This is a genomic window from Cupriavidus sp. SS-3, assembly GCF_035818815.1.
Lineage (GTDB): Bacteria > Pseudomonadota > Gammaproteobacteria > Burkholderiales > Burkholderiaceae > Cupriavidus > Cupriavidus taiwanensis_C.
Genome location: NZ_JAYLVT010000001.1, coordinates 448,909 through 562,141 on the forward strand (window position 1 = coordinate 448,909; position 113,233 = coordinate 562,141).

The following is a 113,233-nucleotide window of genomic DNA, read 5'->3' on the forward strand; positions in this document are numbered from 1 at the left end:
CCAGCAAGCTCAGCAGTGCGTGCTCGCACAGCCCCGCTTTCGCCGCCAGCGCCTGGTAGGGGCGCGGCTGCAGCGGGAAGCCGCGCTGCAGCTGGTCATAGAGGGTTTGCTCGTTGAACATGGCGGGCCCTACATGCCAAAGCGCTGGGCGCGCGCGGTGAAGAAGATGCCGCTGGGATTGTCGGCCGGCAGCGTCGCCAGGCGTTCCAGGGTGGCGGTGTCGTAGACCTCGACGCGGTTGTCGTCGCGGCAGGACAGCCACAGCGCCTCGCCCTTGGGCGTGAATTCCATGTGCAGCACGCCGCGGCAGGGGCGCAGCGTGCGCAGCACCTGGCGCGTGGCGGTGTCGATCACCTGCACGGTGTCGTTGTGCGGGAAGGCGAAATTGACCCAGACCTGGCGCCCGTCGGGCCGCGCCATGGCGAACACCGGCTGGCCCGCCAGCGCCACGCGCGCGGCCTCGCGCCAGCCGTTGGCGGGATCGGCCACCAGTACTTCATGGCGCCCGACCGCCGGCAGCCACGCCATGCCCTGCGCCATGGCCCAGCCGCGCAGGTGCGGCATCTTGTAGACCGGCAGCGGCGCATTGCCCCGGCCATAGCCGGACAGGATGCGGCGCGCCTGCGGCGGCGCCTGCCACAGGTCGACCAGCGCCAGGCCGTCGTCGCCGAACAGGCCGGCCAGGTACCAGCGGCCGTCGGGCGTGACCAGCCCGTCGTAAGGCTCGCGCCCCGCGGGCAGACGCGTTACCTGCGGCCGGCGCGGATCGCTGGCGTCGATGATCCAGATTTCGCCGGATTCGAACAGGCTCGCGGCGAAGCGGCGGCCGGGCAGGTCGGCCAGCCCGACCACCTTGGCGCGGCGCCCGTCGCTGCCGATCGCCGGCAGCTCTGCCAGCGGCGCCAGCGTCTGCGCGTCGAACAGCCGGATGCCGCCCGGCGCATAGTTCTGCGCGGCGACCACGCGGCCGTCCTGCGAGATCGCGCCGCCGATGCTGTTGCCGGCCTGCAGCACGCGGTGGGTGATGCGCGCGCCAAGCAGGTCCACACGCGTCAGCCCGCCGTCGCGGCCGAACACATAGGCGTAGCGCGCATCGCGCGAGAACACCACGCTGGCATGGGACAGGTCGCCCAGCCCTTCGACCGTGGCGAGGCGCGTCATGCCGGTGGTCTCGACGATCTGCAGCCGGCCCGCCGCGCGCTCCACCACCACGCCCAGGTCGCCGGTGCCGCGCACGGTGCCGGCGCAACCGGCAGCGAGCAGGGCGACGAGCGCAGCGCATGCCGCCGCGGCCAGCCCGCGCATCAGTTGTCTTGCGGCGTGACGGCCGGCGGCTGGCCGGCCTGCAGTCGATCGATCAGCCATCGGGCTTCATCCTGCGTCATGAAAGGTAACCAGGGCGGCATCGCCGTGCCGGGCCGGCCGTACAGCACCGTGGCAACGAGGCCGTCAGGCGGCTTGCCTGCAAGGCCGGCGGGCGTCAGCGGCGGCCCCAGCCCGCCGCGCAGGGTCATGCCGTGGCAGGCGCCGCAGTCATCGCGCAGCCAGTGCGCCAGTTGCGCCTGCCGCGCTGGGGCGGGCGGGTCCGCCGCGGCGAGTGCGCCGGCGCAGCCTGTGACGACCAGCGCCGCGGCCGCGGCGCGGCGCCACGCCATGCGGTTCAGAGGGAAAGGATCCATTTCGCCAGCGTGTTGGCGTCGGCCGCGCTGACGGCGTTGGCCGGCATCGGCACCGGGCCCCAGCGGCCGCTGCTGCCTTTCAGGATGGACTGGACCATCTGCGCCTGCGCGTCCTTCCTGCCGGTGTACTTGCCCTTGATGTCCTGGAAGGCGGGGCCGACCATCTTCTTGTCGATGGCATGGCACGCCAGGCAGGCCTTGCTCGATGCCAGGGCCTGGCTGGCGTGGGCCGGCATGGCTGTGCCGAATGCCAGCGCGCAGCCGAACGATGCCAGCAGCGCAGGTAGCGCGGATGTTGTTCGCATGATGCATTGCTCCATGGAAGTCACGCGGAGGACTGGCGACCCTCGCCGCGCCGGGGCGCAGCGAGGGTGCCGGCTCAGTAGACGTCGTGCTGCGTGTTGTAGGCGTTGAACTTGCCGGTCGGCGTGATCAGTCGCTTGTCCTTGATCACGGTCTTGAGCGTGCGGGTCTTGTCGTCGACCACCACCAGCGCCGACTCGCCGTCCTTGGTGCCCCACACCGAGAACCAGACCTCGTCGCCGGCCTTGTTGTATTCGGCCTGCACCACGCGCCTGGCGCCGCTGCCCTTCAGGTCGGCCCACTCGGCGATGGGAAGCACCTTGAAGCCGGCGTCGAGATTGCGCGTGTCGAACACGGCGACCGACTGGTTGAGCTTGGCATCCGGGTTCAGCGGCGTATCGACCCACAGGTTGGACGACTTGGGATGGGTCTTGATGAAAAGCGAGCCGCCGCCCTGGCCCTTGACCGTCTGCACCACCTTCCACGCCTGCGCCGGATGGCCGGCGGGGTCGGTGCCGATCAGGCTGATGGTCTCGTCGCCGAGGTGGCTGGTGGCCCAGACCGGACCGAACTGCGGATGCGTGAAATTGGCGCCGCGGCCAGGGTGCGGGGTCTTGCCGACGTTGACCAGCGCCGCCAGCTTGTCTTCCTTGGTATCGACCACGGCGATCTTGTCGGAGGCGTTGGCGGCGACCAGGAAGTAGCGTCCGGTCGAATCGAAGCCGCCGTCATGCAGGAACTTGGCCGAGTCGATGGTGGTGGTCTTCAGGTTGGCCAGGTCCGAGTAGTTGACCATCAGGATCTTGCCGGTCTCCTTGGCGTTGATCACGAACTCCGGATGGAAATGGCTGGCCACGATCGACGCCACGCGCGGCTCGGGGTGGTATTCGTTGTCGACGGTCATGCCGCGCGTGGACACTACCTTGAGCGGCTTGAGCGTATCGCCCTCCATGATCACGTACTGCGGCGGCCAGTAGGACCCGGCCACGGCGTACTTGTCCTCGTAGCCCTTGTACTTGGAGGTCTCGACCGAGCGCGCCTCCATGCCGATCTTCACTTCGGCGACGATATCGGGCTTGGGCAGCCACAGGTCGATCAGGTCCAGCCGCGCGTCGCGGCCGATCACGTAGAGGTAGCGTCCCGACGCCGACATGCGCGAGATATGCACCGCATAGCCGGTCTTGACGATATTGATGATCTGCTTGCTGTCGCCGTCGATCAGCGCGACTTCGCCGGCGTCGCGCAGCGTGACCGAGAACAGGTTGTCCAGGTTGTACTGGTTCATCTTCTGCGTCGGGCGCTTGGCCACCGGTACGATGTCCTTGCGGCTTTTCTCGATATCGGCGAGCGAGAACTCGGGCGGCGTCGGCGGGTCGAGCTGGATGTAGCGCGCCATCAGGTCGACTTCCTTGTCGGTGAGGTCGCCCGAGGTGCCCCAGTTGGGCATGCCGGCGGGGCTGCCGTACTTGATGAAGGTCTTCAGGTACTCGGTGCCGCGCGCGCGGGTGATGTCCGGCGTCAGCGCCTTGCCGGTGGCGCCCTTGCGCAGCACGCCGTGGCAGCCGGCGCAGCGTTCGAAGTAGATCTGCCGTGCGTGGTCGAATTCAGCCGCGGTGAGCGTGGGGATTGCCGCCTTCTGTACAGCCTTCTGTTCGGCCTTTGCCTCAGGCTTCGTTGCTGCCCTGGCGGTGTTGGTGGCTGCCTGGGGAAGACCCAGCCAGAGCGAGAGCGGCAGTGCCGCGCATGCGGGGTAAAGCCATTTTCTTGCTTTCATGGTGCCGTGTTTCAGCGGGTTGTGGAAAGCTGTTGTCGCGGTGCTGTGGGGCGCGAACTGGCACCAGGCGCTTGCAGAGATGATGCGGACACACTGCGAGAAGGGGATTGACTGGCATCAAACCGGGCAGGATGTCATGCAGCGGTTCTTTGCCTGTCGAGAAGACGGGGTTGCGTGTGCGGCAGGCGCGCGTGTTCCCGGGGCGGCGCTATCTCGCGGGATCGCGCGCCGCCCTGAAGGCAAGGGCCCCTGCGTAGTGGGAGCGACGCGCTGCTAATCCTTGATCAGCAGCACGGGACAGTGCGCATGGGCGAGGACCCGCCTGGCCACCGACCCGACGATGGCATCCAGGAAGCCGTCCCGGCCGTGCGAGCCCATCACGATCAGGCCGGCACCGATCTGGCTCGCGTACTCGACGATGCGGGCCGGCGCGAAGCCTGTGAAGCCATGGCGCTCGAACGGAATCCCGGCATCGCCGAGGATGCTCGCCACCGAGCCCATCGCCTTCTCGTTCTGTTCGCGATGCCAGTCGTCGAGCGTGCCGCGGTCGATGAACGACTTGATGTCGCCGGGCACATCCGGCTCGCAATGCACCACGTGCACGACGAAGTCGCGGGTCAGCAACGGGCTTTGCGCCAGGTAGCGCGCAGCCGCGTCGCTATAGGACGACCCGTCGGTCGCCAGCAGGATCTTGTTCATGGCTTGCTCCTCATGTGCGCCGGTTACCGGTCTCGCGTTCGCGCGGTGCGCCGCTGCGGCCCGGCTGATCGCGCGCCGCGGCGGCTCGCCTGGTCCTGGCCTGGCTGAGCAGGACGGAAACGAACAGCGTCATCGCGACCGCGCCCAGGGACCAGTGCACCGGTACGTGGAGCCACGGCTCGACCAGCATCTTGGCGCCGATAAAGGCGAGCACGATGGCGAGGCCGTACTTCAGGTAATGGAAATGCGCCGCCAGGTTGGCGAGCAGGAAGTACAGCGCGCGCAGTCCCATGATCGCGAAGATGTTCGAAGTGAAGACGATGAAGGGATCGGTGGTCACGGCGAAGATCGCGGGGATGCTGTCGACCGCGAACACCAGGTCGGTGGCCTCGACCATCAGCACCACCACGAACATCGGGGTGGCATAACGCAGGCCGTCGATGCGCACGAAGAAGCGTTCGCCCTGATACTCCGGGGTGATCCGCATATGCGCGCACAGGAAGCGCACGATGGGATTGCGCGAGAGGTTCGGCGCACGCCTGGACATGAACAGCATCTTGATGCCGGTGATGACGAGGAACACGCCGAACACGTAGAGGACCCAGGCGAACTGGCTGATCAGCCACACCCCCACCAGGATCATCGCGGCGCGCATCAGGATCGCGCCGAGCACGCCGAGCAGCAACACCCGGCGCTGCAGTTCCGGTGGCACGGCGAAATAGCTGAAGATCATCGCAAACACGAACATGTTGTCGACCGACAGCGACAGCTCGATCAGGTAGCCGGTGTAGAACTCCAGCACCTTGCCATAGGCGGCGTCGTGGCCGGCCTCCTCGGCCACCACCCACCAGAGCGCGATGCCGAACAGCGCGGCCAGGGTCATCCAGGTCAGGGTCCATCCCAGCGCCTCGCGCGAGGAGACGCGGTGTGCATGCCGGCCGCCGAGGACAAAGATGTCCACGAACAGTGTGCCCAGCACCAGGACAAAGAATCCGGCCCACATCGGGGCGGTGGCAAAGGTGTCCATTGCCTTATGGTGAGACGGCCGGTGAGACGGCGGGTGTGACGGCCGGCGGCTCGCGCCCGGTCCGGCCAGCAGCGATCATGGCAGTTGCCGCGCGAGGTGGGGCCGCGCAGGCTGCGCCTTGATACGCAGGGCATCGGGTTCGCCGCAGTAGTGCAGGATCTCGGCGCGGGCGGCGTTGCGCAGCCGCATTGCCGCCGGCCAGTCCTGCCCGTCGGGCGGCAGAGGCCGGCCGATGACGACGCCGATCGGGCCCCGGCGCGGCAGCCACTGGCCGTCGCGCAACACCGAGCGGGTGCCCCGCAGCGCAATGGGAACTACCGGGGCGCCGGCGCGGGCGGCGGCGACGAAGGCGCCCGAGCGGAAACGTTGCAGCCCCGGCTCGCGGCCGAAGGTGCCTTCCGGGAACAGCAGGGCAGAGCGCCCGGCGCGCACGGTTGTGACCAGTCGCTCGATGGCCTCGGATTCGCGCACGTTGTCGAAGCGGTCGATGAAGTCGGCCCCGATGCTGGACAGGTAGGCCCCCGGGATGCGCTGTCCTTGCAGCTCGCGCTTGGCCACCACGCACACCGGCATGGGCAGTGCGGCGATCAGCACCATGCCGTCCAGGTAGCTGGCATGGTTCGATACCAGCACGCAGGCGCGATTGCGCGGCAGTTGCTCCAGCCCCTGCACGAACCATGGCACCCCCGCCAGCCGCAGCAGCAGCCGGGCGGTGTGGTGGCTGAGCGTCCAGCCCATGGCAGGCCGGTGCATCGCCACCGATGCCAGGCACGTCACCGGCGCCATTGCGGCGAACAGAAGCCACGCATACAGCGAATAGGACAGCCCGGCGGTGGCATGCCGGCTACGGCGCAGCTGCGGCAGCAGCGCCTGCCAGCCGAAGCGCGCGATCTGCAGCCATGGCGCGGCGTCGCCCAGGCCGGCGCCGCCATGCTCGAATCGCTCGCGGCAAGCGGCGCGGCGGATCTTGCCGCTCGACGTCTTCAGGATGGTGTGCGGCGGCACCAGCACGACATGGTCCGGCGGCATGCCAAGCACATCGAGCGCGGTCTTCAGCGCCTGCCGTTGCAGCGCCCGGCGCGCCGCTTCGTCCGTTGCCGCGGTTTCCGCCATCACCACGATGTGCTCGGTGCCGCTGTCCGGATCGGGGCTGCCGAACACCGCGACGCAGCCCTTGCGGATGCCGGGAATGGTGCCGATGGCCTGCTCCACCTCGTAGGGATAGAGATTGCGGCCGCCGCGAACGATGGTTTCCTTGGCGCGTCCGGTGATGAAGAGCTCGCCGTCGGCGATATAGGCGTAGTCGCCGGTATTGAGCCAACTATGCTCGAAGAGCTGGCGCGTCTGTGCCGCGTTGCGGAAATAGCCGCTGGTGGCCGAAGGCCCGCGGAACTGCAGCAGGCCCTCCCGCCGCTCGGGCAGTTCGCAGCCGCTGGCGTCGACGATGCGGATTTCGTGGCCTGGCAGCGGCCGGCCGCACGAAGGAATCTCCATGGCGTCCCGCTCACCTGCCACGCCAGATCCGTCCGCCGCGGCGGGAATGGCCCGCGAAGTGTGTACGAATGCGGCGCGGTCGATGAGGTCGGCAGCGACCCGGCGGCGGAAAGGTCAGGCCCACCGATGCTTCCGCCAGCCCGTAGACCGGCGCTGCCGCCTGCGCGCGCAGTCCATGGCGGGCGAAGCGCGCCATGAATTGGCGCATGGTCTGCAGGCTGACCGGCTCGGCGCCGTTGAAGGCGAAACGCCAGCTCGACAAATCCAGCCCCGCAAGCGCCGCCTGGGCCAGCCTGTGCAGGCACAGCTCATAGGCGAAATTGGGCCCGCCCGACAGCGTGCCCCGGTACTTGTGGATCGCCCAAAGCCAGCGCTCGGGACGCGCCAGGAACGTGAGCGGCGACATCACCACCAGCGGGAAGGCGAAGTACAAGCTGCCCATCCAGGCGCCGATCAGGCCCATGTCGTGATACAGCGGCAGCCAGCTGACAAAGACGTCGCGCGAGTCGACCGACAGCGCCATGCCCATCGCGCGCAGGTTGGCCAGCAGGTTGGCATGCGTCAATACCACGCCCTTGGGCGAGCCGGTGCTGCCGGAGGTGTATTGCAGCAGCGCGATGTCGTGCGCGCGCAGCATCGCATCGACCGGCGTCGCACCGGTGTCCTCCGCTTCTTGCGGCGTCAGCACGCTTTGCAGCGTGCCGGTGCTGGCCTTGAGCAGGGTGGCAAGCGGCCGCGCCTCGGCCACCGTGATCAGGATCGGCGCCTGCGCGTTGGCCAGGATGCCGGCGTGGCGCTGCAAGTGGTCACCGATCTGCGCCAGCCGCGCCGGCGGGTAGAGCGGCACGGGGATCCCGCCCGCCATCAGGATGCCGGTGAAACAGTAGAAGTACTCCGCGCTGGTTGGCAGCATCAGCGCCACGGTCGTACCGGCGCGCACGCCGCGTGCGGCCAGGCCGGCTGCGACGTTGCAGGCGCGGCGGTGCAGTTGCGCAAAGGTGATCGGCGTATCCGCGCCTTCGCCGCCGAGCAGGATGATGTGGGTACGGTCAGGGTGGCGGTGCAGGTGCCAGCGCAGCACGTCAGTCATGGTCGCGGCGCCTTCCGGCGCCTGCGCCGCGGCCTCTGCCGGTGCCGGGCTGGCGAGTCGTGCGGGCGCATCTTCAGCACCCGGGGGCAGATCCCTGGCGGCGAGCACGGCGCGCAGCAAAGCGCGCGGCGTGTCGGCCTGGGCGAGTACCTGTTCCGGCAGGCTGACGCCGAAGCGCTGCTCGATGCGGGTCAGCAGTTCGGCGCGCGTCAGGCTGTCGAAGCCCAGCTCGGCTTCGAGCGCGCTGTCCATCGAGGGGGCGGCGGCTGCACCGGCTTCGGTTTGCGGCCGCATAGCGGTAGACATCTCCCCCACGATGCCGAGCAAGGCATCCTCATAGTTCTGCCGCGGGGGTGAGTCCTCGTTCATTCGCTTGGTGCCTGCGCCCGGCAAATCGGCAACCGCCGCCGCGGACGGGCAGCCGGCAGCACCGACGCGCCGGTACTGACACCCTTAAGATAGGCGGCGTGCGGAAATTGTCGAGACGGGTGGCGGGGCGGGCACTGGCGCGCGCGTTCCGGCTATGCGCGGACGCTGCATTCCGCACATGCCGCCGGGGCTGCCGGAGGCTGCCCTCAGGCGGCCACCATGTCCATCGCTGTGGGGAAAGCGCCGGGATCGAGCGCATCCAGATGGTTCCGGCCACGCATCGCGAGGATGAGCCGCCCGACCTGCGCGGTATCGTCCAGCGGCAGGCACGGCAGCAATGTGTCGAGCCGCGCATCGGTAGCCACCGCGACGATCGAGGGATCGCAGGGATAGTAGGGCGCACGCCCATGCGCCGGGCGGTACACCTCGATGCGCGGAATGTCCTCCCGGCGGAAGCCTTCGACCAGCGTGATGTCCGCGGGCCGCAGCCGTGCCACCTGCTCGGCAAGCGTCGGCTCGGCTTCATTGGCCAGCTCGCGCACGATGGCGTAGCGATAGGGCGAGGCCACCATCACTTCGGTGGCACCGGCTGCGCGAAAGCGCGCGCTGTCCTTGCCGGGAGGCTCGAGTTCCAGCGGATGGTGGCTGTGCTTGATCACGTTGACGGTCAGGCCTTGCGTGCGAAACCACGGCAGCAGTGCGGTGATCAGCGTGGTCTTGCCGCTGCCCGAGGTGCCGGTGATGCCGAAGATAAAGGGTTTCATGTCGTGACGGATTCGGTTGGTGCGGTGGTAATGGGCAAAGGGCATACCAGCGGCAGGAAGGCATCGGCGCGTTGCGAGTAGGCCAGCAGCGCACCGGCCTGCAGGTCGAAGTACCAGCCGTGCAGCGTCAGCCTTCCGGCTTCGAGCGCGCGCCGCACGAACGGGAAGGTCTGCAGGTTGCGCAGCGAGACCAGGATCGCCGCCTGTTCGCAGGCGCGCTGGCGCTGCGCCGGGCTGGCGTCGGCAAGCGTTTGTTCTACCTGCCGGCGCGCCGGTGCGGCGATGCGCACCCAGGCGCCGAGGTAGTCGCCTTCGTCGGGGGGATGGTCGCCGGCGTCGGCCGGCTGCGCCAGCAGCGCGCGGATGCCGCCGCAGCCGCCATGGCCCATCACGATGATGCGGTCGACCTGCAGCTGCTCGACCGCGAACTGAATCGCGGCGGACACGCCGTGCAGGCTGCCTTCATGACGCCCGGTGCAGGGCGGCACCAGGTTGCAGATATTGCGCACGGTGAAGAGATCGCCCGGGTCGCAGCCCAGCAGCAGGGCCGGGTCCACGCGCGAGTCGCAGCAGCCGATCAGCAGCGTGGGCGGTTGCTGCCCGGTGCGCAGTGCATCGAACAGGCTCGGCGCATCGTCGAAATAGCGTTGCTGGAACCGCTCGAAGCCCTTCAGTAGATGTTCGATCTGATGCATGGCGGTTTCCGTTGGTCAGGATGGCGGCGCTACTGCACCAGCGGGCTGTCGGCGCCTTCCAGCTCGATGCCCTCGATGCGGGCGCGCCCGATCAGCAGGCTGGCGTATTGCTTCCAGGCGCGGTCGCGTGCCGCCGTGGCCAGCGCACAGGCGATGTCGCCACGCACGGCGTCGAAAGGCAGGCGGGTGCCGGTGCAGCGCTCCAGGATGCGCACGATATGCAGCCCGAAGCGGGTCTCGACCAGTTGCGGCAATACCCCGTCATGCTGCGCGGCAAACAACGCGCGCTCGAACTCCGGCGCGGTTTCGCCGCGGAACACGCGGCCCAGGCGGCCGCCGTTGTTGCCGCTCGGGCAATTGGACAGCGCGCGGGCATGCTGCGCGAAGTTCGACGGATCGCCGCGCACCAGCGCCAGCGTCTGCGCCGCGATCTCGCGCAGCGCGTCCAGCGGCACGCGTGGCGTCACCTGGAACAGGATGTGGTCGGCCTCGACCCATTCGCCGTCGCGGAAGCGCTCCGGACGGCTGTCGTAGTGGCGGCGGCAGCTGGCTTCGTCAGGCTCGGGGATGCCGGCCTCGCGTTCCAGCAGCGCCATGGCGAGCGCGTCGTCGTCCTGGCCGGGAACGGCCAGGCCGATGCGGCCAGCCTCTTCGCGTACCAGCAGGCGCAGGATGGCAGAGATCGTCGCCATCCTGGCGGGATTGGCAGCGTCGTGATGATGGTCCAGCTCGCGTTCGATATCGGCGTCGCGCAGTTCCACGCCGTTGACGGTGACAGGCATCGGATTCTCCTTGTGCGGTGATGGCGTTCAGCGGCTGCGCACCAGCTGCCAGGCGCGGCCCAGGTAGCCGAGCGAGGCAAAGCCGCTCCACACATGCACCAGCCGCGTGAACGGGAAGATCACGAACAGGGTCATGCCCATGAACAGGTGCGCCTTGAACAGCAGCGGGGCGTCGGCGATAAAGCCGGCGGCGTCGCCGCGCAGCGTGACGATGTGCTGGGCCCAGTTCATCAGCTGCACCATCATGTGGCCGTCCATATGGCCGGCCGATTCGAAGATGGTGGACAGGCCCAGCAGCAGCGTCGCCAGCAGCCACAGCAGCAGCACCTTGTCGCCGGTGCGGGTCACCGCGGACACGCGCGCGTTGGTCAGGCGGCGGTGCAGCAGGATCAGCAGGCCGGCCAGGCACATGGTGCCCATCACGCCGCCGGCGGCCATGGCCACGCCCTGCTTGAAGCCGTGCGAGACGCCCAGCGCGTCCCACACCGCCACCGGGGTCAGCAGGCCCACCAGGTGGCCGAAGAACAGGCCCAGGATGCCGACATGGAACAGGATGTTGCCGGTGCGCAGGTTGCCGCGGTACAGCACCTGCGAGCTGTCGCTCTTCCAGGTGTATTGCTCGCGCTCGAAACGGGCCAGGCTGCCGAACAGGAAGATGGCAAGCGCGATGTACGGGTAGATGCCGAAGAGGAATTGGTGGAGGGTTGCCATGGTGTGTTAGCTCGGTAAGTGGGGCTGCAAGGGCGTGCGTGTGCGTCTTTGCCGATTGTGTTCCCCTCTCCCCTCAGGGGAGAGGGCAGGGTGAGGGGTGGTTTAAGCACCGGCGCTCCGTTGAAGCTCCCGCCCTCACCCCCGCCCCTCTCCCGCACGCGGGAGAGGGGAGAAAACAAGCGACTCGCGAAAGCATGTCAGCAGGCTGCGGGCGCCGGCGCGGTGCCGCGCGGATAGAACTTCACCGCCTGCGGCCCGGCCTGAGGTGCCAGCAGCGGCTCCACGCCATCGGCGCCCGGACCGAAGGTCTCCAGCGCCTCGTCCATGTCGCGCACCGGCGGCTCCTGCTGCGGTTGCGGCTGCACGTCGGTCAGCGTGCGCAACACGGCGAACACGCCGGCGTACGGACTCTGGTTGCGCGCGAGGCGGTCGCCGATCGCGGCCAGCACGTGGATGGCTTCGCCGAGCAACTGTTCGGCGCGGGCGTCATTGCCGTCGGCCGCAAGCGCGCCGAGGAACTCCAGGAACAACGGCACGTAGTCGGGCAGCTCCGACGCCGCGGGCTCGAAGCCGTCGCGCCGGTACTCGTCGATCAGGTCGACCATGGCCTGGCCGCGGTCGCGGCTTTCGCCGTGCACATGCTCGAACAGGTGCAGCGAGTGCGCCGGGTTGCGGTCGAAGGTGGCGACATAGTTCTCCTGCAGCGCGATCAGCGCTTCGCCGCGCAGCATGTCGGTCACCGGCGCCAGCAGGTGTCGCGCCTGCGGCCACTCGGCCAGCGCGGCGTCGATCTCGGGCAGCGCGTCGACCAGTTCCTGCTCGGGATAGCCGAGCAGCGCGCTGAGGATGGGATAGAGGGGCATGTTGTTCTCCGGTTCGTTCGCGGTCGCTCAGCTCATCACTGCCTTCTTGCGCGACCTGGGCATGTCGACGAAATGCACGCTGCCCTGCGGCTTCTTGCCGAACAGCGCGCCATCCGAGGTGCCGCCCGAGCAGCCGTTGCCGAAGGTGAAGCCGCAGCTGGCCTTGTCGTTGAAGCTGTCCTCGACCATTTCCTTGTGCGAGGACGGGATCACGAAGCGGTCTTCGTAGTTGGCGATGGCCATGGTCTTGTACATGTCCTCGACTTGCGCGGGCGTCAGCCCCACTTGGCTGAGCACGTCCAGGTCCTGCACGCCGTCCACCACTTGCGAGCGCTTGTACGCGCGCATTGCCAGCATGCGGTCCAGCGCAGACAGCACCGGCATCACGTCGCCCGCGGTCAGCAGGTTGGCCAGGTACTTGACCGGGATGCGCAGGCTCTTGACGTCGGGGATGATGCCGTTCATGCCCATGTGGCCGGCCTCGGCCGCCGACTGGATCGGCGACAGCGGCGGGATGTACCAGACCATCGGCAGCGTGCGGTACTCCGGGTGCAGCGGGAAGGCGACCTTCCACTCGCACGCCATCTTGTAGACCGGCGACTTGCGCGCGGCGTCGAGCCAGCCTTGCGGAATCCCCTGGCGCAGCGCCTCGGCCTGCACCGCCGGGTCGTGCGGATCGAGGAAGACGTCGAGCTGCGACTGGTACAGGTCGCGCTCATCGGGCACCGACGCGGCCTGCTCGATGCGGTCGGCGTCGTACAGCATCACGCCGAGGTAGCGGATGCGGCCGACACAGGTCTCTGAGCAGACCGTGGGCTGGCCAGCCTCGATGCGCGGATAGCAGAACAGGCATTTCTCGGCCTTGCCGCTCTGCCAGTTGAAATAGATCTTCTTGTACGGGCAGCCCGAGATGCACATGCGCCAGCCGCGGCACTTGTCCTGGTCGACCAGCACGATGCCGTCGTCCTCGCGCTTGTAGATCGAGCCCGACGGGCACGAGGCCACGCACGCCGGGTTCAGGCAGTGCTCGCACAGGCGCGGCAGGTACATCATGAAGGTGTTCTCGAAGGTCGAGTACATCTCCTTCTGCACGTCGTCGAAGAGCTTGTCGCGGCCGCGCGAGCTGAACTCGCCGCCGAGGTCGTCTTCCCAGTTCGGGCCCCACTCGATCTTTTCCATCTTGCGGCCGGTCAGCACCGAGACCGGACGCGCGGTGGGCGGGGTCTGCGACAGCGGCGCCTTCTGCAGGTGCTCGTAGTCGTAGGTGAAGGGCTCGTAGTACTCGTCGATCGCCGGCAGGTTGGGATTGGCGAACAGGTTCGCCAGGATCTTCAGCTTGCCGCCCTGGCGCGGCTCCAGCGTGCCGTCGGCATTGCGCTTCCAGCCGCCCTGCCACTTGTCCTGGTTCTCCCATTCCTTGGGATAGCCGATGCCGGGCTTGGTCTCGACGTTGTTGAACCACGCGTACTCGACGCCGTCGCGGCTGGTCCAGACGTTCTTGCAGGTCACGGAGCAGGTATGGCAGCCGATGCACTTGTCGAGGTTCAGCACCATGGCCACCTGGGCGCGGATCTTCATTGCGTTGCTCCTTCCTTCTCAGTCTTTTCCACGAGCGGGCCTTCCAGCCAGTCGACCCTCTTCATCTTGCGCAGGATCACGAACTCATCGCGGTTGCTGCCCACGGTGCCGTAGTAGTTGAAGCCGTAGGCCAGCTGCGCGTAGCCGCCGATCATGTGCGTGGGCTTGGTCACGGCGCGCGTGACCGAGTTATGGATGCCGCCGCGCATGCCGCTGGTCTCGGCACCCGGCACGTTCACGATCTTTTCCTGGGCGTGGTACATCAGGCACATGCCCTTGGGCACGCGCTGCGACACCACCACGCGCGCGGTCAGCGTGCCGTTGACGTTGAACACCTCGACCCAGTCGTTGTCGCGAATGCCGTTGGCCTTGGCCTCGGCTTCCGAGATCCACACGTGCGGGCCGCCGCGCGACAGCGTCAGCATGCGCAGGTTGTCCGAATACGTGGAGTGGATGCCCCACTTCTGGTGCGGCGTGATCCAGTTCAGCACCAGCTCCGGGTTGCCGTTGGGCTTCCTGCCCAGCATCGGCGCCACGGTCTTGGTGTCGATGGCCGGCTTGTACACGCACGCGCCTTCGCCGAAGTCCAGCATCCAGCGATGGTCCTGGTAGAACTGCTGGCGGCCGGTCAGCGTGCGCCAGGGGATCAGTTCGTGCACGTTGGTGTAGCCGGCGTTGTAGCTGACTTCCTCCGATTCCAGGCCCGACCACGTCGGCGCGGAAATGATCTTGCGCGGCTGCGCCTGCACGTCGCGGAAGCGGATCTTGTCGTGCTCGCGCCCTTCGGCCAGGTGGGTGTGGTCGCGGCCGGTGATCTTCGACAGCGCTTCCCACGCCTTGACGGCGACGTGGCCGTTGGTTTCGGGCGCGAAGGTCAGGATCATCTCGGCGGCGTCGATCGCCGTTTCGAGCTTCGGTCGGCCCTGGCTCACGCCGGGTTCCGTCACCGTGTGGCTCAGGTCGCCGATTTCCTTGACCTCATGCTGGGTGTTCCAGTTGATGCCCTTGCCGCCATTGCCGAGCTTGTCGAGCAGCGGGCCGATCGAGGTGAATTTCTTGTAGATGTCCGCGTAGTTGCGCTCGACCACCGTCATCGACGGCGCGGTCTTGCCGGGGATCAGGTCGCACTCGCCGGCCTTCCAGTCCTTCGGCTCGAAGGGCTGGCCCAGTTCGCCCGGGGTGTCGTGCAGCAGCGGCGTGCATACCAGGTCCTTGCGCGTGCCCAGGTACGGGCCGGCGATCTCGCTGAACTTCTTTGCGATGGCCTTGTAGATTTCCCAGTCGGTCTTGCTTTCCCACAGCGGCTGCACGGCCTCGGACAGCGGGTGGATAAAGGGGTGCATGTCGGACGTGTTGAGGTCGTCCTTCTCGTACCAGGTTGCCGTCGGCAGCACGATGTCGCCGTACAGGCAGGTGGTGCTCATGCGGAAGTCCAGCACGGTCAGCAGGTCGAGCTTGCCTTCGGCGGCCGGGCGCACCTTGACTTCGCTCGGCGTGATCGCGTCGTTTTCGTCGCCGAATACGGCGTTCTGCGTGCCGAGCAGGTACTTCAGGAAATACTCATGCCCCTTGCCCGAGCTGCCCAGGATATTGGAGCGCCACACGAACATGTTGCGCGGGAAGTTGGCCGGGTTGTCGGGATCGTCGCAGGCAAACTGCAGCGCGCCCGACTTCAGTTGCTCGACGGTGTAGGCCACCGGGTCCTTGCCGGCCTGCTCGGCCGCATCGACCACGTCGAGCGGATTGGCGCCCAGCTGCGGCGCCGACGGCAGCCAGCCCATGCGCTCGGATTTCGCGTTCAGGTCCAGCAGCGACATTCCGTCGTAGCGCTTGCGATCGGCGGTCGGCGACAGGATCTCGTCGACGCCCAGTTTCTCGTGGCGCCACTGGCTGGTGTGGTTGTAGAAGAACGAGGTGCCGTTCATCTGGCGCGGCGGGCGCGACCAGTCCAGGCCGAACGCGAGCGGGGCCCAGCCGAACTGCGGGCGCAGCTTTTCCTGGCCGACATAGTGGGCCCAGCCGCCGCCGCTCTTGCCGATGCAGCCGCACATCATCAGCAGGTTGATGATGCCGCGGTAGATCATGTCGTTGTGGTACCAGTGGTTCAGCGCGGCACCGACGATCACCATGCTCTTGCCTTGCGTGCGGTCGGCGTTGTCGGCGAATTCGCGCGCTACCTGGGTCACCAGGCGGGCCGGGACGGTGGTGTGCTTCTCCTGCCAGGCCGGGGTGTAGGGCACGTCGTCCTCATACGACGACGCCACGTTGGGGCCGCCCAGACCCTGGTCGACACCGTAATTGGCCATCTGCAGGTCGTACACGGTGGCCACCAGTGCGGTGCTGCCATCGGCCAGCGTCAGCCGGCGTGCCGGCACGCGGCGGCGCAGCAGTTCATCGTGTTCGCCGCCGAAGTAGGGGAAGCCCACTTCCACCACCTCGTCTTCCTTGCCGAGCAGCGACAGGCGCGGCTCGACCGCGCGGCCGCTGCCGCCGTCCTTCATTTCCAGGTTCCAGCGCCCCACCTTCTCGCCGCCGTTGTGGGCGCCTTCGCCCCAGCGGAAGCCGATCGAGCCGTTGGGCGCGACGATCTCGCCGGTGGCGTCGTCAATCTGCAGGGTTTTCCATTCGGGATGGTTGGCTTCGCCGAGGTTGTCGGCCAGGTGCGACGCGCGCAGGAAATGGTCGGGCACCAGCGTGCCCTGGTTGTCACGCAGCAGCACCAGCATCGGCATGTCGGTGTACTGCTTCACGTAGTCGCGGAAGTAGGCGGACTTGCCGCTGACGTGGAATTCCTTCAGCACCACATGGCCCATGGCCATCGCCAGCGCGGCATCGGTGCCTTGCTTCGGCGCCAGCCAGATATCGCCGAACTTGACCATTTCGCCGAAGTCGGACGAGACCGCGACGGTCTTGGTGCCCTTGTAGCGGACCTCGGTGTAGAAGTGCGCGTCGGGCGTGCGCGTCTGCGGCACGTTGGAGCCCCACACCATCAGGTAGGTGGAGTTGTACCAGTCGGCCGATTCGGGCACGTCGGTCTGTTCGCCCCAGATCTGCGGGCTGGCCGGCGGCAGGTCGCAGTACCAGTCGTAGAACGACAGGCAGGCGCCGCCGAGCAGGCTCAGGTAGCGCGCACCGGCGGCGTACGAAACCATCGACATCGCCGGGATCGGCGAGAAGCCGATCACGCGGTCCGGGCCGAACTTCTTCACGGTAAGGGCGTTGGCCGCGGCGATCATCTCGGTGGCGGTGTTCCAGTCGGCACGGACGAAGCCGCCCTGGCCGCGCACGCTCTTGTAGCGCGCCGCTTTTTTCGGATCCTGGCTGATCGATTCCCAGGCGGCGATGGGATCCATGGTCTTGCGGGCCTCGCGCCACATCTCCATCAGGCGGCCGCGGATCATCGGGTATTTGACGCGCTGTGCGGAGTAGACGTACCAGCTGTACGAGGCGCCGCGCGGGCAGCCGCGCGGCTCGTGGTTGGGCAGGTCCGGCCGCGTGCGCGGATAGTCGGTCTGCTGCGTTTCCCAGGTGATCAGGCCGTTCTTGACGTAGACCTTCCAGGAGCACGAACCGGTGCAGTTCACGCCGTGGGTGGAGCGCACGATCTTGTCGTGCTGCCAGCGGCTGCGGTAGCCGTCTTCCCACTTGCGGTCTTCGTTCACCACCGCGCCGTGGCCGTCCGCATAGGTGGACTTGACGCGCGACATGAACTTCAGTCGATCCAGGAAATGACTCATTTGCTTGTTCTCCGCGAGGCTATTCTGCGGGGCTCCGGCGGTTGCCCGGGAGCATTTGCAGGGACACCTCGAGCTTATGGGGGAGCGGGGCGGCGGCCAATTCGCTGGTGGAACAGCCGCCGGATGGCGATCGGGGGAGATGCCCGGCGCGGACCTAGTTCCGAAGAACTAGTCCGGCCGGCAAGGGAATCAGCAGGGCATGGGGGCGTTGCGGCGCGCGTAGTACCACCACGTCACCAGCACGCAGCTGAGGTAGAAGGCGATAAAGCAATACAGCGCGGCGTCGGGGGCACCGGTCAGCTCGAGCGAGGTGCCGAAGCTCTTGGGGATGAAGAAGCCGCCGTAGGCGCCGATCGCGCCGGAAAAGCCCAGCACCGCCGCGGATTCCTTGCCGGCTTCCTGCAGCGCCTGGCGCTGCGCGGCGTCGCCCTGGCCCTTCGCGGCGCGCTGGCGCTCGGTCAGGAAGATCACCGGGATCATGCGGAAGGTCGAGCCGTTGCCGATGCCGGTCAGCGCGAACAGCGCGATGAAGGCCGCGAGGAAGTACGTGAAGTTGCCGCCGGCGCCGTCATGCGGCAGCGCCGCCAGCACGGCGAACACCGCCACGATCATGCCGACGAAGGTCCACAGCGTGACGCGCGCGCCGCCGAGCTTGTCGGAGATCCACCCGCCCACGGGACGCGTCAGCGCACCGACGAGGGGCCCGAGGAAGGCATAGGCGGTGGGGTTCACGCCCGGGAACTGCGACTTGGTCAGCAGCGCCAGCCCGGCCGAGAAGCCGATGAACGAGCCGAAGGTGCCCACGTACAGCCAGCACATCAGCCAGTTGTGCTTGCGCTTGAAGATCACGGCCTGCTCGGCGAACGACGCCTTCGCATCGGCGATGTCATGCATGCCGAACCACGCGGCCAGCGCCGACACCACGATGAAAGGCACCCAGATAAAGCCGGCGTTCTGCAGCCACAGGTCCTGCGTGGCGCCGTTGGCCTGGTACTGCTGCGGCTCGCCGCCGAGCGCGCCGAACACCGCCAGCGACACCACCAGCGGCGTGACGAACTGCACCACCGACACGCCCAGGTTGCCGATGCCGGCATTCAGCCCGGTGGCCAGGCCCTTCTTCGCCTTGGGGAAGAAAAAGCTGATATTGGCCATCGACGAACTGAAGTTGGCGCCGCCCAGGCCGCACAGCAGCGCCAGCACCAGCAGCGTGGGATAGCCCGTGGACGGGTCGCGCAGCGCGAAGCCCATGCCCAGCGCCGGGATCAGCAGCAGCGCGGTGGAGATCGCGGTGAAGCGGCGCCCGCCGAACACCGGCACCAGGAAGGAATAGAAGATGCGCAGCGTGGCACCCGACAGTGCCGGCAGCGCGGTCAGCCAGAACAGCTGGTTCTTGGTGAACTGGAAGCCGGCGCGGTCGAGGTTGACCGCGACCACGCTCCACAGCATCCAGACCACGAACGCCAGCATCAGCGCCGGGATCGAGATCCACAGGTTGCGATAGGCGATGCGCTCGCCCTCGCTTTGCCAGAATGCCGCGTTCTCGGGCTCCCAGCGGGTGAGTACGGATGAGGTCATGATTGGTATGCCTTGGTTGAGAGAGCGCGGAGGCGCGCTTGTGAGGTGAGCAATCAGGCTGCCTGCGTGAGGCCGACGGCCTGCGCCTTGCGCTGGCGTTCAGCGCGGTGGCTGTAGTGCATCCACACCAGGCTCACGCACACCGTGCCGTACATCAGCATGAAGCAGCTGCTGCGGATGCCGGTCAGGTCGGCCAGCATGCCGAACAGGATCGGCAGGATGAAGCCGCCCAGGCCGCCGGCCAGGCCGACCACGCCGGAAACCGCGCCGATGTTGTGGGTGAAATCGTTGGAGATGAACTTGAAGACCGAGGCCTTGCCGATGGCGAAGGCAATGCCGACCACGAACAGCAGGACGGTGAATACCGTGGGCGTCAGCGCGATGCGGAAGCCTTGCGGGCCGCTGGTGGTCTGGATGATGAAATCAGTCTGCGGATAGCTCAGCAGGAAGAAGCCGACCCAGCTCACCCACATCACCCACCAGGTGGTGCGATGGGCGCCGTAGCGGTCCGAGATCCAGCCGCCGATGGCGCGCAGCACGCCGCCGGGCAGCGAGAAGCAGGCGGCCAGGAAGGCGGCGGTCTTGATGTCGAAGCCGTATTCGCCGATGTAGTACTTGGTCATCCACAGCGACAGGCCGACATAGCCGCCGAACACCACCGAGTAGTACTGCGAGTAGCGCCACACGCGCGGATCGCGCATCACCGCCAGCTGCTCGCGCCAGCCCACGCTGGACTTGACCATGTGCGCCGGGTTGCTGCGCGAGAACACCCAGAACAGCAGCGCGGTGGCGAGCATCGCCACCGAATAGACGCGCGGCACGACGGTCCAGGTGCCTGCCGCCAGGATCAGCGCTGGCGCGACGAACTTGGTCAGCGCGGCGCCTGAGTTGCCGGCGCCGAAGATGCCCATCGCCAGCCCCTGGCGCGAGCGCGGGAACCAGCGCGCCACGTAGGGCGTGCCGACCGAGAACGAGCCGCCCGCCAGGCCGACGAACAGCCCCAGCACCAGCAGCTGCCACAACGTGGTCGCATACGAGATCAGCCAGATCGGGATCACGGTGGCCAGCATCAGCACGAAGAACACGATGCGGCCGCCGAAGCGGTCGGTCCACAGCCCCAGCGGCACGCGGATCAGCGAGCCGCTCAGCACCGGGGTGGCGGCGAGCAGGCCGAATTCGGTGTCGTTCAGGCCGAGCTGTTGCTTGAGGGGAATGCCGAGGACCGCGAACAGCATCCACACGGCAAAACAGATGGTGAAGGCAAAAGTACTGGACGCCAGTGTCATTGCGGCGCCGGGCGGGATCGGCTCCGGCGCGCGGGGTTGGGTGGCCATGGCCATGCTCCTGTGTCAACTTTGGCGGGGGTGATGCCAGAGTAGGGGCGGGCGCTGGTGCTGCCTATTCGCCGGCCGCACAGCGCAGGCGCGGCGCTGACTGCCTTTGGAAGTAGTTCTACCGGGGGAGGTCGCCGGCGCGGTGGCGGTGCTATCGTGGCGACGACATGCGGCGCAGTGTTGGCGCCGCCGCGGCCGACCGCGCGCCGCACCTCCGTTGCCTTCCAGACATGGACACCATTCCCATCCTTCCCGCGCGGCGCATGCCGCCTTCCGGCAACGCCCCCGCGGGCCCGCCGCCACGTGGCTTTGCCCTGTTTGCGCTGGGATTCCGGCCGTTCTATCTGGGCGGTGCGGTGTTTGCCGCGCTGGCAATCGCGGCCTGGTCGGCAATGCTGGCGGGCATGCAATCGGTCGGTCCGGCACCAGTGCTGCCCGGGATGTTCTGGCATGCGCACGAGATGGTGTTCGGCTTTGCCGCTGCGATCGTGGTGGGATTCCTGTTCACGGCGGGACGTGCTTGGACCGGGCAGCCCACGCCGACCGGCGCGGCGCTGGCCGTGCTGTTCGGGCTGTGGCTGGCCGGACGCGTGGGCCTGTGGGTGGCGCCGGGCACCGTGGCCTTCGCCATCGAAGCCGCGTTCCTGCCGCTGGCGGCGCTGGCCTTCACGCGCACGCTGGTGCGCGGCGGCAATCGCCGCAACTATCCGCTGGCGCTCGCGCTATGGCTGCTGGCGCTGGCCGATATCGCCAGCCTGTGGCTGCAGGCGCGCGGCCATGACGCCGGCGCGATGCTGGCGTGCCGCGCCGGCGTGGCGCTGGTGACGCTGTTCGTGGTGGTGATCGGCGGGCGCGTGATTCCGATGTTCACCACCAATGCGATTCCCGGCTTCCGGTTGCGCCAGTACCGGCAGGTGGATCGGCTGGTGATTCCCGCTGCGGTGCTCGGCCTGGCGGCCGGGCTGCTGCCCGTGCCGGCATGGCTGGCGGCGGCGCTGTCATTGCTGGCGGCGCTGGTGCTGGGCGCGCGCGTGGCGGGGTGGCGCGGTTACGCGGTCGGCAACCGGCCGATCCTGTGGGTGCTGCACCTGGCCTACGCGTGGCTGCCGCTGGCGCTGCTGCTGCAGGCGCTCGGCGCGCTCGGACTGGTGATGGCCGGGCTGGCGACGCACGCGTTCACGGTGGGCGTGCTCGGTGTGGCGATCATTGCCATGATTACCCGCACCGCGCTGGGCCACACCGGCCGCATGCTGGTGGCCGGCCGCGCCGAGACCGCGGCGTACTGGCTGGTGGCCGCGGCGGCGGTGTTGCGCGTGTTCGGGCCGATGGCCTGGCCCGCCGGCTACCTGCATTGGGTGTGGGGCGCGGGGGCGTGCTGGGTGGCGGGCTTTGGCCTTTATGCGCTGACGTATGCGCCGCGGCTGGCGCGCCCGCGCGTGGACGGCAAGCCGGGCTGACGAGACCGCGCTGGCGCTCAGGGGCAGGCCTGCGCCATTGGCGCGCGGTTGCGCGCGCCTTGCTCCAGCTTCACGCTCAGCCAGGCCACCGCCAGCGCCGCCATCGGCGCCAGTGCCGCCACCCAGGGCAGTGCCGTCAGCCCCGGGCCGTGATCGACCACCACCCCGCCCATCCACGCACCCAGGCCGTTGCCCAGGTTGAATGCGGCGATATTGAAGCTCGATGCCAGGTTCTCGCCGGCGCCGTGAGCGTGGCGCAGCACGCGCAGCTGCAGCGGCGACACCGTGGCAAAGGCCGCGACGCCGAGGATGCCGACGAAGGCCACCACCAGCACCTGGCTGTGGATGGCCAGCGTCATCGCCGCCAGCACCACCGTCAGCGCCGCCAGCGTGGCCAGCACCGCGCGCGCCGGGGCGCGGTCGGCAAAGCGGCCGCCCAGCACGTTGCCGACGATCATGCCGGCGCCGAACAGCAGCAGGATCGGCGATACCGCCGCCTCGCCAAAGCCGGACACCCGTGTCAGCAACGGCTGCACATAGGTGATCACGGCGAAGATGCCCATCGACTGCAGCACCGTCATCAACAGCCCCAGCAGCACCTGCGGGCGGCCGATGGTGGCCAGCTCGTCGCGCAGTGCGACGCGTGCGCCGTGGTCCTGGCTCTTCTGCACCAGCAGCGCGATCACCGCCAGCGACAGCAGCCCGACCAGCGTCATGGCCCAGAAGGTCGAGCGCCAGCCCAGGTGCAGGCCCAGCCAGGCGCCGGCGGGCATGCCCAGCAGCGTGGCCAGGGTCAGGCCCGAGAACATCACCGAAATCGCCGAGGCACGGCGGTCCTCCGGCACCAGCCCGGTCGCGACCACCGCGCCGACGCCGAAGAAGGTGCCATGCGTGAGCGAGGTCAGCACGCGCGCGATCATCAGCGTGGTGTAGTCGGGCGCCAGCGCGCAGGCGGCGTTGCCGACGGTATAGATCACCATCAGCGCCAGCAGCACCGCCTTGCGCGGCATGCGGCGCGTCAGCAGCGTCAGTACCGGCGCGCCGGCGAACACGCCCAGCGCGTAGCCGGACACCAGCATGCCGGCCGCGGCGATGGTCACCTGCAGGTCGGCGGCGACCTGCAGCAGCAGGCCCATGATCACGAATTCGGCGCAGCCGATGCCGAACGAGCCGGCCGTCAGCGCGTACAACGCCAGCGGCAGCCGGGCCCGGGCGGGAGCGGCGAAGGTGGAAGGGGAGGAAGCCATGGTCGGAGAGGGGCGCAAGGGAGGACGAAGCCCGCAGTCTGGCCCTTTGCGGCTTCAGCAAAAACCGGCATGATCCATAATCAGTTTCAATAAATCATTGAAAATCATGGACCGGATCGGCGATATCGGCCTGTTTCTGCGCGTGCTCGACCTGGGCTCGATCAGTGCCGCGGCGCGCAGCCTGGACCTGTCGGTGGCGGTGGCCAGCCAGCGCCTGCAACGGCTGGAGCGCGAGCTTGGGGTGCGCCTGCTGCATCGCACCACGCGGCGGCTGCACGCCACCCCGGAGGGCGCGGTGCTGGCCGAGCAGGGGCGCGCGCTGGTGGACGACCTGGAGGCGCTGGGGGCGTCGTTGCGGCAGGCCGGCACCGGCATCACCGGCACCTTGCGGGTCACGACGTCGTCGTCGTTCGGGCGGCTTTACGTCTCGCCGCTGCTGCCGGAATTCCTGGGGCGCCATCCCGGGGTATCGCTCAGCGTCAACCTGAGCGACCACGTGCTGGACCTGGTCAGCGCCGGCTTCGACCTGGCGATCCGGATCGGTGCGCTCGACGACTCGGCGCTGGTCGCGCGCCGCTTGGCCAACAACCGGCGGCTGCTGTGCGCGTCGCCCGACTACCTGCGCCGGCGCGGCACGCCGCGCACGCCGCAGGACCTGGCGCGGCACGATTGCCTGCTGCTGGTGGGCAGCCAGGGACGGCAGGATGTGTGGCGGCTGGGCGATGGCGCCGGCGGCGAGATTGCCGTGCGCGTGCGCGGCCGGATCGAGGCCAATACCGGCGAGCTGCTGTCCGACGCGGCGCTGGCGGGCTTCGGCATCGCGCTGCATTCGGCCTGGCATGTGTGCGCCGACCTGCAGGCCGGCCGGCTGGTGCAGGTGCTGCCCGATTACCCGGTGGCCGACACCGGCATCTACGCGGTGATGCCGCAGCGGCGCCTGGTGCCGCCGCGCGTGCGCGCCTTCGTCGATTTCCTGGCTGAACGCTTTGGCGAACACCCGCCGTGGGAACGGCTCCACGGCGGGTGAGCGGGGCCCGCGCTACGCCGCCGGCTGCGGCGCGGCCGTGGCGTGGCGCCGGTAGTCGCCCGGCGTCATGCCGGTCCAGCGGCGGAACGCGCGGAAGAACGAGTTGGCATCGTCGAAGCCGAGCCGGAACGCGATCTCGCCGAGCGACATCGCGCCTTCGCTCAGGTAGTGGCCGGCCAGGTCGCGCCGCGCGTCTTCGCACAGCGTGCGGAAGCTGGTGCCGGCGGCCATCAGCCGGCGCTGCAAGGTGCGCTCGCTGATGTCGAGGTGGCGCGCCACCGCGGCCAGGCTCAGGGCGCGATCGCCGGCCAGCTGCTGCAGGGCGCTGCGCACATCGCCCAGCGATGCCGCGGCGGGCCGCAGGTCGCGGCTGGCGGCGGGCGCCGCCGGGCTGGAGCGGTCGCGCGCCATCAGCCGCAGCGCCAGGTCGCGGCGGCCGAACACGATCGCGTCTTCGGGCTCGCCAAAGCGCACCGGGCAGTCGAAGGCCTCGGTATAGCGCAGGTGCCAGGCCGGCTGGCCAATGCGCAGCGACACCCGCAGCGGATGCAGCGGCTTGCGCGTGAAGCGCCGGCCGAAGGCCAGCAGCGAGCACAGCTCCATGTCGATGCGCGGCCGGCTGTCGGGCGCCTCGGGATCGCTCGGGCGGATGCAGACCCAGGCTTCGTCGCCCTGGCGGCGCAGCTCGACACGATCGCCGGCCAGCAGCTTTTGGTAGCGCGCGATGCGCCGCAGGGCGGTGCCCAATGACGGGCCGGCCATCGCGGGCAGGCCGGCCAGGCCGAGCAGGTCGGGCGGCATCCGGCTGCCCAGCCACAGTCCGATGGCGGGGTCGCCGGTGGCGTGATAGACGGCCAGCAGCAGGTGGATGGCCTGTTGCGGGTCGGCCGCATGCGCGGCGGGTTGGTGGTCGCAGGAGTCGGAGTCGGATTCCGGGGCAGGCGCGAGTGCCGATACGTCGTAACCGCCTTCACGCAGCGCGTGCAGCAGGTCACGAGGCAACGGCCCGGCCTGGATAGGCTCTTGTTGTGGCATCGTCGTTTTCTGGCTGGCAAGGTGGCGCAATTGCGCCCGTGCAGCCCCCGGTACGAAAGAGATTACGCGGTGACGATGGCCCCTTCAAGGGCGCGGGGCGGCCGGAAGTGTGTGCCAGGCAGCTTAACGGACGCTCAGGAAGGCATCCCTGGATGCCAGGCGACAGGGAGGGCCGCGCCGCTGCTGGCCTGGCGGGTCGCTGCAACCCGTTGCTTAAATTTTGGGCAGTCCGGTGCGGTGGCGCACAGACCGGGGTTTTCGGACAGGTCACGGCAGGATATCCACAGATTCTGTGGATATCACGTCGAAGTTTTCAACATGGGTTTGTGCGGCTGCCGGCGGACGTCGGAAGCGGGTATGCTGGGCCGGTTTGACTGCATGGCGGGGCTCCTGCGGCGCCGGCGGCCACCGGCGGTGGGGGTCGGCCTCGGCGCGATCGGGTCGCATCCATGCGCCATTTCGCATCATCGTGCCGCCAACGCTGCACCAGGCCCGGCATCCCCCTTTCGCGAGTCAACCTGCCCGCTGCCATGCGCCATGACCGGTCGTTCGCCTTCCCGCCCCGCCTTGCCGTGTTGCCGCTGCTTGCCGCCGCCGTGACGCTGTCGGGCTGCGTGGCGCAATACCGGGTACCTGCCGGTGCGCCGTCCGCCAGCGTGCGGCTGATGACCAGCACCGATGAAAACACCTCGTTCACCGTCGTCGATCCGGCCAGATGCCCGGATCCGGCCCGGCCGCTGGTGCTGGCGGGGATGGGCAGGCAGTTGTCGGCGATGGGAAGGGAGCGCGGCCTGGACATGGCCGGGCGTTCGCCGGAGCCGGCCGCGCGCACGCGTGAGCGACTGGTCGAGGCGGGCCGGCGCATCTATGTGGCGGTGACGTCGGCGGCTGCGCCGCCGCTGCCCGAGATGCGCTGCGCCGCGGGCGTGTCGTTCGTGCCGGTGGCCGGCGCGCAGTACGAGATCCGCTACCAGCGGGACGAGACCGCCAGCCAGTGTTCGGCGCGAATCCTGCGCCTGCAGCCGCTGGCCGACGGCGGCGCGCGCCTGACGGCCGAGCCGACGCAGCAGGGTTTCAGGGCGCTGCGAAAGGATTATGTCTGCCAGGCGTTGTGAAACCCGTCCGGGCCCCCCGGCTGCGGACGGGTTGGCGGGGCAGCGGGCAACCGGCGCGGCCCGCTGAGCCCCGACGGCAGGGCTGGCTTACTGCTCGATCAGGAAGCGCTCCGGACGCTTGCCCAGCCAGGCCGGCGCCCGGCCGCGGCCCGACCAGGTCTTGCCGGTCTTGGGGTCCATGTACTTGGGGGGCAGGGCGGCGGCAGTCTTGCGCGCGCTGCTGCCGGCGGGACGGCCGCGCTTGCGCCGCGGCAGGATGTCTTCCGCGGTCAGGCCATATTCGGTCATCAGTTCGCGGATTTTATCGATCACGCCCGCCACTTCGTTCGCGCGCACTTCATTCAGCTTGGCTTCCAGCGCTTCCTTCTCAGCCAGGAGTTGCTTGTATGTCGCCATTTATATCCCCTTTCTGCAATTAGGCCGCTGCATGGTACTAGAAATTCAGGTGTCAGGGCACCTGAAAAAATTTTACAAAAAATAACGCAGATTGCACGGACAGATTGTCGGGGCGCTGGTCGGCATCATTGTCTCGCCGAATGCAGGAACCATTGCCGCTTCCATGGCTGCGACATTGCCCCAGCCAATGGTCGTTTTGCAGTGCGGGTTTCCATTTTCTTGCCCTCATTCCGGGCCAATCGAAATACGCGCGCCGCCCGGCTTTAGCGCCTAGACTGTTTGTCTGCGCCCCGCGCAGTGCCACGCCACGACTACCGGAGCCCCCCATGAGTCAGCAGATCTTTGTCAATTTACCCGTGCGCGACCTGCAAAAGTCGATTGCCTTCTTTACCCAGCTGGGCTTTTCCTTCAATCCGCAATTTACCGACGATACCGCGACCTGCATGATCGTCGGCGAGAACATTTTTGTGATGCTGCTCACTGAAGCCAAGTTCCGCAGCTTCTCGCCCAATGACATCTGCGATGCGCGCAAAGCCACCGAAGTGCTGGTTTGCCTGTCGATGGAAACCCGCGCCCGCGTCGATGAAATGGTCAATGCCGCGGTGCTGGCGGGGGGCAATACCTACAAGCCGCCAATGGATCTGGGCTTTATGTATGGCCACGGCTTCCAGGACCTCGACGGCCATGTCTGGGAGCTGGTGTACATGGATGTGGCGGCAATGCAGGCGTCGCAGTGAACGCGCCATCGCGCCGGGCCCGGGCCAAAAAAAACAGCCCGGGAAAGCAGGAAGCCCGGGCTTGAAATCCACCTGGATCGCGGTGGAGGAGACATCTGGTTGTCAGCGTCCCGGCAACGTCCGGGACGCGCTCATGCGCAGCGTGGTCAGATCGCCCAGCCGCCGGCGTAGAACGCAGCCAGCACCACCGCGATGGCCACGGTGCCGAGATTGAGCTTGCGCCATTCGCCGGCCACCATGCGGCCCACCACCAGGGTGCAGAAGCCGAGCATGATGCCGGTCACGATATTGCAGGTCAGCACGATGAACACGGCGCAGACCAGGCCGGCCAGTGCATCGACCAGGTCATCCATGTGCAGGCGGCTGACGCTCGACAGCATCAGCAGGCCGACGTACATCAGCGCGGGCGCGGTGGCGTAGGACGGCACCAGCGCGGCCAGCGGCGAGAAGAACATCACCGCCACGAACAGCAGGCCCACCACCACCGCGGTCAGGCCGGTCTTGGCGCCGGCGGCGACGCCGACGGTCGACTCGATATAGGCCGCGGCCGGGGCGCCGCCGAACATGCCCGAGAAGATCGAGCTGACCGAGTCCGCGGTCAGCGCGCGCCCGCCGTTGTGGATATGGCCGGCGGCATTGAGCTGCCCGGCCTGCCCGGCGACCGCGCGGATGGTGCCGGTGGCGTCGAACACCGCGGTCATCACCAGTGCCAGCACGCTCGGCAGCACGGCGGCGGTGAGCGCGCCGCGCACGTCCATGGCGCCGATCAGCGACTCGTGGCCCGGTGCGCTCAGCGACGGCAGCGCGAACACGCCGGTGAACTTCACCGCCGGATCGAAGGCCAGGCCCAGCGCCGAGATGGCGATGATGACCAGCAGGATCCCGCCCGGCACCTTGCGGCGCTCGAGCCCGAAAATTGCGGCCAGGCCCAGCACCGACATCACCACCGGGAACGAGGTGATCTTGCCCAGCGCCACCGGCAGGCCGGCATGCGTGTTCTTGACCACCAGCCCGACTTCATTCGAGGCGATCAGCAGCAGGAACAGGCCGATGCCGATGCCGGTGCCGTGCGCGACGCCGGCCGGCAGGTTGCGCAGGATCCAGGAGCGCACGCCGGTGACCGAGATCGCGGTGAAGATCAGGCCCATCAGGAACACCGCGCCGAGCGCCACCGCCGGCGACAGGCCCTGGCCCAGCACCAGGCCAAAGGCCATGAACGCGGTCAGCGAGATGGCGCAGCCGATGGCGATCGGCAGCTTGGCCCACAGGCCCATCAGCAGCGAGCCGAAGGCCGTGGTCAGGCACACCGCGACGAAGACCGCGCTGGTATCGAAGCCAGCCTTGCCCAGCATGCCCGGCACGACGAAGACGGCGTAGACCATCGCCATGAAGGTGGTGACGCCGGCCACCACTTCCTGGCGCTGCGTGCTGCCGCGCGCGGTGATCTCGAAGAAGGCATCGAGCCGGCCTTTGACTTCCGGCACATTGGGGGCGTGGGGGCGTGCGGGATCGGCCTCCGCCGCGGACGACGGATAGGGTTGTTCGATCATGATGGGCTGTCTCCTTGCGGGCGCTGCAACGTCCGTCGTGCGGAACGTCGTCAGACGGTCTCACGTGGTTCTGGTCTGGGCTGGAGGCGGAAATCCTGGCCAACCCCGCTGTTATCGGTGTGCCGCTTGTCGGTGCCTTCTGTGGGCGTGATCCGGGCAAGGCTGAAGGCTAGGTGAGGCGGCGCCGGCCATCATCACCGGCGCTCAATGCGCGGCATGTGCGACGGAGAATATCGAATGTGATGCGTGAGTATCTCTTGGCGGTGAGGGCGCTTCAGGTGGCGTTTTCGGCCGCTGCCATTATCAGGCGCCGCATATACGGCCTATAGGGAATGACCCGGATGCCCGGCGGTCGACTTCTCTATACTAGGGATAACCCTGAATCGTCTCGAGATCCGGGCCGAATCCCGGCCAGAAGTGCTTCACGAGACGCTAAACCTGTTTCCCAACCGGAAAGGAAGAATCGCCATGCAAGCACTCGCCGACACCCTCTATCGCCAGCCCGCCCAGCCGAAGTCCGCGCAGCCTGGCGCCGCGGAGCCGGCGCGCGATGTCGCCTATTACGCCCGCATGGGCGGCGGCCAGTCGCTGGCCGCGCGCGTGCGCGCCTACTTTGCGCAGGGCTGGGCGCTGTACGCCGCCAATGCCCGCGAGGCTGCGCCGATCCGCTGGCTGTAAAGTCCCGCGCGCCGCGTCAGTACATGCCGGTGCGGGCCATGAACGCCTCCAGCGTCCAGCCGCGCCCGAGCAGCAGCATGCGCGTATGCAGGCCGTCGCGCGTGGCGGCATCGACGTCATCGCCGAGCCACGTCAGCGTCTTGCTGCGCAAATCCACATAGCCCATGGCGTAATCGGAGGCCAGTGCCTGCCATAGCGCGTGGGCGCCCGCAGACTGCCGCGCGCCGCTCAGCAGGCATAGCCCGCCGTCCAGCGCCCATCGATAGAGCGCCCGCGCCAGCCCCCGGCGCTGGAAAGCGGGCGCAAACTTGCTATGCGGCGCCCGCACCCACGGATCGGCCCGGCGGCCGACTTCGATCAGCCGGTTGAAGACGGTATAACCGGCCAACCGGCGCTGCATCACGTCTTCCACATACACGTAGTACTCGCCGTCCGCCTCGCGGTAGCGCAGGCGCAGGCCGGGCGCGCCCGCCGGCAGGGCGGGCATCGCATGGAGGCGATCGCCCGGCCGGCCGATGCGGCCATGCAGGGCATCGAGTTCGCGCTCGATCTCGGCGGGGGCCAGTTCAACGTCGATGCGCAGTTCGAGCGCGCGCGGCAGCGCCGGCGCCGGCAGGCGCAGGGCATGGAAATTCGCCATGGCAGTCTCGCCCGCTCAGGAATTGAGGAGCAGGTAGAGCGCGGCGAGCGCCACCATGGCGCAGAAGGTATGGCGGTAGAGCGGTGACATGTCTGGCTTTCTCCTGGCTGCATGATCGAGCGGGTGCCGGATGGCATCCGCGACATGGGCCGTGCGGGAAAGCTCAGGGCTGGAGGGTGGCGCCTCGAACTGCCCGCACGGCCAGGAAAAGCACGGCGCGGCGGACCGGGTTGCAGGCGGGGAAGTGCCTGGCCAGGTCAGGGGCAAGGCCTTGCTGCGCGGCGCGCGCGCGCACGCCTGCCGCCGGCTGGGCCGGGCGGTTCAGGGTGGCGAAACGGGCGAAGCAAGGCATGGAGGGTGGGGGCGCGAGGGTGCGAAGGAACATTGCTTATGCCACACTTCATCGGGAATGTCCAGCCAAGTCGCCGGCTTCCGCCGTGAACTCCGTTCTACTTCGAACGCCCGCGGGCGGCTGACAGCGCGCGGGGATGGGCTGTCGCCATCGTTCATTGTGAACACTGTCTACATGTACTAGACTCGGAAACATCGTTCACCCGGCCTTCTTGCAGGAGCCAAGATGACGACTTCCCCCACCCCCGAAACGGACACCGGCCCGGTCCGGCTGCTGGTGGCCACCACCAAGGGCGCCTGGTTCCTGACCAGCGACGCCACGCGCCGCGGCTGGCAGATCGACGGTCCGACCTTCCTTGGCCATACCATCCACCACATCGTGCAGGACCCGCGCGACCCGTCGCGCCTGCTGATGGCGGCCCGCACCGGCCACCTCGGCCCGACCGTGTTCCGCTCCGCCGACGGCGGCCGCAACTGGACCGAGGCGGCCCGCCCGCCCGCGTTCGACAAGGTGCCCGAGGGCGAGAGCGGCCGCGTGGTCGACCACGTGTTCTGGCTCACCCCCGGCCATGCCAGCGAGCCCGGCACCTGGTACGCCGGCACCTCGCCACAGGGGCTGTTCCGCAGTGCTGACCATGGCGCGACCTGGGAGCCGGTGCGCGGCTTCAACGATCATCCGATGTGGCGCGCCTGGACCGGCGGCGAGCAGGACGGCACCCCCGACGGTCCCAAGCTGCATTCCGTGCTGGTCGATCCGCGTGATGCGCGCCACCTGTATATCGGCATGTCCAGCGGCGGCGTGTTCGAGAGCACCGACGCCGGCGCCGACTGGAAGCCGCTGAACCGCGGCAGCATCGCCAATTTCCTGCCGGACCCCAACCCGGAGTACGGCCAGGACCCGCACTGCGTGCTGCAGCATCCCGCCAATCCGGACATCCTGTACCAGCAGAACCATTGCGGCATCTACCGGATGGACCGCCGCGAAGGCGTGTGGAAGCGGATCGGCGAGGCGATGCCGGCCGAAGTCGGCGATATCGGCTTCCCGATCGTGGCGCACCGCCGCGACCCGCGCACGGTGTGGGTGTTCCCGATGGATGGCAGCGACGTGTGGCCGCGCGTGAGCCCGGGCGGCCGGCCCGCCGCCTATGTCACGCGCGATGGCGGCGAGACCTGGCAGCGCCAGGACCGCGGCCTGCCCGCCGAACAGGGCTGGTTCACGGTCAAGCGGCAGGCCATGGCCACCGACGGCCATGCTCCGGTGGGCGTGTACTTCGGCACCACCGGCGGCGAGCTGTGGGCCAGCGCGGACGAAGGCGAGGCCTGGCAATGCATCGCCCGCAACCTGCCGCAGATCTACGCGGTCAGCGTGGCGCGTCCGGCCTGAGCGCCGGCCACCGCGCCGGAGGATTTAACATGCAGGTCCGTATCGCGACGCCGCTGTTTTCCTATACCGGACAGCGCGAATATGTCGAGGGCCACGGCGCCAGCATTGCCGAGTTGCTCGACGACCTCGACCGCCAGTTTCCCGGCATGCGTTTTCGCATCGTCGACGAGCAGGGCAAGCTGCGGCCGTATATCCGCGTCTTCGTCAATCGCGCACAGCTGATGCGGCTGGATGCGCCGTTGCAGGAGACCGACGAGGTGCATATCCTGCAGGCGCTGGCAGGCGGGTGAAACCCGGCTATAGCGCCTGCAGGTACTGCCATGGGTAGATGCCGCGGTCGTGCCCGTCGCTGAACACGATCTGCACGCCGTAGCCCATGTCCCCGAGGGCGACGATTTGCAGGTCGTGCATGCCGCCCTCAGCCGGCTTGCCGCGGCAGGCGGCGCAGCGGCATGCCGCGCGCAATCGGGCCGGGTCCAGCGACTGGCGCTGTCCGTCCGGCCAGCAGATGCGCAGCGCGCCTTCGCTGCGCGACAGCTCCAGGCGCGTGGGGATGACCATGCCGCTGCTCATGCCGGTCCCGGCGGCGAGCCGATCTGCGCCAGCGCGATGCGCGCGGCCTTGCGTACCTCCGGATCGGCATCGTCCGCCGCAACGGTCAGGGCCGGAAGCGCCGCCGTATCCTGCAGGTTGCCCAGCGACAGCGCGGCCTCCTTGCGCAGGTTGCTGATGGCGTGGGTCAGTTGCACTGTCAGCGGCGCCGTCGCGGCGCGATCGCGCAGCTTGCCGAGGGCCCTGGCGGCCTGCAGGCGGACTTGCCAGTAGGGGTCTTCCAGCGCCTCGATCAACGGGCGCACGGCGTCGGGGAATTTCAGTTTTCCCATGGTCCGCGCAGCTTCTTCCCGCACCTGCCAGGCCCTGTCGCGCAGGGCCGCAAGCAAGGCGTCGCATGCCGACGGGTCGGCTGCCAGGCCAAGGGCCCCGGCGGCGGCGCGCCGTACGTCGGTGTCGGTGTCGCCGGTGGCGGCCCGGGCCAGCGCCGGCAAGGCTTCGTTGCGCTTGAGCCAGCCCAGCACGGCCACGGCTTCGCGCCGCACCGGCGCGGCCGCATCGGACAGCGCGGCCATGGCCGCATCGAAGCCTGGCGCATGGCGCAACTCGCGCAGGCCGCGCCACGCGGCCGCGCGGACAAAGGGGTCTTGGTGCGTGACCCACGGCAGCAGGGCGGCGCCGGAAGCGGGGTCTTTCAGTTCTGACAGCCCTTGCGCCGCGGCGTCCGCCACTTCGCGGCCGGGATCGGCCAGGGCGGCGGCCAGGGCCGGCACGACCTCTGCCTGTTCCCAGCTGGCCAGCGTGCGCGCGGCTTCGGCGCGCACGGTCTCGGCGGGGTCGGATTGCAGCCGCTGCAGCAGCAGCGGCACGCCGTCCTCGTCCTCCAGGTCGGCTAGTTGCAGCACGGCCACGCGGCGCACGGCGGGGTCGGGGTCGGCCAGGCGCAGCGCCAGCGCGCGGATGGCGGGATCGAGGTCAGGCAGGGAGGGGTCAGGCAAAGCGCAATCGTGCGGCATGGATGGCAGTCGGGTCGATATGGCAGTCAGGCGGCAGTCGCGAGCGCGCCGGCCTGGGTGTGGTCATGGAGCAGGTCGCGGCAGCGGCGCTTGAGCCGGATGAAATCGTCATCGGTCATCAGCTCGGCGCGGCGGGGCCGCTCGAAGGGGATGGCGATGTCTTCCAGGATGCGTCCGGGCCGCTGCGACATCACCAGCACCCGGTCTGCGAGAAACAACGCCTCGTCGATGTCATGGGTGACAAAGACCACGGTGGTGCGCACCTGCGTCCAGATGTCGAGCAGCAGCGCCTGCATGTGGGCGCGGGTCTGCGCGTCGAGCGCGCCGAAGGGCTCGTCCATCAGCAGCACGCGCGGCCGGTTGATCAGCACGCGCGCGATCTCCACGCGCTGCTGCATGCCGCCCGAGAGCTCGGCCGGATATCGCCGCGCGAAACTGCCCAGCCCGACCAGGTCCAGCAGGGCCTGCGCCTCGCGCTTGCGCGCGGCGGCGGCAACGCCCTGCATCTTCAGGCCGAAGCCGACGTTGTCGAGCACGCGCTTCCACGGGAACAGCGAGTGCTGCTGGAACACCAGCCCGCGCTCCGGGGCGGGGTCGCGCACGGGCGCCCCGTCGAGCAGGATCTCGCCCGCCGCCGCCGGCAGGTGGCCGGCGATAGCGCCCAGCAGCGTGGATTTGCCGCAGCCCGACGGCCCCAGGATGCAGACGAACTGCCCCGCGGGAATGTCGATGGAAAGCTGGTGCACGGCGGTAAAGCCGGACTCGCCGTGGCCCAGCGCCACGTCCAGGCCGCGCACCTGCAAGCGGCCCGCGCGGATCGGTTGGCTCGTCATGCACGCACCTGCTGCAGGCGGGTCCATGGCATCAGCCACGCGCCGGTTCGCTTGATCAGTGCGCTGCTGCCCATGCCGAAGGCGCCGATCAGCAGCATGCCGACGACGATGTCGGCATAGTTCTGCAGGTTGTAGGCCTCCCACGTGTAGTAGCCAATGCCGTACTGGCCCGCGATCATCTCGGCGGTGACCAGGCAGAACCAGGACGTGCCCATGCCGATCGCAAGGCCCGTGACAATGCTGGGCAGCGCCGCCGGCAGCAGCACTTCGGGGAAGAGCGTCCAGCGGCGCGCGCCCAGGCTGCGCGCCGTGGCGATCAGGCGGGGATCGGTACGCTCCACGCCGTGGATGGTGTTGAGCAGGATCGGAAAGAGCGCCCCGATAAAGGTGATGAAGATCATGCTCAGCTCCGACGAGGGGAACATCAGGATTGCCAGCGGAATCCACGCCACGCCCGGGATCGGGCGCAGCACCTCCAGCGGCGGCAGCAGCAGGTCTTCCAGCCAGCGCGAGCGGCCGATTGCCATGCCGAGCACGATGCCCGCCACGGCCGCCGTGCCGAAGCCGGCAAACACGCGGTAAAGGCTGTTGCCCAGGTGCAGCACCAGCTTGGGCGACTGCAGCAACTGCCAGGCCGCGGGCACCACGTCGCTGGGCGCCGGCACGTTGGCGAACGTGACAATGCCAAGATGGGCCCGGTGCGACGAAGCCAGTTGCCACAGCACGATGCAGGCCGCCAGCGCGGCCAGGCGCACCAGCCAGCGCGCCAGCCGCTCGCGTGCCGCGCCCGGCGCGGCCGGCGCCACCGGGGGCGCCCCGGCTTCAAGCGTGATTGCGGTCATCGCTGCGCTCCGCGTCAGTTGCTGGCGACGGCAACGGCTGCGCCGCTGACCGCGGCGAAGTCGCGCACATTGCCACCATTGGCCTTGGCCCAGCCATCGGCGGAGCCCTTGAGCAGGAAGGCGCTGACCTGTCCCTTGCCGTCCTGCACGTACCACGCCTTGTTCGCCAGCAGCTTCAGGCCGGTATTGCGGTCATGCACATACAGCACGCGCGCCTGCCTGCCCTCCTTTGCAGCCTGCCTGAGCGCGGCGAACGCTGCCGCCGGCGAGGCATAGGCGCGCACCCTGGGCTCGCCGCGCAGCCAAAGTTGCGCGGCCAGCTTCGGTTCCGCGATGGGCTTGCCGCTGCCCGCGTCCCTGGCGGCGAGGGGCTGCTTGTCGTAGGCCTTCAGGCGCGCCTCATAGTCCAGGCCCTCGAGCCTGAAGGCTTCGCGGATGTAGCGGTCGTCGATCACGGTGTCGGCGCTCAGGTCGGCATCGGTACGCTTGAGCAGCTTCAGCGTCTCGATCGAGGTCTGCAGCGCCTGGCGGTATTCCGGCTTCCAGGTGTAGTCGCGGTTCTGCAGGCCGAGCGGGCCGTGGAACAGGTAGTCCACCTCGGCGTCGATGCCGGTCACCCTGGCAATCAGTTCGCTGTATTTCTCGGGCTCGGCCGCCATCAGCCGGTCGGCCTCGATGGCGGCGCGCAGGTACGCCACCACGATCTCCGGATACTTCTGCGCATAGTCCGCGCTCACCAGCGCGCCGTGGAAGGTGGGCGCCTCGGCCTGCGAGCCGTCATAGATCTTGCGGGCAAAGCCGCGGAAGGCGAACAACTCGGGGAACGGCACGAAGTTGGCATGGCCGTCGACCTTGTGCGCCTGCAGCGCCGAGCCGCCGACCTCGGGCGACTGCGACACCAGCGTCACGTCCTTGTCCGGGTCCCAGCCCTGGCGCTTGATCGCGCGCAGCAGCATGCCGTGCGCGGTCGAGCCGAACGGTACCGAGATGGTCTTGCCCTTGAGCTCCGCCAGCGACTGGACCGGGGAATCGGTGGGGACCACGATGCCGTTGCCGGTGCCGATCGCATTGCCCGACAGGGGCGCGATAAACAGGCTCTTCTTGCCGGCCTTCTGGAAGGCCGCGGCATTGAGCGAGCCGGGGAAATCCGCCATGGCGCCGAGATCGAGCTTGTCCGCCACCATCTCGTTGGTCAGCGGCGGGCCGGAGGTGAAGTTCTTCCATTGCACGTCGTAGGTGACGTCCTTGTACTTGCCGGTGCGTGGCAGGTATTTGTCGAGCAGCTTCAGTTCGCGAATCAGCAGGCCGCCGGTGGCGCAGTTGATGGTGGTGTCCTGCGTGCCGATGGCGACACGGATGGTCTCGGCGCTGGCTGCGCCGCCCAGGCTGGCGGCGGCCAGCGCGAGGAACAGGTGGAGGCTGGTGGAGGCTTTCATGGGGTTATCTCTGTGGTGCTGTGGTCATGAAGCGGGGCCATCAACGCAGCAGGTACGGGATCTCGACCCGGACCGCGCCCGTCGGGCAATCCTTCTCGCAAGGCATGCAGTACCAGCACTCGTCGAACTGCATATAGGCCTTGCCCTTGGCCAGGTCGATAGCCAGCAGGTCCATCGGGCAGACATCGACGCAGACCGTGCAGCCCTTGTCGGCAATGCATTTGTCTTCGTCGATGGTGACGGGTGCGCTGCTGCGCTGGGTGATTTCATGCGGGGTGTAGGCCATGGCGTGGGTTCCTTCAGGCGGCAGCCAGGGTGGCCGGTCCGGACATTGCGGCCGTGGCGGCCGGGGCGGGAGCGTGGCCGCGGCCGACGCGCAGCCGCTGGTAGGCGGTGGCGTCGTCGCCTTCCACCGGCACGATGTACGGTTCGATCTCGCGCTTGTGGCTGACCATGCGCCCGGCGTGATCCTTGCTGAGGTGCGTATGGCAGAACCATTCGGCGTCATTGCGCTGCGGATAGTCGACGCGATGGTGGTAGAGGCCCCAGCGGCTCTCGGTGCGAAACAGCGAGGCACGTGCCGCCATCTCCGCGCAGTCGCGGATCGCCATCACCTCGACCGCGCGCATCAGCTCGTGCGGATTGGCGGCGCGGATCTGGCCGATGTCCTCGGCGATGGCATCGAAGCGCTGCAGGCCGATTTCCATCTTGCGCGTGACCTTGGGCGGCTGCAGGTAGTCGTTGACCATGCGGCGCAGCTTGTATTCCACCTGCGCGGGCGGCAGGCCGCTCGCGCGGGCCAGCGGTGCGAACACGCGCGCGCGCTCCGCCCCGACCTGGGCCGCATCGGCTTCCGGCAGGGCGCGGCCCGCAACGTAATCGGCGGCGTTCTGCCCGGCAAACCAGCCATAGGTGAAGGCGCCCAGCATGTAGTTGTGAGGCACCGCGGCCATGTCGCCGGCGGCATAGAGGCCCGGCACGGTGGTCTCGGCGCGCTCGTTCACATGCACGCCGGAAGCACTGTGGCCGCTGCAGAAGCCGATCTCGGAGATATGCATCTCGACCATCTGCTTGCGGTAGTCGGTGCCGCGCCCGGCGTGGAACTGTCCGCGGCTGGGGCGTTCGTTGGTGTGCAGGATGGTCTCGATGGTCTGGATGGTTTCTTCGGCCAGGTGGTCCAGCTTCAGGAACACCGGGCCGTTGCCGCCTTGCAACTCCTGGTAGAACTCCCACATCATCTGGCCGCTCCAGTAGTCGCATTCGATAAAGCGCTCGCCCTTGCCGTTGGCGGTATAGCCGCCCAGCGGGCCGGTTACGTAGGCGCAGGCCGGCCCGTTGTAGTCCTTGATCAGCGGATTGATCTGGAAGCACTCCAGGTTGGCCAGCGCCGCGCCGGCGTGATAGGCCATGGCGTAGCCGTCGCCGGCATTGGTGGGGTTCTCGTAGGTGCCCATCAGGTAGCCGGACGCGGGCAGGCCCAGGCGGCCGGCGGCGCCGCAGCACAGGATCACGGCGCGGGCGCGGATCACGTGGAAGTCCGCGGTGCGGCAGTCAAAGCCCATCACGCCGCTGGCGGCGCCGCTGGCGTCGGTCAGCACGCGCGTGGCGACGATGCGGTTGGTGATCTCCACCCGCGCGCGCTTGAGCTGGCGGTACAACACCTTCTTGACGTTATGTCCTTCCGGCATCGGCAGCACGTAAGAGCCCATGTGATGGACCTTTTTCACTGCGTAGTCGCCGGTCTCGTCCTTCTCGAACCGCACGCCCCAGCGGTCCAGTTGCTCGATGGTGGCGAAGCTGTGGCGCGCGTAGGCATAGACGGTGGACTGGTCGACGATGCCGTCGTTGGCCACGGTGATCTCGCGCGTGTACTGCTCGGGGGTGGCGTGGCCGGGGATCACGGCGTTGTTGAGCCCGTCCATGCCCATCGAGATGGCGCCGCTGCGCTTGACGTGCGCCTTGTCGAGCAGCAGCACGCGCAGCGCGGGATTGCGTTCCTTGGCCTTGATCGCGGCCATCGGGCCGGCGGTGCCGCCGCCGACGACAACGATGTCGTATTCGTGAGTCAGGGTGTTCATGCGGAGGGCTTCCCCTTGCTGGCTGGTTTGCGGGGCCGCGCGCGGCCTGCGGTGTGGTTGACGTTGGTGGCGGGCGCCGCCTTGTGCCGGTCTGCACGCAGCCGGTACTGGAACGCGTCGCCGCGGAAGTAGAGGAACTCGTAGTCGATCGGCGTGCCTTGCGCGTCGTGGGTCAGGCGTTCGATGCGCAGCACCGGCGCACCGTCCTGGATGCGCAGCGCCCGGGTCAGGTCGTCGTCGGCGAGGATCGCGTCGACGCTCAGGTCGGCATGGCCGAGCTTTACGCCGCAGTCGTTTTCCAGGATCAGGAAGATGTCGCGCGTGGCGAGGTCGGCATTGAGCAGGCGGCGGCCGACGGCCTCCGGCACCCAGGTCAGCTCCAGCGACACCGGTTCGCGGTTGAGCAGGCGCACGCGCCGGATCTCCACCACCGGGTCGCCTTCGCGCAGACCCAGTTGCGCGGCAACGTGACGGCTGGCGGGCACGCTTTTGCAGCTGCGCACCTGGTTCAGGATCTCATAGCCCATGCTCGACATCGCTTCGGCAAAGCCTTGCAGCGAAGTCACGTTCTGGAAGGCGCGGGGCCTGGAGACGAAGGTGCCCTTGCCATGGATCCTGAAGATCAGGCCCTCTTTCTGCAGGTCGCCCAGCGCCTGGCGCACGGTGATGCGGCTGGCGCGGAAGCTCTCGCCGAGCTCGCTCTCCGACGGCATCTGGTGGTGCGGCGGATAGGTGCCGTCGAGGATGCGGGCGCGCAAGGCATCCTTGATCTGCGTGTAGAGCGGCAGCGGGATCGGCATGGTGGCCGGCAATGCCGTGGCGCCGAGGGTGGGTACCGCGTTGGTCCGGGAGGTCATCGGATCGACATAGCGTGTTATGACAAGTTGGGAATCACTATATGGACGACGCCGTGCCGGAGGAACGAAGCAATCCGGATATGCAAGGATGAAATCCGAACTTGCGCTGGCTGCGCCACTCAACTCCCGATGCCGCTCGCCGATATCCAGTCATGAACCCTGCCGTGCGCCATCCGCCGCGGCCGCGGGCAGATGACAATGATGGCGGCAACACACACACGCACGGCACGGGAGCAACGCATGAGCAGTTCCATGAGGGACATCGACGAACGGACTAACCTCACCAACAACAACCAGTTCGAGCTGCTGCTGTTCCGGCTCGGCGAGGCGGAGCATTCCGGCCAGTCGGAGCTGTTCGGCATCAATGTCTTCAAGGTGCGCGAGATCCTGGTGATGCCGCCGGTGACGACCGTGGTCGGTGCCGGCCCGTCGATCCTGGGCATGGCCGATATCCGCGGCCAGGTGATTCCGGTGATCGACCTGCCGCGGCTGGTGGGTTGCAAGCCGCGCGGCGGCCTGGGCATCCTGCTGGTGACGGAATACGCCCGCTCGACCCAGGGCTTCGCGGTCGAGGCCGTCGAGGAAATCGTGCGGCTGGAATGGAACCAGGTGCATTCGGCCGAAGGCAGCGTGCGCACCGGCCATGTGACCAGCATCGCCAAGCTGGAAGGGGGCGCGGATGGCGCCGGGGGCAGTGCGGACGCGGCACGCCTGGTGCAGGTGCTCGACGTCGAGCAGATCCTGCGCGACGTGCTGCCGACGCGCCAGCCAGACGTGGATCCGGGCGAGGTCGGGCCGCAGCTGCAGCTGCGGCCGGGCGCCAGGGTGATCGCCGCCGACGACTCCGCGCTGGCGCGCGGGCTGATCGAGCAGGGCCTTAAGGCCCTGGGCGCGCCGGTGGTGATGACCAAGTCCGGCAAGGAAGCCTGGGAACTGCTGGACCGCATCGCGACCGAAGCCGCCAGCCAGGGCCGCCCGGTCCAGGACGACGTGGCGCTGGTGCTGACCGACCTGGAAATGCCCGAGATGGACGGCTTTACGCTGACCCGCAAGATCAAGGCCGACAGCCGGCTGAAATCGCTGCCCGTGGTGATTCATTCATCACTGTCGGGCGAGGCCAGCGCAGAACATGTGCGCAAGGTGGGGGCCGATGCCTATGTGGCCAAGTTCGTGGCCAAGGAGCTGGCCGACACCATCCGCGCGGTGCTGACCCGATAGGCACGCTGCCGCGGGTATGAGCGGCAGGCACAAAATGCAAGCGCCCGCAACCATTCCCGTACGCCGGTTGGTTGCCTATAAAACGGGCACTCCAGCGCGTTCCAGCACGGGCGCGCCCTTCGCGGTTGTCAAGAGGGGGGATATCCACTGTTCCTGTGGATATTTTCTGTGGACAAGTCGGAGCCGCCGGTGCCCTCCCGGCCGGCATCGCGCGATGCCGGCCGGGAAGCCCCAGCCGCGGCCCGGCGCGGGCTCCGCGCCGCCGCGCTCCCTGGTGCCGCCGCTCCTCGCTCTCCCTGTTCTCGCCTCCCTGCGTCGTTGCGCTACTTGGGCTGGGCCACCGTGCGCAGGTAGGGCTTCAGCGTCTTGAAGCCCTGCGGGTATTTCTTGCTGGCTTCCTCGTCCGAGACCGAGGTCGGGATGATGACGTCCTCGCCCGGCTTCCAGTTGACCGGCGTGGCCACGGTGTGCTTGGCGTTGAGCTGCAGCGAGTCAAGCAGCCGCAGCACCTCGTCGAAATTGCGTCCCGCGCTCATCGGGTACACCAGCATCGCCTTCACCTTCTTGTCGGGGCCGATGATGAACACCGAACGGATGGTGGCGTTGTCCACCGCGGTGCGCGGACCGCTGCCGCTGGCCTCCGGGTGGATCATGTCGTAGAGCTTGGCCACCTTCAGGTCGGCATCGCCGATCATCGGGTAGTTGACGGTACAGCCCTGCGTTTCCTCGATGTCCTTGACCCAGCGCTGGTGATCCCCCACCGGATCGATGCTCAGTCCGATGATCTTGGTATTGCGCTTGTCGAACTCGGGCTTGAGCCGGGCCATGTAGCCCAGCTCGGTGGTGCACACCGGCGTGAAGTCCTTGGGATGCGAGAACAGGATGGCCCAGCCGTCGCCGATCCACTCATGGAAGCTGATCTGGCCTTCCGTGGTGTCGGCGGTGAAATCAGGGGCTTGCTCGCCCAGTCGAATCGCCATGGTTGCGCTCCTTGCAGTTGGCATGGTTTGGAATCGCGCGTTGCCGCGCACTGTTGCCCGCTATCCCCGCTATCCCGCTACCCCGCCGTGGCGCTGTCTCCCGTCAGCGGAACACCAGCACCGGGATCGTGCTGTGGGTCAGCACCTTGTGCGTCTCGCTGCCGATCAGCAGCGCCTGCAGCCCGCGCTTGCCATGCGACGACATCACAATCAGGTCGCACTCGCGCTGCTGCGCGCACGCGATGATGGCCTGCCAGGGATGGTCGTCGGTGGCGGTGATGGTGTCGCAGGGCACGCCGGCCTGTGCCGCGCTGTGGCTGAGCGCGGCCAGGAAGGTGTCGGCGTGGCGCGCGGCTTCGGCGGCGAAGTTGCTCTTGGTGTCTTGCAGGCTGGTGAGCCGGTAGGTCAGCACGTGGTACTCGGGCAGCACATGCAACCCGGTCACGCGGGCGCCGATGCGGCTGGCGAATGCCATCGCGCGGCCCACCATGGCATCGGCGCGCGCGGAGCCGTCGGTCGGTACTAGGAGGTGCCTGTACATGATGAGCCTCCGCTTGCAAAAAGATACCGCGCCAGCCTGGCGCGTCCGCGCACTGGCGGGCGAGCCAATCCAGTATAGGAATTGCGCGGCATAAGGAACAGGACGCCCGGCGCCCCGGAGCGCGGCCGCCAATCCGGCCGGAGCCGGGGCAAGCATTAACATGCTGTTATCATTCGATTCACCTTTGCCCCCGCACCGATGGAAGGGACTGAAGCATGATTGCGCTACGCGAAGCCTGGCTGGCCGGATTGTTCCAACGCGGCAACTGGCTGCCGAACGTGGTGTCGGGCGTGATCGTCGGGGTGGTGGCGCTGCCGCTGGCGATGGCGTTCGCGATCGCCTCGGGCGCCAAGCCGGAGCAGGGCCTGTACACGGCCATCGTCGCCGGGCTGGCGGTGTCGCTGCTGGGCGGCAGCCGGCTGCAGATCGCCGGGCCCACCGGCGCCTTTATCGTGTTGCTGTCCGCGGTGACGGCGCGCCACGGCATCGACGGCCTGCAGATCGCCACGCTGATGGCGGGCCTGATCCTGCTGGCGATGGGGCTGACGCGGCTGGGCAGCGTGATCCGCTACATTCCCGCGCCGGTGATTGTCGGCTTCACCGCGGGCATCGGCGTGATCATCTTCGTTGGCCAATGGCGCGATTTCTTCGGGCTGCCACCGGTGGCCGGCGCGCATTTCCATGAAAAGCTCTGGCATCTGCTGCAGGCGCTGCCGCAATGGCACCCCGCCACCACCGCGCTGGCGCTGGGCAGCCTGGCGCTGGTGGTGGGCGCGCCGCGCGTGCGCTGGCTGCGGCGCGTGCCGGGGCCGCTGGTGGCGCTGGTGGCGGCCACCGCGGCGCAGGCGCTGTTCGGCTTCGACGGCGTGGCCACCATTGGCACGGCCTTCGGCGGCCTGCCGCGCGGCCTGCCGGTGCCGGCGCTGCCGGAGGTCACGCTGGCGCGCGTGCTGGAGCTGGCGGGGCCTGCCTTCACCATTGCCATGCTGGGCGCGATCGAGTCCCTGCTGTCGGCCGTGGTGGCCGACGGCATGGCGGGCACCCGGCACGACTCCAACCAGGAACTGGTGGGACAGGGCATCGCCAATGTGCTGGCACCGTTGTTCGGCGGGTTTGCCGCCACCGGCGCGATCGCGCGCACCGCCACCAATATCCGCAACGGCGGCAACAGCCCGCTGGCCGGCGTGGTGCATGCGCTCACGCTGGTGCTGGTGCTGCTGTTCCTGGCGCCGCTCGCGGCCAGCGTGCCGCTGGCCGCGCTGGCCGCGATCCTGTTCGTGGTGGCCTACAACATGAGCGAGATGCGCCAGTTCGCCCGCATGGTGCGGCGCGCGCCGCGCGCCGATGTCGCGATCCTGCTGATCACCTTTACGCTGACGGTGCTGACCGACCTGGTGGTGGCGGTCAATATCGGCGTGATCCTGGCCATGCTGCAGTTCCTGCGGCGCATGTCGGCATCGGTGGAAGTGGCACCCCAGGCCGCCGAGGCCGTCGCGCGCGAACTGGGTGATGCAGGCACCGGCGCGGGGGCGCCGATGCCGCCGGGCGTGATGGTCTATGTCATCGACGGTCCGTTCTTCTTCGGTGCCGTCGAAGCGTGCGAGCGTGCCCTGGTGCAGACCCATACCGAGCCGCGCGTGCTGCTGATCCGCCTGGGCCGCGTGCCCTTCATGGACATGACCGGGCTGCAGACGCTGGAGGCGGTGATCGTCACGCTGCAGAAGCGCGGCGTCGCCGTGGTGCTGGCCGAGGCCAACGCGCGGGTCCGGGAAAAGCTGGCGCGCGCCGGCGTGCTGGCGGCGCTGGGCGAGGGCAACTACGCGGATTCGCTGGCGCAGGCGGCGCAGCGCTGCGCCGTGCTGGCGGGAGAGGGGCGCGGCGAGGCCAGCGCCCCACGCTGAACTTACTTCTTCTGGCGCGTGCTGCCCGCCGGTTTGGGCTTGGTGGCGTAATCCACGCCATGCTGCGCCAGGTAATCGCGGATCAGCTGGCGCACCACCTGCGACGGCGTCAGGTCCTGCGCGGCGCACAGCGTTTCAAAGGCCTTCTTCTTGACCGGATCGATCAGGATGGTAAGGCGGGCGGTCTTGGATTCCATGAGGGTGTGCGGCGCTCCGGGCCGGAGATGGCGGCGGCGATTGGATGGGCATTATATACAGCGCTGCCGCGGGGCTTTAGCGGCCGTGTGCATGCTGGTGGCTTGCTCCCTCTCCCGCGTGCGGGAGAGGGAGCACACAGCTGGTGCTGGCAAAACCAGTAGTCTTCCCTATTCCGCCATCTCCAGATCCGCAATCACTGCCGCCAGGAACCGCGCCGCTTCCCCGCCCGTGACCACGCGGTGGTCGAAGGTCAGGCTCAGCGGCATGACCCGGTGCACCGCGGGCACGCCGCCGGCCGCGACCACTTCGTCGCGCACGCGCCCGGCGCCCAGGATCGCCACGGTGGGCGGCACCACGATCGGCGCCGCATAGCGCCCGGCGATCATGCCGAAGTTGGACAGCGTGATGGTGTTGCCGCGCATCTCCTCGGGGGCGATGGTGCGCGCGCGGATATCGGCGCGCATGCGGTCGAGCCCGCGGCGCAGGTCGGCGGCGTCGCGGTTGCCGACATCGCGCAGCACCGGCACGAACAGGCCCTCGGGCAGGTCGGCGGCAATGCCGACGTCGATCTTCTTCAGCACGTGGCGGCGCCCGGTCTGTCCTTCGTACCAGGCGTTGAGCCCGGGCTCGGCGCGGCAGCCGGCCACCAGCGCGCGCACCAGCCGGATGGTGACGTCGGCGCCGGCGTGCCAGGCGTGGATGTCGGCGTCGTCCATCACGGTGGCGGCGGCCACTTCCGCCTGCGCGCGCGCCATGTTCTGCGCCATCGCGCGGCGCACGCCGCGCAGTTCTTCCGGCGCGCCAAGATCCTTCAGCGTGGCGGCGACCCGTTCCACGTCGGCGGCGGTGACGATGCCCTCGGGGCCCGAGGCGGTCGCCATCGCCAGGTCCACGCCCAGCCGGCGCGCCAGCGCTCGTACCGCCGGCGTGGCCTTGACGCGCGCGGCCATGCCCGCCGCGGGCGCGGCCGTGCCGGGCGGCGCGGCTTCGCTGGCCACGTGCGTGCCGACCTGGACCGAGCCCACCACGGTGCCGGCGTCGGCATCCTCGCCGGCGCCCTCGAAGCCCACCAGCGGCGCGCCCAGGTGCACGATGTCGCCCGGCTGCGCAAACAGCTTGCCGATGCTGCCGGCATAAGGCGAGGGGATTTCGACGATCGCCTTGGCGGTCTCCACCGACAGCAGCGGCTGGTCGGCCGCCACCGTGTCGCCGGTCTTGACGTGCCAGGCCACGATCTCGGCCTCCTGCAGGCCTTCGCCCAGGTCGGGCAGCTTGAAGACTCGCATCGGTCCTCCTTGGCTAGCTTGAACGGTCCGGTTGCGGCCGGCGGCCTACGCCGCCAGCGCCCTGCGCGCGGCATCGACGATGCGCGCGACGCCGGGCAGGTAGGTGTACTCCAGCCGCGCCAGCGGCACCACGGTATCGAAGCCGGTCACGCGCTGCACCGGCGCGGCCAGCGAGTACAGCCCCGCATCGGCCAGCTGCGCCGCGATCTCGGCGCCGAAGCCGGCGGTGCGCGGTGCCTCGTGCACGATCACGCAGCGGCCGGTGCGCGAGACCGCCTCCAGGATGGTCTGCATGTCCAGCGGCTTGAGCGTGGCCACGTCGATGACGGTCGCGGTGACGCCTTCGGCGGCCAGCGCGTCGGCGGCGGCGAGGGTCTCCTGGACCATCGCGCCCCAGCTCACCAGCGTGATGTCGCTGCCTTCGCGCAGCGTGAAGCAGGTGTCGAGCGGCAGCGCCGCGCCGTCATCGGCCACCTCCTGGCGGAACAGCCGGTACAGCCGCGTGGGCTCGAGGAAGATGACCGGATCGGGATCGGCGATTGCCGCCAGCAGCAGCCCGTACGCGCGTGCCGGCGATGACGGCACCACCACGCGGATGCCCGGCATGTGCGCGAACATCGCCTCCGGGCTTTCGGAATGATGCTCGGGCGCGTGGATGCCCGCGCCGCACGGCGAGCGCACCACCAGCGGGCAGGCGAGCCGCCCGCGCGTGCGGTGCCGCATGCGCCCGGCGTGGTTGATGATGTGATCGACCGCCGGGTAGATAAAGCCGGTGAACTGGATCTCGGCCACGGGTTTGAGCCCCATCGCCGCCATGCCGATCGCCGCGCCGACGATGCCGCCTTCGGCCAGCGGCGTATCCATGACGCGCGCGGCGCCGAAGCGCGCCTGCAGGCCCACGGTGGCGCGGAACACGCCGCCGTTGACGCCGATGTCCTCGCCCAGCAGCAGCACATCGGGATCGTGGTCCAGCGCATGGGCCAGCGCCAGGTTGACTGCTTCGACCAGATTGATTTCCGCCATGGTTCGCTCGCTGTGGGACCGGGTCGGGGAAGGAGTGCGCGCGCGGCGCCGGCGGCGCCGGCAGCGGCTAGCCGTGCTGCGCCGGGAAGCGCCGCGCGATCTCCAGCTGCGCCTGCAGCTCGGCCGGCATGGCCGCGTACAGGCAGTCGAACATCGCGGCCGGGTCTGGCGGCGGCATGGCCAGATAGGTTTCGACCGCCTGCGCCACTTGCTGCGAACACGCCCTGACCAGCGCTTCTTCGCGCGCCGCGTCCCAGGCATGCAGGGCCAGCAGGTGGGTGCGCAGCCGCAACAGCGGCTCGTGCTGCCAGTGCGCCTTGACGCTGGCTTCGTCGCGGTAGCGCGAGGCATCGTCGGCGGTAGTGTGGTCGCCCAGCCGGTAGGTGATGGCCTCGATCAGCGCGGGGCCGCCGCCATCGCGGGCGCGCGCGATCGCTTCGCCGACGCGGTGGCGCACCGCGACCACGTCGTTGCCGTCGACCTGCTCGCCCGGGATGCCCGCGGCAATGGCCTTCTGCGCCAGCGTCTGGGCCGCGGTCTGGCCGCTGCGCGGCATCGAGATCGCCCACTGGTTGTTGTTGATCACGATCACCAGCGGCGCGCGCCACGCGCCGGCCATGTTCATGCCTTCATAGAAGTCGCCCTTGGAGGTGCCGCCGTCGCCCAGCAGGCAGACCGCGACGCGCGGCTCGCCGCGCAGCTGGAACGCGTAGGCCGCGCCGGCCGCGTGGCACACCTGCGTGCCGATCGGCACGCAGTTGGCAAAGTCATGCGGCGCCGCGGCAAAGCCGCTGCCGCGCTCGTCGCCGCCCCAGTAGAGCAGGCTCTCGGTCATCGTGACGCCGCGCACAAACTGCGCCGCGTGGTCGCGGTACGAGGGCACCAGCACATCTTCCGGTCGCATGGCGTAGGCCACGCCCACGCCGATGGCCTCCTGGCCCAGGGCCGACGCGAACGTGCCGATCTTGCCGGTGCGCTGCAGCGCGATTGCCTTCAGGTCGAACTGGCGCGTCAGCACCATGGCCTGGTACAGCGGTACCAGCGCGTCAGGGTCGCTGCCGAACGGTGGAAGGGGAACAGTGGTGGGAGTGGTGTCGCCCGGTGGGGCAAGGTAGCGGGTATAGCCGATCTCAAAGCGCGCAACCGTGGACATGGCAGGTCTCTCGATGCGGTTGTCTCGACAGGATCCGCGCGGACCGGGGCGAGGATCTTCGCAGCCCTCCGCGGCAATGATCGCGTTGTGATCCCTGCCGTGCTTTTTGGGCGCGCGGGACTTGAGCTTGAGTGTAGGGCATTTGCGCGGCCGGCGCCGCGCGAAATTGTCTTGCTGCGCACAATGCGGCAGTGCGCGCGCGGGGGCCGCCGCTCAGCCTTCCAGGTGCGGCTGCATCAGCGCGCGGAACCACTCCAGGAACACCGCGAGCCGTTGCGAACGCTGGCGCCGGTGCGGGTAGAGCAGCGACACCGGCATGGTGGGCGGGCGACAGTCGGGCATGACTTCCAGCAACTGCCCGCTGTCGAGCAGGTGCTGCACGTCGAAGCGCGGAATCTGGATCAGGCCGATTCCGCCGAGGCAGCAGGCGATATAGCTCTCGGCATTGTTGACCGAGACGCGCGTTGCCACTTCGGCCTCGTGCGCGCTGCCCTCGGCATCCAGGAATTCCCACGGCAGGTCCCGGCCGGTGCGGGGGCTGGCGTAGCCCACCGCGAGATGGCCGCGGCGCAGCTCGCTCGGCTCACGGGGCTCGCCGTGTTCGCGCAGGTAGGCCGGGCTGGCGCAGTTGACCAGCGCGATCCGGCCCAGCGGCCGCACTACCAGGCTGCTGTCGGCCAGCACGCCGAAGCGCACCGCGCAGTCCACGCCTTCCTGCACCAGGTCGATGGCACGGTCGCTGGAGCCGAGCGACAGCTGCAGCCGCGGATGGCGCCGCAGCAAGGCGGGCAACGCAGGTGCCACCAGCCGGCGCGCGATGCGGCTGGGCATATCGACGTTCAGTCGGCCGCTGGCCTGGCGCTGGCCGGCCTGGAACAGCTGGTCGATATCCTCGACCTCGGCCAGCAGCGGGCGCAATCGTTCAAGCAATTGCGCGCCGTCGGCGCTCAGCCGCACCTGGCGCGTGGTCCGGTGCAGCAGGCGCGTGCCGACCTGGGCCTCCAGACCCTGCACCGCCGCCGACACCGAGGCGCGCGGCAGCCCAAGCGCATGGGCGGCCTTGATGAAGCTGCCCATCTCGGCCACCTGCAGGAATACGCGGTACTGGTCGAATCTGTCCATGCGCCTCGCTCGTCGATGGCGCAAGCATACCTGCAATGCGTGCGGGTACCGGCGCCTGGCGGGCTGGCCTATGGCTTATTTGGTCGTGTATCCGCCGTTGATGAGCAGGGTCTGGCCGGTGATCCACCAGCCGTCGCTGACCAGATGGCGGATCAAGGGCACCACATCCTCGATATGCGTCAGTCCCGTCGGCGAGAACGGCGACAGCGCCGCCGCGCTCTTGTGATAGGCCACGGCATCGTCGCCCTCCTGGCCGTAGAAGAACGGCGTGTCCATCGGGCCCGGACCCACCGCCGTCACCGAGATGCCGCGCGCGCCGAACTCCTTGGCCGCGGCGCGGGTAAAGTGTTCGACCGGCGCCTTGGTGCCGGCATAGGCGGCATAGAAGGGCGTGAACGCACCCAGCAGCGAGGTCACCAGCGTGACGATCTTGCCGTGGTCGTTGACGTGGCGGCCGGCTTCCTTGAGGAAGAAGAAGGCGCTCTTGGCGTTGACGGCCGACATCTCGTCGTACTCGGCCTCGCTGATGTCGGCGAACGGCTTCTTCAGCACCTTGCCCACCGTGTTGATGGCGATATCGGGACGGCCCACCGCGGCCACGGCATCGGCAAACAACCGCTCGACCGCGCCCGCGCGGGTCAGGTCCGCCTGCAGCGCCACGGCCTCGGCGCCGCTTGCCTGGAGCGCCCGGACCGTGGCATCGGCGTCGGCGCGCGAGGCCGCGCTGTTGTAGTGGATGGCGATGGCGCGGGCGCCCTGGGCGGCCAGGTCGCGCGCGATCAGCCCGCCCAGGTTCTTGGCGCCGCCGGCGATCAGCGCGACCTTGCCGCGGATGGAATGGTCAGCCATGAAACTCTCCTGTGGATGCGTCGAAGGAGGCTTCAGCTTAGGCGGGCAAGAGGTGGGAATAAATCGGCGGCGACTGGATAGATCATCCAGAAAACCAGAACAATGCGGGGCGGCATCGGACGCGGTGGCGGTGCCGTGCCGGCCCGTAGAAGTAACGCGAAGGCGCGCCCCGTGGCGCGCCTTGCAGGCCCGGCCCAGCGTTCAGCGCTGGTACGGCGGCGGCACGAAGCCGGCGAAGCGCTGCTGCGTCACCGCCTTGAACTCCGTGGACTGGTAGGCCTCGCGGATGTCCTTGACGAAGGGCTTGTTCAGGTCGGCGGTCTTCACCGCGACCAGGTTCATGTAGTAGTCCGGAATCTTCTCCAGCGCCAGCGCCGAGGTCAGCTTCAGCCCCGAGGCCAGCGCATAGTTGCCGTTGACGAAGGCATAGTCGACATCGTCGAGCGAGCGCGGCAGCTGCGCGGCTTCGAGCTGGACCAGCTTGAGCTTGTGCGGGTTGGCGTCGATATCGCGTTCGCTGGCGCGGATCGGGTCGGTGCCTGGCTTGAGCGTGACCCAGCCGATCTGCTGCAGGATGGCGATGGCGCGCGCCAGGTTGGTCGGATCGTTCGGCAACGACACGGTGTTGCCCGCCTTCACCTCGGCCAGCGCCTTGTGCTTGCGGCTGTAGATGCCGATCGGCGCGGTCGGCACCTGGACCACGTCGCTCAGGGCCAGCTTGCGGTCGGCCGAGAATTTCTTCAGGTAGGCCACGTGCTGGAAGGCATTGGCGTCGATGGCGCCGTCGGCCAGCGCCAGGTTGGGCTGCACGTAGTCGCTGAACTCGACGATGGTGACCTTGTAGCCGCGCTGTTCCAGCACCGGCTTGACGCCATAGCGGATCTGGTCTGCGTACGGGCCCGCGGTGGCCCCGAAGCGGATTTCCTTCTTGTCCGGATCGGCCGCGGCGGCGCCATGGACCACGCCCAGCGCCAGCACGACTGCTGCCAGCCGCGCGGCCAGGCCGAATTTCCCGTATTGCATCGGATGCTCCCCTTTGATGTGGTTGTTGCCCGCGGCGTCGCGCCGTGGCATCGGCCCATTGTATGGAAAGGCAGCCAAAGGACGAACGAGCGATTACGCATGGCGATATGCCCGGGCGGAATAAGGCCTACGCTGTAGGAACGCGACACCCGCTTGCCCTGCCCCTGGGAGGCTGCCATGCCCGAACAACTGACCAAGCATCCCGACGTCACCCTGCAGGTGTTGCGCAGCGCCGGCGCCCGCTGCGGCGAGGGCGAGACCCAGGCCATTCTGCGCAGTTGTCCGCCGGCGCGCTTTTGCAAGCTGCCCGGCGGCGAGGTCTGCGTGTACGGGCTCGATGGCGCGCCCGCGATGACGCAGTTTACCGCCGCCGACTGGCAGTCGCTCGCCCCCCTGGCTCGCGGCAGCGCCGACGCCGACGCCGCGGGCCCGTGGAGCGGCATGACGGTGGCGATCTTCGTTGCCGGCGTGGCGGCCGGTGCGCTGGCCGCCGCGGTGCTGGCCCGCTGGCGGCGCGGCCGTCGCCCGGGTTAGGAGCGACCGGCCCCGGGTTTTCGCTGGCATGGTGTTTGCGGCGATTTCCCGGCCATGACACAGTTGCCGACCGCTTCCGACCGCTTCCGCCTGCTGGAGAACGGCGAGGAGTATTTTCCGCGCGTGTTCGACGCCATTGCGCGCGCGCGCCGAAGCGTACTGTTGGAAACTTTTATCCTCTTTGAAGACGAGGTAGGTCACAAATTGCACGCCGCCCTGCTGGCGGCGGCGCGCCGCGGCGTGCGCGTGGCGCTGACGGTGGACGGCTTCGGCTCGCATGACCTGTCGCCGGCCTTCATCACCAGCCTGGTCGATGCAGGCGTGCAGTTCTGCACATTCTCGCCGCGGCCGCGGCTGTTCGGCGTGCGCACGCATATCTTCCGGCGCATGCACCGCAAGCTGATCGCGGTCGATGCCGAAGTCGCGTTCGTCGGCGGCCTAAATTTCTCCGCGCAGCACCTGTACCAGTTCGGGCCGCTGGCCAAGCAGGACTATGCGGTGGAAATCCGCGGGCCGTTTGCGCGCCAGGTCCACGACTTCCTGGTGCGCGCGATGCCAGGCGCGTGCCTGCCGCCGGCCCTGGCCGGGCCGCAGGCCGGGCGCGAGGAGCAGGATCCGTGCACGCATCCCGCACGCGCTTGCCTGGTCACGCGCGACAACCATCGCCACCGCAACGACATCGAGTTTGCCTACCTGGACGCGATCCGCGCGGCGCGGCGCGAGGTCATCATCGCCAATGCGTACTTCCTGCCGGGCTACCGGCTGTTGCATGCGCTGTGCGAGGCCGCCGCGCGCGGCGTGCGGGTGCGGCTGCTGTTGCAGGGCAAGCCCGACATGCCGTGGGTGGCGCGCGCCGGCGGCCTGCTCTACGCGCAGCTGCAGGACGCCGGGGTGCAGATCCTCGAATACGTCGAGCGGCCGTTTCACGGCAAGGTCGCGGTGGTCGATGACGACTGGGCTACGGTCGGCTCAAGCAACCTCGACCCGCTGAGCCTGTCGCTGAACCTCGAGGCCAATCTCGTGATCCGCGATGAAGCCTTTGCACGCCACCTGCGCAGCCGGCTGGAAGCGCTCATCGGCGCGCGCTGCCGCGCGGTGCCGCCGGGGCTGAAGTCTCCGCGCAACCGCCTCGATGCGCTGGGCGCGACGCTGATGTTCCACTTCCTGCGGCGCTTCCCGGCCTGGGCGGGCTGGCTGCCGGCGCATGCGCCCCGGCTGGTGCAGCCGATGCCGGGCGGGCGGCGCAACGCGCGGCGCGTGGTGGTGTTGCGCGGAGGCGCGGAATGACGGGCGCCGAGGCCCTGACCGCCATCCGCCAGCACGCGCACTGGCCGGCCTGGCGCCGTGCCATCGGCATCCTCTTCATTGCCGCCGTGCTGGCGCTGATCGCGCGCAAGCTGGGCACCATCGACTGGAACGCGGTGCTGGAAGCGCTGCGCGGCTTCAACGCGCGCACGCTGCTGCCGGCGGCCGGATTCGTGGCACTGAGCGGGCTGCTGTACAGCCAGTTCGACGTGCTCGGCTGCCGCTATGCCGGGCACCCGCTGCCGCTGCGCCGGGTGATGGCGATCTCCTATGTCAGCTACACGCTCAGCCTCAACCTGGGCGCCACGCTGGGCGGCGCGGGCGTGCGCTACCGGCTGTACTCGCGCGCGGGACTGAGCGCGCCGCAGATCTGGAGCCTGTTCGTGGTGGTGGTCACCACCAACTGGCTCGGCTATGCGGTGCTGGCGGGCGCCATCCTCGCCGGCGAACTGGTGGTGCTGCCGCCGGAGTGGGGCATTCCCGCGGCGCTGACGCGGATGCTCGGCGTGCTGATGCTGGCCCTCCCGGCCGCCTACCTGGCCGCGTGCGCGCTCTGGCACGGCCGCCACCGTACCGTGCGCGATCACGACATCTACGTGCCCACGGTGCGCTTCGCCGCGTTGCAATGCGTGCTGTCGGCCGCCCACTGGATGTCGATGGGCGCGATCCTGTACGCGCTGCTGCATACGCATGCGACCTACTTCACGGTGCTGGGCGTGCTGCTGGCGTCCGGGCTGGCGGGCGTGGTGGTGCGCATCCCCGGCGGGCTGGGCGTGATCGAGACCGTGTTCCTGACGATGCTGGGCGACCAGGTGCCGCACGGGCTGCTGCTTGCCGCGCTGATCGCGTATCGGGCGCTGTATTACCTGATTCCGTTGATGATCGGGGCCGTGAGCTATTTCGTGCTGGAGGCGCGGGGCAAGCGCGGTGACGAGGAAGAGGTGAGATGATCGGCTAGTGCATGCGCCTACCCTCTCCCCCGGCCCCTCTCCCGCGAGCGGGAGAGGGGAGAAAAACCGCGGGCAGGAGGTCAGGCCGCGGCCAGCGCGCGGTCCAGGTCTTCGATCAGGTCGTCGATATGCTCGATGCCGATCGACAGACGCACCATGTCTTCACTGACGCCGGCCGCCTGCAGTTCTTGGGCGTTGAGCTGGCGGTGCGTGGTCGACGCAGGGTGCGTGGCCAGCGACTTGGCGTCGCCGATATTGACCAGCCGCGTGAACAGCTGCAGCGCGTCGAGGAAACGCGCGCCGCCCTCGCGGCCGCCCTGCTTCAGGCCGAACGACAGGATGCCGGGCCCGCGGCCGCCCAGGTATTGCTGCACCAGCGCGTGGTCGGCGTGGTCCGGCAGGCCGGCAAAATTGACCCACGCCACCTTGGCGTGCTGCTGCAGGTGGCGCGCGATCGCCAGGGCGTTGTCGGTGATGCGGTCCAGCCGCAGCGCCAGGGTCTCGATGCCCTGCAGGATCAGGAAGGCGTTGAACGGCGACAGCGCCGCGCCGGTATTGCGCAGCGGCACCACGCGCGCGCGGCCGATATAGGCGGCCGGCCCCAGCGCTTCCGTATAGACCACGCCGTGATACGACACGTCCGGCTCGTTCAGGCGGCGGAAGCGCTCCTTGTGCTGCGCCCACGGGAACTTGCCGCTGTCGACGATGGCGCCGCCGACGCTGTTGCCGTGGCCGCCCAGGTACTTGGTCAGCGAATGCACGACGATATCCGCGCCATGCTCGAATGGCCGGCACAGGTAGGGCGACGGCACCGTGTTATCGACGATCAGCGGCACGCCGTGGTTGTGCGCCACGCGCGCGATCGCGGCGATATCGACCACGTTGCCGAGCGGGTTGCCCACCGACTCGACGAACACGGCCTTGGTGCGGGCATCGATCAGGTCGCCGAAGCTGGACGGATTGCGGCCGTCGGCAAAGCGCGTCTCGATGCCGGACTGCGGCAGCGTGTGCGCCAGCAGGTTGTAGGTGCCGCCATAGAGCTGGCTTGACGAGACGATGTTGTCGCCGGCCTCGGCAATGGTCTGGATCGCATAGGTGATCGCCGCCATGCCGGACGCCAGCGCCAGCGCGCCCACGCCGCCCTCGAGCGCGGCCAGGCGCTGCTCGAGCACGTCGTTGGTCGGGTTCATGATGCGGCTGTAGATATTGCCGGCCACCTTCAGGTCGAACAGGTCGGCGCCATGCTGGGCGTTGTCGAAGGCGTACGCCACCGTCTGGTAGATGGGCACGGCCACCGCGCGCGTGGTGGGATCGGGCGAATAGCCGCCGTGGACGGCCAGGGTTTCGAGTCTCATCTTCTTCTCTCTTCTTCTCGCTGTTGGGTGCCGGACCGGCGCGCGGGGGCAGTGCCTGCCCTGGCGCCGGGCATGCCGAGCAGTGCGCCGCACGGGCGCACCAGGCCGTGCGATGGTACCAGCCGGCCCGCGCACGCCCCTGCGGCGTGGCTGCTATGGTTGCCGACGGCGCTCGCGCGAGGCAAGGAAACTTATTGCATTTGGATATGCGCGGTGCCGCAGCGCAGCGCTCATGCCCCGACCGCGAGCGGCGGTTCGAGCTGCTGCCAGCGCAGGTTCTCCGGCCGGCGCAGCCCCAGGTGCTCGCGCAGCGTGGTGCCCGTATAGTGCTCGCGATAGAGCCCGCGCCGGCGCAGTTCCGGCACCACCAGTTCGATGAAATCATCGAGCCCGCCCGGCAGCCAGGGCGGCATCACGTTGAAGCCATCGGCGGCCTCGCCCTCGAACCACGCCTGCAGCTGGTCGGCGACGGACTGCGGCGTGCCGTGGATCGACCAGTGGCCGCGCGCGGTGGCCACGCGCAGGCACAGCTGGCGGATGGTGAGCCCCTCGCGCCGGGCCAGGCCGGTAACCAGCTGGAAGCGGCTCTTGGCGCCGTTCGGCTCGGCCAGGTTGTCGGGCAACGGGCCGTCCAGCGGATAGCCGCTCAGGTCGATCCCGCCCAGGTGCTGCGACAGCAGGGCCAGCCCCACCGACGGATGGATCAGGTTTTGCAGCGCTTCGAATTTCTCGTGCGCCTCGGCCTCGCTGCGGCCCACCACCGGGAACACGCCCGGCAGGATCTTGAGCTGGTCGGGCGTGCGGCCATAGCGCGCGAGCCGCGCTTTCAGGCCGCGATAGAAGGCCTGCGCATCCGCCAGCGACTGCTGCGCGGTGAAGATGACCTCGGCGGTGCGTGCGGCCAGCTCCTGCCCGGCCTCGGACGAGCCGGCCTGCACGATCACCGGATGGCCCTGCGGCGGGCGCGCGACGTTGAGCGGCCCGCGCACCTGGAAGTGCGCGCCGCGATGGTCCAGCGTGTGCAGCTTGTCCGCATCGAAATGCCGGCCGCTGTGCTTGTCGTACAGGAAGGCATCATCCTCCCAGGTGTCCCACAGCCCGGTGACCACGTCGACGAACTCCTCGGCACGGGCGTAGCGGTCAGCGTGCGCGGGATGACGCTCGAGGCTGAAGTTGCGCGCCTCGGCATCCGACCACGACGTCACCACGTTCCAGCCCGCGCGGCCGCCGCTGAGATGGTCGAGCGAGGCGAACTTGCGCGCCACATGAAAGGGCTCGTTGTAGGTGGTGGAGACGGTCGCCACCAGGCCGATGCGCTGCGTCACCGCCGCCAGTGCCGACAGCAGCGTCAGCGGCTCGAAGGTGGCGGCGCGCGCGGTGCGCGGCAGGGTGGCATCGTCCATGCCGCGGATGGCGACGCCGTCCGCGAGGAACAGCGCATCGAACCCCGCGGCCTCGGCGCGCTGCGCCAGTGCGATGTAGTGCGCCAGGTTGCGCCCGGCATCGGCCTGCGCGCCGGGATGGCGCCACCCGGCGACATGGTGCCCGGTGGCCTGGAGAAAGGCGCCCAGATGCAGCTGGCGCGGCGGCTTTTGCGGTGACATCGATCGTGCTCTCCGGAAGAGACTGGCTGAATCAGGCCGCTTGCCGTTGCGCGGCACCGGCGGACTGGTTGGCCGGCGCCGCGCCCTCGCTGCGCACGCCCGCCTTCACCGCCTTGCTGCGGCGGCCATCCACGCCGACCGGAATGTCGCCGGCGACGGTGGCGCGGCGCACCACGCGGTGCGCGTCGCCATAGTCGTTGATGGCGTAGTGCTGGGTGGCGCGGTTGTCCCAGATGGCGACGTCGCCCGCGCGCCAGCGCCAGCGCACGGTGTTCTCCAGCCGGTGCACATGGCCCTGCAGCACGGCAATCAGGTGCGCCGAATCGGCCGACGCGTAGTCCAGCAGCTTCTTGACGAAGTGGCCCAGCACCAGCGTGCGCTCACCGGTTTCCGGGTGCACGCGCACCACCGGGTGCTCGGTCTCGTAGAGCGCCGAGGTAAATAGCTCGCGGTAGCGCTTCAGCCCTTCGTCGCTCGGATTGACGCGCGTGGCCGCGTAGTCGTAGTCGTTGGTGTGCAGCGCCCACAGCTTGTCGGCCAGTTCGCGCAGCGGCCCGGGCAAGTCCTGGTACGCGGCGGCGGTGTTGGCCCACACCGTGTCGCCGCCGGCGGCGGGAACGGTCACGGCGCGCAGCACCGAGACCGCGGGGTAGGCCAGGTCGAAGGTCACGTCGGTATGCCAGGAGTTGGCGCGGCCGCCGTGCTGCGAGTCCAGCTCAAGCAGCTGCGTGCCGTCGCGCGAAGGCACGGTCGGGTGCGGCACGGTGTCGCCGAACAGGCGCGCAAAGCCCTGCTGCGCGGCATCGTCCAGATGCACCTGGTCGCGGAAGAACAGCACCTTGTGCCTGAGCAAGGCTGCGCGGATGGCGGCGAAGGTGGCGGGCGGCAGGTCGCCGTGCAGCGCGACACCGCGGATCTCGGCGCCGATGCGGCCGGCAACCGGGTGGATGTCGAGCTGGACGGGCTGGTCTGGCGTGGCGTTGGCTTGCATCATCACGAAGCTCCGGGGATAGGGGTGGGTCAGGCGAGTTCAGGTTCGGGGGCCCGCTGCACGACGGGCTCCTGCCCGGCGAATTCGCGCAGCACGGCATCGCGCGCCCGCGCGAAGGGAAGTCCGGCGCGTTCGCGCGGATGCGGCAGGTCCGCCGGCAGGATGCGGCGGATGCGGCCGGGCCGGGGTTCCATCACCACCACGCGGTCGCCCAGGAAGACGGCTTCCTCGACGTCGTGGGTGACCAGGATCATGGTGATGCCCTCGGCCTGCCAGATGCGCTGCAGCTCCTGCTGCAGGTAGGCCCGCGTCATCGCGTCGAGCGCGCCGAAGGGCTCGTCGAGCAGCAGGATCTCCGGCCGCGTCACCAGTGCCCGCGCAATCGCCACGCGCTGCGACATGCCGCCGGAGAGCTGGTGCGGATAGGCCTGCTCGAAGCCGCGCAGGCCAACCAGCGCGATATGCTCGGCAACGTTGCGGTCTTTCTCCGCGTCGCTGCCCGGCGTGTTGAGCAGCGCCAGCCGGATGTTCTGTTCCACCGTCAGCCACGGGAACAGGCGATGTTCCTGGAACACGATGCCGCGCTGCAGGCTGGTGCCCGATACGCGCTTGCCGTCCAGCAGGATCTCGCCGCGGTAATCCTGTTCCAGCCCCACCACCAGCCGCAGCAGGGTGGACTTGCCGCAGCCGCTGGCGCCGACGATGCTGACGAACTCGCCCGGGGCGATGGTCAGGGTGATGTCCTCGAGCACGGGCAGCGCCCGGCCCTCGACTTCATACTGCTTGTGCAGGTGCGCGATGCTTAGCGTGCCGGCATGTGGCATTGGTGGTCTCCGTTCAGTAAGGGGCAGCGCGGCTCAGCCCGCGGCCACCGAGCGCCCGCGCCAGGCGAGCAGGCGGGATTCGATGCGGCTGGCGATCCAGTTCAGCGTGAAGCCGACCAGGCCGACCACGATCACGCCGAAGATCACCAGGTCCATCCAGAAGTTTTCGCGGCCGTCGGTCATGGTGTTGCCGATGCCCTTGCCGGATACCAGCAGGTACTCCGCGCCGAGCGTCGCCAGCCACGCATAGATCAGCGCCAGGTGGATGCCGGCGAAGATCGACGGGGCCGCCGACGGCAGCACCACGCGCCACAGCACCTGGGTGCGCTTGAATCGCAGGACACGCGCAACCTCGAGCAGGTCGGCCGGCACGGCGCGGATGCCTTCGAAGGTGTTCAGCACCACCGGGAAGAATGCGGCCAGCGACAGGAACACCACCTTGGCGGCATCGCCCAGCCCGAACCAGACCGAGATCAGCGGGATCCATGCAAACAGCGAGATCTGCTTGACCGTGTGAAAGCTCGGGCCGACCAGGCGCTCGAACAGGCGCGACAGGCCCAGCGCCGTGCCGAACACCAGCCCGGCGCTGGCGCCGATGGCAAAGCCGGCCAGGTCGCGCCACAGGCTGGCGGCCAATGCCGTGGCCAGCGCGCCGCTTTGCACCTGGCGCACCGCGGTGTCCCAGACGCTGGATACCGGCACCAGCAGCGGCGAAGTGGTCCAGCCAAAGCGCACGGCGGCCCACCACAGCGCGAGCAGCGCGAGCGGCAGCACCCAGCCGCGCAAGGCGCGGGGCAGGCGAATACGGGGGCGGATAGCGGAAGTGGTCATCGCGGCCTTGCCTCAGAAGCCCGGCTTGCGCCAGCGCAGTACCGCGCCTTCGGCCAGCGCCAGGGTCTTGTCCAGTGCAAAGCCCACCACGCCCACCACCACCACGGCGGCCAGCACCATGTCGAGCTGGAACAGCTGGCGCCCGTAGACGATCATGTAGCCCAGCCCCTCGGACGAGGCCAGCAGCTCCACCACCACCAGTGCCAGCCACGCGTGCGTCAGGCCGTAGCGCACGCCGTTCCACACCGGCGCGGCCGCGGCGGGCAGCACCACGCGCGACAGCGTCTGCCAGCGCGTGAGCTGCAGCACCCGCGCCACTTCCAGGTAGCGGGTCGGCACGCTGCCGATGCCCTTGTACGTGTTCAGCGCCACCGGCACGAAGGCGGCCTTGGCGATCAGGATCACCTTGAGCGCTTCGTCGATGCCGACCAGCAGCATCAGCAACGGCAGCCAGCCCAGCACCGGCACCTGGCTGAACGCCTTGAAAGTCGGGTAGACGTAGTCGCGCAACGTCGGCGACAGGCCCATGGCCGCGCCCAGCGCCAGCCCACCGGCCAGCCCCACGGCAAAGCCACCGGCCACGCGCAGTGCGCTGATGGCCAGGTTGGCCTGCAGTTCACCGCTTTGCCAGAGGTCGGCCAGCGTGCGTGCGACGTCCTCGGGTGCGGGCAGCACCTGCGGCGGAATCCAGGCATTGCGGGCGGCCACGTACCAGACCAGCAGCAGCGCCAGCGGCACCGGCCAGGCCAGCAGCCAGCGTGTGGCATCCTGCCAGCGCAGTGGCTTGCGCGGGGAAGGCGCGCGCGGCGCTGCGGCGGCGGGCAGTGAAAGCGATTCGGCGACGGACATGGTGTCAGGCTCCCAGGATCTTGCCGTTGGGCTGGTAGACGGGCCAGTAGCTCTGCAGGCTCAGGTCGTTGAGTGCGGCCTTCAGGAAGCGCTGGTCGATCCACTGGTCCACGTCAAAGCGCGCACGGCTCAGCTTGAAGCGATAGGCCTGCTCGACCGCGTCCTTGTAGCGGCTGACCAGGAAAGGATCGAAATTCGGGTTCAGCCGCACCCGCAGCGGCTCGCCGTCGAAGTCCTCCTTCCAGTGGTCATAAGGCGTACCCGCACGCGCCCAGGTGCGCAGCACTTCTTCACGATGGCTCTCGTCCGAGGCCCACCGCGCCGCCTCGACCGCGGCCTTCACCAGGTGCTGCGTGGCCTCCGGATAGCGCCCGGCGAATTCGTCGCTCACCAGTACGTGGCTTTGCCGTGTGTAGATCGGCGACTGGTTCTTGCTGGAGTAAAGGATGCGCACCGCGCCCTTGTCGCGCAGGCGCAGGATGTCCATGGCGCCGATGGCGGCGTCGATGTCGCGCGTGGACAGCGCCGCCAGGTAGCCGGCCGTGTCCAGGTTCAGCAGGCGCAGGTCCTTGTCCGACAGCCCGTTCGCTTCCAGCAGCCGCAGCGCGGGCAGATGCATGTTGGTGCCCTTGAACAGCGACACGCGCTTGCCGCGCAGGTCGCTGACCGTCTTCAGCGGCGAATCGGGTGGCACCCCCACGTAGATGTTGGCGCGCACGCCGGTAGCCAGCACCAGCCGCGTCTTCAGGCCGGCGGAGCGCGCCACGATGGACGGCAGGTCGCCCTGCAGCGCAAAGTCGAGCTGGCGGTTGGCCAGCGCCTCGTTGACGGCGGGGCCGGCGCCCTTGAAGAAGAACCACTCCACGCGCGTGCCGGTCGGCTTGAACGATTCCTCGAGCCAGCCGCGCGCATGGGCAATCGCCAGCGAGCTGCCGGCAAAGCTGGGCGGGGTGCCGGTGGCGGGCTGGGCCACGCCGACGCGGATCACGTCAGGCCGCGCGGCGGGGCTGGCGCTGAACGCGGACAGTGGCGACAGCGACGCGGCCATGCCCAGCCCGGACCAGGCCGCGCAGCGCAGCAGCTCGCGGCGGGTCAGCGTGGGTGCAGCGGTGGCATCCGGGCGCGGGGTCGTCATCGTGCAGACCTTCTTGAAGTTGAGGACAGCTCCACGATAAGCGGCGCTGCGCGCGGACCAGAACGAATGATTCCGGCTTTGGTTATCGGCCCCGCGCATATGGCGCGCGGCGCGGCGTTGGCATATCGGCATGCAATCTTCTTCGTTGGCCGAGCGCCGGTGCTGTCCTACAGTCTGCGCATTTTGATCCCTGCCAGACTGACCACGCCCTCACGATGAGCAATGACCTGACTTCCGGCCGCCGGCGCTTCCTGCAGCGCGGGGCGGTGCTGGGTGCCGCCGCGGCTGGCGCCGCCACTGCGGCGCGCGCAGAACCCCTGACGGTTGCGCCGTGGACGCGCACGCCGGGCGAGCCCGTGCTGTGGCATCCGTATGGCCAGCCGTCCCCGTTCGAGAAAGACGTGGTGCGGCGCAGCCGCAGCGCGGCGCCGCTGCCTGGCGCCAACTCGTCGATGACGCCGCTGCAGGACCTGCGCGGCATCATCACGCCGACCGGGCTGGTGTTCGAGCGCCATCACGCCGGCATCCCGCTGATCGACCCGGCGCAGCACCGGCTGGCGGTGCACGGGCTGGTGGCGCGCCCGCGCATCTTCACCATGGACGACCTGGTGCGCCTGCCGTCGGTGTCGCGCATCCATTTCCTGGAGTGCTCGGGCAACACCGGACGCGAGTGGAAGGCGCCCGGCGCCAAGTCCGTGCAGATCAGCCATGGCCTGCTGTCTTGCTGTGAGTGGACCGGCGTGCCGTTGTCCGTGGTGCTGGACGAAGCCGGCGTGGCGCCCGATGCGGCCTGGGTGCTGGCGGAGGGCGCCGATGGCGCAGCCATGACGCGCAGCGTGCCGCTGGCCAAGGCGCTGGAAGACGCGCTGCTGGTCTATGCGCAGAACGGCGAGATGCTGCGCCCTGAGCATGGCTATCCGCTGCGGCTGTTCCTGCCGGGCTATGAGGGCAACATGTCCATCAAGTGGCTGCGGCGCCTGAAGCTGGGGCGCGCGCCGTTCATGTCGCGCGAAGAGACTGCGAAATACACGGATTCCCTGCCCGACGGCAGCGCGCGGCAGTTCACCTTCCTGATGGATGTGAAGTCCGTGATCACCTTCCCCGCGCCGGATCACAAACTGCGTGAGCGCGGGTTCTATGAAATCTCGGGCCTGGCGTGGTCGGGCCACGGGCGCATCCGCCGCGTCGAGGTGTCGGTCGACGGCGGCCGCAGCTGGCGCGAGGCGCAGCTGCAGGAGCCGGTGCTGGACCGCGCCCTGGTGCGCTTCCGCCTGCCGTGGCGCTGGGATGGCGGGCCAGCTTCGCTGGAGAGCCGCGCCATCGACGAAGCCGGCAACGTCCAGCCCACGCCGGACCAGCTGGTGGCCGCGCGCGGCGTGGCTTCCACCTATCACTACAACGCGATCCAGCGCTGGCGCGTGGCCGCGGACGGGAGCATTGCCAATGCGCGCGCTTGAACGAATCAGTGGTGCCGCCGCCGTGCTGGCACTGGCTTGCGCTGCCCAAACGGTCCTTGCGCAGACCTACGGCATAGGCCGCGCCGCCAGCGAGCGCGACCTTGCCGCGTGGAATATCGATGTGACCCCGGACGGCACGGGCCTGCCGCCAGGCAGCGGCACGGTCGCGCGGGGCCAGCAGGTCTATGCGCAGCACTGTGCCGCATGTCACGGCGTCAATGGCGAAGGTAAGCCGGCCGATGCGCTGGTGGGCGGGCAGGGCACGCTGAAGGACGCCGCCAGCGGCAAGAACCCCGTCAAGACCATCGGCAGCTTCTGGCCCTACGCCACCACGGTATTCGACTTCATCAACCGCGCCATGCCCTACAACGCGCCGCAGAGCCTGGCGCCGGACGAGGTCTATGCCGTCACCGCGTGGCTGCTGCACAAGAACGGCATCCTGCCCGCAGATGCCGTGCTGGACGCGCGCGCGTTGCCGCAGGTGAAGATGCCGAACCGCGACGGCTTTGTCGCCGACGCGCGCCCGGATACGGCCAACGTGCCGTGCCGCAGCGGTTGCCCCGGCAAGCCCTGATGGCCCGCCAATGTCGAGACATGGATATGCGATAAGTGGATAAGGGCCAGCGATATGATTCGTTGACCGTGTAATGGCCGGCTCTCTACAGTGCAAGCTTGTACGCGGCATCCCGGATGTCGCATCGGCTTCCCCCGTATGCCAGAGCTTGCCATGACGACCGCAACCGCCCACGCCAGTGTTTCGCGCCAGCAGAGCGCGCCGCTTTCCACCGCGTTTTCCGCAGACGCGGGCAACTTCGAGATCCGTCCGCTGGACGCGCCGCTGGGCGCGGAAGTGATCGGGCTCGACTTGTCGCAGCCGCTGTCCGACGCGGATTTTGCCCGCATCCATCGCGCCCACCTCGACTACCACGTGGTGGTGTTCCGCGACCAGCAGATCACGCCCGCGCAGCAGATCGGCTTCAGCCGTCGCTTCGGCCCGCTGCAGATACACGTGCTGCACCAGTTCCAGCTGCCGGGCCATGCGGAAGTGCTGGTGGTGTCCAACGTGGTCGAGAACGGCAAGCCGATCGGGCTGGGCGATGCCGGCCACTTCTGGCATTCGGACCTGTCGTACAAGGAAAAGCCCAGCCTCGGTTCGCTGCTGCATGCGCGCGAACTGCCTGCCGAGGGAGGCGACACGCTGTTCGCCAACATGCACCTGGCCTGGGACACGCTGCCGGCGGCGCTGCAAAGCGCCGTCGATGGCCTGCAGGCCGAGCACACCTACCTGGCGCGCTATGCCGAGCTGCAGCAGCGCAGCCCGTGGCGGCCCAACCTGACGCCGGAGCAGATTGCGCAGGTCAGGCCGGTGCTGCAGCCGGTGGTGCGCACCCACCCGGAAACGGGGCGCAAGGCGCTCTTTGTCAGCGAGCACTTCACCACCCGCATCGTCGGCCTGCCCGAGGATGAAAGCCGCGATCTGCTGGACCAGTTGTTCGCGCACAGCGTCAAGCCCGCTCACATCTACCGCCACCAGTGGCAGCCGCACGACCTGGTGTTCTGGGACAACCGCTCGCTGCTGCATCTTGCCGCGGGCTGTCCGCCGGAACTGCGGCGCGTGATGTACCGCACCACCATCGAAGGCGACGTGCCGCGCTGAAGGCGGCAGCGGTTTCGCAAGTCATCCCAGGGCACTCGCAGTGGCGAGCGCCAATCCACCGTATTCCCCGGAGTCTAGATCATGTTCTCTCGTTTTTCCCGCAAGCTCGGCCTGCTGGCGCTGAGCGCCGGCCTGGCCATCACCGGCAGCGCGCACGCCGAAGGCAAGCTTCGCATCGCCGAACAGTTCGGCGTGGTCTACCTGCTGCTCAACGTGGCGCGCGACCAGCAGCTGATCGAGAAGCACGGCAAGCAGCAGGGTGTCGACATCAAGGTCGAATGGACCCAGCTGTCGGGCGGCGCCGCGGTCAATGACGCGCTGCTGTCCGGTGCCATCGATATCGCCGGCGCCGGCGTGGGCCCGCTGCTGACGCTGTGGGACCGCACCCACGGCAAGCAGAACGTGCGCGGCGTGGCGTCGCTGGGCAACTTCCCGTACTACCTGGTCAGCAACAACCCCAAGGTGAAGTCGATTGCCGATTTCACCGAGAAGGACCGCATCGCGCTGCCGGCGGTGGGCGTATCGGTGCAGTCGCGCGTGCTGCAACTGGCTGCGGCAAAGCAGTGGGGCGACAAGGAATACAACCGGCTCGACAAATGGACCGTGGCGGTGCCGCATCCGGATGCCGCCGCAGCCATCATCTCCGGCGGCACCGAGATCACCGGCCACTTCGGCAATCCGCCGTTCCAGGAGCAGGAGCTGGCCGGCAACCCGAATGCGCGCATCGTGCTGAACTCGTACGACGTGCTGGGCGGACCGAGTTCGTCCACGGTGCTGTACGCCACCGAGAAGTTCCGCAACGACAACCCGAAAACATATCGCGCCTTTGTCGATGCGCTGGCCGAGGCCGCCGCCTTTGCCACCGCCAATCCCGAGGCCGCCGCGGACATCTACCTGCGCCAGAGCAAGGCCCGCACCGACCGCGCGCTGCTGCTGCGCGTGCTGAAGAACCCGCAGGTGCAGTTCCGCGTGGCGCCGCAGAACACCTTTGCGCTGGCCGCTTTCATGCACCGCGTGGGCGCGATCCGCAACCAGCCGAAGTCCTGGCAGGACTATTTCTTCCAGGACCCGGTCACCGCGCAGGGGAGCTGAGCATGGCCACCCACAACCTGCGCGTGGTGTCGGAGCGCGCCACGCCCTTGCTGCAGGTGGACGGCGTGTCGCTGGAATACCGCACGCCCGAGCGCATCGTGCGTGCCACCCATCGCGTCAGCTTCGACGTGCATGCCGGCGACCGCTTCGTGCTGCTGGGCCCGTCCGGCTGCGGCAAGTCCACGCTGCTGAAGGCGGTTGCCGGATTCGTTCCGCCCAGCGAGGGCGAGATCCGGCTCGAGGGCCGGCGTGTGCTGCAGCCCGGCCCGGACCGCATCGTGGTGTTCCAGGAGTTCGACCAGCTGCCGCCGTGGAAAACGGTGGTGCAGAACGTGATGTTCCCGCTGCGGCAGGCGCGCAGGCTGTCGCGGGCGGAGGCGCGCGAGCTGGCGCTGGACAGCCTGCACAAGGTCGGGCTGGCCGATTTTGCCGATGCCTACCCGCATACGCTGTCGGGCGGCATGAAGCAGCGCGTGGCGATCGCGCGCGCGCTGGCGATGCGCCCCAAGGTGCTGCTGATGGACGAGCCCTTTGCCGCGCTGGACGCGCTCACGCGCCGGCGCATGCAGGAAGAGCTGCTGGCGCTGTGGGACGACGCGGCCTTCACCTTGATGTTCGTTACGCATTCGATCGAAGAGGCGCTGGTGGTGGGCAGCCGCATCCTGCTGCTGTCGCCGCACCCGGGCCGCGTGCGCGCGGAGCTCAACAGCCACCAGTTCAGCCTGGCGAGCCAGGGCGGCGCCGAATTCCAGGCCGCGGCGCAGCGCATCCACGGCCTGCTGTTCGACGCGCCGGCCACCATCGACCCGCCGCCGGCGCGCAGCGCGGTGGCACGCTGAAACCGACATCGCATCATGACGCAAACGACGCTGACCCTCGCCGACCCGCTGCGGCCCGAATACGAGCGCGAGCCCGAGCCGTTCACCGAGGCCCCGCTGGCGCGCGCGTTGCCGTGGCACCAGCGCGCGTGGCAGCAGGACTGGCTGCGCAAGGCGCTGATCCTGCTGGCGCTGGGACTGATCTGGGAAGCGGTGGCGCGCATCCAGGACAACGACCTGTTGCTGCCCTCGTGCCTGGCCACGCTGCGCGCCTTCGGCGCGGCGGTCGCCAGCGGCGAGCTGCCGGGCAAGGCGGCGATCTCCCTTTCGGTGCTGCTGCGCGGCTATGCCGCCGGCATCGTGCTGGCATTCGTGCTGACCTCGCTGGCGGTATCGACGCGCCTCGGGCGCGACCTGCTGGACACGCTTACCGCGATGTTCAACCCGCTGCCGGCGATTGCGCTGTTGCCGCTGGCGCTGCTGTGGTTCGGGCTTGGCACCGGCAGCCTGGTGTTCGTGCTGATCCATTCGGTGCTATGGCCGCTGGCGCTGAACATGTACGCGGGCTTCCGCGCGGTGCCGCCGACGTTGCGCATGGCGGGGCGCAACTACGGCCTGCGCGGGCTGCGCTATGTCGCGCTGGTGCTGGTGCCGGCGGCGCTGCCCGCGATCCTGTCCGGCCTGAAGATCGGGTGGGCCTTCGCCTGGCGCACGCTGATCGCCGCCGAACTGGTGTTCGGCGCGTCGTCGGGGCAGGGCGGGCTGGGCTGGTTCATCTTCCAGAACCGCAACGAGCTCTATACCGACCGCGTGTTCGCCGGGCTGGCCGCGGTGATCCTGATCGGATTGCTGGTCGAGGGGCTGGTGTTCACCACGCTGGAGCGGCTGACCGTGCGCCGCTGGGGCATGCAGCATTAGGCGGCGGGCGGCGGCGCCGGCACCGGCGATCAACCTGAGCCTACATAGTCGCCTGCCTTACCCAGAATGCCGCGCCGACGCGCACCGCGCAGCGCTCGCGCTGGCGCTCCGCTTCCGCACGGCGCCGCGCGCGGGTGCTGGCCTGGATCTGCTCCCAGATCTCGAGCATGGCGCAGATCTTGGGCAAGGCATTGAATCCGGCCGCGGTCGGCAGCCAGGCGGCGCCGCACGGCTGGAACAGCGGCATGCCGAGCGCGGTCTCGAGCTGGCGCAGCTGGTAATGGAGCCGTTGCGACTGGATCCCGAGCGCCTGCGCGGCGCGGCCGGCGTCGCGATGCTGCATCAGCGCGACAAAGACACGCAGGGAGAGGAACGAGACGCGCCGGTTGATGAGTCGGTAAGCCATGCCCATGTCATGGCCGGGGGGCGGTTTCGCGCTCGCGCGCTGCTACGGGTCCCCGGCGGATCGAAGTGGATCGATCGTAGCGGGGCGGCGCGGGGCAGGTGGACAGCCGGATTCAGAAATGCAGTGCGGAATCTTCCGGCGAGGCGTGCGGCAGCGACGCAGTCAGTGCATCGGCAACTGGCCGATCGCGGTCAGTGCCAGCACCACGTCGGGCGACAGGCGGCGTTCGCTGCATGGCACGCCTGCGGTTTCGAGCGTGGTCCACAGGTCGGCGTCGCCGGTGACGATGCGTAGCCGCAGCTGGGCCAGGTATGCATATTCCGCGGGGGTCAGCGGCCGCGGGGCGCTGCGCAGGTCGTCCAGGATGGCACCAAGCGAGAGTGCGGGAACGGTCATACCAAGGTCGGGAATAGCACGGCGATGAGACATTGCGGCGGAAACAGCAGGATGGCGCGGAGTTGAGCAACGCATGATTCTATCCATCCGCTGCGGCGGCCGCTAAAGCAAAAGCCGGGGCAATTTACCCCGCTGATTCCGCTTGCAAAGCCAGGAGTGGCGAATAGGCTAAGCGCGGGGCGCGCGATGTGGCGCATGCGGTGTCCAAAGGGCGCAGAACGCGCTTGCGCAACCGCGCAATCGGGCCAGGCACCGCGTATGGGTGTTGCAGAAAAACGCCACCATGCTGGCGTGCGTGCGTCGACTCCACCGCACACGGCCCCGCCCGGCAGCGCGGATTGACAACCCCCCGACCGTTCTATACGGTGGCGCATCGTTTCGACCCAACGCCTTCCGGGTTCATCACCCGCCGCCCGCCATGCCCCGCAAAGCCGCACAGGTTTCCGAAGCCGACAAGCACGCCGCCGCCGGCGGCGCCATCGCCGTGGACCGGGCGCTGTTCGTGCTGTCGGTGTTCCGGCTCGGCGATGGCGCGCTGGCGCTGGCCGAACTGGCGCAGCGCAGCGGCCTCTACAAAAGCACGCTGCTGCGCCTGCTGGCATCGCTTGAACACGCCGGGCTGGTGCTGCGCCACGCCGATGGCCGCTACGGCCTGGGGCCGGAGGTGGCGCGGCTGCACGCGGTCTACGCGGCATCGTTCTCGCTCGAGGCGGTGGTGATGCCGGCGCTGCGCGAACTGGTCAACGTCACGCGCGAGAGCGCGGCCTTTCATGTCGAGCAGGGCGGGCACCGGCTGTGCCTGTACCGCGTCGATTCGCCACAGCCGGTGCGGGACCACGTGCGCGCGGGCGAGCTGCTGCCGCGCGACCGCGGCGCCGGCGCGCGCGTGCTGCGTGCCTTCGCCGGCGAGCCCGGCGAGCTCTATGACCGGATCCGGCAAGACGGCGTGGCGGCGCTGGTCGGCGACCGCAGCCCCGATCTGGCCGGCGTGTCCGCGCCGGTGTTCGGCCCGGGCGGTGTGCTGGCCGGGGCGCTGACGCTGACCTGTCCGGCGGCGCGCTACCGCGACGCTTTCCGCGATGATGTGCTGCAGGCAGCGCGTTCGCTGACGCGCGCGCTCGGCGGCACGGCGCCGCAGGCTACCCCGGCATCGGCAGTCCCGGACTGAGCGTAAACCGCGGGGGGTGCAGTGCACCCGACCCGGCTTGCAGGGGGTGCCAAGCTGGCGCCGGCACGGGCTATCATGCGGCTGGCATGAAAAACAGCGCACGTCACATCTGGTGAAATCAGCGCCCGCATGCCTCGCGTCGCGCCCCCGTGCCCCGATGCCCGCCGATCGATATTGACGGCAGGCGGACGGCATCCTTGAGGAAATCCCTTGCACCTGGACCAGCAGACCATTGCGGTGGTGATGATGGTGTTTTTCTGCGGCACGCTGATCATTGCAGCGGGGCTGGTGTTTGCGCTGCGCGCGAGCACGGCGGGGCGGCTATGGGCCTTCGGCCATGTGCTGGTGTCGGCCGCGGGCCTGGCGCTGGCGGTCAGCGCGGCCAGCGGCACCGGCCAGCTCGGCACGCTGGGCGCGTTCGCCTTCGTCGCCGGCTGGCTGCTGATCTACCGCGGCGTGCGGGTCTACTACGGCGTGCCGGCGCATCCGGGTGCGCTGGTGGGGGCGGGCGCGATCGTGCTCGGCCTGATGGTGGCCTCGAGCGGCCTGCCCGAAGGCCCGCAGCTGGTGCTGCGCATCGTCTATGGCGTGCTGGCGCTGGTGTCGCTGGCCACTTTCGCCACGCTGGCGCGCGCTGGGCGCGGGCGCCGCAGCATCGGGGCGCCGCTGGTGCTGGTGGCCAGCCTGGTGCAACTGGCCACGCAGCTGGCGGGCTTCAGCCATGCCATGAGCCTGCCCGCGGGCGGCACGGCCGCGGCGCCGCTGACCCTGTTCTTCGCCGGCCCGGCCGATTCGGCCTGGGTGCTGGCGCCGCTGATCGCCACGCTGCTCGGGCTGTTCGGCTTTACCGTGATGGCGATGGAGCAGATCGTCGCGCACAACGAAAGCGGCGCGCGCATCGACGCGCTGACCGGCCTGCTCAACCGCGGCGCGCTGGAGATGTCGGCGCTGTCGCTGGTGGCGCGCTGGCAGCGCGATGGCCAGCCGCTGTCGTGCCTGGTGATCGATATCGACTACTTCAAGCAGGTCAACGATACCTGCGGCCACCACGCCGGCGATGCGGTGCTGCGCGAAGTGGCGCAGGCACTGGACAACTCGCGCCGCGCCTCGGATGTGGCCGGGCGCTACGGCGGTGAAGAGTTCTGCGTGCTGTGCCCGCATACCGACGAGCAGCAGGCCTCGGCACTGGCCAACCGCGTGCTGCGCAAGGTGCATGCGATCGCCTTGCCCGCCGGGCGCGGCCATGCCAGCGTCAGCATCGGCGTGGCGCAGCTGCGCGGCGGCGCGGGCAGCCGGGAGGCGCTGTGGCGGACCCTGTTCGCCGATGCCGACCGCGCGCTCTACCACGCCAAGGCGCATGGGCGCGACCGCTATGTGCTGGCATCGTCGATGGCGCAGCCCGCCGCCGGCGCGGCGGCTGCGCCGCTGCTGCAGCCGCAACCGGACCTGGCCGGCTGAGCGCGCGATCCGGCCTGCCGGCGGGTGTTGCCGCTGATGCGGACTTTTTTATGTGGGCTGGTGCGGTTCCGGTACGTCGCGCGGCGGCGCGCCGTCATAGCGCCACAGGAACTGGCGCGGCATCGGGCCCTTGTTGCGCCCGCCCTCGCACTGCTGCTCCCACGCGTGCGCGAGGATGCCGACCGAGCGCGACAGGCAGAACAGCCCGCGCGCCAGCGGCGCGGCAAAGCCCAGTTCGGCGTAGATCACCGCGGTGGCGCCATCAATGTTCATCGGGATCGGCTTGCCGCGCCCGGCACCGAGCGCAGCCTCGATCGCGCGCGCGATGCCCGCGTAGCGGCCGCTCACCACGCCGTCTTCCGCCGCCCGCGCGACCAGCGCCAGCAGCCGAGGCGCGCGCGGATCGACCGGATGGAAGCGGTGGCCGAAGCCGCCGACGTACTTGCCGTGCAGGTCGCGGTAGTGCCGCAGCGCGTCTTCGACCGCCAGCGCCATCGTGCTGCCGGCGTCCAGCCGCTGCGCCACGTCGTGGTACAGCGCCACCGCCTGCTCGCCCGCGCCGCCATGCACGTCGCCCAGCACGTTGACGGCCGACGCCATGGCATTGTTCAGCCCCACGCCGCACGTTGCGGCCATGCGCGCGATGGCGATGCTGGGCGCCTGCGGGCCATGGTCGACCGCGGCCATCAGCGCCGCGTCCAGCAGTTCGCCCTGGCCCGGCCCGGGCAGCTCGCCGCGCAGCATCAGCCAGATCATCTGCGCGAACGACACCCGGCCGATCAGCTGCTCGATCGGGTAGCCGCGGTAGCGGATCTCGCCCGGGCGCATGTCGATGATGCCGGTGCGCCACCAGTCCTGCGACAGTTGCTGGCCCGCATCCATGCCGTCGTCCTGTGTCTGGCTGCCGCTCATATCGCACCCTCCCGGTTCAGTGCATCGATGTCCGCATCGCTGTAGCCCAGGCTGCCCAGCACCTGGCGCGTGTGCTGGCCCAGTTGCGGCGGCGGCGTGTCGACCGCCGGCGCTTCGCGGTTGAGCTTGAAGCCGGTGCGCACCACGCGTATGTCGCGGCCCACCCCGGGGGCATCGGCAAAGTCGCCGATCATGCCGCGCTCGCTGACCTGCGGATGGGCCAGCGTCTGCGGCACGTCCAGCACCGAGCCCGCGGGCACGCCGGCCGCGGTCAGCAGCGGCCACCACTCGGCGGCCGGCCGGGTCGCCAGTTCGGCTTCGAGCGCCTGCGTCAGCGCGGCCCGGTTGGCCAGCCGCGCCTGCCGCTGCGCGAAGCGCGCATCGTCAGCCAGCGCCGGGCGGCCCACTACGCGGCACAGCGCTTCGAACTGTTCCTGCTTGTTGGCGGCGATATTGAGCAGGCCGTCGGCGGTGCGGAAGGTGCCGGACGGGCTCGCGGTCATGTTCTCGTTGCCCATCGGCGTGGGCGCCCGGCCCGCGATCAGGTGGTTGGATACCGCCCAGCCCATCGTGGCCAGCGTCGCCTCGAGCATCGAAACGTCGATGAAATAGCCCTCGGTGCGCCCGGTATCGGCCAGCGCCGCCGACACCGCGAGCGCCGCGGTCAGCCCGCCGATGGTGTCGGACACCGGATAGCCCACCCGCAGCGGCGCGCTGTGCGCGTCGCCGGTGATCTGCATCACGCCGGCCATGCCCTGGATGATCTGGTCATAGGCCGGCAACCCTGCGAGCGGCCCGTCCTGGCCGAAGCCCGAGATCGCGCAGTAGATCAGCCGCGGGTTGTCCTGCTTCAGGGTTTCATAGCCCAGTCCCAGGCGTTCCATCACGCCCGGCCGGAAGTTCTCGACCACCACGTCGGCGTTTTGCACCAGCCTGCGGAACACGGCCTTGCCGCTGGCGTGCTTCAGGTTCAGGGTGACCGACTGCTTGCCGGGGTTCTGCGCCAGGAACGACACGCCCATCAGGCGCTGGTTCAGCTCCGGGTCGGCGCCCAGCTGGCGCGCCAGGTCGCCGCTGCCAGGGGCTTCGACCTTGATCACTTCGGCGCCGAGGTGGGCCAGCTGGTGGCAGCAGAACGGCCCGGCCAGCACATTGGTGAGGTCGAGCACGCGAACATGGCGTAATGGTTTTTGCATGGCAGGGGTCTGTGTGCGTATTCTGTACAACAGAACAACGCTCTTTTATAAAGAACAGACGCAGCATAGGAGCCGCTCCGCATCCCTGTCAAGGTTGCCTTGGAGGTGCCGCCGGCATGGCGGTCGGAGCCGACAGGCACGGACCCGGTGGCTGCCCTACAATAGCGCCCCCGCCCGCAACGGCCTTGTGCCGCGTGGGCCACTTAGCTGGCAGGAAAATGGAATCGAAGATGTCAAACGCATGCGGCCTGGATTTCGGCACGTCCAACTCGACGGTGGGCTGGAGCCGCCCGGGCAGCGCGGCCGCGTTGCTGCCGCTGGAGGATGGCAAGGCGACGCTGCCGTCGGTGATCTTCTTCCATGCCGAGGATCCGCTGGTCAGCTACGGCCGCGCCGCGCTGGGCGATTACCTGGCAGGCTACGAGGGCCGGCTGATGCGCTCGCTCAAGAGCCTGCTGGGCACCTCGATGATGGACGACAGCACCGAGGTGATGGGCCAGGCCATGCCGTTCCGCAAGCTGCTGGCGCATTTCATCGGCGAGCTTAAGTCGCGCGCCGAGCAGGCCGCCGGTACCGGGTTCTCGCGCGCGGTGCTGGGGCGTCCGGTGTTCTTTATCGACGAGGACCCGGTGGCCGACCAGCTGGCCGAAGACACCCTGGCCGGGATCGCGCGCGACGCGGGCTTCAGCGAGATCGCGTTCCAGTATGAGCCGATCGCGGCGGCCTTCGACTACGAGGCCGGCATCACGCGCGAGGAGCTGGTGCTGGTTGCCGATATCGGCGGCGGCACCTCGGACTTCTCGCTGGTGCGGCTGTCGCCCGAGCGCGCCGCGCGCAGCGACCGGCGCGACGACATCCTGGCCAACGGCGGCGTGCACATCGGCGGCACCGACTTCGACCGCGCGCTCAGCCTGGCGCGCGCGATGCCGCTGCTGGGCCTGGGCAGCGCGCTGCGCAACGGCAAGGCGATGCCGTCGAGCCAGTATTTCGACCTGGCCAGCTGGCACACCATCAACCTGCTCTATACGCGCAAGGCGTGGTCGCTGGTGATGGACAACTATCGCGACGCCGCGGACACGGTCAAGCTCGACCGCCTGGTGCGGCTGATCCGCGAGCGCGCGGGACACTGGCTGGCAATCCAGGTCGAAGCCGCCAAGATCGCGCTGTCGGACACGGGCAGCACCGAGGTGGACCTGCACCGGCTGGAACCGGGCCTGTCGCTGACCATCACGCGCGACGAGTTCGATGCGTCGATCGACAAGCTGGTGACGAAGACCGAGCAGACCGTGCACAAGCTGCTGGCCGACGCCGGCGTGCGCGGCGCCGCGGTCGACACCATCTTCTTTACCGGCGGCTCCAGCAGCGTGCCGCTGCTGCGCCAGCGGCTGGCAGCGCTGCTGCCCGAGGCGCGCTGCGTGGAAGGAGACCGCTTCGGCAGCATCGGCAGCGGGCTGGCGCTGGATGCGGCGAGGAAGTTTGGATGAGGGATTGGTTTTAGCTTTGCTCCCTCTCCCGCTTGCGGGAGAGGGAGCCCCCAGTTAGTGTTGGAGAAACCGGCGTCATCTCGCTGCTCCGCGGGTCCCCATCAGCCGCTTCAAGAGTCAGCGTGCTGTGAGCGCATGTCGCGCAGGCCAAATACATCGCCCAGCGCCAGCCTTGCGGCTCGCAGCGCCCCGCGCGCGGCCGCAGCATCGCCAGCGAGGCGCAACAGCGCCGGCAGTTCCTGCGGCGCGCGCAGCAGCCCGCCCAGCACCGCGGCCACATCGGTCTTGCCGTCATCGCCCATGCCAGCCGCGGCAGCGGCCGGCACGGCGCGAGAAGCCGGATCGACGATCACCCGGCACGCCGCGAACGGCAGCCGGCACGCCGACGCCATGCGCGCGGCCAGGTGCGATTCCATGTCGACGCACAGCGCCCCCGTGGCCCGGTGCAGCGATGCCTTGGCGGCCACCGTCAGGACTGGCTGGTCGGCCCCGGCCGCGGTGCCGATGCGGGCGTGCGGCAGTGCCGCGTGCATGGCGCGCGTCCACGTCGTGTCGGTGTCGTAGCGCTCGCCGGGCGCGCACACCGCATCGGCCAGCACCACATCGCCCGGCGCCAGCGCCGGCTCCAGCCCGCCCGCCACGCCAAAGCTGAGGATGCCCATGCAGTGCCGGCTGGCCATTGCCGACACCTCTTGCTCCAGCGCCAGGCCGCGCACGCCGTGCACCACGCGGCAGTGCGGTCCGGCCGCGATGCGCGCCTCGAACGCCATGCCGGTGACGACCAGCACGAACGGCGCCGTCACAGACCCCACGACACCTGGCCGCTGTGGCCCCTGTGATCGGCATGGCCGCGCTGCAGGTTGCGGTAGCGCGCCAGTGCCCACAGCGGAAAGTAGCGCGCATAGCCGTGATAGCGCAGGTAGAACACGCGCGGGAAGCCCACCGCGGTAAAGCGGGGCTCATGCCACAGGCCGCCGGGCTGCTGCGTGCGCAGCAGGTAGTCGATGCCGCGCGCCACCGCCGCATGCTGCGCGGCGCCCGCCGCCATCATTGCCAGCAGCGCCCACGCGGTTTGCGAGGCCACGCTGGGCGCGGGTTCGTAGCCGCGGTAGTCGAGCCGGTAGCTGCTGCCGTCCTCGCCCCAGCCGCCGTCGGCGTTCTGGATCCGTGCCAGCCACGCCACCGCGCGCTGCAGTTCGGGCGCAGCAGGCGGCAGGCCGGCGGCGTTCAGCGCGCACAGCGCGCTCCAGGTGCCGTAGATGTAGTTGGTGCCCCAGCGGCCGAACCAGCTGCCGTCGGGCATCTGCTCGGCCAGCAGGTAGCGCAGCGCGCGCGCGGCGGGCTCGCTCTTGCGGGGGGTGGCGCCGGTCTGGCACAGCATCGACAGGCAGCGCGCCGACACGTCCGCGGTGGGCGGGTCCAGCAGCGCGCCGTGGTCGGCGAAGGGAATGTTGTTCAGGTACAGGTGCGTGTTCTCGGGCTCGAATGCGCCCCAGCCGCCGTTGCCGCTCTGCATGCCGACGATCCACTCGGTGGCGCGCGCCACCGCTTCGCCGTAGCGCCCCGGCGCATCGTGCGCGCGCATGAAGCGGTCCATGGCGGCGGCCACCACCGCGGTGTCGTCGACGTCGGGGTAGTAGGCGTTGGCGTACTGGAAGGCCCAGCCGCCGGGGCGCACCAGCGGGCGCCGCACCGCCCAGTCGCCGCGCAGGTCCAGCACCTGCAGCGGCCTGAGCCAGTCAAGCGCGCGCCCGGCGGCCTGCGCCGCGCGCACTTCGCCGGTTTCCATCAGCGCGTGCGTGGCCAGCGCGGTATCCCACACCGGCGACAGGCAGGGCTGGCAATAGGCCTCGTCGCCGTGCTCGACCAGCAGGCGCTCGAGCGAACGCCGCGCCACCGCGCGCGCCGGATCGTCGGGCGGCACGCCCAGCACGTCGAACATCATCACGCTGTTGGCCATCGCCGGGAAGATCGCGCCCAGCCCGTCCTCGCCGTTGAGTCGCTCGCGCACGAAGCGCTGTGCCGCGGCAATGGCGCGCCGGCGCAGCGTGCGCGGGAGCAGCGGCTCGGCCGCGCGCAGCAGCGCATCGAGCCCGCGGAACACCGTGTACCAGCCGGCATGCTGGTGCGGCGCGCGCGGCGGCAGGCCCACCGTGTGGCAGTTGCCGACGAAGAGTTCGTTGATGCCGATGCCGCGCGGGTTGCGCGCCTGCGGGCGCAGGCTGTTGAGCACCAGCAGCGGCACGATCACCGTGCGGGCCCAGTACGAGATCTTGGACAGGTGGAACGGGAACCAGCGCGGCAGCAGCATGATCTCGACCGGCATCATCGGCACCGCCTTCCATGGCAGCACGCCGTACAGCGCCAGCAGCGTGCGCGTGAACACGTTAGTGGCCTCGGCGCCGCCCATGGCGTGGATGGCCTGGCGCGCGCGCTGCATCGGCGCGGACTGCGGATCGTCGCCCGCCATCTTCAGCGCGAAATACGCCTTGACGCTGGCACTGACGTCGGAGCGGCCCTGATGGAACAGCGGCCAGCCGCCGTCGGGGTTCTGGATGCGGCGCAGGTAGCGCGCCATGCGCGCTTCCAGGTCGAGGTCGGGCGCTTCGCCGAGGTAGTGCACCATCAGCACGTATTCGGCGGGGATGGTGGCGTCGGCCTCGAGTTCATAGATCCAGTGGCCGTCGGGGCGCTGCTGGTGCAGCAGCGCGTCGAGGGCGCGGCCGATGCCATGGTCTAGCGCTGGCGCGGACAAGCGTGTCGCCGGCGCTTGCGCCGGGCCGGCCGGCTCACGCTGCGCCGCATCGGTGTGCGGCGCGGCGTTGGCAAGGGCGGTCTCGTTAATCGACATGCAACCTCCTTGTGCCGGCGCCGGCATGGCCGGCCCCGGCGTGCATCGACATGCCGCGCTCAGCCAATGGCGTGGCGCAGCACGATCCAGAGCAATTGCGCGCGCGGCAGGCGTACGCGCTGGCGCGGCGCCCGCCAGGCCTGCGCGCACAGCCGCGCCAGGATGCGGTGGTAGACCTCGGCCATGATGCGCGGCGAACGCACCTGGCGTGCCGGGCAGCGCGCCATGATGGCCTGGGCCTGGTCGTAGTGGGCCTGGGCCTCGCGCGCCACGGCCGCGCATGCCTGCCCGAGCGCCGGGTGCGCGGCCACGGCCGCGGGCGTGGCGGCCGCGATGCCGGCCGCCGCCAGCGCCTCGGCCGGCAGGTAGAGCCGGCCGATGGCGGCATCCTCGTCGATATCGCGCAGGATATTGGTCAGCTGCAGCGCACGGCCCAGGTGGTGCGCCAGCGCAATCCCGCAATCCGTCTCCAGCCCGAACACGCGCACCGCCAGCCGGCCCACCGCGCTGGCCACGCGGTCGCAGTACAGGTCGAGGGTGGCGGCATCCGGTGCGCGGATATCCTGCACCACGTCCATGGTCATGCCGTCGAGCACGGCGAGGAAGTCAGCCTGCTGCAGGTCGTAGGCGCGGATCTGCGCGTACAGGGGCTGCAGCGGCGCGGGCGGGTTGCCGGCGTAGCAGGCGTCGATGTCGCGGCGCCAGGCATTGAGCGCGGCCAGGCGCTCGGCATGCGGCGCGTCGCCGTCGGCGATATCGTCGACGGCGCGGCAGAACGCGTAGATCTGGAACATGGCCTGGCGCTGCGCCGCCGGCAGGATGCGCAGCGCGGCATGGAAGGAGCTGCCCGACGAGGCGGCGGGACCAGCCTGGGCGCCGATGCCGGAGCGGCTGTCTGAAGCTGCGATCTGAGTACCGGCCACGTAACTCCTCGACACGCTGCTTACCGTCCCGCGCCGGCCGCGCGGCGTTGGCGCGCGACTCGTTTGGGAGGTGGTTGTGGGTCGGGCGATTATAGCAATTTCACCTGCAACGGCGCGGGCGCAACCGTGCTGCAGCATGGTTGCGCCCAAACAAAAAGCCCCGCAAATCTGCGGGGCTTTCGTGCCGGCCGACCCGTCGGGCCAGCCGGAACCTCACCGGTATCAGAGGGCCTGAATCTTGGTGGCTTGCTCGCCCTTCTGGCCCATGGCCTTGACGTAGCGCACCTTCTGGCCTTCCTTCAGCGACTTGAAGCCATTGCCTTCAATTGCGGAGAAGTGCGCGAACAGATCGTTGCCGCCTTCATCCGGCGTGATGAAGCCGAAGCCCTTGGCGTCGTTGAACCACTTAACGGTACCGGTTTCCATATCTATCTCAACCTTGAATTTCAAAATGAGCGAAAACGCTCGTTATACACCGTGTGCAAGCACCCGGCGGATCTGTTTTATCTTCCCCGCCAGCGCATTCCATATGACTTCGATATGTCGCTGTCGTGACAACCGAAACCGTCACGGAACGACAACACCAAATGACACACCGAATGGGCGCTGCACAAGTGGGAATCATTCTGCCGAATTTTCCCGGTGTGTCAATCAGGCTAAGCGCCTAATCATGATGAGAGGTTCCGACAGGAGATATTAGCGTTTTCTACTTCAGTACCGATTCAGTGAATTCCCTGATTTTTTATTGTTGCGTTTGCCTGTGCATGCACCGCAGCCGGGCCGCGTGCCATGTAGTCGTGCATAATGGGCTGCCGCCCGCTGCAAGCTGGTGCCATCTTTTTTACAAATTTTTACGGCACCGTTCCTACCGCGTTCGGGTGAGGTCAGTCCGGCGCGGATATAACATTATGCGGATAAACCACAATACCCGTGACCGCAGTCAGGCTATCCATGCCAATACATGAGTCAACGGCCTGCATGCGCGTCCATACATAAGAGAATGAACGCAAAGATTTCATGTGGTGGCAAAGCGGCTGTCCGGAAATCCGCTAACGGACAGCGACGTCGCCGGGCGTAGCGGGGATCTTCTTTCGCCGGCTGGCAGCCCGTTGTCCCAAAGCATCGACCGCCCACGCGCGCGGCCGTCGAGGCAGCAAGTCGCCTCCATGTCTCCTTTTCGGGACAATTGTTGACAATACGGGGCCGGTGCCTGCTCTAGCATGCGGATGCCGGATACCATCGGACTTTTCCGAATTGACGGTCAGAACCAGGCGCACGCGGTCGCGAACCGCCTCTAAAATGTCTGGCACCGTGCACTTCGGGTGCGCAAAAATAAAGGGAAGCACGCTGTGAATCGACTGGGGGAAGCGCAAGGCAGCCGGCGCGGCCTGGGTGGCTGCACGCCATGCCGGCCGGGATGGTTGGCCTTGCTGGGGCATCTGGCGCAGTGCGCTGCGCTGGCGCTGGCCCTCGGAGCGGCCGGGGCCGCCGCGGCACAGCCGGCAGCCGGCGCTGCGGCATCCGCGCCGGCAATGCCGTCGATCGCGCTGCACTACGGCGCCAAGCCGCCGGTCGACGCGCTGCAGGCATTCGATATCGCCGTGGTCGAACCCGACAGCGGCTTCGACCCGCGCCGGGTCGCCACCCCCGCGACCGCCTGGTTTGCCTATGTCAGCGTGGGCGAGGTGCTGGAAGGCCGCCCGTATTTCAAGGACATCCCCAAGAGCTGGTTCGTCGGCCGCAACGACGCGTGGAACGCGCCGGTGATCGACCAGGCGGCCGACGGCTGGCCCGCCTTCTATGTCGACAAGGTGATCGCGCCGCTGTGGGCACGGGGTTTCCGCGGCTTCTTTCTGGATACCCTGGACTCGTACCAGCTCGCCGCCAAAACCGACGCCGAGCGCGCGCGGCAGGAAGCCGGCCTGGTGCGCGTGGTGCGCGCGATCAAGGCGCGCTACCCCGATGCCCGGCTGATCTTCAACCGCGGCTTCGAGATCCTGCCGCAGGTGCATGGCCTGGCGTATGCCGTTGCCTTCGAGTCGCTGTTCCGCGGCTGGAACCAGGCCCAGGGCCGCTATGTCGAGGTGCCGCAGGCCGACCGCGACTGGCTGCTGGCGCAGGCGCGCACCATCCGCGAGCAATACCGGCTGCCGGTGGTGTCGATCGACTACTGCCCGCCGGCGGACCGCCGCTGCGCGCGCGACACCGCGCGGCGCATCCGCGCGCTGGGCATCACCCCCTATGTTGCCGACCCCGGCCTGCAGACCATCGGCATCGGCAAGGTCGAAGTGCTGCCGCGGCGCGTGCTGGTGGTGCAGGAGCGCGGCCCGGGCGTGGCGATCGACCAGTCCGAGGGCGTGCGCTTTGTCTCGATGCCGCTCAACTACCTGGGCTACCGCGTCGAATTTGCCGACACCAGCGAGGAGCTGCCCGAGATCGGCCCCGACCGTTATGCCGGCGTGGTGATGTACCTGACGGGCAAGGTCACGGCGCAGCCGGGCCGTTTCCACACCTGGGTGCAGGCGCGCATGGCGCAGGGCATGCCGGTGGTGTTCCTGAACGACTTCGGCACCAGCGTCAGTGGCGCGGTGGCGCGCGGCTTCGGCCTGAAGGCGGTCAGGGGGCGCGTATCGGGCCCGGTCGAGGTGCTGGCCAAGGACCCGATGATGGGTTTCGAGATGCCGGTGGCGCCTGACCGCAACCAGGCCGAGGCGATCCAGGTGCCGGACGGCGACGGCTTCCGCACGCTGCTGCGCCTGCGCTCCGGCACGCTGACCTATGACGCCGCGGCCATCACGCCGTGGGGCGGCTATGTGCTGGGGCCGTATGCGGTGCACGAGAGCGGCATCGGCACCGCCGACAGCCGCTGGGTGGTGCAGCCGCTGGACTTCCTGCGCGAGGCGCTGCGCCTGCCCGCGATGCCGGTGCCCGACGTCACCACCGAGAACGGCCGGCGCCTGCTGACCATCCATATCGATGGCGACGGCTTTGCCTCGCGCGCCGAGATTCCCGGCGGCGGCTTCTCCGGCGAGGTGCTGTTGCGCGAGATCTTCGACCGCTACCGGCTGCCGATGACCATGTCGGTGATCCAGGGCGAGGTCAGCCGCGACGGCATGTACCCGAAGCTCGCCGCCGAACTGGAGCCGATCGCGCGCAAGATCTTCGCCCAGCCCTATGTCGAGGTGGCCAGCCATACCTTCTCGCACCCGTTCGAGTGGGCGCGCACGGTTCCGGCTCAGGGCGGCAACGCCGCCGCGGGCGCGGGCGACGAGGCCTTCCACCTGAACATCCCCGGCTACACCATGGACCTGAACCGCGAGATCGGTGGTTCCATCGACTACATCAACCGCAGCCTGGCGCCCGCCGGCAAGCCGGTCAGCCTGCTGCTGTGGTCGGGCGACTGCCAGCCGCCGGCCGAGGCCCTGCGCCTGACCGACCAGGCGCGCGTGTTCAACATGAACGGCGGCGACACGCTGATCACGCGCAGCAATCCCAGCTGGACCGCGATCGCGCCGCTGGGCATCAACAAGCCGGGCGGCACCTTCCAGGTGTTCGCGCCCAACCAGAACGAGAATGTCTACACCAACCTGTGGCATGGCCCGTTCTACGGCTTCGAGCGCGTGATCGAGACCTTCGAGCTGACCGACCGGCCGTATCGCTTCAAGCCCGTCAACATCTACTACCACAGCTACTCCGGCACCAAGGCGGCGTCGCTGAAGGCGCTGCGCAAGGTCTACGACTACGTGCTGGCGCAGCCGCTGCTGCCGCTGCATTCGACCGATTACGTGCGCAAGGTGCTCGACTGGCAGGAGATGGCGGTGGCGCGCGAAGTGGGCGACGGCAGTGCCGGCAGCAGCGCCACGCAATGGATCGTGCGCGGCGACGGCAACCTGCGCAACCTGCGCTGGAGCGGCGCGGGCCTGCCCGACATTGCCACGGCGAAGGGCGTGACCGGAACCTCGCCGGCGCCCGGCGGCGGCGTCTACCTGCACCTGGACGGCGGCGATGCGCGCTTTGCCGTGCGCGACTCGGCCGCACTGACGGCGGCCGCCACGCCGCAACTCGCCGAAGCCAACGGCATCGTGCGCGACTGGTCGCAGCGCGACGGCGTCACCCGTTTTGCCTTCAGTGGCTACTTCAAGCCGTTCTTCCGCCTGGCCAACGCCGGCCACTGCCGCATCAGCGTCGATGGCAAGGCCGTGGCGGCGGTGCGCGAACGCAACACGCTGCGCGTCGATACCGCACCCGTGACCGACCCCAATCATGTCAGGCAACAAGTCGAAGTCCGCTGCGCCGGCTGAGCGCGAGCGGCTGCTGCCGCCGACGCTGGTGCTGACCTTTACCGCGATCGTGGGCATCGGCCTGGCGCTGATGTTCCCGCGCGAAACCCTGCGCGAACGGCTGCTGGGGCAGGGCCGCACCATCGACGGGCTGACCATGGCCTACCTGGAAGCCTGGTGGAAGGTCACGCCCGACGATCCCGCCTTCATGGGCGTGCTGGCCGAGCAATACGCGCGCACCGGCCGCCTGGAAGACGCGCAGGCGATGCTGGAGCGGATGCAGGCGGTGCAGGGCATCGACCTGTCGGGCCAGGTGCTGCGCACGCGTATCGAGATCGCGCAGCAGCGCGCCTGGGCCGCGCAGCCGGAAACCGCCGAGCGCGAACAGAACCTGGTGCAGCTGCGCAGCCTGCTGGACCAGGCCGCCGGCCGCCGCTGGAGCGTGGCCGACCTGCAGGCACTGGCCACGCAGGCGCGCCAGGCCGGCGCGGATGCCGCGATGCGCCGTTTCTATACCGCGCTGGCGAGCCAGGACCGCAACAACGCGGCATTCTGGAACCGCCAGCTGGCGGAGATGGCGATTGCCGGCGGCGACTACCGCGATGCCGCCAACGCACTGTTCGCGCAGCAGGCGGCCGCGACCACGCTGGCCGAGCGGCGCGCGCTGTTCCTGAAGGCGGTGCAGACCCTGCAGTCCGGCAACCTTCTGGACGAGGCGCTGGCGCAGGCCGAGCGCCACGGCGGCAAGCTGCTCGACGACCCCGAGGTGCTGCGCTACCTGACCCGGCTGGCGCTGGCGGCCAACAAGCCCGAGCAGGCCAGCCGCTATGTCGAGCGGCTGCTGAAGGTGTCGGCGCGGCTGCGCGATGCCGGCCATGCGCACCCGGCCGCGCTGGCCGCGCGCGAGGCCGAGGTGCGGCGCATCGCGGCCAGCCAGCCGTGGCGCGAGCGCGGCGTGGTGTTTCTCGACGGGCCGCGCGGCGTGGCGCTGCGCGAGGCGCTGGCCGCTTCCGGCCAGTTCGGCGTGCGCAGGGCTGCGGCCCAGGCAACCGCGCCCGCGCAGCCGGACGAGACCAGGTTCAATGCCGACGACTACGAGCTGGCCTATCGCGTGTTCCTGGCCGCGGGCAAGCTCGACCAGGCCCAGCGCGTGGCCGAGACCGCGGTGCGCCGGCTGCCGGCCGAGCCGGTCTGGCGCGAGCGGCTGGCGCAGGTGGCGGAATGGAACCGCCAGCCGGCGGTGGCGCTGAAGAGCTGGCTCGACTATGCCCGCGCCACCAACGACGAGCGCGCGTGGGATGCGGTGATGCGGCTGGCGCCGGGGCTGTCAGACGATCGCGCCTACCTGGCCGCGCTGCGCCACCGCGCGGGCGGCTCGGACCTGAAGACGGTGGACGAGGTGGTGGCCGCCTACGAGCGCCTGGGCGAGCCGGAAGTGGCCATGCGCTTCCTCGAAGGCCTGAGCCGGGGCCCGAAGGCGCGCGACATTATGGAGCGCCACGCCGCGCTGGCCGAACGCGCCGGCAAGGACGAGCGCGCCTTCCAGCTCTATACGCAGCTGCAGCAGCGCTTCGGCCCGCGCCCCGCCTACGCGCTCAAGCTGGCCAACCTGCTCTATGTGCGCGGCCGCCTGCCCCAGGCGCTGGACGCGATGCTGCCGGCGCGCGCCGCCGCGGGTCCGCGCGACCTGCTGTTCTGGCGCACGTTCACCGAGCTGGCGCGGCTCAACCAGCGCGACGACCTGCTGCAGGACGGCTATCGGCATCTGATGATGGCGGCCGCGCAGACCCGCGACGAGCACTGCCGGCAGCTGCCGGAGGGCCCGGCGCGCAACGACTGCACGGCCGAGGTCCGCGCCACGCAGCAAGCGGACTTCTCCAACCTGATCGCCTACTACGACAGGACCCCGATCGACGCCGGCCGCATCGCCGAGGCCGACTGGCGCCGCAGCGCCAGCCCGGCCTCGCTGGAGCTGGCGCTGTACTACTACACGCGCGCCCACGCCTACCGCCGCATCGAGCGGCTGCTGCAGGACATGAGCGCGGAGCAGCGCCGCGCCGCCTGGCAGTCGGGCCGCTTCCTGATGCGTCGCGCCGAGTACTACCGCGTCACGGGCCAACGCGAGCAGGCCCTGGCCGACCTGCGCCATGCCGCGGGCCTGCCGGACGCCGACAGCGAAACGCTGGCGGCGCTGCTGTGGACGCTGGTCGACCAGGGCAGCGATACCGAGGTGCGCGCGGTGATGCGCCGCCTGCAGGACCAGGCCGAGGACAATCCCGACCTGTGGGGCGCCTTCGCCGCCGGCCATATGCGCTTCCACGACGGGCGCGCGGCGCTGCATTACCTGCGCAAGCTCAACGACGGCAAGAGCGCCGATCCGCTCTGGCTCAGCCTGCTGGCCGACGCCTATGAAGCCGTCGGCCAGACCGACATGGCCTGGCGCGTGCGCCGGCAGGCGTGGATCGATCTGCATCGTGGCTGGGCCCGGCGCGGCGCTGGCGATGCGCGCATGCGCCCGGACCATGCCGATGGCGACGAGGAGCGCGAAAACGCCTCGGGCGCGCCGTCGCGCGCGGACCTGCGCCGCCAGACCGTGGCGCTGGGGCAGATCTTTGCCTCGGGCGAGGTCTCGCGCGCGCTGGTGGTCCAGATGCTGCGCGCCGACCGCGCTTCCACGGCGGCGCGCGAACTAAGCCCGCCCGACGCGGACGCGGCGTCGCAGCTGGGCGAGATCGCAGGATTGCCGCCGCTGCGCGAGCCGGTGCCCGCCGAGGTCGTGCGCGACGCGGCGCGGCGCGAGGCAGCATTGTCGGCCGCCGGGCGCGATGCCGCGCTGGCGTGGGCGATGTCGGCGGAATCGAACGAACTGGCGCGCGGCTGGCTGGCACGCCAGTACGCCAGCCGGCTGCAGCGCCCGGCGTATGCCGAGGTGGCGATCGCGCTGGACCGGCAGGACCTGAACAGCCTGGACCGCATCCTGGAGCGCCAGGCCGGCCGCGTGCCGGTGGCGAGCCAGATCGAGGCCAACCAGCGGCTGGACCGCCTGGGCGCGGCGCAGACGCTGGCCTTCGAAACCCAGGAGCGGGCCCGCTCCGACGACGCGCTGCAGGAAACCCTGCGCGACACGCTGCTGTTCAACGCCCAGGCGATCGAGCCGCGCGTGCGCTTTCTGCACCAGAAGCCGCTGGAGTTCACCGAAGGCAGCCTGGCCGGCGGCGTGCGGCTGTGGGACGGCTATGACCTGAACCTGCGCGGCACCTGGCGCGACCAGCGCAGCACCGATCCGCGCCAGCTGGCCAACGTGCCAGCATCGGACCGGAGCGCCGACCTGTCGCTGGGCTACCGCGACAGCAACCAGCGCTGGCGCGCTACCGCGGGCTACCGCGAGGGCCTCGACACCATGGCCACGGCGCGCTTCTTCGGCGAGTGGAACCAGCAGGGGCGGCTGCAGTTCAGCACGCTGGCCGGGCTCAACCAGCCGGCCGACGAGTCCGCGCCGCTGCGCGTGGGCGGCGCCAAGGACGTGCTGGGGCTGGGCGCGACGTGGCGCTTCAGCCTGCGCGAGTTCGTCGGCGCGCGCATCGAGTACAGCCGCTTCCGCGGCCAGGACCGCAGCACGCTGGGCCACGGCATGGTGTATGACGTCGAGGCCGGCTACAAGATCCGCACCGCGTATCCGGACTACACCGTGCGCGTGGTCGCCACGCACGCCAGCTACAGCACGCAGGGCGGCAGCCTGACGCCGCGCCAGGCCGCGCTGGTGCCGGCCGGCGACGCCGCGACGCCGGCGTTCTACATGCCGCAGGGCTTCACGCAGGCTGGCGTGCTGTTCGGCTTCGGCACCGAGCTGCTGGACGAATACACCCGCAAGTGGCGGCCGTTCGGCGAGATCGGGTTGTTGCACGACACCCGCGCGCGGCAGAACTTCCGGGTGCAGGGCGGCGTGGCGGGATCTCTGTTCGGCAACGACCACCTGGCGCTCTATGTCTCGCACGAGACCGCGGCGCGCAACGGCGGGCGGCCGATGACGGAACTGGGGTTGCGCTACCGCTGGCTGTACTGAGCGCGCGGCGCATGGCGGGACAGGCGGGGCATCAACAGATATGGCAATACGGAAAAAGGGGATGAATATGGACAAGCAAGGCACGGGCATGACGGGCAAGACGGTGGCGAGGCGGCTGGCGGCATGGTGCGGCGCGCTGGGCGCGGCGCTGTGGCTGGCGGGCTGCGCGGTGACGGACGTCGGCCGCGCGCCGGCGCTGGCGCGCGGCGAGACCATCGCGGTGCTGCCGATCGTCAACTACACCGAGACGCCGCAGGCCGGCCTGCGCGCCGAAGCCATCGCCGAGAGCCTGCTCAAGACCGGCGGCGTGGCCAGCCTGAAGCGCTATCCGGCCGCGCTGAACCCGGAAACGCTGTTCGAGCCGGCCGAGCGCGAGGCGGTGGGCAAGGCGCTGGAATGGGCGCGCGCCGAGAAGGCCCGCTATGCGCTCACCGGCGCGGTGCAGGAATGGCGCTACAAGGTGGGCGTGGACGGCGAGCCGGCGGTCGGCATCTCGCTGCAGCTGCTCGACGTGAACAGCGGCGAAGTGGTGTGGTCCGCCACCGGCAGCGACAGCGGCTGGAGCCGTGCCTCGCTGTCGGGCACCGCGCAGAAGCTGCTGCGCCGCCTGCTGGCGCCACTGATGCAGGGCTGAGGTGAGGGTGGCGTTGATCGGCACGGCGCCGCGCCAGCGCGGCGATGGATGGTTGGAGCAAGGGGATGAGCGTGGCCAAGACGGCTGACAACACCTATCGCGCGCGGCAGGGACAGGGCATCGGCCTGGGCGGGCGCTATGCGCGCCTGCTCGCGCCCGCGGTCACCGGGCCGGCCGCCGTGGTGGAACTGGTGGTGGCAATGCTGGCCGCGCTGGGGCTGGCCTGGCTGGTGCTGCCGCAGAACCCGCTGCTGCTGGGCATGGGCTTTCCGTGGGCCTGGCTGCTGCCGGTGGTCCTGGCGCTGCGCTACGGCACGCTGATCGGCGTGGGCAGCGTGCTGATGCTGCTGGGCGCCTGGTATGTGTACCACCAGACCGGCGTGATGCCCGGCCCGTTCCCGCGCCTGTTCTTCCTGGGCGGCCTGCTGCTGGTGCTGGTGGCGGGGCAGTTCGGCGATATCTGGGGCACGCGCCTGGCGCGCGCGCGCGCCGTCAACCGCTACCTGGACGAGCGCCTGGCGGCGCTGACCAAGAACCACTACCTGCTGCGCATCTCCCACTCGCGGCTGGAAAACGACCTGCTGGCGCGGCCCACCACGCTGCGCGACACGCTGTCGCAGCTGCGCGGCGTGGCGCTGGAAGAGGCCGCCCGCGGCGGCCACGTGCTGGCCGGCGCGCAGCCGGTGCTGCAGGTGGTGGCGCAGGCCTGCCAGGTCGAGGCGGCCGCGCTCTACGCCTGCAACGGCGAGCGCGTCGACGCCGAGCCCGCGGCCAGCATCGGCCCGGCCTTTACCCTCGACCCCACCGATCCGCTGGTGCGCCACTGCCTGGACACGCGCCAGCTGGCCCACCTGCGCGCCGAGGGCCTGCAGCACGATGCCCGCACGCGCTACGTGGCGGTGGCGCCGGTGCTGGCGGGCTCCGACCACCTGATCGGCCTGCTGGTGGTGGAGCGCATGCCGTTCCTGTCGCTCAACTACGAGAACCTGCAGATGCTGATGGTGCTGCTGGGCTACTACGCCGACGGCGTCGAGCATGTCGGCGCCACCCGCACCATCCTGGCGGCGCTGCCGGCATGCCCGTATCCGTTTGCGCTGGACTATGCGCGCCTGTCGCGGCTGCAGCGCGAGACCGGCATCGACAGCTCGGTGGTGGCGCTGGTGTTCGACACCGATCCCGAGCGCGATGCGCTGTTCGAGCAGGTGGTGCGCAGCCGGCGCGCGCTGGACGTGGCCTGGCCACTGGTCAATCCCCACCACCGCGCCATGCTGACGCTGATGCCGCTGTCCGATGCGCAGGCCGTGGCGGCCTACCTGGTGCGCATCGAAGACATGCTGCGCGCGCAGTTCGGCACCGATTTCACCAGCGCCGGCATCGGCGTCTACTCGCTGGCGGTGCCCGCGACCGGCGCGGAAGAGGCGCTGGTCAAGCTGCTGCGCCGGGCCCAGGTCGACGGCACGGCGGCGCGGCCGACACCGGCGGCCGGGGAAGCGCCCCATGTTTAAGTTCGGCGTCGGCGGCCTGGCCGCCCAGATCGCCGCGCTGGCGCTGCTGGCGCGCGCCGGCAACAGCACCGCGCTGCTGCTGGCGTTCCTGGGCATGCAGGCGGTGGCCGCGGCGCTGACGGCGCTGCTGCTGTGGCGCCTGCTGCCGCGGCGCATGCGCGTGCCGTTCGCGTGGAGCTACGGCTTCCTGGCGCTGTTCTGCTTCTTCGTGCCGCTCGGCGGCGCGCTGGTGTGCGTGGGCAGCTACCTGCTGTCGAAGCTGTTCCCGCGCCGCATCGATACCAGCGGCATCGGCACCGTGGGCCTGCCCGAGTTCGTCACGCACCTGATGTCGCGCGTCACGCACGGCGGCGGCGCGCGGCTGCGGGCGCAGCTGGGCAATGCGCGCGCGCCGCTGCCGGAGCGCATGACCGCGCTGGTGGCGATGCAGTCGATGCCGGCGCGCACCGTCAGCCCGGTGCTGCGCGAGCTGCTGGCCGACAGCGCCGACGATATCCGGCTGCTGGCCTACGGCATGCTGGACGGCGCCGAGAAGCAGCTGACCCAGCAGATCCTGGCCGAGCTGCCGCGGCTGGAAACCGCCTACAGTCCGAGCGAGCGCGCCGAGATCAGCAAGCGCCTGGCCGACCTGTACTGGGAACTGATCTACCAGAACCTGGTGCAGGGCGACGTCTACCGCTATACCGCCAGCCAGGTCGAGCGCTACGCCAGCGCGGCGCTGTCGCATGACGACGGCATTGCCTCGCTGTGGTACATGCGCGGGCGCCTGGCGCTGGCGCGCAACGCCCCGCGCGAGGCGCGCGCCTGGCTGCAGCGCGCCGAGGCGCTCGGCTTCGCGCGCGAGCGCGTGCTGCCGCACCTGGCCGAAGCCGCCTACCTGGAGCGCGACTACGCCGCGGTGCGACAGCTGATGGCATCGTTTGACAGCCCCTCGCCGCTCCCGCTGGTGCGGCCCCTGTTGCGGTACTGGCAATCATGAGCGAGATCCTCTTGAAAGCGGCGTCGGCCGACGTCATGCTGCTGCTCGAAGGCACCTTCCCGTACGTGAGCGGCGGCGTGTCGAGCTGGGTCAACCAGATGATCCGCGCGTTCCCCGAGCTGCGCTTCGGCATCGTCTTTATCGGCAGCCGGCGCGAGGACTATGGCGATATGGCCTACCAGCTGCCGGCCAACGTGGTGCACCTGGAAACGCATTATCTCTATGACTTCCCGCCGCCGCCGCTGGCGCAGGGCCGCAGCGGCGACGCGAAGGCGTTCGACGCGGCCGACCGCCTGCACGACCTGCTGCGCGAGCCGGGCCGCGAGGCCGAGGCTGGCGCGATGATCCGCGAACTGATGCCGGCGCTGCGCGAAGGCGGCGCGCTGGGCGAGGACGCGTTCCTGTACAGCCGCCGTGCCTGGCAGACCATCACCGACCAATACCGGCGCTTCTGCACCGACCCGTCGTTCACCGATTACTTCTGGACCGTGCGCATCATGCACAAGCCGCTGTGGCAGCTGGTGCGGATTGCCGACGGGCTGATCCCGGCGCGCGTCTACCACACCGTTTCCACCGGCTATGCGGGCTTTCTGGGCGCGCTGCTGCGCCACCGCAACCAGCGCCCGCTGCTGGTGTCGGAGCACGGCATCTATACCAAGGAACGCAAGATCGACCTGTTCCAGAGCCAGTGGATCCGCGACAACCGCAATGTGTTCGAGCGCGACATCTCCCAGATCAGCTATTTCCGCGAGCTGTGGGTGCGCTTTTTCGAAACCCTGGGCCGGGTCTGCTATGACGCCGGCGACGACATCGTCGCGCTGTACGAAGGCAACCGCCGCCGCCAGGTGCAGGACGGCGCGCCCGAGGCGCGCACGCGCAGCATCCCCAACGGCATCGACCTGCCGCGCCTGGCGCCGCTGCGCGCGCGGCGCCAGCCGGGGGTGCCGCCGGTGCTGTGCCTGATCGGCCGGGTAGTGCCGATCAAGGACGTCAAGACCTTTATCCGCGCGATGCTGACGGTGGTGCGCGAATACCCCGAGGCCGAAGGCTGGATCGCCGGCCCGGAGGACGAAGACCCGGAATACGCGCGCGAATGCCGCAGCCTGGCCGAAAGCCTGGGCCTGGGCAAGAAGGTGAAATTCCTCGGCTTCCAGCGCATCGACGCGCTGCTGCCGCAGGTGGGCGTGCTGGTGCTCAGTTCGATCAGCGAGGCGCTGCCGCTGGTGGTGCTGGAAGGCTTTGCCGCGGGCGTGCCGTGCGTGACCACCGACGTGGGCTCGTGCCGCGAGCTGCTGTTCGGCCTGCCCGGCGAGGACGCCGCGCTGGGCCAGGCGGGCGAGGTGGTGCGCATCGCCGACCCCGCCGCGCTGGCCGCGGCCGCGCTCGGGCTGCTGCGCGAGCCGGCGCGCTGGCAGGCGGCGCAGGCCGCGGGCGTGGCGCGCGTGGAGCGCTACTACACCCAGGAGCGCATGGTCGGCAGCTACCGCGAACTGTATCAACGGCTGATGGCGCAGCCCGATGGCGCCGGGCATGACGGACCAGCACGGCACGGCGGCAATCCCGCGCGCTGCCCGGTCCACCGAGGAGCCTGAGCATGGCTGGGATTGGATTCGAGCTGCGCAAGATGCTGCGGCGGGACAACCTGTCCGGCATGCTGAGCGCCTACGCGTATGCCGGCATCATCAGCTCGGGGCCGTGGATCCTGTCGATCGTCGGCATCCTGCTGATCGGCATGCTGAGCCTGCCGTTCGTGGTGCCGGGCACGCTGATCACGCAGTTCCAGGTCTCGGTGACCTACCTGATCGCGGGCAGCCTGATCCTGACCGGGCCGATGCAGCTGTCGTTCACGCGCTTTACCTCGGACCGGCTGTTCGAGAAGCGCGACCACCTGATCCTCAGCAACTACCACGCGGTGGCGCTGCTGGCCACGGTGCTGTCGGGCGGCATCGGCGTGGCGTGCGCGGCGTTCAGCTTCGGCGAGCAGTCGGTGCTGTACCGGCTGCTGATGGTGGCGGGCTTCGTGGTGCTGAGCAATATCTGGATCGCCGCGATCTTCCTGTCGAGCATGAAGCAATACAAGGCCATCGTCTGGACCTTCCTGCTGGGCTACGCGGTCTCGGTGGCGGCCGCGCTGGGGCTGCGCCGCTACGGCATGGAAGGGCTGCTGGGCGGGTTTGTCGCGGGCCAGCTGTGCCTGCTGACCGGCATGGTGACCCTGATCTACCGCAACTACACCAGCCGCCAGTTCATCTCGTTCGAGGTGTTCCGGCGCCGCTATGCCTACCCCAGCCTGGTGGCGATCGGGCTGCTCTACAACCTGGGCATCTGGATCGACAAGTTCATGTTCTGGTACGCGCCGTCCACCGGCCACCAGGTGATCGGGCCGCTGCGCGCGTCGATCATCTACGACATCCCGGTGTTCCTGGCCTACCTCGCCATCATTCCCGGCATGGCGGTGTTCCTGGTGCGAATCGAGACCGATTTCGTCGAATACTACGACGCGTTCTACGATGCGGTGCGCGGCGGCAGCTCGCTCGAGCATATCGAGGACATGCGCAACACCATGGTCCAGACCATCCGGCTGGGCCTGTACGAGATCGTCAAGGTGCAGGCCATTGCCGCGCTGCTGCTGTTCGCGGTCGGTACCTGGGTGCTGCGGCTGCTGGGCATTTCCGAGCTGTACCTGCCGCTGCTGTACGTCGACGTGATCGGCGCCAGCCTGCAAGTGGTGCTGCTGGGCGTGCTCAACATCTACTTCTACCTGGACCGGCGCCGCGAGGTGCTGCTGCTGACCGCGCTGTTCGTGGTGCTGAACTGCGCCCTGACGCTGGTGACGCTGCAGCTGGGGCCGGCCTGGTATGGCTATGGCTTCGCGGTGTCGCTGCTGGTGGTGGTGGCGCTGGCGCTGGCCATGCTGGACCACAAGCTCGAGCGGCTGGAGTACGAGACCTACATGCTGCAATAGCGTGCGCAGGGTGCAATGGTGCCAGGTGGGCACGCCGGCGCACCCCACCTCGGGGCGTCTCGACGGAATGGGCCGCGATTGGGTAACATGGCGGCAGCCGGCGGGCTTCGGCCTGGCCCGCCGGTTCAGATCGACGGCCGCGCCCCCTTGCCAGGGTGAAATACAAAGAATGACTTGCCGGCCGAGCCGTCGACACGCCGTGGCAGAGACCGCAGTTGCAGTCGGAAGCTGGCAGAAGGGTGTAGAGGTATGCGAATTGCATCCGTGGAGGATGATCCGGATCAGGCCGAACTGATCCGGCAGATTTTGGGCGAAGCCGGTTTCGAGTGCGAATCCTTCGCCAACGGTGCCGACTTGCTGCGCGCGCTGCGCGAGCGCGCCTACGACCTGCTGCTGGTCGACTGGCAGCTGCCGGGCACCAGCGGCTATGAGCTGGTCAGCTGGGTGCGGCAAAAGTCCGGCAACATGCCGCCGATCCTGTTCGTCACCAGCCGTACCGCCGAATCCGATATCGTCGACGGCCTGACGGTGGGCGCCGACGACTACATGCTCAAGCCTATCCGCGCCGGCGAGCTGGTCGCGCGCGTGCGCTCGCTGCTGCGTCGCGCCTACCCGGAGGCCGCGCAGGAAGTCGAGCTGATCCGGCGCGGCAACTACACCGTCGATACCCACGCGCGCACCATCACCGTCGGCGGCGAAGCTGCGGTGCTGTCGCCGCGCGAATATGAGCTGGCCCTGTTCCTGTTCCGCAATACCGGGCGCCTGCTGGCGCGCGAAGTGATGGAGCAGGCGGTGTGGGGCCGCGCCATGGGGGCGGGCTCGCGCACGCTCGACACGCATATTTCCCGCTTGCGCCTGAAGCTGGGGCTGCGCCCCGAGAACGGCGTGCGGCTGACCTCGGTGTATTCGCACGGCTATCGTTTCGAGGAGATTTCCGCCGCCGAAGCGCAGGCGGATGAGGACCGCGATGCTTAGGTGCGTGCTTAGGGTCGTGCGTGGTATCGCGCTGGCCGTGCTGGCCGGTGCAGCAGTGCCGGCGCAGGCCGGGCCCGCGGGCGCGCAGGGCGCCGACTTCATCTACGTGGTGGAACCGGGCGATACGCTGATCGGGCTGGCCTCGCGCTACATGGCATCCGAGCAGGGCTGGCGCACGCTGCAGCGCCTGAACGGCGTGGCCGATCCGTACCGGCTGGTGCCGGGGTCGCGCGTGCGCATCCCGCTGAGCCAGATCCCGGAGCAGGCGGCGTCGGCGCGTGTGGTTTACGTCAGCGGCGAGGTGCGCGCCAACGGCCGGCCGGTGCAAGTGGGCATGACCCTTGACGAGGCAGCGCGCATCGAGACTCCCGCCGGCGGCTCGGTCACGCTGGAGCTGCCGGACCGCACCCGCGTCACCTTGCCGCCCGCGACCACGGTGGCGGTGAACCGGCTGCGCACGTTCGCGCGCAGCGGCCTGGTCGATACCGTGATCCGCCTCGACAAGGGGGCCGCCGAGACCCGTGTGGCGCCCGAGGGCGGTGGCGTCGGCCGCTTCGAGATGCATACGCCGATGATGGTGACCGGCGTGCGCGGCACCCGTTACCGGGTTTCGGCAGATGCCGGCGGCAGCCGCAGCGAGGTGCTGCAAGGCCGTGTCGGCGTCAGCGCCGCGCGCGCAAGATCGGCAGCGGCAGCGGCACCGGAGCGCGCGATGACCGCGGCGGCGTCGCTCGAGGCCGGCTTTGGTATCGGCGTGTCGGCGGGCGGCAAGCTGTCGCAGCCGGTGGCGCTGCTGCCGGCGCCGGCCTTGCTGCCGCCGAATGAAACCGTGCTGGGGCCCTCGTTCGAGGCGGCCTGGCAACCGGTGCCGGGCGCCGTGGCCTACCGCGTGCGGGTGGCGCGCGATGCGGCGCTGAGCGAACTGGTCTGGACCGGCACCGCCAGCGGCGCCGATGCCGTCCGGGTGCGGGTCGATGGCCTGCCGGAAGGCACGCTGTACCTGAGCGTCAGCGCCATCGACCGGCACCAGCTGACCGGCCATGACGCGCAGGCGCCGGTCTCGGTGCGGCTCAACCCGCCGGCACCTTTCACGCAGCAGCCCGCCGCGGATGCGGTGCGCTATGCCGATGCCGTGAGTTTCGAATGGGCCACGGTGCCGGGCGCGGCCAGCTACGAGCTGGCGCTCGCCACCGATGCCGCCTTTACCCGCGACGCCGCCGTCCACGCCGCCGCCGCGTCGCCCGCCGCGCAGGCGCTGGCGCCGGGCCGCTGGTGGTGGCGCGTGCGCAGTGTCGATGCGGCGGGACTGACGGGCCCGTGGTCGGACGCGGTGCCGTTCCGCGTCGAGCCCAAGCCGCCGGTTCCCACCCTGCAGGACGACGGCGGCGCGCTGCACATCGGCTGGCCCGATGGCGGCAGCGGCCCCGGCTACCGGGTGCAGCTGGCGGCCGATGCGGGCTTTGCCACGCTGCTGGCGGACGAGCACACCGCCACCAACGCCATCGACCTGCCGCGCCCCGCGCCGGGGGTCTATTTCATCCGCGTGGCGCGCGCCGCGCCCGGCGTGGCGCCCGACCCGGCCGCGTTCTCGGCGCCGCAGCGCATTGAAGTCATCGCCATGCTGCGCGACGGGCAGGGCGGTGCAATCGGTTCGGGCGACCGGGCGGACGGCGGTGGCCGCATCCGGCTCCGCTGACGCAACCCGCGCGCCGGGCGCGCGCGCGGAGCCGCGTGCGGCGGGGCGCGCCTTCGGCCAGCGCACGCTGGTCGAATGGTGCCTGCTGGCCGCCGCGGTGCTGGCGCTGGTAATGCTCGCGGCGCGCCAGGGCTGGACCGAACGCGCCGACCTGGCCGCCTACGACATCGCCATCGGCGCCCAGCCTCATCCCGCCCGCAACGACATCGTCATCGTCGGCATCGACGACGCCAGCATCACCGCCATCGGCCGCTGGCCATGGCGGCGCGCGGTGCTGGCGCAGCTGATCGAACGCATCGCCGCCGGTGGCCCGCGCGTGATCGGCGTCGACGTGATCCTGTCCGAGCGCGATACCCGCTATCCGCAGGACGACGCCGTGCTGGCGCGCAGCATGGCGCTGGCCGGCAACGTGGTGCTGCCGGTGCTGGCCGAGCCCGGTCCCGCCGGGATGCTGGTGCGCTACCCGCTGGCCGGACTGGGCGCCGCCGTCGGCCATATCAACATGGTGGTCGATACCGATGGCGTGGCGCGCCAGGTCTACCTGCGCGAAGGCCCGCATCCGGTCGCTGCCGCTGGCGTGCCGCACCTGGCCGCGGTGATGGCTGGCTTCGGCCGCGCGGGCGCGCTGCCAGAGAACGTGCGCCACGAGCCCGCCGTGGTCGCCGAAGCCAATGGCTGGGAACGCAGCGGCCGCCTGCGCATCCCCTACGCCGGCCCGCCCGGCACCTTCGCCCGCGTGTCGGTGCGCGACGTGCTCGATGGCCGCGTCGATCCGACCATGTTTGCCGGCAAGGCGGTGCTGATCGGCGCGCTTGCCACCGGCATGGGCGACGTGCTGCCGACACCGGTCTCGCGTGACGGCCGCGGCATGAGCGGCGTAGAGATTCTGGCCAACACGGTGCAGGCGGTGAGCGACGGCGATGCCATTGTCGCGGTGTCGCCGGCATGGCAGGCCGGCGGCACGTTGCTGGCGGTGCTGCTGGCGGCGCTGGCGGCGCTGCGGCTGCCGCCGCGCGGCGCGCTGGTCGCCACCGGGCTGCTGCTGTCCGGCCTGCTGCTGGGGTCGCTGGCGCTGCTGGCGCTGGCGCGGCTATGGTTCGCGCCGGCCGCCGCGGCGCTGGGCTGCGTGCTGTTCTATCCGTTGTGGAGCTGGCTGCGCCAGGAAGCGGCGTTGCGCTTTCTCAGCGACGAGCTGGCGCGGCTGGAGCGCGAGCCCGGCGTGATGCCCGCGCCGCGCCACCCCGGCGCCACGCTCGACAGCCGCATGCGCGCGGTCTACGGCATGAGCGCGCAGCTGCGCGGCCTGCGCCGCTTCCTTTCCGACGGGCTGGAAAGCCTGCCCGATGCCACCGCCATCTGCGACCTCGACGGCGGCGTGCTGCTGGCCAACCGGCGCTGCGTGGCGCTGGCCCCGGCGCTGCTGGCGCGCGTACCGGAAGGGCCGGTGGAGCCTGGCCTGTCGCGTCCCGGCATCCGCGCGCTGATCGAGGCGGTGTGCCCGGCACCGGCACCGGCGCTGGCCTACTGGCAGGCGCTGCACGATCGCTACGCCGGCGCACCGGCGGCGTGGACCCAGGCCGCGGCGCCGGTGCCCGAGGGCGGCATCGAAGTGTCCGGGCGCGGCGACCGCCGCTACCTGCTGCATGGCGCGCCGCTGCATGGCGAATCCGGCGCCGTGGCGGGCCTGATCGTCAGCGTGATCGACATCACCGCGATCCGCCTGGCGGAGCGCCAGCGCGAGCAGATGCTGCGTTTCCTGTCGCACGACATGCGCTCGCCGCAGGCGTCGATCCTGGCGCTGATCGAACTGGAACAGCGTCGCGCGCATCAGGCGGGCTCCAGCACCGGCGATGCCGCCGCAGGCAGCGGCGTGCTGGCCCGCATCGGCGCGCATGCGCGCCGCACGCTGACGCTGGCCGACGATTTCATCAGCGTCGCGCGCGCGGAGTCGAAGGCGCTGGCGTTCATGGAGGTGGAGCTCGGCGGGCTGGTGCTCGACGCCACCGATCAGTTATGGGCGCTGGCCAGGGCGCGCGAGGTGTCCTTGCAGATCGACCTGCCCGACGACCCCGCGGTGCTGCAGGGCGAACCCGCGTTGCTGGTGCGCGCCATCGCCAACCTGGTCAGCAATGCGATCAAGTTCAGCCCCGCGGGCGGGACCGTGACGGTGTCGCTGACGCGCGCGCCGGAGCGCTTCGTGGTGGCCGTGCAGGATCATGGGCCGGGCATCGCCGAGGCTGACCAGGCGCGGCTGTTCGAGCCATTTGCGCGGCTGCACGAAGGCCAGCAGGGCGCGCCGGAAGGGACCGGCCTGGGCCTGGTGCTGGTGCGCGCCGTGGCCGAGCGACATGGCGGCCAGGCCAGCGTGCGCAGCCAGCCCGGCATGGGTGCGGTGTTCCGCATCGAGCTGCCGTTTTCCGCGACCTCGCAGCCTGCCTCGGCATGACGTGATCGCGGCCCGGCACGCGTTTCAGGGCACTGCCTGTTACGGCCGCCGACACAATTGTTGGCAGTCGCAAACGGGGGATTTGCGTAGCATCGGAGCACCGCTGGAGCCGCATCCGGCGGTCTTCACGCCCACGCCAGCTCCCCCACGGCTGTAACTGGCGTGGGCGGCTTTTTCTTGCCCAAGGCGCGAAAGGAAGCGCAAAACCAAGCGCAAAACTAAGCGGGGAACGTCAGGGTAAAACGCGTCTTGCCCGCCTCTGACGACACGCCGATTGCGCCACCGTGCGCGGTTACGATGGCCTGCGTGATCGCCAGCCCCAGCCCCAGTCCCGCGCCATCCGACTCGGGCCGCGCGCGCGACTTGTCGGCGCGGAAGAAGCGGTCGAACAGCGCGGGCAGCAACTCCGGACGGATGGTCTCGCCTTCGTTCTCCACCACCACCTGCACCGCGTTGGCGCCGGGCGTGATCTCGACCACGATGCCCTTGCCCGCGGGTGTATGCCGCAGCGCATTCGACAACAGGTTGCTCAGCGCCCGGCGCAGCATCAGCCGGTCGCCGGTGATGCGGCCGCGGCCGCGCAGCGCGAGCCGCACGCCCTTGTCCTCGGCGAGCGCATCGTAGAAGTCGAACAGCGCCCCGACTTCATCCGCCACCTCGATCGGTTCCGCGCTGGGCAGCGTGATGCCATGCTCGGTCTTCGCCAGGTACAGCATGTCCGAGACCATGCGCGACAGTCGCTGCAACTCTTCCATGTTCGAGGACAGCACGTCGCGGTAGCGCGCCGCATCGCGCGGCTGCGACAGCACCACCTGGGTCTGCGTCATCAGGTTGGTGATCGGCGTGCGCAGCTCGTGCGCCAGGTCCGAAGAGAATTCCGACAGGCGCGCGAAGTCGCGCTGCAGGCGCTCCAGCATCGCGTTGAGGTTGGCGGCCAGGTCAGCCATTTCCACCGGCACGGTCTCGACCGGCATGCGCGCGTCGAGCTTGTGCGCGGTGACGGCGCGCGCGCGCGAGGCCATGGTGCGCAGCGGCGACAGCCCGCGGCGCGCCGCCCACCAGCCCAGCAGCCCGCTCGCCAGCGCCGCCAGCGTGCCGTAGAAGGCCAGCGTGTTGCGGAACGCGTGCAGGAAGTGGTCATGCAGCGCCGTGTCCATGCCGACCAGCACCCGCAGCGCGCCCGGCTGGCCGCCCGACTGTGCACCAGCATGCGCCAGCCGCGCGCGCAGGCCGCGGTAGGTCTGGCCCTGCTGTTCCCAGGCAAAGGCGTCGTTTCCTGCCGGCGCCTGCGCGGCGGCAGCCAGCGCCGGGCGGAAGTCGAAATCCCGCGTGGCGTACAGGCGCTTGCCATCGGCGCCACGCACTTCGGCGACGAAGCCGGCATGGTGTTCCAGCGCCGGCCCCAGCCGTTGCGGCAGTGACGCCGCCGGGCCGTCGGCGGCGATCTTCTCGATCAGCCGCACGTTGTCAGCCAGCACCGCGTAGTCCTCGTCGGCGAAATGATCGTCGATCGCCAGCCAGATCAGCACCCCCAGACCCAGCAGCACTGCCGCCGACGACAGCGAGAACAGGATGGTGAGTCGTGCCGTCAGCGACAGCCGGGGCGTCATGTGGGCCGCCCGTCGTGTGCCGGCGGCGCGTCTGCTTCATCGGCGGCTTCGGGCGCTTCCAGCACATAGCCCATGCCGCGCACGGTCTGGATCAGGCGGGCCTCGAAGCCGTCGTCGATCTTGGCGCGCAGGCGCCGGATCGCGACGTCGATGACATTGCTGTCGCTGTCGAAGTTCATGTCCCACACCTGCGAGGCGATCAGCGAGCGCGGCAGCACCTCGCCGCGGCGGCGCGCCAGCAATTCCAGCAACGCAAACTCCTTGCTGGTCAGCGTGATGCGGCGGCCGGCGCGCGTGGCGCGGCGGCGGGTCAGGTCCAGCACCAGGTCGGCCACCTGGATGCGGTCCAGCGTCATCTGCGCAGTGCCGCGGCGCAGCAGCGTGCGCACGCGCGCCAGCAGTTCGGAGAAGGCGAATGGCTTGACCAGGTAGTCGTCGGCGCCCAGCTCGAGGCCCTTGACGCGGTCGGCCACGCTGTCGCGCGCGGTCAGGAACAGCACCGGCACCGGGTTCTGCCCCGCGCGCAGCGCCTGCACGATGCGCCAGCCATCGACGTCCGGCAGCATCACGTCCAGGATGATCAGGTCATAGGGCTCGGTCATGGCCATGTGCTGGCCGTCCAGCCCGTTGCGCACCAGGTCGACGACGAAGCCCGCCTCCGTCAGTCCCTGGCGCAGGTATTCGCCGGTCTTGGATTCGTCCTCCACCACAAGCAGTTTCATCAGCGCTTTCCTTATGCGATTGGCCCCTGGTACAAGGCCGGCCAACTCTACGCCGGCGTTGCCGGCGCCAACATGACCGCAAGATTACCGGATTGTCATGTTCCGGTCAGACCTCGGTAGGGTGGCGCTGGCTACGCTTGGCGTGCCAACTAACCGAACCGACTGACATGCGACGCCATCCAAGCCCCGGCCGCCCAGCGCTGCCACTTTTGCTGCCCGACCCGCTCTCCGGATTGCCTGATCTCCGGCGCCGCCGCTTCGTGCAGGGGCTGGCCGCCGGCGGCGTGGTGGCCGGCCTGGCCGGGTTTGGCGGCAGCGCCTGGGCGCAGCATGCGGGGCACGGCGGCGGCGCGCGCGAGGGACAGCCCGCCCCCGCGGGCAGCGGTGCCGGCCCGGTGCTGCGCGGCACCGAGTTCGACCTGGTGATCGGCGAAGCGCTGGTCAACTACACCGGCAAGCCGGCCATCGCCACCACCATCAACGGCATGCTGCCCGGCCCGACGCTGCGCTGGCGCGAGGGCGACACCGTCACCATCCGCGTGACCAACCGCCTGCGCGAGGCCACCTCGATCCACTGGCACGGCATCATCCTGCCCTACCAGATGGACGGCGTGCCCGGCATCAGCTTCCCGGGCATCCCGCCCGGCGAGACCTTTACCTACTGCTTCAAGGTCGCGCAGACCGGCAGCTACTGGTATCACTCGCACTCCGGCTTCCAGGAGATGACCGGCGTGTACGGCGGCATCGTCATTGATCCCGCCTCCGGGCACGAGCGCGCGCACGCCGACCGCGACCATACCGTGCTGCTGTCGGACTGGACCGACGAAGATCCGATGCGGGTGCTGAACAAGCTCAAGATCCAGGGCGACTACTACAACTACAACCAGCCCACGGTGGTCGACTTCTTCCGCGACGTGTCGCGCGACGGCCTGAAGCAGGCGCTGGACAAGCGCCGCATGTGGAACCAGATGCGGATGAGCCCGACCGACCTGGCGGACCTGTCCAGCGCCACCCTGACCCACCTGGCCAACGGCGTCACGCCGGCGGGCAACTGGACCGGCCTGTTCCGCCGCGGCGAGACCGTGCGCCTGCGCTTTATCAACGGTTCGGGCAACACCTTCTACGACGTGCGCATCCCCGGCCTCAAGCTGCGCGTGGTGCAGGTCGACGGCCAGGACATCGAGCCCGTCAGCGTCGACGAATTCCGCTTCGGTCCCGGCGAGACCTGCGACGCGATCGTGACGCCGCAGGACGACGCCTACACCCTGTTCGCCCAATCGATGGACCGCACCGGCTATGCGCGCGGCACGCTGGCGGTGCGCGAAGGCCTGTCGGCGCCGGTGCCCGCGCTGGACCGGGCCGAATGGCTGACCATGACCGACATGATGGGCGCGATGACCGGCCATGGCGGCCATGGAGCAGATGGCGGCCACGGTGCTCACGCCGGCCATGGCGCGATGCCGATGGCGGGCATGGACCACGCCGGCATGGATCACAGCCAGCACGCGATGGCGCCCACCGATGCGCTGCGGGTGCCCAGCAAGACCGCGCGCCATGCCCGCACCGAATACGGCGCCAGCACCGACATGCGCGTCGACATGGCCCGCACCAACCTCGACGACCCCGGCATCGGCCTGCGCAACAACGGCAGGCGCGTGCTGACGCTGGCCGACCAGCACACCATCGGCGGGGCCATGGATGCGCGCGGGCCGGGGCGCGAGGTCGAGTTGCACCTGACCGGCAATATGGAGCGCTATACGTGGTCGTTCGACGGGGTCGAGTTCGGCAACTCCACGCCGATCTACTTCAAGCATGGCGAGCGGCTGCGCGTGATCCTGCACAACGACACCATGATGACCCACCCCATGCACCTGCACGGCATGTGGAGCGAGCTGGAGGCGCCCGACGGCAGCTTCCAGGCGCGGCGCCACACCATCCCGGTGCAGCCGGCGCAGCGCATCAGCTTCCTGGTCACGGCCGATGCCCTGGGGCGCTGGGCCTGGCATTGCCACCTGATGCTGCATATGGATGCGGGCATGTTCCGCGAAGTGGTGGTGGCTTGATGAAGCAAGCTGAACTCTCGATTGTCATGCCCGGATACAAGAAGACCATGCTCGCCGCGGCGCTGGCGCTGGGCGCCATGAGCGCAGCCTTTGCGCAGGACCCGCATGCCGGCCATGCGCACGGCCATGGCCAACAGGCCGCGCCGGCCGCGCCTGCCGCGATGCAAGGGATGGACCATAGCCAGATGCAAGGGATGGACCAGCCGGAGATCCAGACCATGGACGGCGCCAACGCGCCGCCGCAAGAGTCGGCCCCGGCGATGGACCATGGCGACATGAAAATGCAGGGCGGCAGCGCACCGCCCGACGCGCGCGACCCGCACGCCTATTCCGGCGGCTACCAGCTCGGCGTCGGCCAGTACGCACTGGGCGACAAGCGCCAGCTGGTGATGGCCGACGAGCACCTGTTCGCGTCGGTGCTGGTCGACCGCCTGGAATGGGCCCATGCCAACGGCCACAATGCCGCCGCCTACGAGGCGCAGGCATGGTTCGGCAACAGCTTCGACAAGCTGGTGCTCAAGGCCGAGGGCGAGGCCTCCAGGGGCAAGCTGCACGAAGCCCGCACCGAGCTGCTGTGGGGCCATGCCGTGGCCAGCTACTGGGACACCCAGCTGGGCCTGCGCAACGACGCCGGCAGCGGGCGCCCGGCGCGCAACTGGCTGGCGTTCGGCGTGCAGGGCCTGGCGCCGTACTGGTTCGAGGTCGATGCCACCGCCTATGTCGGCACCAGCGGCCGCACCGCGCTGCGGCTGTCGGCGGAGTATGAACTGCTGCTGACGCAGCGCCTGATCCTGCAGCCGCGCATCGAGGCCAACCTCTATGGCAAGAACGACCCCGAAGTGGGCATCGGCAGCGGCTTGTCCAACGGCACCGTGGGGCTGCGGCTGCGCTATGAGTTCAGCCGGCAGTTCGCCCCGTATATCGGCGTCGAGCGCTACCAGAGCTTCGGCAATACCGCGGACATGATCCGCAGCGCCGGCGGCAAGTCGGGCGAAACGCGCTTCGTCGCCGGCGTGCGCGTGTGGTTCTGACGCGGTCGCCCGGATCATCCCACTTCTACATCCCTCAGCGGAGACCCTCATGCATGCCAATCGCCCCCTGATCCACGCCATGATTGCGGCCACTGCCGCGCTGGCCAGCAGCCTTGCCTTCGCGCATCCCAAGCTGGAAGCGTCGGCGCCCGCCGACAAGGCCGAGGTGCCCGCGCCGCAGAAGATCGAGCTGCGCTTCTCCGAGAACCTCGTCACCCAGTTTTCCGGCGCCAACCTGGTGATGACCGGGATGCCGGGCATGGCCAACCATGCGCCGATGAAGATGGCGGTGAAGGTCTCGGGCAGCGATGACCCCAAGACCATGGTCATCACCCCCACGCAGCCGCTGCCGCCGGGCAGCTACCGGGTGGACTGGCGCGCGGTCTCTTCCGACACCCATCCCGTCAATGGCAACGTCACGTTCACGGTGAAGTAATTGGCGCAGCCGCAATGGCTGGCCGCCGGGCTGCGCCTGGCGCTTTATCTCGACCTCGCGCTGGTGTTCGGGCTGCCGCTGTTCTGCCTCTACGCACTGCATCGGGATGAACGCGCCGGCCGCTTCGCGCGCCGTTGCCGGGCGCTCGCGCTGGGTGGCGCCGGCATGGGCATCGCGCTGTCGCTGCTGGCGCTGGTCGAGATGGCGCGCGCCATGACGGGCGTGTCGGACTATGCCGCGCTGCAGGCCCATGCGCTGGCGATGATCGTCACCGGGACCGATTTCGGCGTGGCCTGGTGCGCGCGCGTGGCGGCGCTGCTGTTGTTCGTGCTGGCCGGCATGCGCCTGCACCGCTTGCGCGCGCACTGCGCCGTGCTGGCCGCGTATGGCGGCGTGGCGCTGGCCACGCTGGCGTGGGGCGGGCATGGCGCGATGCACGACGGTGCGGTGCGCTACCTGCACCTGGCGTCGGACGTGACCCACCTGCTGGCCGCGGGCGCATGGGTGGGGGCGCTGGCGGCGTTCCTGCTGATGGCGTGGCCCGGGCCGCCGCCGCACCGCGAGGCCCTTGCGCTGCTGAGCCGCAGCACCAACGGCTTCGCGCGCATCGGTACCGGGATCGTGGCCCTGCTGGTGATTACCGGCGCGCTCAATTACTGGTTCATCGTCGGGCCGGTGCTGCCGGAATTTGCGCCGATGTCCTATGGCGGGCTGCTGGCGGCCAAGCTTGCGCTGTTTGCCACCATGCTCGGGCTGGCGGCGGCGAACCGGTTTGCGCTGGCGCCGCGGCTGGAAGCGGCGGCGCGCACCGGCGAGCGGGGCCCGGCGCTGCAGGCAGTCCAGGCGCTGCGGCGCAGCCTGCTGCTGGAAGCCGGCACCGCCGCGCTGGTGCTGGCGCTGGTGGCGGTGCTGGGCATGCAGTCGCCGACGCCGGCATGACTGCCGCGGGCTGGCACTCGCGGCATGGGCCAGCCAATGCTTGCGCGCCGGCGTGCCGCTTCAGACATAAGCGATCAGCCGTCCGGCGCAGATCACCAGCAGCCAGGCGGCAATGGACAGGATGGCGTTCAGGCGGACGCCGGCAGGCGGCGGGGCGTCGGCGTCCCAGCCGCGTTCACGGTCATGCAGGCTGCGGCTGGGCCCGGCGTGGAACCACAACACGTTGGCGAGCGCCAGCGCGATCAGCCCCAGCTTGGCGAGGAACGCGGGGTTGGCGGCCAGTTCGTCGGCATGGGCCACGAACAGCAGCACGCCGCTGGCCGCGACGGCGAAGAAGGCGCCGATGGTGAAGGGCAGCGCATGGCGCAGCAGCAGGCTGACCGGCAGGCGCCGGCCAAGCCCCGCCAGCCGCATGTCGACCACGACGATGGAGCCGAACAGCAGCGCCATGCCGGCGAGGTGGACGATCTCCACCGCGGGATAGGCCCACGCCGAACTGCGCAGCGCCGTCGCGAACGGCAGCCGCGCCAGCGCGCCGGCCCATTCCGTCCAGGTGGTGAAGAGCGCCGGCATGCGGCGTGCCGGCTCAGCGCAGCTCGACCGTCTTGCCGTCCACGGTGATGCGCTCGGCGCGCAGCTCGTCCGGTTTTTCCTTGCTGGCGTAGCCGACCAGCGTGACCTCGCGGCCCACCGCGACCTTGTCCGAGGTCGCGCCGCGCGCTTCCATGCGCGACACGGGCGCCAGCACCGCGAGCCAGCGCTTGCCGCCGGCGTCGATGCGGATATGCGCGTGCGGGTTCTCGTAATGGCTTTCGACGATCTTGCCGGTCAGCGTCATCGGTTTGGCCTCGTCATAGGTCGACCAGCCGTGGTGGGCGATGGCCGGCACGGCCGCCATGGCCAGGGCGGCGGCGCCGAGGATGGGGCGGAGCAGGGCGGGACGGAACAGGGCGCGGATGCTGGGCATGGCGGGTCTCCGGTCAGGACAGGTGCAGTATAGGCGCCCGTGTCCGTCCTTGCGGCCCTTGCCGCCGCGCCGGCCAGCGCCTCAGGGTTGCGCGCGGCAGGTGTCGGCGCGCTGCACCAGCCGGCGCAGGCTCGGGCTGACGGGCTTGAGCGCGGCGCGCTCGGCGGTGAGCGCGAGCGCCAGGTTGCCGCTGCCGCTGCGCAGCGCCGCTTCGAGCAGGGTCAGGCCGATCACGTCGCGCTGCGCGTGGCTGCCGCCGAAGCGGTGGGCCACCAGGCGCACCGGCACCAGCAGCTCGATGGCGGTGGCGTAATCGCCCTGTGCGAACGCGATCAGCGCATCGGCGACCGGCAGCCCCACCTCGCGCGACATCATCGCGTTGGTGCCGTTGCCCAGCGCGGCCCGCTCCAGTGCGGCGCGCACCTGGTCGGCCGCGGCGGGGCGCTGCGCGCCCAGGCTGGCCATCACCGCATGCACGTCGTTGAAGGCGTAATAACCGGCCGCACCGCGGCCGAGCCAGTCATCCGCCACTGCATGCCAGCGCCGGCCCACGTCGACGCCGCGCAGCTGCAGCCGCCACAGCAGCGCCGAGGCATCGACCAGGTCCAGCGCGATCGCCGGCGCGGGCCGGCTGATGGCGCGGTCGTACAGCGCGAGCACCTCGTCGGTCCGGTCGTCTTCCAGCAGAAACAGCGCCAGGTGCCACCAGTTATGCACCGCCAGCATGTTGTCGTCGGCCCAGTCCTGGCGCCGGCCTTCGAGCCAGGCAATGCCGTCGTCGGTCCGGCCCTGCATCTCCATCACGTGCGCGACCGCATGCACGGCCCACGGGTCGCGCGGCTGGCATTCCAGCGCGCGCCGTCCGGCTTCTTCGGCGCGTTCGTAGAGCTGCGTCTCTTCCAGGCCGAACGCGTGCATGCCGAGCACGTAGCCGTAGCCGGGCATGGCGGCGTCCCAGTGCGGCAGCGCCCGCGCCACGCGGTCGCGCAGCATGGTCGACTGGCCCAGCAGGAAGTCGCCCAGGTGCGCGGTCTGCAGCGCCAGCAGGTCGCGTGGATAATCGATCACGATGTCGCCATAGCAGCGCACCGCGCGCTCGAAGTCCCCGTCGAGCCAGGCGCGCGCCGCGGCGATATGGCGGCGCTCGCGCTCATTGGCGCGGGCGTGCAGGGCCTCGCCGGCCTCGACGCTCTGGCGCAGCATGGGCTCGGCGGTGCCGTCGCCGGAGGTTACCATCAGCGCGGCGCGCAGCGCGTGGCCCATGGCGAAGCCGGGGTCGTCGGCCAGCGCCGCGTCGATCACGGCGAGCGGGTCGCCGTAGTAGCCGTTCAGCAGGCGCAGGGCGGTCTCGTACTGCGCCACCGAGCGCGTGTTCAGGGTCGAGACCGCGAGGTCCCTGGAATCCGTCAGTGCCATGACCGTCTCCGTGCGCCCGCGCGGCAGCGGGCTGTCACGAACCATCGTAGACGGCAAAACGGCCGGTGTAACGGACGCGGCGCGGTGCGGCGCACCATGCCCGCGGGCGGCGCGGCCGCGGAGCGCGATATGCCGCCGCCGCCATACCGGCGGCGCGGGTCGGTTAAACTGCCGCATCCCCAATCACGACCTCGAGAGCAGGCCCTTCCATGAAAACACTCGCGCTTTTCCTTGGCACCCTGACCCTTGCCGGCGCCGCCTGCGCTGCCGGGCCGGCCGCTTCGGCGCCTGCCGCCTCCGCCGCCCCTGCTGCCCCTGCCGCGGCGCCGCAGACGCTGGCGTCGGGCATGACCATCCAGCACCTGATCAAGGGCACCGGCGCCTCGCCCAAGGCCACCGACACGGTCCAGGTGCACTACCGCGGCACGCTTGCGGACGGCACCGAATTCGACAGCTCGTACAAGCGCGGCCAGCCGATCTCGTTTCCGCTCAATCGTGTAATCCCGTGCTGGACCGAAGGCGTGCAGGCCATGCAGGTGGGCGGGAAGGCGCGCCTGACCTGCCCGCCGGGCACCGCCTACGGCGCGCGCGGCGTGCCGGGCACGATCCCGCCGAACGCCACGCTGACCTTCGAGGTGGTGCTGCTGGGCATCGGTAGCTGAGCGCCTCGGCGCGGCGCCTGCGGCTGCGCGGGCGTCGGCGTCCCGGCGGGGGCCGGCGCTGGCGGCACCGGCTGCGCGCCGGCGTCCTCGTCATCCCCGTAGTCCGGCAACGCGGTGTTCTCACCGAGCAGGTAGCGCCGCCGCTGCAGGTAGGCGTCGCGCACGAAGGCGTACTTGTCCAGCGCCGCCAGCTTGAGCAGATCGGTCGCGCCGAGCAGGTTGGTGCGCACGTCGACCACGTTCATCCCGTACACCGAGTTGCGCACCGCCGGCTCGGCATAGGTGGTGGGATCGAACCAGAAATTCACATACAGGCCCGCGCCGTCGCGGAAAGAACTGGGGCCGAACAGCGGCAGCACCAGGTAGGGCCCTGACGGCACGCCCCACGTGCCCAGTGTCAGCCCGAAATCCTGCGAGTGCTTCGGCAGCCCCGCCGGCGTGGCGATATCGATCAGCCCACCCAGGCCCAGCACGGAATTCATCGCCACCCGCATAAAACTCTCCGCCGCCGCCACGCCCTTGCCTTGCAGCAGGTTGTTGGCAAAGTTGCCGATGTCCGCGAGGTTCGAATAGAAATTGCTGACCGCCGCGCGCACCGGCTCCGGCGTGACCGCCTTGTAGCCTTTGGCCACCGGCATCGCGACATACTGGTCGAGCTTGTCGTTGACGCTGAAGATGGCGCGGTTCATCGGCTCCAGCGGATCGTCCGGACTGGCTTGCGGGCCGGCGGCGCAGCCCGCGAGCACGGTCGCGGCGATGGCGGCTGTGGCGAGCGTCGGTAAGCGAAGCGGAACGGGCATCGAGACAACGAGGGTCGCGCGGGCGCAATGCGCGTTCAGGGCCGGGCCGGCTGGTCCGGTCCCTGATGGCCGCCTTCGTGGCCATCCGCGCGCGGACGGCCCATCAGGATCGGCTGGAAGAACACCGCGCCGACCAGCGTGCACGCCAGCGCCAGCGCCAGCAGCTTGCCCATGCTGGCGGTGCCGGGATGCCGCGACAGCCACAGGCTGCCGAAGGCGACCGCGGTGGTGGCGGCGCTGTACAGCACGGCGTGCGTCAGGCTGGACTGCAGCAGCTGGGTCTTGCCGTGCCGCCAGGCAATCACGTAGTAGATCTTGAAGGCGACGCCCACGCCCAGCAGCAGCGGCAGCGCGATCACGTTGGCGAAGTTCAGCGCAATGCCGAACACCACGCACAGTTCCAGCGTGACGATGGCCGACACCAGCAGCGGGATCAGCGTGCGCAGCACGTCGCCGAAGCGGCGCAGCGTGATCCACAGCAGGATGGTGATCGACAGCACCGCCCAGGCCCCTGCCTGCGCAAACGCGGTCATGATGGTATCGGCCGAGCCGCGGATCGAAATCGGCCCTCCGGTGGCGGCGGGCGCCACGCGCTGCACCGCGGCGATAAAGCGTGCCAGCGCGGCTTCGCGCTGTGCGCTGGCGGGCGGCGGCAGCTTCGGGCTGACGTTGACCAGCGCGCGCCCGTCCGGGGCGATCCAGTCGCGCACCAGCTCGGGTGGCAGCGTCTGCTGGCTGACCGCCTGCGGCGTCAGCGCCAGCTTCAGTTTTGCCAGTGCCAGCTGCAGCGGCAGGGCGACGGCACGCTCGGCGCGGTCGCGCATGGGCGCATCGGCGCTGGCCAGCTTTTTCAGCGTGGCGGAAAGGTGCGCCGCTTCGGCAGCGCCGGGACCGGGATGTTCGTCGGCGGCGATGGCCAGTTGCCGCGCGGCATTGCGCAGCGCATTGACGCGTGCGCCGTCGGTGGCGGGCGCCGCGGGGGCCTGGGTCAGTGCCGGCATCAGCGCGGCCGAGGCCGCTGCGATGGCCTGCAGCTTGGGCGGCTGGTTGTCGGGTATAAAGCTCTGCAGCGTGACCGCGCGCGCCACTTCGGGCAGCGCCGCGAGCTGGCCCGCCAGCGCGTGCGCGGCCGGCAGCGATGGCGCCAGCACGCTGACATCGTCGGTGCCGGCCTGCGGCGCGTCCTGCAGCGACAGCAGCGTGGCCATCGATTCGGACTGCGGGTCCTTCAGGTGCAGCGGGTCGAAGTCGAAGCGCAGGTGCGGCAGCAGCGGTGCGCCCGCGAGGATGGCGAGCAGCGTCACCAGCAGCACCGGCTTGCGGTAGCGGTCGAAGAAGCGGTCCGCCGGCGCCAGCCAGGCAAAGCCCGGCGACGCGGATTCGCCGCCGGGCCTGAGCACCGCGATCAGCGCGGGCAGCAGTGTGAAGGTGGTGGCGAAGGCCACCACCATGCCGACTCCGGCGATCAGGCCCAGTTCGGCCACGCCGCGGTAGTCGGTGGGCAGGAAGCAGAAGAACGCCGCCGCCGTGGCCGCGGCGGCCAGCGCCAGCGGCGCGCCGACGGCGCGCGCGGCCAGGCCCAGCGCATCGACGATATGGTCGCGGCCATGGCGCTCGGCGCGGTAGCGCACGCCGAACTGGATGCCGAAGTCCACGCCCAGGCCGACGAACAGCACCGCGAACGCCACCGAGATCATGTTCAGCGCGCCCACCATCGCCAGCCCCAGCGCGGCGGTGATCAGCAGCCCGGCGAACAGGCTCGCCAGCACCGCCACGATCAGCCGCGCCGAACGCAGCGCCAGCCACAGGATCAGCACTACTGCCAGCACCGTCAGCACGCCGTTGAGCACGGCACCGTCGCTGACCGAGGCGAATTCATCGTCGGCCAGCGCCTGCGGGCCGGTCAGGCGCACCGAGGCCTGGTAGCGCTGTGCCAGCTGCAGTTCGTCCGCGGCGTGGCGGATCGCGCGCGCCGCCGCGGCGCCGGCTTTGAGGTCGCTGTAGTCGAGGACCGGGCTGAGCGCGACATAGCGGTAGACCTGGCCGTCGGGGCCGGGCTTGAGGCTGTCATCGAGCAGCCCCGCCCACGACAGCGCGGCGGGCTTGCCGGCCAGCACCTGGTCCAGCGTGCGCGCGCTGCTGCCCATCAGCCCGGCCATGTCGCCCAGCTTGACCTGCCCCATCTGCAGCGGCAGCGCCAGCGTGGTGGCGAGCACATCGGACAGGCCGCGCAGCGTCGGGTCGTGTGCCAGGGCGTTGAGCAGCGGGCGCGCCTGCGTCAGTTGCTGCGTCAGCTGGTTGACTTCATCGGTGCCGGCGAACAGCAGCCCGTTGCGCGCGAAGAAGGCGCCGCCGCCGGGCTGGCTGACCGCGTTGAAACGCGCCGGCTGCCGGCGCAAGGCATCGGCCAGCGCATCGGCGGCGGCATCGGCCAGCTCCGCGGCCGGCGCCTGCACCACCGCCAGGATCATCTGGCCGCGTTGCGGAAACGCTTTGGCGATGGCTTCGTCGCGCTGGGCCCAGGGCGCGTCGGAATCCAGCAGGCGGCCGATGTCGGTGTTGATGGCAAAGTTGCGGGCCACGTAGACGCCGCTGGCAGCCGTCAGCAGTGCCGCCAGCAGGATGACGCGCCACGGCCAGGCGGTGGCAAGCCGGACGATGCGTGTCAGCAGCGAGGTCAGCATGGACGGATCCGGAAGGAGCACGAACCGCGAGTATATCGGCTGGCGCCGTGCCGCATGCGCCATGCGGCACGGCGCGGCCGCGATGCGGGCCGATCCGCTATACACTGTCAGCCGGTGCCGGCCGGGGCGTCGTATGGCGCGGCGCCACCGCCGCACCGACTTCCGTCATTTCCCCGCTCTTGCATCCATGACGATTCACCGTTTGCTTTCCGTGGCGCCGCTTGCGGCGATGGCCATGGCATCCGTCGTGCACGCCCAGGCAGTCCAGCCCGGCGACCTGCGCGCCAGCCCCGAGCGGCTGGTGCAGGCGGCGGTGGAGGGCGTGATCGGCACCATCCAGTCGGAGCCGCAGACCCGCGCCGGCGATCTCGGCAAGATCACCGCGGTCGTGCAGCAGCAATTCCTGCCCTACACCGATTTCCAGCGCACCACGCGGCTGGCGCTGGGCAGCGCCTGGCGCACGGCCACGCCGGAGCAGCAGCAACAGCTGTACGAGCAGTTCCAGACCCTGCTGGTGCGCAGCTATGCGGTCTCGCTGGCGCAACTGCGCGAGCAGAACGTCAGGTTCCGCTACCAGCCGGCCAAAGCCGCCAGCGGCGCCACCGACGTGGTGGTGCAGACGCGCGTGATCAACAATGCCGACGAGATGCAGATCGACTACCGCCTGCAGCGCACCGCGACCGGCTGGAAGATCTATGACATCAACATGATGGGGGCGTGGCTGATCGAGGTGTACCGCAAGCAGTTTGCCGATATCGTCGCGCGCAACGGGGTCGACGGGCTGGTGAAGCACCTGACCACGCACAACGCGCGCCAGGCGTCGGAGACCTGAGCGGGCGCCCGCCGCGGCCGCGCTAGGGGTGCCCGCGCCCGGGCGCGGCCCGTGCGCGCCGCCAGCGGCGCAGTTCCACCCATTGCCATGACAGCAGCGCCGGCACCCCGAACAGGATCTCGCGCGCGCGCTTGACCAGCGCCACCGCCAGCGCCACCTCCGCGCTCATCCCCAGCACCTGGCCCAGCAGCATCACCGCCGCTTCCTGCACGCCCAGCCCGGCCGGCACGAAGAAGGCCACGTGGCGCGCGGCCTGCGTCAGCGACTCGATCGCCAGCGCCTGCCAGAGCGGCACCGGATGTCCCAGCAGCCATAGCGCCAGCCAGATCTCCAGCGTGCCGCTGACCAGTCCGGCCAGTTGCCAGCACAAGGCCTTTGCCAGTTCGCGGTGGCGCCGGTTGAGCGCGCGGATATGCGCGTCCAGGCGCGCCCCGTCGATCAGCGCGACGATGCGGTGGTCGGCGCCGAACAGCCGGCGCGCCGCGCCTTCCAGTTTCTCGAACAAGGCGGCGTGGCGCAGCGACAGCGCGAACAGCACCGGCACCGGCAGCGACAGCAGCAAGCCGGCCAGGATGATCCACGCACTGGCGCTCTGCCGCAGCGCGGCCACCAGCATCAGCACGCCGATGGCCGCGAACAGGTACTGCGAGAACATCGTCAGCATCACTTCGACCACCACGCTGGCGGTCACGGCTGTGGTATCGCGGATGCGCAGACGCGTCAGGCGGATGCCGACCAGTTCGCCGCCCACGCCCACGGTGGGCAGCAGGCGGCCCACCGCCTCGCGCACCGCGGCGACCCACCACAGGAAGCCGACGCCGGCTCGTTCGTCGGGATCGGCGGAGGTCAGCAGCACGCGCCAGCCCTGCGCGTCGAGCAGCAGCGGCAGCGCGTGCAGCGGCACCAGCAACAGCAGCGGCCAGCCGCCCCGGGCCATCACGGCGGCGATATCGCCGGCGCCCTGGTGGATCACCAGCGCGGTCAGCGCCAGCAGCCCGAGCAGTCCGGTCAGGTAGGCCAGGCGTTTCATCGGCAATCGTCAGCGCAACGTCCTGCCGCCAAGCACATCGGCAAAGCCGCCGCGCCGGTGGGCAGCCTGCTCCAGCGCCGCGCGCACGCGCGGCGACAGCAGCGCGGCCAGCTCGTCGGCATGGCGGTAGCCGTGCATCGACGGGGCGATGGCGGCGCCGGACACCACCGCCGGATGCAGGTAGATCTCGCCCACGCCGGCGGGCAGTTGCGCCAGCGCCTGCAGCAGCGCGGCCTCGTCCATCTGGCCGCTGCGCGCGATGCCGACCACGTAGTCATTGTGCGCAATGCCGGCGCGGTCCAGCCGGCGGCGCAGCAACGCCAGCCACGGGCGCAGCAGCCAGGGCGCGCCCGCCTCGCGCGGCAGCCGCATCGCGCGCAGCCCG

Annotated in this window: 101 protein-coding genes (2 of these 101 running past the window's edge); 37 read left to right on the forward strand and 64 right to left on the reverse strand. The window is 69.6% G+C overall.

What is annotated here, in order from left to right:
• The 18 genes from ahbB to U9J39_RS02115 form a co-directional block, all read right to left on the reverse strand.
• Positions 1-121: the start of a siroheme decarboxylase subunit beta gene (ahbB, locus tag U9J39_RS02030; protein ID WP_326346403.1), read on the reverse strand. The gene continues 866 nt to the left of window position 1, outside the view; 121 of the gene's 987 nt are visible here — the first part of the coding sequence; its start codon is at positions 119-121; the stop codon falls past the left edge of the window.
• 8 nt (positions 122-129) lie between these two features.
• Positions 130-1,305: a cytochrome D1 domain-containing protein gene (locus U9J39_RS02035; RefSeq protein WP_326346404.1), complete on the reverse strand. Its 1,176-nt coding sequence runs from the start codon at positions 1,303-1,305 to the stop codon at positions 130-132.
• Positions 1,305-1,679 (reverse strand): c-type cytochrome, encoded by a 375-nt coding sequence (locus U9J39_RS02040; protein WP_240991369.1) that lies wholly within the window; start codon positions 1,677-1,679, stop codon positions 1,305-1,307. Before U9J39_RS02040 ends, U9J39_RS02035 begins: the two co-directional genes overlap by 1 nt.
• Complete coding sequence (locus U9J39_RS02045) at positions 1,661-1,984, reverse strand: c-type cytochrome (RefSeq protein WP_172581856.1); 324 nt, start codon at positions 1,982-1,984, stop codon at positions 1,661-1,663. Before U9J39_RS02045 ends, U9J39_RS02040 begins: the two co-directional genes overlap by 19 nt.
• 74 nt (positions 1,985-2,058) lie before the next feature.
• Positions 2,059-3,756: a nitrite reductase gene (locus tag U9J39_RS02050; RefSeq protein ID WP_115713968.1), complete on the reverse strand. Its 1,698-nt coding sequence runs from the start codon at positions 3,754-3,756 to the stop codon at positions 2,059-2,061.
• 273 nt (positions 3,757-4,029) lie between these two features.
• A complete protein-coding gene (locus U9J39_RS02055; protein WP_116313951.1) occupies positions 4,030-4,455 on the reverse strand; it encodes a universal stress protein in 426 nt (141 codons plus the stop codon).
• A gap of 10 nt (positions 4,456-4,465) precedes the next feature.
• A complete protein-coding gene (locus U9J39_RS02060) occupies positions 4,466-5,482 on the reverse strand; it encodes a TerC family protein (RefSeq protein WP_326346405.1) in 1,017 nt (338 codons plus the stop codon).
• Positions 5,483-5,557: 75 nt separating this feature from the next.
• Positions 5,558-6,976 (reverse strand): 1-acyl-sn-glycerol-3-phosphate acyltransferase, encoded by a 1,419-nt coding sequence (locus U9J39_RS02065; protein ID WP_326346406.1) that lies wholly within the window; start codon positions 6,974-6,976, stop codon positions 5,558-5,560.
• Between the two features lie 10 nt (positions 6,977-6,986).
• Positions 6,987-8,435: an AMP-binding protein gene (locus tag U9J39_RS02070; protein ID WP_326346407.1), complete on the reverse strand. Its 1,449-nt coding sequence runs from the start codon at positions 8,433-8,435 to the stop codon at positions 6,987-6,989.
• A 206-nt stretch (positions 8,436-8,641) separates the two neighbouring features.
• Positions 8,642-9,199 (reverse strand): molybdopterin-guanine dinucleotide biosynthesis protein B, encoded by a 558-nt coding sequence (mobB, locus tag U9J39_RS02075; protein ID WP_115713964.1) that lies wholly within the window; start codon positions 9,197-9,199, stop codon positions 8,642-8,644.
• A complete protein-coding gene (locus U9J39_RS02080) occupies positions 9,196-9,894 on the reverse strand; it encodes a carbonic anhydrase (protein ID WP_326346408.1) in 699 nt (232 codons plus the stop codon). Before U9J39_RS02080 ends, mobB begins: the two co-directional genes overlap by 4 nt.
• Positions 9,895-9,923: 29 nt before the next feature.
• Positions 9,924-10,676: a peptidylprolyl isomerase gene (locus tag U9J39_RS02085; RefSeq protein ID WP_116313955.1), complete on the reverse strand. Its 753-nt coding sequence runs from the start codon at positions 10,674-10,676 to the stop codon at positions 9,924-9,926.
• 27 nt (positions 10,677-10,703) lie between these two features.
• Positions 10,704-11,387 (reverse strand): respiratory nitrate reductase subunit gamma, encoded by a 684-nt coding sequence (gene narI / locus U9J39_RS02090; protein ID WP_116313956.1) that lies wholly within the window; start codon positions 11,385-11,387, stop codon positions 10,704-10,706.
• 197 nt (positions 11,388-11,584) lie between these two features.
• Entirely contained in the window at positions 11,585-12,250 is a 666-nt protein-coding gene (gene narJ / locus U9J39_RS02095; protein ID WP_116313957.1) for a nitrate reductase molybdenum cofactor assembly chaperone, read from the reverse strand.
• 27 nt (positions 12,251-12,277) lie between these two features.
• Positions 12,278-13,828 (reverse strand): nitrate reductase subunit beta, encoded by a 1,551-nt coding sequence (gene narH, locus U9J39_RS02100; RefSeq protein ID WP_326346409.1) that lies wholly within the window; start codon positions 13,826-13,828, stop codon positions 12,278-12,280.
• Entirely contained in the window at positions 13,825-17,565 is a 3,741-nt protein-coding gene (locus tag U9J39_RS02105) for a nitrate reductase subunit alpha (RefSeq protein ID WP_116313959.1), read from the reverse strand. Before U9J39_RS02105 ends, narH begins: the two co-directional genes overlap by 4 nt.
• Before the next feature lie 189 nt (positions 17,566-17,754).
• On the reverse strand, positions 17,755-19,140 hold the full coding sequence (locus U9J39_RS02110; protein WP_115713957.1) for a NarK family nitrate/nitrite MFS transporter: 1,386 nt from the start codon (positions 19,138-19,140) through the stop codon (positions 17,755-17,757).
• A 53-nt stretch (positions 19,141-19,193) separates the two neighbouring features.
• Positions 19,194-20,474 (reverse strand): MFS transporter, encoded by a 1,281-nt coding sequence (locus U9J39_RS02115; RefSeq protein ID WP_115713956.1) that lies wholly within the window; start codon positions 20,472-20,474, stop codon positions 19,194-19,196.
• Between the two features lie 230 nt (positions 20,475-20,704).
• On the opposite strand from U9J39_RS02115, the gene U9J39_RS02120 reads away from it, so the two are divergent.
• The gene (locus U9J39_RS02120; RefSeq protein ID WP_115714307.1) at positions 20,705-21,931 is read left to right on the forward strand and encodes an NnrS family protein; all 1,227 of its coding nucleotides are present in this window, start codon (positions 20,705-20,707) and stop codon (positions 21,929-21,931) included.
• A 17-nt stretch (positions 21,932-21,948) separates the two neighbouring features.
• On the opposite strand, the gene U9J39_RS02125 is transcribed toward U9J39_RS02120, so the two are convergent.
• Positions 21,949-23,178 carry an MFS transporter gene (locus tag U9J39_RS02125; protein WP_115713955.1) on the reverse strand — a complete coding sequence of 410 codons (1,230 nt, stop codon included), beginning with the start codon at positions 23,176-23,178 and terminating at the stop codon, positions 21,949-21,951.
• 106 nt (positions 23,179-23,284) lie between these two features.
• On the opposite strand from U9J39_RS02125, the gene U9J39_RS02130 reads away from it, so the two are divergent.
• A complete protein-coding gene (locus tag U9J39_RS02130) occupies positions 23,285-24,205 on the forward strand; it encodes a LysR family transcriptional regulator (RefSeq protein ID WP_326346410.1) in 921 nt (306 codons plus the stop codon).
• A gap of 12 nt (positions 24,206-24,217) precedes the next feature.
• On the opposite strand, the gene U9J39_RS02135 is transcribed toward U9J39_RS02130, so the two are convergent.
• Complete coding sequence (locus U9J39_RS02135) at positions 24,218-25,240, reverse strand: AraC family transcriptional regulator (protein ID WP_326346411.1); 1,023 nt, start codon at positions 25,238-25,240, stop codon at positions 24,218-24,220.
• Positions 25,241-25,770: 530 nt separating this feature from the next.
• On the opposite strand from U9J39_RS02135, the gene U9J39_RS02140 reads away from it, so the two are divergent.
• Entirely contained in the window at positions 25,771-26,355 is a 585-nt protein-coding gene (locus U9J39_RS02140; protein ID WP_115713952.1) for a hypothetical protein, read from the forward strand.
• A gap of 87 nt (positions 26,356-26,442) precedes the next feature.
• Here U9J39_RS02140 and U9J39_RS02145 read toward each other — a convergent pair whose 3' ends face one another.
• Positions 26,443-26,751, reverse strand: a complete 309-nt coding sequence (locus U9J39_RS02145; protein ID WP_111516681.1) for an H-NS histone family protein — start codon at positions 26,749-26,751, stop codon at positions 26,443-26,445.
• A 326-nt stretch (positions 26,752-27,077) separates the two neighbouring features.
• Between U9J39_RS02145 and U9J39_RS02150 the strand changes: the two genes are divergently transcribed.
• A complete protein-coding gene (locus tag U9J39_RS02150; protein WP_115682378.1) occupies positions 27,078-27,488 on the forward strand; it encodes a VOC family protein in 411 nt (136 codons plus the stop codon).
• Between the two features lie 146 nt (positions 27,489-27,634).
• Here U9J39_RS02150 and U9J39_RS02155 read toward each other — a convergent pair whose 3' ends face one another.
• Positions 27,635-29,038, reverse strand: a complete 1,404-nt coding sequence (locus tag U9J39_RS02155; RefSeq protein WP_326346412.1) for an NCS2 family permease — start codon at positions 29,036-29,038, stop codon at positions 27,635-27,637.
• Positions 29,039-29,506: 468 nt separating this feature from the next.
• Between U9J39_RS02155 and U9J39_RS02160 the strand changes: the two genes are divergently transcribed.
• Complete coding sequence (locus U9J39_RS02160; RefSeq protein WP_115713949.1) at positions 29,507-29,716, forward strand: hypothetical protein; 210 nt, start codon at positions 29,507-29,509, stop codon at positions 29,714-29,716.
• Positions 29,717-29,732: 16 nt separating this feature from the next.
• Here the strand turns inward: U9J39_RS02160 and U9J39_RS02165 are convergent, their stop codons facing one another.
• Positions 29,733-30,356: an N-acetyltransferase gene (locus U9J39_RS02165; protein ID WP_116313961.1), complete on the reverse strand. Its 624-nt coding sequence runs from the start codon at positions 30,354-30,356 to the stop codon at positions 29,733-29,735.
• A 577-nt stretch (positions 30,357-30,933) separates the two neighbouring features.
• Between U9J39_RS02165 and U9J39_RS02170 the strand changes: the two genes are divergently transcribed.
• Both U9J39_RS02170 and U9J39_RS02175 read left to right on the forward strand, forming a co-directional pair.
• A complete protein-coding gene (locus tag U9J39_RS02170) occupies positions 30,934-32,091 on the forward strand; it encodes a glycosyl hydrolase (protein ID WP_326346413.1) in 1,158 nt (385 codons plus the stop codon).
• A gap of 29 nt (positions 32,092-32,120) precedes the next feature.
• Positions 32,121-32,381: a MoaD/ThiS family protein gene (locus U9J39_RS02175; protein ID WP_115713946.1), complete on the forward strand. Its 261-nt coding sequence runs from the start codon at positions 32,121-32,123 to the stop codon at positions 32,379-32,381.
• A gap of 7 nt (positions 32,382-32,388) precedes the next feature.
• Here the strand turns inward: U9J39_RS02175 and U9J39_RS02180 are convergent, their stop codons facing one another.
• From U9J39_RS02180 to U9J39_RS02215, 8 genes are read right to left on the reverse strand one after another with little or no spacing between them, the layout of a single operon-like run.
• Complete coding sequence (locus U9J39_RS02180) at positions 32,389-32,652, reverse strand: gamma-butyrobetaine hydroxylase-like domain-containing protein (protein ID WP_240987780.1); 264 nt, start codon at positions 32,650-32,652, stop codon at positions 32,389-32,391.
• 8 nt (positions 32,653-32,660) lie between these two features.
• Positions 32,661-33,659 (reverse strand): HEAT repeat domain-containing protein, encoded by a 999-nt coding sequence (locus tag U9J39_RS02185; protein WP_326346414.1) that lies wholly within the window; start codon positions 33,657-33,659, stop codon positions 32,661-32,663.
• A 26-nt stretch (positions 33,660-33,685) separates the two neighbouring features.
• On the reverse strand, positions 33,686-34,492 hold the full coding sequence (locus U9J39_RS02190) for an ABC transporter ATP-binding protein (RefSeq protein ID WP_116313964.1): 807 nt from the start codon (positions 34,490-34,492) through the stop codon (positions 33,686-33,688).
• Complete coding sequence (locus U9J39_RS02195; RefSeq protein WP_116313965.1) at positions 34,489-35,334, reverse strand: ABC transporter permease; 846 nt, start codon at positions 35,332-35,334, stop codon at positions 34,489-34,491. Before U9J39_RS02195 ends, U9J39_RS02190 begins: the two co-directional genes overlap by 4 nt.
• 14 nt (positions 35,335-35,348) lie before the next feature.
• Positions 35,349-36,770: an ABC transporter substrate-binding protein gene (locus U9J39_RS02200; RefSeq protein ID WP_116313966.1), complete on the reverse strand. Its 1,422-nt coding sequence runs from the start codon at positions 36,768-36,770 to the stop codon at positions 35,349-35,351.
• 40 nt (positions 36,771-36,810) lie between these two features.
• On the reverse strand, positions 36,811-37,056 hold the full coding sequence (locus tag U9J39_RS02205; protein WP_115682390.1) for a 4Fe-4S dicluster domain-containing protein: 246 nt from the start codon (positions 37,054-37,056) through the stop codon (positions 36,811-36,813).
• A gap of 13 nt (positions 37,057-37,069) precedes the next feature.
• Positions 37,070-38,848 carry a fumarate reductase/succinate dehydrogenase flavoprotein subunit gene (locus U9J39_RS02210; RefSeq protein ID WP_326346415.1) on the reverse strand — a complete coding sequence of 593 codons (1,779 nt, stop codon included), beginning with the start codon at positions 38,846-38,848 and terminating at the stop codon, positions 37,070-37,072.
• Complete coding sequence (locus tag U9J39_RS02215; RefSeq protein ID WP_115714306.1) at positions 38,845-39,648, reverse strand: GntR family transcriptional regulator; 804 nt, start codon at positions 39,646-39,648, stop codon at positions 38,845-38,847. Before U9J39_RS02215 ends, U9J39_RS02210 begins: the two co-directional genes overlap by 4 nt.
• A gap of 297 nt (positions 39,649-39,945) precedes the next feature.
• Between U9J39_RS02215 and U9J39_RS02220 the strand changes: the two genes are divergently transcribed.
• Complete coding sequence (locus tag U9J39_RS02220; RefSeq protein ID WP_326346416.1) at positions 39,946-40,923, forward strand: chemotaxis protein; 978 nt, start codon at positions 39,946-39,948, stop codon at positions 40,921-40,923.
• Between the two features lie 323 nt (positions 40,924-41,246).
• Here the strand turns inward: U9J39_RS02220 and U9J39_RS02225 are convergent, their stop codons facing one another.
• Together U9J39_RS02225 and U9J39_RS02230 are read right to left on the reverse strand one after the other, a co-directional pair.
• Entirely contained in the window at positions 41,247-41,903 is a 657-nt protein-coding gene (locus U9J39_RS02225; RefSeq protein WP_062803652.1) for a peroxiredoxin, read from the reverse strand.
• Positions 41,904-42,006: 103 nt separating this feature from the next.
• Positions 42,007-42,444, reverse strand: coding sequence for a universal stress protein (locus tag U9J39_RS02230; protein ID WP_116313969.1), 438 nt, complete (start codon positions 42,442-42,444; stop codon positions 42,007-42,009).
• 215 nt (positions 42,445-42,659) lie between these two features.
• Between U9J39_RS02230 and U9J39_RS02235 the strand changes: the two genes are divergently transcribed.
• Complete coding sequence (locus U9J39_RS02235) at positions 42,660-44,345, forward strand: SulP family inorganic anion transporter (protein ID WP_326346418.1); 1,686 nt, start codon at positions 42,660-42,662, stop codon at positions 44,343-44,345.
• A 2-nt stretch (positions 44,346-44,347) separates the two neighbouring features.
• On the opposite strand, the gene U9J39_RS02240 is transcribed toward U9J39_RS02235, so the two are convergent.
• The 7 genes from U9J39_RS02240 to U9J39_RS02270 form a co-directional block, all read right to left on the reverse strand.
• Complete coding sequence (locus U9J39_RS02240; protein ID WP_018006421.1) at positions 44,348-44,542, reverse strand: ribbon-helix-helix domain-containing protein; 195 nt, start codon at positions 44,540-44,542, stop codon at positions 44,348-44,350.
• 168 nt (positions 44,543-44,710) lie between these two features.
• Complete coding sequence (locus tag U9J39_RS02245; protein WP_115682396.1) at positions 44,711-45,829, reverse strand: dihydrolipoamide acetyltransferase family protein; 1,119 nt, start codon at positions 45,827-45,829, stop codon at positions 44,711-44,713.
• 45 nt (positions 45,830-45,874) lie between these two features.
• Positions 45,875-46,852 carry an alpha-ketoacid dehydrogenase subunit beta gene (locus U9J39_RS02250; RefSeq protein ID WP_115713934.1) on the reverse strand — a complete coding sequence of 326 codons (978 nt, stop codon included), beginning with the start codon at positions 46,850-46,852 and terminating at the stop codon, positions 45,875-45,877.
• 67 nt (positions 46,853-46,919) lie between these two features.
• Positions 46,920-48,005 carry a pyruvate dehydrogenase (acetyl-transferring) E1 component subunit alpha gene (gene pdhA / locus U9J39_RS02255; protein ID WP_115713933.1) on the reverse strand — a complete coding sequence of 362 codons (1,086 nt, stop codon included), beginning with the start codon at positions 48,003-48,005 and terminating at the stop codon, positions 46,920-46,922.
• A 213-nt stretch (positions 48,006-48,218) separates the two neighbouring features.
• Complete coding sequence (locus U9J39_RS02260) at positions 48,219-49,127, reverse strand: LysR family transcriptional regulator (protein WP_326346420.1); 909 nt, start codon at positions 49,125-49,127, stop codon at positions 48,219-48,221.
• A 75-nt stretch (positions 49,128-49,202) separates the two neighbouring features.
• Positions 49,203-49,976: an SDR family oxidoreductase gene (locus U9J39_RS02265; protein WP_326346421.1), complete on the reverse strand. Its 774-nt coding sequence runs from the start codon at positions 49,974-49,976 to the stop codon at positions 49,203-49,205.
• A gap of 201 nt (positions 49,977-50,177) precedes the next feature.
• Positions 50,178-50,999: a MetQ/NlpA family ABC transporter substrate-binding protein gene (locus tag U9J39_RS02270; RefSeq protein ID WP_115714305.1), complete on the reverse strand. Its 822-nt coding sequence runs from the start codon at positions 50,997-50,999 to the stop codon at positions 50,178-50,180.
• 177 nt (positions 51,000-51,176) lie between these two features.
• Here U9J39_RS02270 and U9J39_RS02275 point away from each other — a divergent pair, with 177 nt between their 5' ends.
• The 3 genes from U9J39_RS02275 to U9J39_RS02285 are packed head-to-tail and all read left to right on the forward strand — an operon-like array spanning position 51,177 to position 53,788.
• Positions 51,177-51,533 carry a hypothetical protein gene (locus tag U9J39_RS02275; RefSeq protein ID WP_326346422.1) on the forward strand — a complete coding sequence of 119 codons (357 nt, stop codon included), beginning with the start codon at positions 51,177-51,179 and terminating at the stop codon, positions 51,531-51,533.
• A gap of 54 nt (positions 51,534-51,587) precedes the next feature.
• On the forward strand, positions 51,588-52,820 hold the full coding sequence (gene clsB, locus U9J39_RS02280) for a cardiolipin synthase ClsB (protein ID WP_326346423.1): 1,233 nt from the start codon (positions 51,588-51,590) through the stop codon (positions 52,818-52,820).
• A complete protein-coding gene (locus tag U9J39_RS02285; protein WP_115713928.1) occupies positions 52,817-53,788 on the forward strand; it encodes a lysylphosphatidylglycerol synthase domain-containing protein in 972 nt (323 codons plus the stop codon). Before clsB ends, U9J39_RS02285 begins: the two co-directional genes overlap by 4 nt.
• Before the next feature lie 80 nt (positions 53,789-53,868).
• On the opposite strand, the gene U9J39_RS02290 is transcribed toward U9J39_RS02285, so the two are convergent.
• The 7 genes from U9J39_RS02290 to U9J39_RS02320 all read right to left on the reverse strand — a co-directional run bounded on the left by U9J39_RS02290 (position 53,869) and on the right by U9J39_RS02320 (position 61,377).
• Positions 53,869-55,143 carry an O-acetylhomoserine aminocarboxypropyltransferase/cysteine synthase family protein gene (locus U9J39_RS02290; RefSeq protein ID WP_115713927.1) on the reverse strand — a complete coding sequence of 425 codons (1,275 nt, stop codon included), beginning with the start codon at positions 55,141-55,143 and terminating at the stop codon, positions 53,869-53,871.
• Positions 55,144-55,373: 230 nt separating this feature from the next.
• Positions 55,374-56,747 (reverse strand): LLM class flavin-dependent oxidoreductase, encoded by a 1,374-nt coding sequence (locus tag U9J39_RS02295; RefSeq protein WP_326346424.1) that lies wholly within the window; start codon positions 56,745-56,747, stop codon positions 55,374-55,376.
• A gap of 31 nt (positions 56,748-56,778) precedes the next feature.
• Positions 56,779-57,741 carry a TauD/TfdA dioxygenase family protein gene (locus U9J39_RS02300; RefSeq protein ID WP_326346425.1) on the reverse strand — a complete coding sequence of 321 codons (963 nt, stop codon included), beginning with the start codon at positions 57,739-57,741 and terminating at the stop codon, positions 56,779-56,781.
• Positions 57,742-57,767: 26 nt separating this feature from the next.
• On the reverse strand, positions 57,768-58,562 hold the full coding sequence (locus U9J39_RS02305; RefSeq protein WP_326346426.1) for an ABC transporter ATP-binding protein: 795 nt from the start codon (positions 58,560-58,562) through the stop codon (positions 57,768-57,770).
• A gap of 33 nt (positions 58,563-58,595) precedes the next feature.
• Positions 58,596-59,393: an ABC transporter permease gene (locus tag U9J39_RS02310; protein WP_326346427.1), complete on the reverse strand. Its 798-nt coding sequence runs from the start codon at positions 59,391-59,393 to the stop codon at positions 58,596-58,598.
• Between the two features lie 12 nt (positions 59,394-59,405).
• Positions 59,406-60,242 carry an ABC transporter permease gene (locus U9J39_RS02315; protein ID WP_035823133.1) on the reverse strand — a complete coding sequence of 279 codons (837 nt, stop codon included), beginning with the start codon at positions 60,240-60,242 and terminating at the stop codon, positions 59,406-59,408.
• A gap of 4 nt (positions 60,243-60,246) precedes the next feature.
• Positions 60,247-61,377: an ABC transporter substrate-binding protein gene (locus U9J39_RS02320; protein ID WP_111516707.1), complete on the reverse strand. Its 1,131-nt coding sequence runs from the start codon at positions 61,375-61,377 to the stop codon at positions 60,247-60,249.
• Between the two features lie 215 nt (positions 61,378-61,592).
• Between U9J39_RS02320 and soxC the strand changes: the two genes are divergently transcribed.
• From soxC to U9J39_RS02350, 6 genes are all read left to right on the forward strand, one after another.
• Positions 61,593-62,834 carry a sulfite dehydrogenase gene (gene soxC, locus U9J39_RS02325; protein ID WP_115713920.1) on the forward strand — a complete coding sequence of 414 codons (1,242 nt, stop codon included), beginning with the start codon at positions 61,593-61,595 and terminating at the stop codon, positions 62,832-62,834.
• The gene (locus U9J39_RS02330; protein ID WP_326346428.1) at positions 62,821-63,408 is read left to right on the forward strand and encodes a c-type cytochrome; all 588 of its coding nucleotides are present in this window, start codon (positions 62,821-62,823) and stop codon (positions 63,406-63,408) included. The genes soxC and U9J39_RS02330 overlap by 14 nt, the downstream gene beginning before the upstream one ends.
• Before the next feature lie 153 nt (positions 63,409-63,561).
• A complete protein-coding gene (locus U9J39_RS02335) occupies positions 63,562-64,491 on the forward strand; it encodes a TauD/TfdA dioxygenase family protein (RefSeq protein ID WP_326346429.1) in 930 nt (309 codons plus the stop codon).
• A gap of 81 nt (positions 64,492-64,572) precedes the next feature.
• Positions 64,573-65,583 carry an ABC transporter substrate-binding protein gene (locus U9J39_RS02340; RefSeq protein WP_115713917.1) on the forward strand — a complete coding sequence of 337 codons (1,011 nt, stop codon included), beginning with the start codon at positions 64,573-64,575 and terminating at the stop codon, positions 65,581-65,583.
• A 2-nt stretch (positions 65,584-65,585) separates the two neighbouring features.
• Positions 65,586-66,422, forward strand: coding sequence for an ABC transporter ATP-binding protein (locus tag U9J39_RS02345; RefSeq protein ID WP_116313981.1), 837 nt, complete (start codon positions 65,586-65,588; stop codon positions 66,420-66,422).
• A gap of 15 nt (positions 66,423-66,437) precedes the next feature.
• Complete coding sequence (locus tag U9J39_RS02350; protein ID WP_115682414.1) at positions 66,438-67,319, forward strand: ABC transporter permease; 882 nt, start codon at positions 66,438-66,440, stop codon at positions 67,317-67,319.
• Between the two features lie 40 nt (positions 67,320-67,359).
• Here the strand turns inward: U9J39_RS02350 and U9J39_RS02355 are convergent, their stop codons facing one another.
• A complete protein-coding gene (locus U9J39_RS02355; RefSeq protein WP_115683683.1) occupies positions 67,360-67,725 on the reverse strand; it encodes a helix-turn-helix domain-containing protein in 366 nt (121 codons plus the stop codon).
• Positions 67,726-67,887: 162 nt separating this feature from the next.
• Positions 67,888-68,121, reverse strand: a complete 234-nt coding sequence (locus U9J39_RS02360) for an IclR family transcriptional regulator (RefSeq protein ID WP_231942229.1) — start codon at positions 68,119-68,121, stop codon at positions 67,888-67,890.
• Positions 68,122-68,539: 418 nt separating this feature from the next.
• Here U9J39_RS02360 and U9J39_RS02365 point away from each other — a divergent pair, with 418 nt between their 5' ends.
• Both U9J39_RS02365 and U9J39_RS02370 read left to right on the forward strand, forming a co-directional pair.
• The gene (locus U9J39_RS02365) at positions 68,540-69,289 is read left to right on the forward strand and encodes an IclR family transcriptional regulator (protein WP_116313982.1); all 750 of its coding nucleotides are present in this window, start codon (positions 68,540-68,542) and stop codon (positions 69,287-69,289) included.
• A gap of 210 nt (positions 69,290-69,499) precedes the next feature.
• A complete protein-coding gene (locus tag U9J39_RS02370) occupies positions 69,500-70,747 on the forward strand; it encodes a GGDEF domain-containing protein (protein ID WP_115682418.1) in 1,248 nt (415 codons plus the stop codon).
• A 48-nt stretch (positions 70,748-70,795) separates the two neighbouring features.
• Here the strand turns inward: U9J39_RS02370 and U9J39_RS02375 are convergent, their stop codons facing one another.
• On the reverse strand, positions 70,796-71,659 hold the full coding sequence (locus U9J39_RS02375) for a citryl-CoA lyase (protein WP_115713913.1): 864 nt from the start codon (positions 71,657-71,659) through the stop codon (positions 70,796-70,798).
• Positions 71,656-72,855, reverse strand: a complete 1,200-nt coding sequence (locus U9J39_RS02380; RefSeq protein ID WP_326346430.1) for a CaiB/BaiF CoA transferase family protein — start codon at positions 72,853-72,855, stop codon at positions 71,656-71,658. Before U9J39_RS02380 ends, U9J39_RS02375 begins: the two co-directional genes overlap by 4 nt.
• A 218-nt stretch (positions 72,856-73,073) precedes the next feature.
• Here U9J39_RS02380 and U9J39_RS02385 point away from each other — a divergent pair, with 218 nt between their 5' ends.
• Positions 73,074-74,339, forward strand: a complete 1,266-nt coding sequence (locus U9J39_RS02385; RefSeq protein ID WP_326346431.1) for an Hsp70 family protein — start codon at positions 73,074-73,076, stop codon at positions 74,337-74,339.
• Between the two features lie 110 nt (positions 74,340-74,449).
• On the opposite strand, the gene U9J39_RS02390 is transcribed toward U9J39_RS02385, so the two are convergent.
• From U9J39_RS02390 to U9J39_RS02405, 4 genes are all read right to left on the reverse strand, one after another.
• Positions 74,450-75,142 (reverse strand): phosphorylase, encoded by a 693-nt coding sequence (locus U9J39_RS02390; RefSeq protein ID WP_326346532.1) that lies wholly within the window; start codon positions 75,140-75,142, stop codon positions 74,450-74,452.
• Entirely contained in the window at positions 75,139-77,190 is a 2,052-nt protein-coding gene (shc, locus tag U9J39_RS02395; RefSeq protein ID WP_326346432.1) for a squalene--hopene cyclase, read from the reverse strand. Before shc ends, U9J39_RS02390 begins: the two co-directional genes overlap by 4 nt.
• A 59-nt stretch (positions 77,191-77,249) precedes the next feature.
• Complete coding sequence (gene hpnD, locus U9J39_RS02400) at positions 77,250-78,113, reverse strand: presqualene diphosphate synthase HpnD (RefSeq protein ID WP_326346434.1); 864 nt, start codon at positions 78,111-78,113, stop codon at positions 77,250-77,252.
• Positions 78,114-78,335: 222 nt separating this feature from the next.
• Positions 78,336-78,539, reverse strand: a complete 204-nt coding sequence (locus tag U9J39_RS02405) for a cold-shock protein (RefSeq protein WP_010810931.1) — start codon at positions 78,537-78,539, stop codon at positions 78,336-78,338.
• A gap of 1,106 nt (positions 78,540-79,645) precedes the next feature.
• Between U9J39_RS02405 and U9J39_RS02410 the strand changes: the two genes are divergently transcribed.
• The 10 genes from U9J39_RS02410 to U9J39_RS02455 all read left to right on the forward strand — a co-directional run bounded on the left by U9J39_RS02410 (position 79,646) and on the right by U9J39_RS02455 (position 97,656).
• Positions 79,646-82,414 (forward strand): bifunctional glycoside hydrolase 114/ polysaccharide deacetylase family protein, encoded by a 2,769-nt coding sequence (locus tag U9J39_RS02410; RefSeq protein WP_326346533.1) that lies wholly within the window; start codon positions 79,646-79,648, stop codon positions 82,412-82,414.
• Positions 82,377-86,456 carry a tetratricopeptide repeat protein gene (locus U9J39_RS02415; protein WP_326346435.1) on the forward strand — a complete coding sequence of 1,360 codons (4,080 nt, stop codon included), beginning with the start codon at positions 82,377-82,379 and terminating at the stop codon, positions 86,454-86,456. Before U9J39_RS02410 ends, U9J39_RS02415 begins: the two co-directional genes overlap by 38 nt.
• Before the next feature lie 67 nt (positions 86,457-86,523).
• A complete protein-coding gene (locus U9J39_RS02420; RefSeq protein WP_172581882.1) occupies positions 86,524-87,090 on the forward strand; it encodes a penicillin-binding protein activator LpoB in 567 nt (188 codons plus the stop codon).
• Positions 87,091-87,155: 65 nt separating this feature from the next.
• Positions 87,156-88,595 (forward strand): PelD GGDEF domain-containing protein, encoded by a 1,440-nt coding sequence (locus tag U9J39_RS02425; protein ID WP_115713905.1) that lies wholly within the window; start codon positions 87,156-87,158, stop codon positions 88,593-88,595.
• Positions 88,588-89,574 (forward strand): tetratricopeptide repeat protein, encoded by a 987-nt coding sequence (locus U9J39_RS02430; protein ID WP_326346436.1) that lies wholly within the window; start codon positions 88,588-88,590, stop codon positions 89,572-89,574. The genes U9J39_RS02425 and U9J39_RS02430 overlap by 8 nt, the downstream gene beginning before the upstream one ends.
• Positions 89,571-91,166 (forward strand): GT4 family glycosyltransferase PelF, encoded by a 1,596-nt coding sequence (gene pelF, locus U9J39_RS02435; RefSeq protein ID WP_115682428.1) that lies wholly within the window; start codon positions 89,571-89,573, stop codon positions 91,164-91,166. The genes U9J39_RS02430 and pelF overlap by 4 nt, the downstream gene beginning before the upstream one ends.
• A 2-nt stretch (positions 91,167-91,168) precedes the next feature.
• Entirely contained in the window at positions 91,169-92,539 is a 1,371-nt protein-coding gene (gene pelG / locus U9J39_RS02440) for an exopolysaccharide Pel transporter PelG (protein WP_115682429.1), read from the forward strand.
• Between the two features lie 249 nt (positions 92,540-92,788).
• A complete protein-coding gene (locus tag U9J39_RS02445; RefSeq protein ID WP_115682430.1) occupies positions 92,789-93,514 on the forward strand; it encodes a response regulator transcription factor in 726 nt (241 codons plus the stop codon).
• Entirely contained in the window at positions 93,507-95,210 is a 1,704-nt protein-coding gene (locus tag U9J39_RS02450) for a FecR domain-containing protein (RefSeq protein ID WP_442784878.1), read from the forward strand. The genes U9J39_RS02445 and U9J39_RS02450 overlap by 8 nt, the downstream gene beginning before the upstream one ends.
• Positions 95,188-97,656 carry a CHASE2 domain-containing protein gene (locus U9J39_RS02455; protein WP_326346438.1) on the forward strand — a complete coding sequence of 823 codons (2,469 nt, stop codon included), beginning with the start codon at positions 95,188-95,190 and terminating at the stop codon, positions 97,654-97,656. Before U9J39_RS02450 ends, U9J39_RS02455 begins: the two co-directional genes overlap by 23 nt.
• 218 nt (positions 97,657-97,874) lie before the next feature.
• Here the strand turns inward: U9J39_RS02455 and U9J39_RS02460 are convergent, their stop codons facing one another.
• Positions 97,875-99,266 (reverse strand): heavy metal sensor histidine kinase, encoded by a 1,392-nt coding sequence (locus U9J39_RS02460; protein ID WP_116313992.1) that lies wholly within the window; start codon positions 99,264-99,266, stop codon positions 97,875-97,877.
• Positions 99,263-99,988 (reverse strand): heavy metal response regulator transcription factor, encoded by a 726-nt coding sequence (locus U9J39_RS02465; protein ID WP_115713900.1) that lies wholly within the window; start codon positions 99,986-99,988, stop codon positions 99,263-99,265. Before U9J39_RS02465 ends, U9J39_RS02460 begins: the two co-directional genes overlap by 4 nt.
• Positions 99,989-100,155: 167 nt before the next feature.
• Here U9J39_RS02465 and U9J39_RS02470 point away from each other — a divergent pair, with 167 nt between their 5' ends.
• The 4 genes from U9J39_RS02470 to copD are packed head-to-tail and all read left to right on the forward strand — an operon-like array spanning position 100,156 to position 104,457.
• Positions 100,156-102,051 (forward strand): copper resistance system multicopper oxidase, encoded by a 1,896-nt coding sequence (locus U9J39_RS02470; protein WP_326346439.1) that lies wholly within the window; start codon positions 100,156-100,158, stop codon positions 102,049-102,051.
• Positions 102,051-103,082 (forward strand): copper resistance protein B, encoded by a 1,032-nt coding sequence (locus U9J39_RS02475; protein ID WP_326346440.1) that lies wholly within the window; start codon positions 102,051-102,053, stop codon positions 103,080-103,082. The genes U9J39_RS02470 and U9J39_RS02475 overlap by 1 nt, the downstream gene beginning before the upstream one ends.
• A 49-nt stretch (positions 103,083-103,131) precedes the next feature.
• Positions 103,132-103,518, forward strand: coding sequence for a copper homeostasis periplasmic binding protein CopC (gene copC / locus U9J39_RS02480; RefSeq protein ID WP_115702003.1), 387 nt, complete (start codon positions 103,132-103,134; stop codon positions 103,516-103,518).
• A complete protein-coding gene (gene copD / locus U9J39_RS02485) occupies positions 103,519-104,457 on the forward strand; it encodes a copper homeostasis membrane protein CopD (protein ID WP_326346441.1) in 939 nt (312 codons plus the stop codon).
• A 60-nt stretch (positions 104,458-104,517) separates the two neighbouring features.
• On the opposite strand, the gene U9J39_RS02490 is transcribed toward copD, so the two are convergent.
• The 3 genes from U9J39_RS02490 to U9J39_RS02500 form a co-directional block, all read right to left on the reverse strand.
• Positions 104,518-105,030 (reverse strand): DUF6644 family protein, encoded by a 513-nt coding sequence (locus U9J39_RS02490; protein ID WP_115713897.1) that lies wholly within the window; start codon positions 105,028-105,030, stop codon positions 104,518-104,520.
• 13 nt (positions 105,031-105,043) lie between these two features.
• Positions 105,044-105,424, reverse strand: coding sequence for a DUF6152 family protein (locus tag U9J39_RS02495; protein ID WP_116313996.1), 381 nt, complete (start codon positions 105,422-105,424; stop codon positions 105,044-105,046).
• A gap of 81 nt (positions 105,425-105,505) precedes the next feature.
• Entirely contained in the window at positions 105,506-106,840 is a 1,335-nt protein-coding gene (locus U9J39_RS02500) for a tetratricopeptide repeat protein (RefSeq protein WP_115683620.1), read from the reverse strand.
• A gap of 209 nt (positions 106,841-107,049) precedes the next feature.
• Here U9J39_RS02500 and U9J39_RS02505 point away from each other — a divergent pair, with 209 nt between their 5' ends.
• Positions 107,050-107,502, forward strand: coding sequence for an FKBP-type peptidyl-prolyl cis-trans isomerase (locus U9J39_RS02505; protein WP_111516743.1), 453 nt, complete (start codon positions 107,050-107,052; stop codon positions 107,500-107,502).
• Here U9J39_RS02505 and U9J39_RS02510 read toward each other — a convergent pair.
• Positions 107,418-108,302: an MlaA family lipoprotein gene (locus tag U9J39_RS02510; protein ID WP_326346444.1), complete on the reverse strand. Its 885-nt coding sequence runs from the start codon at positions 108,300-108,302 to the stop codon at positions 107,418-107,420. The two genes, U9J39_RS02505 and U9J39_RS02510, sit on opposite strands and share 85 nt — an antisense overlap.
• Before the next feature lie 35 nt (positions 108,303-108,337).
• Complete coding sequence (locus U9J39_RS02515) at positions 108,338-110,986, reverse strand: MMPL family transporter (RefSeq protein ID WP_326346445.1); 2,649 nt, start codon at positions 110,984-110,986, stop codon at positions 108,338-108,340.
• A gap of 187 nt (positions 110,987-111,173) precedes the next feature.
• On the opposite strand from U9J39_RS02515, the gene U9J39_RS02520 reads away from it, so the two are divergent.
• Complete coding sequence (locus tag U9J39_RS02520) at positions 111,174-111,818, forward strand: MlaC/ttg2D family ABC transporter substrate-binding protein (RefSeq protein WP_326346447.1); 645 nt, start codon at positions 111,174-111,176, stop codon at positions 111,816-111,818.
• 22 nt (positions 111,819-111,840) lie between these two features.
• Here U9J39_RS02520 and U9J39_RS02525 read toward each other — a convergent pair whose 3' ends face one another.
• Complete coding sequence (locus U9J39_RS02525; RefSeq protein WP_326346448.1) at positions 111,841-112,848, reverse strand: lysylphosphatidylglycerol synthase domain-containing protein; 1,008 nt, start codon at positions 112,846-112,848, stop codon at positions 111,841-111,843.
• 9 nt (positions 112,849-112,857) lie between these two features.
• Positions 112,858-113,233 carry the 3' portion of a hopanoid biosynthesis-associated protein HpnK gene (hpnK, locus tag U9J39_RS02530; RefSeq protein ID WP_116314743.1) on the reverse strand. 440 nt of this gene lie beyond the right edge of the window, so 376 of the gene's 816 nt are visible here — the last part of the coding sequence; its start codon lies off the right edge, out of view — the gene reads right to left on this strand; it ends in the stop codon at positions 112,858-112,860.

Coding starts and splice junctions, on each gene's coding strand:
- U9J39_RS02035 (WP_326346404.1), bottom strand. CDS start 1,305: ATGCGCGGGCTGGCCGCGGCGGCATGCGCTGCGCTCGTCGCCCTGCTC.
- U9J39_RS02040 (WP_240991369.1), bottom strand. CDS start 1,679: ATGGATCCTTTCCCTCTGAACCGCATGGCGTGGCGCCGCGCCGCGGCC.
- U9J39_RS02045 (WP_172581856.1), bottom strand. CDS start 1,984: ATGCGAACAACATCCGCGCTACCTGCGCTGCTGGCATCGTTCGGCTGC.
- U9J39_RS02050 (WP_115713968.1), bottom strand. CDS start 3,756: ATGAAAGCAAGAAAATGGCTTTACCCCGCATGCGCGGCACTGCCGCTC.
- U9J39_RS02055 (WP_116313951.1), bottom strand. CDS start 4,455: ATGAACAAGATCCTGCTGGCGACCGACGGGTCGTCCTATAGCGACGCG.
- U9J39_RS02060 (WP_326346405.1), bottom strand. CDS start 5,482: ATGGACACCTTTGCCACCGCCCCGATGTGGGCCGGATTCTTTGTCCTG.
- U9J39_RS02065 (WP_326346406.1), bottom strand. CDS start 6,976: ATGGAGATTCCTTCGTGCGGCCGGCCGCTGCCAGGCCACGAAATCCGC.
- U9J39_RS02070 (WP_326346407.1), bottom strand. CDS start 8,435: ATGAACGAGGACTCACCCCCGCGGCAGAACTATGAGGATGCCTTGCTC.
- mobB (WP_115713964.1), bottom strand. CDS start 9,199: ATGAAACCCTTTATCTTCGGCATCACCGGCACCTCGGGCAGCGGCAAG.
- U9J39_RS02080 (WP_326346408.1), bottom strand. CDS start 9,894: ATGCATCAGATCGAACATCTACTGAAGGGCTTCGAGCGGTTCCAGCAA.
- U9J39_RS02085 (WP_116313955.1), bottom strand. CDS start 10,676: ATGCCTGTCACCGTCAACGGCGTGGAACTGCGCGACGCCGATATCGAA.
- narI (WP_116313956.1), bottom strand. CDS start 11,387: ATGGCAACCCTCCACCAATTCCTCTTCGGCATCTACCCGTACATCGCG.
- narJ (WP_116313957.1), bottom strand. CDS start 12,250: ATGCCCCTCTATCCCATCCTCAGCGCGCTGCTCGGCTATCCCGAGCAG.
- narH (WP_326346409.1), bottom strand. CDS start 13,828: ATGAAGATCCGCGCCCAGGTGGCCATGGTGCTGAACCTCGACAAGTGC.
- U9J39_RS02105 (WP_116313959.1), bottom strand. CDS start 17,565: ATGAGTCATTTCCTGGATCGACTGAAGTTCATGTCGCGCGTCAAGTCC.
- U9J39_RS02110 (WP_115713957.1), bottom strand. CDS start 19,140: ATGACCTCATCCGTACTCACCCGCTGGGAGCCCGAGAACGCGGCATTC.
- U9J39_RS02115 (WP_115713956.1), bottom strand. CDS start 20,474: ATGGCCACCCAACCCCGCGCGCCGGAGCCGATCCCGCCCGGCGCCGCA.
- U9J39_RS02120 (WP_115714307.1), top strand. CDS start 20,705: ATGGACACCATTCCCATCCTTCCCGCGCGGCGCATGCCGCCTTCCGGC.
- U9J39_RS02125 (WP_115713955.1), bottom strand. CDS start 23,178: ATGGCTTCCTCCCCTTCCACCTTCGCCGCTCCCGCCCGGGCCCGGCTG.
- U9J39_RS02130 (WP_326346410.1), top strand. CDS start 23,285: ATGGACCGGATCGGCGATATCGGCCTGTTTCTGCGCGTGCTCGACCTG.
- U9J39_RS02135 (WP_326346411.1), bottom strand. CDS start 25,240: ATGCCACAACAAGAGCCTATCCAGGCCGGGCCGTTGCCTCGTGACCTG.
- U9J39_RS02140 (WP_115713952.1), top strand. CDS start 25,771: ATGCGCCATGACCGGTCGTTCGCCTTCCCGCCCCGCCTTGCCGTGTTG.
- U9J39_RS02145 (WP_111516681.1), bottom strand. CDS start 26,751: ATGGCGACATACAAGCAACTCCTGGCTGAGAAGGAAGCGCTGGAAGCC.
- U9J39_RS02150 (WP_115682378.1), top strand. CDS start 27,078: ATGAGTCAGCAGATCTTTGTCAATTTACCCGTGCGCGACCTGCAAAAG.
- U9J39_RS02155 (WP_326346412.1), bottom strand. CDS start 29,038: ATGATCGAACAACCCTATCCGTCGTCCGCGGCGGAGGCCGATCCCGCA.
- U9J39_RS02160 (WP_115713949.1), top strand. CDS start 29,507: ATGCAAGCACTCGCCGACACCCTCTATCGCCAGCCCGCCCAGCCGAAG.
- U9J39_RS02165 (WP_116313961.1), bottom strand. CDS start 30,356: ATGGCGAATTTCCATGCCCTGCGCCTGCCGGCGCCGGCGCTGCCGCGC.
- U9J39_RS02170 (WP_326346413.1), top strand. CDS start 30,934: ATGACGACTTCCCCCACCCCCGAAACGGACACCGGCCCGGTCCGGCTG.
- U9J39_RS02175 (WP_115713946.1), top strand. CDS start 32,121: ATGCAGGTCCGTATCGCGACGCCGCTGTTTTCCTATACCGGACAGCGC.
- U9J39_RS02180 (WP_240987780.1), bottom strand. CDS start 32,652: ATGGTCATCCCCACGCGCCTGGAGCTGTCGCGCAGCGAAGGCGCGCTG.
- U9J39_RS02185 (WP_326346414.1), bottom strand. CDS start 33,659: ATGCCGCACGATTGCGCTTTGCCTGACCCCTCCCTGCCTGACCTCGAT.
- U9J39_RS02190 (WP_116313964.1), bottom strand. CDS start 34,492: ATGACGAGCCAACCGATCCGCGCGGGCCGCTTGCAGGTGCGCGGCCTG.
- U9J39_RS02195 (WP_116313965.1), bottom strand. CDS start 35,334: ATGACCGCAATCACGCTTGAAGCCGGGGCGCCCCCGGTGGCGCCGGCC.
- U9J39_RS02200 (WP_116313966.1), bottom strand. CDS start 36,770: ATGAAAGCCTCCACCAGCCTCCACCTGTTCCTCGCGCTGGCCGCCGCC.
- U9J39_RS02205 (WP_115682390.1), bottom strand. CDS start 37,056: ATGGCCTACACCCCGCATGAAATCACCCAGCGCAGCAGCGCACCCGTC.
- U9J39_RS02210 (WP_326346415.1), bottom strand. CDS start 38,848: ATGAACACCCTGACTCACGAATACGACATCGTTGTCGTCGGCGGCGGC.
- U9J39_RS02215 (WP_115714306.1), bottom strand. CDS start 39,648: ATGCCGATCCCGCTGCCGCTCTACACGCAGATCAAGGATGCCTTGCGC.
- U9J39_RS02220 (WP_326346416.1), top strand. CDS start 39,946: ATGAGCAGTTCCATGAGGGACATCGACGAACGGACTAACCTCACCAAC.
- U9J39_RS02225 (WP_062803652.1), bottom strand. CDS start 41,903: ATGGCGATTCGACTGGGCGAGCAAGCCCCTGATTTCACCGCCGACACC.
- U9J39_RS02230 (WP_116313969.1), bottom strand. CDS start 42,444: ATGTACAGGCACCTCCTAGTACCGACCGACGGCTCCGCGCGCGCCGAT.
- U9J39_RS02235 (WP_326346418.1), top strand. CDS start 42,660: ATGATTGCGCTACGCGAAGCCTGGCTGGCCGGATTGTTCCAACGCGGC.
- U9J39_RS02240 (WP_018006421.1), bottom strand. CDS start 44,542: ATGGAATCCAAGACCGCCCGCCTTACCATCCTGATCGATCCGGTCAAG.
- U9J39_RS02245 (WP_115682396.1), bottom strand. CDS start 45,829: ATGCGAGTCTTCAAGCTGCCCGACCTGGGCGAAGGCCTGCAGGAGGCC.
- U9J39_RS02250 (WP_115713934.1), bottom strand. CDS start 46,852: ATGGCGGAAATCAATCTGGTCGAAGCAGTCAACCTGGCGCTGGCCCAT.
- pdhA (WP_115713933.1), bottom strand. CDS start 48,005: ATGTCCACGGTTGCGCGCTTTGAGATCGGCTATACCCGCTACCTTGCC.
- U9J39_RS02260 (WP_326346420.1), bottom strand. CDS start 49,127: ATGGACAGATTCGACCAGTACCGCGTATTCCTGCAGGTGGCCGAGATG.
- U9J39_RS02265 (WP_326346421.1), bottom strand. CDS start 49,976: ATGGCTGACCATTCCATCCGCGGCAAGGTCGCGCTGATCGCCGGCGGC.
- U9J39_RS02270 (WP_115714305.1), bottom strand. CDS start 50,999: ATGCAATACGGGAAATTCGGCCTGGCCGCGCGGCTGGCAGCAGTCGTG.
- U9J39_RS02275 (WP_326346422.1), top strand. CDS start 51,177: ATGCCCGAACAACTGACCAAGCATCCCGACGTCACCCTGCAGGTGTTG.
- clsB (WP_326346423.1), top strand. CDS start 51,588: ATGACACAGTTGCCGACCGCTTCCGACCGCTTCCGCCTGCTGGAGAAC.
- U9J39_RS02285 (WP_115713928.1), top strand. CDS start 52,817: ATGACGGGCGCCGAGGCCCTGACCGCCATCCGCCAGCACGCGCACTGG.
- U9J39_RS02290 (WP_115713927.1), bottom strand. CDS start 55,143: ATGAGACTCGAAACCCTGGCCGTCCACGGCGGCTATTCGCCCGATCCC.
- U9J39_RS02295 (WP_326346424.1), bottom strand. CDS start 56,747: ATGTCACCGCAAAAGCCGCCGCGCCAGCTGCATCTGGGCGCCTTTCTC.
- U9J39_RS02300 (WP_326346425.1), bottom strand. CDS start 57,741: ATGATGCAAGCCAACGCCACGCCAGACCAGCCCGTCCAGCTCGACATC.
- U9J39_RS02305 (WP_326346426.1), bottom strand. CDS start 58,562: ATGCCACATGCCGGCACGCTAAGCATCGCGCACCTGCACAAGCAGTAT.
- U9J39_RS02310 (WP_326346427.1), bottom strand. CDS start 59,393: ATGACCACTTCCGCTATCCGCCCCCGTATTCGCCTGCCCCGCGCCTTG.
- U9J39_RS02315 (WP_035823133.1), bottom strand. CDS start 60,242: ATGTCCGTCGCCGAATCGCTTTCACTGCCCGCCGCCGCAGCGCCGCGC.
- U9J39_RS02320 (WP_111516707.1), bottom strand. CDS start 61,377: ATGACGACCCCGCGCCCGGATGCCACCGCTGCACCCACGCTGACCCGC.
- soxC (WP_115713920.1), top strand. CDS start 61,593: ATGAGCAATGACCTGACTTCCGGCCGCCGGCGCTTCCTGCAGCGCGGG.
- U9J39_RS02330 (WP_326346428.1), top strand. CDS start 62,821: ATGCGCGCGCTTGAACGAATCAGTGGTGCCGCCGCCGTGCTGGCACTG.
- U9J39_RS02335 (WP_326346429.1), top strand. CDS start 63,562: ATGACGACCGCAACCGCCCACGCCAGTGTTTCGCGCCAGCAGAGCGCG.
- U9J39_RS02340 (WP_115713917.1), top strand. CDS start 64,573: ATGTTCTCTCGTTTTTCCCGCAAGCTCGGCCTGCTGGCGCTGAGCGCC.
- U9J39_RS02345 (WP_116313981.1), top strand. CDS start 65,586: ATGGCCACCCACAACCTGCGCGTGGTGTCGGAGCGCGCCACGCCCTTG.
- U9J39_RS02350 (WP_115682414.1), top strand. CDS start 66,438: ATGACGCAAACGACGCTGACCCTCGCCGACCCGCTGCGGCCCGAATAC.
- U9J39_RS02355 (WP_115683683.1), bottom strand. CDS start 67,725: ATGGCTTACCGACTCATCAACCGGCGCGTCTCGTTCCTCTCCCTGCGT.
- U9J39_RS02360 (WP_231942229.1), bottom strand. CDS start 68,121: ATGACCGTTCCCGCACTCTCGCTTGGTGCCATCCTGGACGACCTGCGC.
- U9J39_RS02365 (WP_116313982.1), top strand. CDS start 68,540: ATGCCCCGCAAAGCCGCACAGGTTTCCGAAGCCGACAAGCACGCCGCC.
- U9J39_RS02375 (WP_115713913.1), bottom strand. CDS start 71,659: ATGAGCGGCAGCCAGACACAGGACGACGGCATGGATGCGGGCCAGCAA.
- U9J39_RS02380 (WP_326346430.1), bottom strand. CDS start 72,855: ATGCAAAAACCATTACGCCATGTTCGCGTGCTCGACCTCACCAATGTG.
- U9J39_RS02385 (WP_326346431.1), top strand. CDS start 73,074: ATGGAATCGAAGATGTCAAACGCATGCGGCCTGGATTTCGGCACGTCC.
- shc (WP_326346432.1), bottom strand. CDS start 77,190: ATGTCGATTAACGAGACCGCCCTTGCCAACGCCGCGCCGCACACCGAT.
- U9J39_RS02405 (WP_010810931.1), bottom strand. CDS start 78,539: ATGGAAACCGGTACCGTTAAGTGGTTCAACGACGCCAAGGGCTTCGGC.
- U9J39_RS02410 (WP_326346533.1), top strand. CDS start 79,646: ATGCCGTCGATCGCGCTGCACTACGGCGCCAAGCCGCCGGTCGACGCG.
- U9J39_RS02415 (WP_326346435.1), top strand. CDS start 82,377: ATGTCAGGCAACAAGTCGAAGTCCGCTGCGCCGGCTGAGCGCGAGCGG.
- U9J39_RS02420 (WP_172581882.1), top strand. CDS start 86,524: ATGGACAAGCAAGGCACGGGCATGACGGGCAAGACGGTGGCGAGGCGG.
- U9J39_RS02425 (WP_115713905.1), top strand. CDS start 87,156: ATGAGCGTGGCCAAGACGGCTGACAACACCTATCGCGCGCGGCAGGGA.
- U9J39_RS02430 (WP_326346436.1), top strand. CDS start 88,588: ATGTTTAAGTTCGGCGTCGGCGGCCTGGCCGCCCAGATCGCCGCGCTG.
- pelF (WP_115682428.1), top strand. CDS start 89,571: ATGAGCGAGATCCTCTTGAAAGCGGCGTCGGCCGACGTCATGCTGCTG.
- pelG (WP_115682429.1), top strand. CDS start 91,169: ATGGCTGGGATTGGATTCGAGCTGCGCAAGATGCTGCGGCGGGACAAC.
- U9J39_RS02445 (WP_115682430.1), top strand. CDS start 92,789: ATGCGAATTGCATCCGTGGAGGATGATCCGGATCAGGCCGAACTGATC.
- U9J39_RS02450 (WP_442784878.1), top strand. CDS start 93,507: ATGCTTAGGTGCGTGCTTAGGGTCGTGCGTGGTATCGCGCTGGCCGTG.
- U9J39_RS02460 (WP_116313992.1), bottom strand. CDS start 99,266: ATGACGCCCCGGCTGTCGCTGACGGCACGACTCACCATCCTGTTCTCG.
- U9J39_RS02465 (WP_115713900.1), bottom strand. CDS start 99,988: ATGAAACTGCTTGTGGTGGAGGACGAATCCAAGACCGGCGAATACCTG.
- U9J39_RS02470 (WP_326346439.1), top strand. CDS start 100,156: ATGCGACGCCATCCAAGCCCCGGCCGCCCAGCGCTGCCACTTTTGCTG.
- U9J39_RS02475 (WP_326346440.1), top strand. CDS start 102,051: ATGAAGCAAGCTGAACTCTCGATTGTCATGCCCGGATACAAGAAGACC.
- copC (WP_115702003.1), top strand. CDS start 103,132: ATGCATGCCAATCGCCCCCTGATCCACGCCATGATTGCGGCCACTGCC.
- U9J39_RS02490 (WP_115713897.1), bottom strand. CDS start 105,030: ATGCCGGCGCTCTTCACCACCTGGACGGAATGGGCCGGCGCGCTGGCG.
- U9J39_RS02495 (WP_116313996.1), bottom strand. CDS start 105,424: ATGCCCAGCATCCGCGCCCTGTTCCGTCCCGCCCTGCTCCGCCCCATC.
- U9J39_RS02500 (WP_115683620.1), bottom strand. CDS start 106,840: ATGGCACTGACGGATTCCAGGGACCTCGCGGTCTCGACCCTGAACACG.
- U9J39_RS02505 (WP_111516743.1), top strand. CDS start 107,050: ATGAAAACACTCGCGCTTTTCCTTGGCACCCTGACCCTTGCCGGCGCC.
- U9J39_RS02510 (WP_326346444.1), bottom strand. CDS start 108,302: ATGCCCGTTCCGCTTCGCTTACCGACGCTCGCCACAGCCGCCATCGCC.
- U9J39_RS02515 (WP_326346445.1), bottom strand. CDS start 110,986: ATGCTGACCTCGCTGCTGACACGCATCGTCCGGCTTGCCACCGCCTGG.
- U9J39_RS02520 (WP_326346447.1), top strand. CDS start 111,174: ATGACGATTCACCGTTTGCTTTCCGTGGCGCCGCTTGCGGCGATGGCC.
- U9J39_RS02525 (WP_326346448.1), bottom strand. CDS start 112,848: ATGAAACGCCTGGCCTACCTGACCGGACTGCTCGGGCTGCTGGCGCTG.